General features: G+C 60.9%; 85 protein-coding genes, 1 tRNA gene and 5 pseudogenes (2 of these 91 running past the window's edge). 47 read left to right on the plus strand and 44 right to left on the minus strand.

Annotated features, from left to right (window positions below; all coding sequences use genetic code 11):
* The 3 genes from glgC to V1293_RS32420 form a co-directional block, all read right to left on the minus strand.
* On the minus strand, positions 1–541 hold the 5' end (the start) of the coding sequence (glgC, locus tag V1293_RS32410) for a glucose-1-phosphate adenylyltransferase (RefSeq protein ID WP_334515386.1). Its footprint begins 722 nt before the window's first position; the window shows 541 of its 1263 coding nt (coding positions 1–541); its start codon is at positions 539–541; the stop codon falls past the left edge of the window.
* 253 nt (positions 542–794) lie between these two features.
* On the minus strand, positions 795–1277 hold the full coding sequence (gene greA, locus V1293_RS32415; protein ID WP_334515387.1) for a transcription elongation factor GreA: 483 nt from the start codon (positions 1275–1277) through the stop codon (positions 795–797).
* A 168-nt stretch (positions 1278–1445) separates the two neighbouring features.
* Positions 1446–2954, minus strand: a complete 1509-nt coding sequence (locus tag V1293_RS32420) for an ATP-binding protein (RefSeq protein ID WP_334515389.1) — start codon at positions 2952–2954, stop codon at positions 1446–1448.
* A gap of 323 nt (positions 2955–3277) precedes the next feature.
* Between V1293_RS32420 and V1293_RS32425 the strand changes: the two genes are divergently transcribed.
* Together V1293_RS32425 and V1293_RS32430 are read left to right on the plus strand one after the other, a co-directional pair.
* Positions 3278–4642 (plus strand): HlyD family secretion protein, encoded by a 1365-nt coding sequence (locus tag V1293_RS32425; protein ID WP_334515390.1) that lies wholly within the window; start codon positions 3278–3280, stop codon positions 4640–4642.
* The gene (locus tag V1293_RS32430; RefSeq protein WP_334515391.1) at positions 4639–6585 is read left to right on the plus strand and encodes a glycosyltransferase; all 1947 of its coding nucleotides are present in this window, start codon (positions 4639–4641) and stop codon (positions 6583–6585) included. Before V1293_RS32425 ends, V1293_RS32430 begins: the two co-directional genes overlap by 4 nt.
* A gap of 73 nt (positions 6586–6658) precedes the next feature.
* Here V1293_RS32430 and V1293_RS32435 read toward each other — a convergent pair whose 3' ends face one another.
* On the minus strand, positions 6659–8182 hold the full coding sequence (locus V1293_RS32435; RefSeq protein WP_334515394.1) for an ABC-F family ATP-binding cassette domain-containing protein: 1524 nt from the start codon (positions 8180–8182) through the stop codon (positions 6659–6661).
* Between the two features lie 415 nt (positions 8183–8597).
* Between V1293_RS32435 and V1293_RS32440 the strand changes: the two genes are divergently transcribed.
* Positions 8598–9425, plus strand: a complete 828-nt coding sequence (locus V1293_RS32440; RefSeq protein WP_334515396.1) for an ABC transporter ATP-binding protein — start codon at positions 8598–8600, stop codon at positions 9423–9425.
* Positions 9425–10213 (plus strand): ABC transporter permease, encoded by a 789-nt coding sequence (locus V1293_RS32445; RefSeq protein WP_334515398.1) that lies wholly within the window; start codon positions 9425–9427, stop codon positions 10211–10213. The genes V1293_RS32440 and V1293_RS32445 overlap by 1 nt, the downstream gene beginning before the upstream one ends.
* 24 nt (positions 10214–10237) lie before the next feature.
* Here V1293_RS32445 and V1293_RS32450 read toward each other — a convergent pair whose 3' ends face one another.
* Positions 10238–10699 carry an OsmC family protein gene (locus V1293_RS32450; protein ID WP_334515401.1) on the minus strand — a complete coding sequence of 154 codons (462 nt, stop codon included), beginning with the start codon at positions 10697–10699 and terminating at the stop codon, positions 10238–10240.
* A 147-nt stretch (positions 10700–10846) separates the two neighbouring features.
* Positions 10847–11296 (minus strand): cupin domain-containing protein, encoded by a 450-nt coding sequence (locus V1293_RS32455; protein WP_334515403.1) that lies wholly within the window; start codon positions 11294–11296, stop codon positions 10847–10849.
* 183 nt (positions 11297–11479) lie between these two features.
* On the opposite strand from V1293_RS32455, the gene V1293_RS32460 reads away from it, so the two are divergent.
* The 8 genes from V1293_RS32460 (at position 11480) to V1293_RS32495 (ending at position 19090) form a co-directional block, all read left to right on the plus strand.
* Complete coding sequence (locus V1293_RS32460) at positions 11480–12508, plus strand: ABC transporter substrate-binding protein (protein ID WP_334515405.1); 1029 nt, start codon at positions 11480–11482, stop codon at positions 12506–12508.
* 41 nt (positions 12509–12549) lie between these two features.
* Positions 12550–13266 carry an NUDIX hydrolase gene (locus V1293_RS32465; RefSeq protein ID WP_334515407.1) on the plus strand — a complete coding sequence of 239 codons (717 nt, stop codon included), beginning with the start codon at positions 12550–12552 and terminating at the stop codon, positions 13264–13266.
* A gap of 101 nt (positions 13267–13367) precedes the next feature.
* Positions 13368–14678 carry an ABC transporter substrate-binding protein gene (locus tag V1293_RS32470; protein WP_334515409.1) on the plus strand — a complete coding sequence of 437 codons (1311 nt, stop codon included), beginning with the start codon at positions 13368–13370 and terminating at the stop codon, positions 14676–14678.
* 31 nt (positions 14679–14709) lie between these two features.
* A complete protein-coding gene (locus V1293_RS32475) occupies positions 14710–15477 on the plus strand; it encodes an ABC transporter ATP-binding protein (protein WP_334515411.1) in 768 nt (255 codons plus the stop codon).
* A 3-nt stretch (positions 15478–15480) separates the two neighbouring features.
* The gene (locus V1293_RS32480; RefSeq protein WP_334515413.1) at positions 15481–16185 is read left to right on the plus strand and encodes an ABC transporter ATP-binding protein; all 705 of its coding nucleotides are present in this window, start codon (positions 15481–15483) and stop codon (positions 16183–16185) included.
* A 2-nt stretch (positions 16186–16187) separates the two neighbouring features.
* Complete coding sequence (locus tag V1293_RS32485; protein WP_334515416.1) at positions 16188–17069, plus strand: branched-chain amino acid ABC transporter permease; 882 nt, start codon at positions 16188–16190, stop codon at positions 17067–17069.
* Entirely contained in the window at positions 17066–18037 is a 972-nt protein-coding gene (locus tag V1293_RS32490; protein ID WP_334515417.1) for a branched-chain amino acid ABC transporter permease, read from the plus strand. The genes V1293_RS32485 and V1293_RS32490 overlap by 4 nt, the downstream gene beginning before the upstream one ends.
* A 132-nt stretch (positions 18038–18169) precedes the next feature.
* Complete coding sequence (locus V1293_RS32495; RefSeq protein WP_334515419.1) at positions 18170–19090, plus strand: polyphosphate kinase 2 family protein; 921 nt, start codon at positions 18170–18172, stop codon at positions 19088–19090.
* 24 nt (positions 19091–19114) lie between these two features.
* On the opposite strand, the gene V1293_RS32500 is transcribed toward V1293_RS32495, so the two are convergent.
* Positions 19115–19540 carry a nuclear transport factor 2 family protein gene (locus V1293_RS32500; RefSeq protein ID WP_334515421.1) on the minus strand — a complete coding sequence of 142 codons (426 nt, stop codon included), beginning with the start codon at positions 19538–19540 and terminating at the stop codon, positions 19115–19117.
* A gap of 131 nt (positions 19541–19671) precedes the next feature.
* On the opposite strand from V1293_RS32500, the gene V1293_RS32505 reads away from it, so the two are divergent.
* The gene (locus tag V1293_RS32505; RefSeq protein ID WP_334515423.1) at positions 19672–20244 is read left to right on the plus strand and encodes a bifunctional transcriptional activator/DNA repair enzyme AdaA; all 573 of its coding nucleotides are present in this window, start codon (positions 19672–19674) and stop codon (positions 20242–20244) included.
* A 376-nt stretch (positions 20245–20620) separates the two neighbouring features.
* Positions 20621–22180 carry a 2-isopropylmalate synthase gene (locus V1293_RS32510; protein ID WP_334515425.1) on the plus strand — a complete coding sequence of 520 codons (1560 nt, stop codon included), beginning with the start codon at positions 20621–20623 and terminating at the stop codon, positions 22178–22180.
* Positions 22181–22294: 114 nt separating this feature from the next.
* Here the strand turns inward: V1293_RS32510 and V1293_RS32515 are convergent, their stop codons facing one another.
* Entirely contained in the window at positions 22295–22579 is a 285-nt protein-coding gene (locus V1293_RS32515) for a hypothetical protein (protein ID WP_334515428.1), read from the minus strand.
* A gap of 1076 nt (positions 22580–23655) precedes the next feature.
* On the opposite strand from V1293_RS32515, the gene V1293_RS32520 reads away from it, so the two are divergent.
* From V1293_RS32520 to V1293_RS32540, 5 genes are all read left to right on the plus strand, one after another.
* Positions 23656–24657, plus strand: a complete 1002-nt coding sequence (locus V1293_RS32520) for a TRAP transporter substrate-binding protein (protein ID WP_334515431.1) — start codon at positions 23656–23658, stop codon at positions 24655–24657.
* Positions 24658–24854: 197 nt separating this feature from the next.
* Complete coding sequence (locus V1293_RS32525) at positions 24855–25430, plus strand: TRAP transporter small permease (protein ID WP_334515433.1); 576 nt, start codon at positions 24855–24857, stop codon at positions 25428–25430.
* Positions 25427–26752, plus strand: a complete 1326-nt coding sequence (locus tag V1293_RS32530; RefSeq protein WP_334515436.1) for a TRAP transporter large permease — start codon at positions 25427–25429, stop codon at positions 26750–26752. The genes V1293_RS32525 and V1293_RS32530 overlap by 4 nt, the downstream gene beginning before the upstream one ends.
* Positions 26753–26884: 132 nt before the next feature.
* Positions 26885–27469 (plus strand): Spy/CpxP family protein refolding chaperone, encoded by a 585-nt coding sequence (locus tag V1293_RS32535; RefSeq protein WP_334515437.1) that lies wholly within the window; start codon positions 26885–26887, stop codon positions 27467–27469.
* A 176-nt stretch (positions 27470–27645) separates the two neighbouring features.
* A tRNA-Lys gene (locus V1293_RS32540) sits at positions 27646–27721 on the plus strand.
* Positions 27722–27825: 104 nt separating this feature from the next.
* Here the strand turns inward: V1293_RS32540 and V1293_RS32545 are convergent.
* From V1293_RS32545 to V1293_RS32555, 3 genes are all read right to left on the minus strand, one after another.
* Complete coding sequence (locus tag V1293_RS32545) at positions 27826–29172, minus strand: IS5 family transposase (RefSeq protein WP_334515438.1); 1347 nt, start codon at positions 29170–29172, stop codon at positions 27826–27828.
* Between the two features lie 314 nt (positions 29173–29486).
* The gene (locus tag V1293_RS32550; RefSeq protein WP_334515440.1) at positions 29487–30530 is read right to left on the minus strand and encodes a tyrosine-type recombinase/integrase; all 1044 of its coding nucleotides are present in this window, start codon (positions 30528–30530) and stop codon (positions 29487–29489) included.
* Positions 30481–30759, minus strand: coding sequence for a hypothetical protein (locus tag V1293_RS32555; protein ID WP_334515441.1), 279 nt, complete (start codon positions 30757–30759; stop codon positions 30481–30483). The genes V1293_RS32550 and V1293_RS32555 overlap by 50 nt, the downstream gene beginning before the upstream one ends.
* 1185 nt (positions 30760–31944) lie before the next feature.
* Here V1293_RS32555 and V1293_RS32560 point away from each other — a divergent pair.
* Positions 31945–33018, plus strand: a complete 1074-nt coding sequence (locus V1293_RS32560) for a helix-turn-helix transcriptional regulator (protein ID WP_334515443.1) — start codon at positions 31945–31947, stop codon at positions 33016–33018.
* 292 nt (positions 33019–33310) lie between these two features.
* Positions 33311–45439, plus strand: a complete 12129-nt coding sequence (locus V1293_RS32565) for an Ig-like domain-containing protein (protein ID WP_334515446.1) — start codon at positions 33311–33313, stop codon at positions 45437–45439.
* An 844-nt stretch (positions 45440–46283) separates the two neighbouring features.
* Here the strand turns inward: V1293_RS32565 and V1293_RS32570 are convergent.
* From V1293_RS32570 to traA, 5 genes are all read right to left on the minus strand, one after another.
* Entirely contained in the window at positions 46284–46550 is a 267-nt protein-coding gene (locus V1293_RS32570) for a helix-turn-helix domain-containing protein (protein WP_334515448.1), read from the minus strand.
* A 500-nt stretch (positions 46551–47050) separates the two neighbouring features.
* Positions 47051–47359 (minus strand): HigA family addiction module antitoxin, encoded by a 309-nt coding sequence (locus V1293_RS32575; RefSeq protein WP_334515449.1) that lies wholly within the window; start codon positions 47357–47359, stop codon positions 47051–47053.
* Between the two features lie 13 nt (positions 47360–47372).
* Complete coding sequence (locus V1293_RS32580) at positions 47373–47669, minus strand: type II toxin-antitoxin system RelE/ParE family toxin (RefSeq protein ID WP_334515451.1); 297 nt, start codon at positions 47667–47669, stop codon at positions 47373–47375.
* Positions 47670–47965: 296 nt separating this feature from the next.
* The gene (locus V1293_RS32585; RefSeq protein ID WP_334515452.1) at positions 47966–48181 is read right to left on the minus strand and encodes a helix-turn-helix transcriptional regulator; all 216 of its coding nucleotides are present in this window, start codon (positions 48179–48181) and stop codon (positions 47966–47968) included.
* A 128-nt stretch (positions 48182–48309) separates the two neighbouring features.
* Positions 48310–51276 carry a Ti-type conjugative transfer relaxase TraA gene (gene traA / locus V1293_RS32590; RefSeq protein WP_334515453.1) on the minus strand — a complete coding sequence of 989 codons (2967 nt, stop codon included), beginning with the start codon at positions 51274–51276 and terminating at the stop codon, positions 48310–48312.
* 172 nt (positions 51277–51448) lie between these two features.
* On the opposite strand from traA, the gene V1293_RS32595 reads away from it, so the two are divergent.
* Together V1293_RS32595 and V1293_RS32600 are read left to right on the plus strand one after the other, a co-directional pair.
* Positions 51449–51775, plus strand: a complete 327-nt coding sequence (locus V1293_RS32595; RefSeq protein ID WP_334515454.1) for a conjugal transfer protein TraD — start codon at positions 51449–51451, stop codon at positions 51773–51775.
* Between the two features lies 1 nt (position 51776).
* Positions 51777–52043 carry a conjugal transfer protein TraD gene (locus tag V1293_RS32600; RefSeq protein WP_334515456.1) on the plus strand — a complete coding sequence of 89 codons (267 nt, stop codon included), beginning with the start codon at positions 51777–51779 and terminating at the stop codon, positions 52041–52043.
* Positions 52044–52892: 849 nt separating this feature from the next.
* Here the strand turns inward: V1293_RS32600 and V1293_RS32605 are convergent.
* The 3 genes from V1293_RS32605 to V1293_RS32615 form a co-directional block, all read right to left on the minus strand.
* The gene (locus V1293_RS32605; protein ID WP_334515458.1) at positions 52893–54809 is read right to left on the minus strand and encodes a hypothetical protein; all 1917 of its coding nucleotides are present in this window, start codon (positions 54807–54809) and stop codon (positions 52893–52895) included.
* A 448-nt stretch (positions 54810–55257) separates the two neighbouring features.
* The gene (locus tag V1293_RS32610) at positions 55258–55536 is read right to left on the minus strand and encodes an FmdB family zinc ribbon protein (protein ID WP_334515460.1); all 279 of its coding nucleotides are present in this window, start codon (positions 55534–55536) and stop codon (positions 55258–55260) included.
* 132 nt (positions 55537–55668) lie between these two features.
* Complete coding sequence (locus V1293_RS32615) at positions 55669–56955, minus strand: amidohydrolase family protein (RefSeq protein ID WP_334515463.1); 1287 nt, start codon at positions 56953–56955, stop codon at positions 55669–55671.
* An 812-nt stretch (positions 56956–57767) separates the two neighbouring features.
* On the opposite strand from V1293_RS32615, the gene V1293_RS32620 reads away from it, so the two are divergent.
* From V1293_RS32620 to V1293_RS36275, 5 genes and pseudogenes are all read left to right on the plus strand, one after another.
* Positions 57768–57899, plus strand: coding sequence for a hypothetical protein (locus tag V1293_RS32620; RefSeq protein ID WP_334515465.1), 132 nt, complete (start codon positions 57768–57770; stop codon positions 57897–57899).
* Positions 57865–58128 carry a hypothetical protein gene (locus tag V1293_RS32625; RefSeq protein ID WP_334515467.1) on the plus strand — a complete coding sequence of 88 codons (264 nt, stop codon included), beginning with the start codon at positions 57865–57867 and terminating at the stop codon, positions 58126–58128. Before V1293_RS32620 ends, V1293_RS32625 begins: the two co-directional genes overlap by 35 nt.
* Before the next feature lie 78 nt (positions 58129–58206).
* A complete protein-coding gene (locus tag V1293_RS36270; protein WP_442894387.1) occupies positions 58207–58344 on the plus strand; it encodes a bluetail domain-containing putative surface protein in 138 nt (45 codons plus the stop codon).
* Positions 58328–61354 (plus strand): glycoside hydrolase family 113, encoded by a 3027-nt coding sequence (locus V1293_RS32630; protein ID WP_442894313.1) that lies wholly within the window; start codon positions 58328–58330, stop codon positions 61352–61354. Before V1293_RS36270 ends, V1293_RS32630 begins: the two co-directional genes overlap by 17 nt.
* A 262-nt stretch (positions 61355–61616) precedes the next feature.
* Positions 61617–61724 (plus strand): annotated as a pseudogene (locus tag V1293_RS36275) (zinc-ribbon domain-containing protein); the annotation flags it as partial.
* A 157-nt stretch (positions 61725–61881) separates the two neighbouring features.
* Here V1293_RS36275 and V1293_RS32635 read toward each other — a convergent pair.
* The 4 genes from V1293_RS32635 to V1293_RS32650 form a co-directional block, all read right to left on the minus strand.
* Positions 61882–63117 carry an ABC transporter permease gene (locus tag V1293_RS32635; RefSeq protein ID WP_334515470.1) on the minus strand — a complete coding sequence of 412 codons (1236 nt, stop codon included), beginning with the start codon at positions 63115–63117 and terminating at the stop codon, positions 61882–61884.
* On the minus strand, positions 63114–63815 hold the full coding sequence (locus V1293_RS32640; protein WP_334515471.1) for an ABC transporter ATP-binding protein: 702 nt from the start codon (positions 63813–63815) through the stop codon (positions 63114–63116). Before V1293_RS32640 ends, V1293_RS32635 begins: the two co-directional genes overlap by 4 nt.
* On the minus strand, positions 63816–65195 hold the full coding sequence (locus V1293_RS32645; protein ID WP_334515474.1) for an efflux RND transporter periplasmic adaptor subunit: 1380 nt from the start codon (positions 65193–65195) through the stop codon (positions 63816–63818).
* Positions 65196–65821: 626 nt separating this feature from the next.
* Positions 65822–67267, minus strand: a complete 1446-nt coding sequence (locus tag V1293_RS32650) for a sigma-54 interaction domain-containing protein (RefSeq protein ID WP_334515476.1) — start codon at positions 67265–67267, stop codon at positions 65822–65824.
* 493 nt (positions 67268–67760) lie between these two features.
* Between V1293_RS32650 and V1293_RS32655 the strand changes: the two genes are divergently transcribed.
* A complete protein-coding gene (locus V1293_RS32655; protein ID WP_334515477.1) occupies positions 67761–68006 on the plus strand; it encodes a hypothetical protein in 246 nt (81 codons plus the stop codon).
* Between the two features lie 376 nt (positions 68007–68382).
* Here V1293_RS32655 and V1293_RS32660 read toward each other — a convergent pair whose 3' ends face one another.
* A complete protein-coding gene (locus tag V1293_RS32660; RefSeq protein ID WP_334515479.1) occupies positions 68383–69603 on the minus strand; it encodes an IS91 family transposase in 1221 nt (406 codons plus the stop codon).
* Positions 69604–69615: 12 nt separating this feature from the next.
* Complete coding sequence (locus V1293_RS32665) at positions 69616–70536, minus strand: tyrosine-type recombinase/integrase (protein WP_334515480.1); 921 nt, start codon at positions 70534–70536, stop codon at positions 69616–69618.
* A gap of 363 nt (positions 70537–70899) precedes the next feature.
* Between V1293_RS32665 and V1293_RS32670 the strand changes: the two genes are divergently transcribed.
* Entirely contained in the window at positions 70900–71757 is an 858-nt protein-coding gene (locus V1293_RS32670) for an ABC transporter substrate-binding protein (protein WP_334515482.1), read from the plus strand.
* Positions 71658–71864, plus strand: a complete 207-nt coding sequence (locus V1293_RS32675; RefSeq protein WP_334515484.1) for an ABC transporter substrate binding protein — start codon at positions 71658–71660, stop codon at positions 71862–71864. The genes V1293_RS32670 and V1293_RS32675 overlap by 100 nt, the downstream gene beginning before the upstream one ends.
* Before the next feature lie 546 nt (positions 71865–72410).
* Here V1293_RS32675 and V1293_RS32680 read toward each other — a convergent pair.
* The 6 genes and pseudogenes from V1293_RS32680 to V1293_RS32705 form a co-directional block, all read right to left on the minus strand.
* Positions 72411–73112 (minus strand): annotated as a pseudogene (locus tag V1293_RS32680) (IS110 family transposase); the annotation flags it as partial.
* Positions 73113–73214: 102 nt separating this feature from the next.
* Entirely contained in the window at positions 73215–74195 is a 981-nt protein-coding gene (locus V1293_RS32685) for an ABC transporter substrate-binding protein (protein WP_334515486.1), read from the minus strand.
* Positions 74196–74667: 472 nt separating this feature from the next.
* Positions 74668–75786 (minus strand): adenylate/guanylate cyclase domain-containing protein, encoded by a 1119-nt coding sequence (locus V1293_RS32690; RefSeq protein WP_334515488.1) that lies wholly within the window; start codon positions 75784–75786, stop codon positions 74668–74670.
* 14 nt (positions 75787–75800) lie between these two features.
* Entirely contained in the window at positions 75801–76166 is a 366-nt protein-coding gene (locus tag V1293_RS32695) for a response regulator (RefSeq protein WP_334515491.1), read from the minus strand.
* Positions 76163–79150 (minus strand): GAF domain-containing protein, encoded by a 2988-nt coding sequence (locus V1293_RS32700; protein ID WP_334515493.1) that lies wholly within the window; start codon positions 79148–79150, stop codon positions 76163–76165. The genes V1293_RS32695 and V1293_RS32700 overlap by 4 nt, the downstream gene beginning before the upstream one ends.
* 528 nt (positions 79151–79678) lie before the next feature.
* A complete protein-coding gene (locus V1293_RS32705; RefSeq protein ID WP_334515495.1) occupies positions 79679–80545 on the minus strand; it encodes an SMP-30/gluconolactonase/LRE family protein in 867 nt (288 codons plus the stop codon).
* 309 nt (positions 80546–80854) lie between these two features.
* Between V1293_RS32705 and V1293_RS32710 the strand changes: the two genes are divergently transcribed.
* Entirely contained in the window at positions 80855–81343 is a 489-nt protein-coding gene (locus V1293_RS32710; protein WP_334515497.1) for a hypothetical protein, read from the plus strand.
* Positions 81344–82714: 1371 nt separating this feature from the next.
* On the opposite strand, the gene V1293_RS32715 is transcribed toward V1293_RS32710, so the two are convergent.
* The 5 genes and pseudogenes from V1293_RS32715 to V1293_RS32735 all read right to left on the minus strand — a co-directional run bounded on the left by V1293_RS32715 (position 82715) and on the right by V1293_RS32735 (position 85815).
* Positions 82715–82900: a hypothetical protein gene (locus V1293_RS32715; protein ID WP_334515499.1), complete on the minus strand. Its 186-nt coding sequence runs from the start codon at positions 82898–82900 to the stop codon at positions 82715–82717.
* 440 nt (positions 82901–83340) lie between these two features.
* Positions 83341–83580 carry a PilZ domain-containing protein gene (locus tag V1293_RS32720; RefSeq protein ID WP_334515502.1) on the minus strand — a complete coding sequence of 80 codons (240 nt, stop codon included), beginning with the start codon at positions 83578–83580 and terminating at the stop codon, positions 83341–83343.
* A 123-nt stretch (positions 83581–83703) separates the two neighbouring features.
* Positions 83704–84365: pseudogene (locus tag V1293_RS32725) on the minus strand (SOS response-associated peptidase family protein).
* A 14-nt stretch (positions 84366–84379) separates the two neighbouring features.
* Positions 84380–85153, minus strand: coding sequence for an outer membrane protein (locus V1293_RS32730; protein WP_334515505.1), 774 nt, complete (start codon positions 85151–85153; stop codon positions 84380–84382).
* Between the two features lie 257 nt (positions 85154–85410).
* A complete protein-coding gene (locus V1293_RS32735) occupies positions 85411–85815 on the minus strand; it encodes a hypothetical protein (RefSeq protein WP_334515507.1) in 405 nt (134 codons plus the stop codon).
* Positions 85816–85964: 149 nt separating this feature from the next.
* On the opposite strand from V1293_RS32735, the gene V1293_RS32740 reads away from it, so the two are divergent.
* A complete protein-coding gene (locus V1293_RS32740) occupies positions 85965–86717 on the plus strand; it encodes a hypothetical protein (RefSeq protein WP_334515509.1) in 753 nt (250 codons plus the stop codon).
* 354 nt (positions 86718–87071) lie between these two features.
* On the opposite strand, the gene V1293_RS32745 is transcribed toward V1293_RS32740, so the two are convergent.
* Entirely contained in the window at positions 87072–88472 is a 1401-nt protein-coding gene (locus V1293_RS32745) for a tyrosine-type recombinase/integrase (RefSeq protein WP_334515510.1), read from the minus strand.
* 421 nt (positions 88473–88893) lie between these two features.
* Here V1293_RS32745 and V1293_RS32750 point away from each other — a divergent pair, with 421 nt between their 5' ends.
* The 5 genes from V1293_RS32750 (at position 88894) to V1293_RS32770 (ending at position 94400) form a co-directional block, all read left to right on the plus strand.
* Positions 88894–89394 carry a tyrosine-type recombinase/integrase gene (locus tag V1293_RS32750; protein ID WP_334515512.1) on the plus strand — a complete coding sequence of 167 codons (501 nt, stop codon included), beginning with the start codon at positions 88894–88896 and terminating at the stop codon, positions 89392–89394.
* Positions 89395–89666: 272 nt separating this feature from the next.
* The gene (locus V1293_RS32755) at positions 89667–89849 is read left to right on the plus strand and encodes a hypothetical protein (RefSeq protein WP_334515513.1); all 183 of its coding nucleotides are present in this window, start codon (positions 89667–89669) and stop codon (positions 89847–89849) included.
* Positions 89830–91887 carry a recombinase family protein gene (locus V1293_RS32760; RefSeq protein ID WP_334515514.1) on the plus strand — a complete coding sequence of 686 codons (2058 nt, stop codon included), beginning with the start codon at positions 89830–89832 and terminating at the stop codon, positions 91885–91887. Before V1293_RS32755 ends, V1293_RS32760 begins: the two co-directional genes overlap by 20 nt.
* 304 nt (positions 91888–92191) lie before the next feature.
* A complete protein-coding gene (locus tag V1293_RS32765; protein WP_334515516.1) occupies positions 92192–92371 on the plus strand; it encodes a hypothetical protein in 180 nt (59 codons plus the stop codon).
* Complete coding sequence (locus V1293_RS32770) at positions 92352–94400, plus strand: recombinase family protein (protein ID WP_334515518.1); 2049 nt, start codon at positions 92352–92354, stop codon at positions 94398–94400. The genes V1293_RS32765 and V1293_RS32770 overlap by 20 nt, the downstream gene beginning before the upstream one ends.
* A gap of 774 nt (positions 94401–95174) precedes the next feature.
* Here V1293_RS32770 and V1293_RS32775 read toward each other — a convergent pair.
* Positions 95175–96345 (minus strand): IS3 family transposase gene (locus tag V1293_RS32775; protein WP_442894314.1). Its coding sequence is split into 2 segments (ribosomal slippage): positions 95175–96039 and positions 96038–96345, totalling 1173 coding nucleotides; the frame shifts between segments, so codons are not numbered across the junction.
* A gap of 563 nt (positions 96346–96908) precedes the next feature.
* Positions 96909–97751 carry a response regulator transcription factor gene (locus tag V1293_RS32780; RefSeq protein ID WP_334515521.1) on the minus strand — a complete coding sequence of 281 codons (843 nt, stop codon included), beginning with the start codon at positions 97749–97751 and terminating at the stop codon, positions 96909–96911.
* Between the two features lie 641 nt (positions 97752–98392).
* Here V1293_RS32780 and V1293_RS32785 point away from each other — a divergent pair.
* Positions 98393–99328: a glycosyltransferase family 2 protein gene (locus V1293_RS32785; protein WP_334515523.1), complete on the plus strand. Its 936-nt coding sequence runs from the start codon at positions 98393–98395 to the stop codon at positions 99326–99328.
* A gap of 67 nt (positions 99329–99395) precedes the next feature.
* On the opposite strand, the gene V1293_RS32790 is transcribed toward V1293_RS32785, so the two are convergent.
* The gene (locus V1293_RS32790; RefSeq protein WP_334515525.1) at positions 99396–100640 is read right to left on the minus strand and encodes a glycosyltransferase family 2 protein; all 1245 of its coding nucleotides are present in this window, start codon (positions 100638–100640) and stop codon (positions 99396–99398) included.
* On the minus strand, positions 100589–101872 hold the full coding sequence (locus tag V1293_RS32795; protein WP_334515527.1) for a WecB/TagA/CpsF family glycosyltransferase: 1284 nt from the start codon (positions 101870–101872) through the stop codon (positions 100589–100591). Before V1293_RS32795 ends, V1293_RS32790 begins: the two co-directional genes overlap by 52 nt.
* 483 nt (positions 101873–102355) lie before the next feature.
* On the opposite strand from V1293_RS32795, the gene V1293_RS32800 reads away from it, so the two are divergent.
* The 3 genes from V1293_RS32800 to V1293_RS32810 all read left to right on the plus strand — a co-directional run bounded on the left by V1293_RS32800 (position 102356) and on the right by V1293_RS32810 (position 106423).
* Complete coding sequence (locus tag V1293_RS32800) at positions 102356–103492, plus strand: hypothetical protein (RefSeq protein WP_334515529.1); 1137 nt, start codon at positions 102356–102358, stop codon at positions 103490–103492.
* Positions 103493–103580: 88 nt separating this feature from the next.
* The gene (locus V1293_RS32805) at positions 103581–105152 is read left to right on the plus strand and encodes an AAA family ATPase (RefSeq protein WP_334515532.1); all 1572 of its coding nucleotides are present in this window, start codon (positions 103581–103583) and stop codon (positions 105150–105152) included.
* Positions 105149–106423: a polysaccharide biosynthesis/export family protein gene (locus V1293_RS32810; RefSeq protein ID WP_334515534.1), complete on the plus strand. Its 1275-nt coding sequence runs from the start codon at positions 105149–105151 to the stop codon at positions 106421–106423. Before V1293_RS32805 ends, V1293_RS32810 begins: the two co-directional genes overlap by 4 nt.
* 39 nt (positions 106424–106462) lie before the next feature.
* Here V1293_RS32810 and V1293_RS32815 read toward each other — a convergent pair whose 3' ends face one another.
* Positions 106463–107632: an acyltransferase family protein gene (locus tag V1293_RS32815; RefSeq protein WP_334515537.1), complete on the minus strand. Its 1170-nt coding sequence runs from the start codon at positions 107630–107632 to the stop codon at positions 106463–106465.
* 22 nt (positions 107633–107654) lie between these two features.
* Complete coding sequence (locus V1293_RS32820) at positions 107655–109172, minus strand: oligosaccharide flippase family protein (RefSeq protein WP_334515538.1); 1518 nt, start codon at positions 109170–109172, stop codon at positions 107655–107657.
* Between the two features lie 411 nt (positions 109173–109583).
* On the opposite strand from V1293_RS32820, the gene V1293_RS32825 reads away from it, so the two are divergent.
* The 3 genes and pseudogenes from V1293_RS32825 (at position 109584) to V1293_RS32835 (ending at position 111601) form a co-directional block, all read left to right on the plus strand.
* Positions 109584–110243 carry a class I SAM-dependent methyltransferase gene (locus V1293_RS32825; protein ID WP_334515539.1) on the plus strand — a complete coding sequence of 220 codons (660 nt, stop codon included), beginning with the start codon at positions 109584–109586 and terminating at the stop codon, positions 110241–110243.
* A 376-nt stretch (positions 110244–110619) separates the two neighbouring features.
* Positions 110620–111207 (plus strand): annotated as a pseudogene (locus tag V1293_RS32830) (glycosyltransferase); the annotation flags it as partial.
* Between the two features lie 88 nt (positions 111208–111295).
* Positions 111296–111601: a glycosyltransferase gene (locus V1293_RS32835; protein ID WP_334515541.1), complete on the plus strand. Its 306-nt coding sequence runs from the start codon at positions 111296–111298 to the stop codon at positions 111599–111601.
* A 159-nt stretch (positions 111602–111760) separates the two neighbouring features.
* On the opposite strand, the gene V1293_RS32840 is transcribed toward V1293_RS32835, so the two are convergent.
* Positions 111761–113050, minus strand: coding sequence for an O-antigen ligase family protein (locus tag V1293_RS32840; protein WP_334515543.1), 1290 nt, complete (start codon positions 113048–113050; stop codon positions 111761–111763).
* 491 nt (positions 113051–113541) lie between these two features.
* On the opposite strand from V1293_RS32840, the gene V1293_RS32845 reads away from it, so the two are divergent.
* Positions 113542–114264 carry an exopolysaccharide biosynthesis polyprenyl glycosylphosphotransferase gene (locus tag V1293_RS32845; protein ID WP_334517012.1) on the plus strand — a complete coding sequence of 241 codons (723 nt, stop codon included), beginning with the start codon at positions 113542–113544 and terminating at the stop codon, positions 114262–114264.
* A gap of 1078 nt (positions 114265–115342) precedes the next feature.
* Position 115343 (plus strand): annotated as a pseudogene (locus V1293_RS32850) (recombinase family protein); its annotated part runs 953 nt beyond the window's last position; the annotation flags it as partial.

Below are 115343 nucleotides of genomic sequence, written 5' to 3' on the forward strand. Positions count from 1 at the left end.
TGCCATTGTCGTCCACGTGCATGATCCCGAAGCCGCTCGACTCCGCGCGCGGCATCTCCAGGCAGCCGATGGTGACGTCGGCGCGTTGCTCGACATGCTGCTTCAGCATGCGTTCGTAGTCCATCTTGTAGATATGATCTCCGGCGAGAAGCACGATGAATCTGGCATCGTGCGACTCGATGATGTCGATGTTCTGATAAACGGCGTCAGCCGTTCCGAGGTACCAGTTCGTCTCCGAGACGCGCTGGCTCGCCGGCAGGATATCGAAACTCTCGTTCCGCTCCGGACGAAAGAAGTTCCAGCCCATTTGCAGATGCCTGATCAGGCTGTGAGCCTTGTATTGGGTTGCAACCGCGATCCGGCGAATTCCGGAGTTCACCGCGTTGGAGAGGGCAAAATCGATGATGCGCGATTTTCCGCCGAAATACACCGCCGGCTTGGCGCGCTTGTCGGTAAGCTCCAGGAGCCGGCTTCCGCGACCGCCCGCAAGAACGAAGGCGAGGGCATGGCGTGAGAGTGGTTCGTTCATGATCGCGGCCATTTTGTCCCTCCCTGGAACCACAACGCATGCCCCCGAAACCTTCTCTTATCCGGAAGGCAGGATCGAGGACCACGGGCAGATAGTAGCGGGACAAAAGGTTGATCGGAAAGTGGTATATAAGACGGCTGAATTGCTGAAGCTTGGTCCCTCTACGGAAGTCGGTGTTTGCCTGGTTCGCTGTTCCACCGAGTCGGACGACTGCTTCTGGCAAAAGCGGCCATTCCGAACATCGGCTGCGTCCGGTGCGGGCGTGCTACGAGATCGAGATGATCTCGAGCTCTTGACCGGATGTGCCGACGATATCCCCGACGGCCTTGCCCATCAGAAGCCGCGCCACGGGTGATACGAACGAAATAGAGCCGGCCTTGGGGTCCGCTTCGTCCTCTCCCACGATATGATATTTCTGCACGCGGCCATCGTCGCGCCTGAAGGTCACTGTGCTGCCAAAGGCGACAGTGTCAGTCGACGTCGGATTGGGGATGACCTGAGCCGTCCGAACTCTCGCCGCAAAATAGCGCGCATCACGCAAGGGGGTTGCGGCTTGCCGCCGCCGCTCATTCACGTCCTCGATCTTCTGCGCCGTCTCGTACGCCTCGCGGGCCTGCTGGAACTGAAATTCCAGCGCCTTTAATCCGGCTTCCGTCACAAGGTTCGGATGAAGTGAAATTGGGCGGTCGGGAAGCAGAGTCTCCGACGCGGTTTCGGCACTGTCTTCCTTGCTGAAGGCAACGCTCAAGTCAGAACTCCTTTTAAGCGAGATATGCAAAAACCGGTCGGCGACAAGCGCGCGGACCCGCCAAAGGAACCATAGCCCAACGCTTAGCGATTTTTGCGGATCATATACCGCGGAGCGAGACCAGCGCCATGATCAAGTTACCTCGTGAGTGCGCGCTCGACCGTCGCATCAGGGAGCCGAACTGCCGCAGCCTTGCTCCGGCGGCAGTTCCTCGGCATTGGGGTCGCCCGGCGCCGTCGCCCAGGCCAGTTCAACGAGCGTCACGATCCGCCGACCGGCGCCGTCAAGCTGGCAAACGATGAGGCCCTGCTCCTCGATGTAGGTCAGCAGACGCCGTGCACGGCGCAACGAATGCGAGCCGTAGGCGCGGGCAATCGCTGCATCGCCCGGGCAGGGCCAACCTTCCTTCGCGGCGCGGGCAATCATCATGAAGACGCCCTGCATATCCTCCGGCAGAAGTGAGGCGCGGACCGAGACATCCTGCCAGCCGTCATCCGTTGCCATGTCGGAGCCGAGCCCGGCGCGGGCGCGCGTCAGCATGCGGCGGAAGTCAGCCAGGTCCGGCACGGCCGAACCGAGGCCCTCTATCCGGCAGCGGACCACGAACTCCTGATAAAGGACGCCGATGGCACGAAATCCCGCGTCGGGTTCCGCCATGACGGCACGTAGAATGCGGTCCACCCGCTCACGCCGCTCCGCCAGTTCCTCCGCGCTGAGTGGCTGCTCCACCGCTTCGGGACGGATCTCCAGTGCCGCTGATTTCGCGGCCATCAGCTGGCCGAGGAGATCTGGCGGCGACCGGCGCTGCGGCCGGTTATTCTCGGGCGGCGGCGCTGCCAGGATGATGGCGCGTGCGTCCGGTGTCGCTTCCGGCAGCGGCATCAGGCGCGGGGTCGCGTTGCGCGGCGTGGTCTCCGTTGGACCGATGCGCAGTCCCAGCGGACGGCGTGAGAGGGCCGGTCCCAGCGCCATGAATTGACCGCGCTCCAGATCCCGGAAGGCCTCCGCCTGTCGCCGCTCCATGCCAAGAAGGTCGGCGGCGCGCACCATGTCGATATCCAGAAAGGTTCGGCCCATGAGGAAATTGGACGCTTCGGCCGCGACGTTCTTGGCGAGCTTCGCCAGTCGCTGGGTGGCGATGACCCCCGCAAGCCCGCGTTTGCGGCCACGGCACATCAGGTTCGTCATGGCGCCGAGCGAGAGTTTGCGCGCCTCGTCCGAAACCTCGCCGGCGACCGCCGGCGCGAACAGCTGCGCCTCATCCACCACCACCAGCATCGGGTACCAGTGGTCGCGGGCGACGTCGAAAAGCCCGCCGAGGAAGGCGGCGGCGCGCCGCATCTGGTTCTCGGCGTCGAGCCCCTCGAGATTGAGCACCGTTGAGACGCGATGGATGCGCGCGCGCTCGCCGGCGACCTGCAGGCCCCGCTCGGTATGGTCCTCGGCATCGATCAGGAGGTGTCCGAAACGGTCGGCAAGGGTAACGAAGTCGCCTTCGGGGTCGATGATGGTCTGCTGCACCCAGGGGGCACTCTGCTCCAGCAGCCGGCGCAGCAGATGGGATTTGCCCGAGCCCGAATTGCCCTGCACCAGCAGGCGGGTCGCCAGCAGTTCCTCAAGGTCCAGAGTAGCCGGAGCGCCTGCCGTCGTGTGTCCCATCTCGATTGCAACGGTCATGTCTCGACTCAAAGTCCCCTTGGCGGACGGCGGGCTTAACAACCCGATTGCAGCCCGTCGAGCGCTCATGGCCGGCTACTTCCGTGTTCTCCACGGCTGGTCGAACGCCATCAGCCCGGATGGATGCCGGCCCGCGCCGACAAACGCCCCGGGGTGGACGCGGCGGCCGCGTACATCCCAAGATCGTGCAGTTTTATCGAAAGATGGCTCGCGCTTTTTAGCGGCTTTTAAAGTACGCGTGCATCCTACTTGCCTGGCAGTGCATCGCCTCAGGGACCTGCGAGTTGGTTTGATCACCGACGACATCAGGGGGTCCGGCTGTCATGGATCATGCGCAATTCATCCCGGGACACGCTCCCACGTTTGCTGCAGACGCAGATATCCAATCCATCGACCCAGGTCATGACGCCAAGGGTCTGCAGCGCGATCTGGAGGATCAGCTGAGGCCGGATGTCGACGAGCCAGCAAGTGGTGGTTCCTCTCACCAGGAGATCCCGGCGCGGTCATGGTCCCTAACCCTTCGAAGGGTGCTGAAGGTCGCCATCGGCCTCGCCATCGTTACCGTGTTCGGATGGCTGCCACTCCGGGCCATCTGGCAAACTTCCAGCGTCGAGGCGGTGGTCAACGCCAGGCTCGTAACGCTGAGGTCGCCGATCGACGGCCGAGTGAGCGCGCAGTCCGGCCATCCTACGGCATCGAGCGTGGTGAACGAAGGTGAGGTCATTCTTCGCGTTGTTAACGCGCGAGGAGATCGAGCCCGGTTGGACGATCTAAGGCGACAAATGTCGCGACTGGAGAACGAGCGGCCAAGCCTGGCAGTCAAACTGGCCTCGGCTGAAGCCGCGCAGCAGGATCTCGCCCGGCAGTCCTCCCAGTTCAGGGAAGGGCGCATGCTTCAGCTGGAGGCGCGGATCGCTGAAATACAGTCGGCGATCGAAGCCGCCATGTCGCGACGGGAAGAGGTGACGGCCGCTGTGGAGCGGGCATCGTCGTTGATCAAGTCGGGTAGCGTCTCGACCGTGGAACTCGCAAGGTTGACCCGTGAACAATCGATCGCTCAGCAAACCGAGATCGGCGCCCGCCGAAGGCTTGATGCAGCGAAGGTTGAGCTGACGGCCGCGAAGAACGGCACATATCTGGGCGATAGCTATAATGACCGGCCGAGTTCAGTCCAGCGCGAAGAAGAGATGCGGCAGCGCGCGGGAGATCTCAACGCCGATCTGGCGCATGCGGATGCCGAGATCGCGTGGCTCTCCCACGAGATCGATTCCGAACAGCTGCACTATGTCAGCCGATCGGAAGCAGACATCAAGGCGCCCGTGACTGGCCGGATCTGGGAGATAATGACGTCGCCGGGCGAGGATGTCCGGGCCGGACAGGCGCTGCTGAAGCTGCTTGATTGCAGCGGCGCTGTGGTGACCGCAAACGTCAAAGAAGGCGTCTACAACCGGCTCCAGCTCGGTGATCAGGCGAGTTTTGAGCCGAACGACGGCAGTCCGGCGATCCAGGGGGCGATCGTGAATCTCACTGGCGCGTCTGGTGCGCCGGCGAATCTGGCCATCAATCCCGACCTGCTCAGCAAGGAACCATATCGTGTGACGGTCTCGATGCCCGGCATTGATACCACAGGCAAGGATTGTGCAGTCGGGCGCACAGGAAGGGTCGTATTCAATTACGGTGCGCCATGATCTCAGCGCTCGCGCCAGGCCTGATCGCGCTCGGTGCCTGTCTCGCAATCCTGCCCTGGCTCAGACGCGACAGCACCCTCGCCCGATCGTTGATGACGGGGATGTCGTTTGTCCTGTTGATCCGGTACTTCGCGTGGCGCGTTACCGGGACGTTGCCGCCACCGGGCCTTACTGCCGATTTTCTGGTTGGATTCCCGTTCATGCTGGCGGAGGGGGCCTCGCTTGTTTCCATCAGCTTGTCGCTGCTATTCCTCAGTCGAACGATCGATCGCTCTGCCGACGTGAAGGCTGGATTAAGGCGAGCCGCAGCGGCGGCACCGGCGCCGCTCGTCGACGTCTTCATCTGTACCTACAATGAAGAGAAGTCGATCCTGGAGCGTACGATCATCGGCGCCACAGGGCTGGAATACGGCAACTATCGCGTTTGGGTCCTGGATGACGGACGACGCCTGTGGCTCAAGCGCCTGACTGAAGAACTCGGCTGTAGCTACCTGACCCGCCTGGACAATGCGCACGCCAAAGCCGGTAACATCAATCACGCGCTGCACCACGTGGCAGGTCTGCGCGATAAGCCGCAGTTCGTTTCCATCCTGGATGCCGACTTCGTTCCCATGCCGGATTTCCTCGCGCGCGCGACGAGCTTAATGGAAGACAAATCCGTCGGCGTGGTGCAGACCCCGCAGCATTTCATCAATCCGGATCCGATCCAATCGAATCTCGCTGCCACCGAAGTGTGGCCCGACGAGCAGCGGTTTTTCTTCGACATTCTGATGCCCGCCAAAGACGCCTGGGATGTCGCCTTCTGCTGCGGCACTTCGTCGGTGTTCCGCGTTTCAGGCCTCATGCAGATTGGTGGTTTCCCGACCGAATCGGTGACCGAGGATTATCTCGTCACGCTACGTCTGAAAGAACGTGGCTATCGCACCGTCTATCTGAACGAGAGGCTTACGATCGGGTTGGCGCCCGAAGGACTCAAGGAATACATCACGCAGCGCGGCCGATGGTGTCTCGGGATGATGCAGATCGTCCGCAGCCGAAGCGGACCGTTTTCTCTGCGATCCAACCTCACTTTCATTGATCGGCTTTCACTGGTAGACGCCTTCATGAGCTGGGCCGCAGTTTATGGGGCGAAGGTGTTTGGCCTTGCCGTGCCGTGGCTGTTCCTGCTGTGCGGGATCAAGGCGGTTCACGCCGATCTCTTCGAGCTGTTGAGATACTTCCTGCCTTTCTACGTCTGGTACGCATTCACGATGGCCTGGATTTCCCGTGGCCGTTCGATGGCGATCATGACCGATGTGTCGCAGTACATCGCAGCGCCGGCGGTCCTGAGGGCGGTCGTCACGGGCCTTGTCAAGCCGCGGGGGCACAAGTTCAATGTGACTGCCAAAGGCGGCAACCGCAATCAGAGGTTCGTCGAGTGGCCGCTGCTGGGGCTCTACGGGTCTGCACTGCTCGTAACCTTGCTGTCCATCGCCTATGCCTTCATCCTCAATTTGCGGGGAGAGTACATCGCCTACGGCGGACTGGCGCTCGCCTGGAGTTTGTACAATTGTCTGGTGCTGGCGATCGTGTGTTTCATCTGCATCGAGCAGCCCCGGCGTCGCAAGGCCGAACGCTTCGAGCGCGATGAACCCGTTCTCATTCACCAGGGAGGGACCCCACGGCTGGTTCGCATGGCGGACATCTCGATATTAGGTGCCAGGTTCATCGATCCTGCGCCGCCGCCGGCGGGGACCGTCATCAAATGCAATGTGTACGGCCAGGACGTATCCGCGGCGGTCGTGCGGCGAACCGTCGGCGGTTTTGGCGTTCGATTTGAAGAAACCGTCGCAACGCGAGTTCGGGTCGTACGCGCGTTTTACGCAGGAGAATATGTTCGTGCTTTTCGCGACGTCAGAGCGGTCCCCCTCGGCAGAGCTCTTCTGATGCGCCTGTTTAATTGAATGGAGCTTGTTCTGGTTCGGCGAGCGTAACGCCTGCCGGTGCCGCCCGGCAAACCGCGACCGGGCCACGCCGCTAACCCGGTGCGCCGACCGACGCAAAGAACCCCTCCGGTCCGTCCAGTTCCACCAGCTTCTTCCTGTCGATCAGCCAGAACCGGTTGCCCACCGTCCGCACGAAGCTGCGGTCATGTGAAACCAGCAGACAGCTTGCCTGATGGTCCATCAGTTCGTCTTCCAGCGCTTCCTGTCCCTCGATGTCCAGATGGTTGGTCGGTTCATCCAGCAGATAGAAGTTCGGCTGTGCCAGCCGCAGCAGCAGCATGCCGAGCCGCGCCTTCTGTCCGCCGGAAAGCCGGCCGATCGGGCGGCCCTGCATCTCGATCGAGAGGCCGGATCCCGCCAGCAACGCGCGCGCCCGCTGATCACCGACATCGAAGCGGCGGACGATCGTGTGCATCGGCGTGTCGGCGTCGGAGAGGCAAGCGAGGGCCTGATCACAATAGCCGAGCACCAGCGACTGCGTGACCCTGATGCCGGCATGCGCCGCCTGCGGATTTTCGATGGCTGCGCGCAGCATCGCCACCAGCCGGGTCTTGCCCGCGCCGTTTGCGCCCAGCAGCACGATCCGGTCGCCCTTGCCGATGAACTGCCTGCCGGTCCGAAACAGCAGCCGGCCGTCGGGCGTCTCGACCGCGGCATCCTCCAGCGTGACCAGAACCTTCGCATGCGTTCCGCGATTGGCGAGCCTGATTGTCCCTGCCGATCGCTCGAGATGCGCGGGCTTTGTTGCATCTTCCAGCTTCTCGGCGCGCTGCTTCAACTGCTTCGTCTTCGACAACAAGAGATCGCTGCCGGAGTTGATACCGATATTGTTGAGTTTTGCCGCGCGCTCGCGGAGTTGCTGAGCGGTCTTGAGATCGCGCTGATAGCGCCGCTCGTCCGACGCATCGGCCTCATTGAGCGCGGCGCGCGCCCGTGAATAAGGCAGCGAAAACATCTGCGACTGCTCCGGCCGCAGGAACAGTGTCCGGTTCGTGGTGGCGTCGAGAAAGGCGCGGTCGTGGCTGGAGATGACGACGGGCATGTCGCGCGGCAGCGCGTTCAGCCAATTTTGGAGCCGGCCGATCCGCACGAGGTCGAGATGGTTGGTCGGCTCGTCGAGCAACAGCACGTCGGGCTCGGTCACCAGCACCTGGGCCAGCATGGCAAATCGCTGCCAGCCGCCGCTCAGATGTCGCAGCGGCTGCTGCCGCAGGGCTTCGGGTACAAGGGATTCCAGCACCACGTCGACCCGCCATTGTTCGCTGCGCCGCCGGTCGGCGGAGAGCGTCTCCAGCACGGCCGCGTAGAACGGCCGGTCCAGCAGAACTTCCGGCACATGCTGCTCGACATAGCCGATCGTCAGCCCCCGGGATTTCGTGATTTCGCCTTCGCCCGCCTCCATGGCGCCGGCCATGCAACGCAGCAGGGTGGATTTGCCGCGGCCGTTGGCGGCGACCAGCCCGATCCGGTCGCCGGCATTGACGACGAGGTTCAGCCGGGCAAACAGCGGCGCGCTCAGCGTTACGCCGAGATTTCGGAGTGTGATAAGCGTCATGATCGTTCTCAGGTCTTGCCGGCCGATCGCGACATCCAGCCATCGTCGGATGTCGGTATCAGAGCGCGGCGGGGAAAAGAATGCAGGCGTGGACGCTCGAACGCGAAAACGCTGCATCGCCACGAAGGGCAGACCAGGAACGGTTTGTAAGGGAGCCTCTGGTCAGCCCTGCAAACGCATCTGCAGGGCTTGGACCGGACCACGCTGGCGATAATGCCGGAAAAATGTCGTCATCGCGCGGCCCTCCTTTCCGATTGAGTGGGGGAAAAATAGCCCGCCCTGCGAGGGAGAGCAAGCTGAACTCTCGGTCAGTTCAGTCCGAGAGCGGGAGGTGGTCAACGACCGCGTGCAGCGCCGCGTTGAACTTGTCCGTGGTAACCGCTAAGGCATCATTCCAAATCTTGGGGGAGGAAGCATGGCGGATACCGCACAGCCAACGGCAGTCGCGCTTGACGAGGCGACGGTGGCGTTTCGCGTGGCCGGGGATCGCGTTTACACAGCGGTGGAGCGGGCCAGTCTTTCCGTGGCCCATGGCGAGTTCGTCGCCATCGTCGGCCCGACGGGATGCGGAAAATCCACGTTGCTCAACGTCGCTGCGGGGCTTCTGAAGCCAGCCGCCGGATCGATCAAGATCTTCGACCAGCCGTTGACCGGGCTGAACCGCGATGCCGGCTATCTCTTCCAGGCCGATGCGCTGTTTCCGTGGAAGACCGCGATCGACAACGTCGCCATTGGGCTCGACATCAAGGGCGCGCCGCGCGAGCAGGCGCTGCAGCGGGCGCAGGGCTGGCTCACTTCCGTCGGCCTCGGAGCCTTCGCCAACCGTTATCCGCACATGCTGTCGGGCGGGCAGCGTAAGCGCGTCGGCCTCGCGCAAGTCTTGATCCGCGATCCCAAGATTTTCCTGATGGACGAGCCGTTCGGCCCGCTCGACGCCCAGACCCGGCAGATCATGGGCAATCTGCTGCTGGAATTGTGGAACGCTGACCGCAAGGCGGTGCTGTTCGTCACCCACGATCTCGAAGAGGCGATCGCGCTCGCCGACCGGGTCGTGATCATGTCGGCAGGTCCCTCGGCGCGCATCATCGGCGACTGGCGCGTGACGCTGCCGCGCCCGCGCGACATCTCGGAAGTGCGGATGGAAAAGCAATTCCACGAACTGCACCGCGAAATCTGGAGCGTGCTCAAGGACGAAGTGATGAGGGGTTATGCGCAGTCGACGCTAAGTGCGGAGGTCGGCTGATGTCGCGCCTGACACTGCTGTTCTGGCAATTGATGGTGGCCGTGGTCGCACTCTCGCTGTGGCAGTTCCTCGCCACCGTGCCGGTGTTCGGCCGCATCCTGCTGCCGCCATTCTTCTTCTCCAACCCGGTCGATGTCGGCAGCCAGATCGTCAAATGGTTTTCGTCCGGCGTGATCTGGAAGCATCTGATGATTACGCTGTGGGAGTCGGTGCTGGCTTTCGTGATCGGCTCGGTCGGCGGCGTGCTGGTCGGCTTCTGGTTCGCGCGCCAGCCGCGCGTCGCCGCGGTGTTCGATCCCTACGTCAAGATGGTCAACGCGCTGCCGCGCGTGGTGCTGGCGCCGATCTTCACGCTGTGGCTCGGCCTCGGCATCTGGTCCAAGGTCGCGCTCGGCGTGACGCTGGTGTTCTTCATCGTGTTCTTCAACGTCTATCAGGGCGTCAAGGAGGTCAGCCAAACCGTGCTGGACAACGGCCGCATGCTCGGCATGAGCGAGCGGCAATTGACGCGACATGTGTACTGGCCGTCGGCGCTGTCGTGGATGTTTTCCTCGCTGCACACCTCGGTCGGCTTCGCCGTGGTCGGTGCTGTGGTCGGCGAATATCTGGGATCGGCGGCCGGTCTCGGCTACCTGATCCAGCAGGCCGAAGGCGTGTTCGATGTCGCCGCCGTGTTCGCCGGCATGTTCGTACTATCGGCCTTCGTCATCCTGATCGACATGGGCGTGACGCTGGTGGAGCGGCAGCTTTTGGTCTGGCGGCCGACGGCGGCGGAGGGGCGGGGGTAGGGCTCTCCCACGCTACTCCTCCGCTTAGGTCACGATATCGGATGCCATTCGAAATTGCGGATCCAATTTCACGTCAGCGGTAATCGAGTTGGAAATGAAGCAGTTTGCCTTCACCTCGGCCATGATCGTTCGGGCGGCCGCGATATCGGCCTCGCTGCTCAAGACCACGATTGGCCGAACGTTGACTTCGACAATCCGATACTTGCCGTCGACGTTTGCCAGCAAGCCTTCGGCGGCACTTTCATAGGCCACAAACGCCAGCCTCTTGCTTTGGGCGAACGATACAAACGTCAGCATCATGCAGGCATTCAGCGCGGCGACCAACATTTCTTCGGGAGCCCAGACGCCGGCCTCTCCCTTGAATTCAGGAGGACTGCCGATCTCGATGTCGGGTTTGTCAGGTGCGGACGTCCGGCCGCGGCGAGCGGTGTCCCAGATCAGGTTGTTCCTGTACTGAAAGGACTTGTATGTTTTTCCCGTTGCCACGTGATCCTCCCGGATGACCTTATCGGAGCCCTACTGCTCCCGTCGTCATTGCGAGGCGCGTAGCGACGAAGCAATCCATTCTCCGCTTGCGGCGCTATGGATTGCTTCGCTTCGCTCGCAATGACGGCTGAGGCGCGCGCCCACCCGTCAATTCAGCATCTTGGTATCGTCGGGCGCCTGCGGCGGCGTCTTGATGGCGATGGCCTTGAGGGTGCGGCCGTCCGGCTTGGTGCCGCCATGCGCGGTGCCCTTCGGGATCACGACGAGATCGCCCGGCTTCACCCGCACTTCCTTGTCGCCCAGCCAGATCGTGCCGGTGCCGTCGAGGATGTACTGGATCTCGTTGGTGCTGGGATGCATGTGCTTGCCGACATTGCCGTCCTGGATCGAGATCGTCATGCCGTCGGCGGCCACGAACAGTTTTGAGCGCATTCCGGTGCCCGAAGCCATGCCGAGTGCGTCGCCCTCGAGTTCGCCGGTGTGGATGACCTGCGCGGTGATGTTCTCGGCGGCGATCGCCGGACGGAGCAGGTGGGTGACGCTGCAACCGGCGGCGAAAGCGGCGGCGAGCGACAGCGTGATGGCCAGGCGATTCATGGGCAGTCTCCCCCTGTGTTGATTATTGTAGGAGTGATGCTATGCCGCCGGTCCGCGCTTGGCCAGCTACCACCGATGTCATTCCGGGGCTCGTGCTTCGCACGGCCCGGAATGACGGCGATAGGATAGCTTCTCAACGTCCGCGCGCTGCTCTATCTTGCCGGCCAACAAACGGAGGAACCCATGAAGAAACTGTTCGGCCGGCTGGCCGCTTCGCTGCTGGCGCTGGTGCTGACGACGGGATTTGCCGCAGCGCAAAGCAAGGTCACCGTCGCGATCGGCGGCGGCTCCTGCCTGTGCTACCTGCCGACCGTGCTGGCCAAGCAACTCGGCGAATATGAAAAAGCCGGACTGGCCGTCGAACTGGTCGACCTCAAGGGCGGCTCGGATGCGCTGAAAGCCGTGCTCGGCGGCAGCGCCGACGTGGTGTCGGGCTATTTCGACCACTGCGTCAATCTGGCCGCCAAGAAGCAGGAATTGCAGTCCTTCGTGATCTACGACCGCTATCCCGGTCTGGTGCTTGTCGTGTCGCCCGCGCACACCAATGAGATCAAATCGATCAAGGATCTGGCCGGCAAGAAGGTCGGCGTCAGCGCGCCGGGCTCCTCGACCGATTTCTTCCTGAAGTATCTGCTGAAGAAGAACGGGCTCGATCCCACCAGCGCCGCTGTCATCGGCGTCGGCCTGGGGGCCACCGCCGTAGCGGCGATGCAGCAGGGACAGATCGACGCAGCGGTGATGCTCGATCCCTCCGTCACCGTTTTGCAGGGCAGCCATCCCGATCTGAAGATACTGGCCGACACCCGCACCGAGAAGGACACGCTCGCCGTGTTCGGCGGGGAATATCCCGGCGGCGCGCTCTATACGACCACGGCGTGGATCAAGTCGCACGAGAAGGAAGTGCAGGCGCTGACCACGGCGATCGTCAACACGCTCACCTGGATTCACGCGCATTCGCCGGAAGAGATCATGGCGAAGATGCCCGACGAAATCGTCGGCAAGAACAAGGAGCTTTATCTGGCGGCGCTGAAGAACACGATCCCGATGTATTCGCTGACCGGCAAGATGGATCCCAAGGGCGCGGACGCGGTGCTCGCGGTGTTCAGCGAGGGCTCGCCCGAAGTCGCCAAGGCCAATATCGACGTGACCAAGACCTGGACCAACAAATATGTCGAGCAGGTCAAGAAGACCACCGGCACGAGCGCGAAATAAGGGCTGGACAGGATCGGCGTGATATCAGGCGAAGTCAGGCGATGAGTGACACGAAACCTTTGGTCATTCATCGCGTCAGCGCGCTCGACCTCGTTGTCGAAGCGTGGACGTGGCCGTTTGCCGAAACGCGGCGCGCCGAGATAGCGGCGCATTTCACCGACAAGCAGCGCGAAAAGCCCGCCCTGTGGAACGGCCGCGTCCTGCTCGGGCGCAATCCGGTGTTCGCCGGCGACCGCCTCAGCGCCAGCTATTTCGAAACCGATTTCGCAAGCTTCCTGGCCTGGCGCGACTGGGGCTTTCCCGACGCTTCCGTGTTCAACGGCTTCGGCATGGGCGCGCTCTGTTGCGCCGACGGCGCCTTCGTGCTCGGCGAGATGGGCCAGCACACGTCGAACGCCGGGCGCATTTATTTCCCGTCGGGCACGCCCGACCTCGACGACATCAGGGACGGCACGGTCGACATATCCGGCAGCGTCACGCGCGAGCTCGAGGAAGAAACCGGCCTTGCACCCGGCGAATACGCGAGCGAGCCGCATTGGCACTGCGTCTACACCGGACCAGCATTGGCGATGATCCGCATGCTGCGGGTCGATATGCCTGGTGACGTCGTGCGCGACCGGATCGAGCGAAATCTCGCCGCGCAGCGTCAGCCGGAATTATCCGCTATCCACCTCGTGCGCGGCGCCCGCGATCTCAATTCGGCAATGCCGCGTTTTGTCACGGCGTTCATCGAGGCGCAGCTCGCTTCCCAACCCTGACGCCAGCAATACGCTTGACATCTGGTCGCGCTACCAATGTGATAGGCGCCAACTAATAACAAGAAAACGCAGTGCACAAAAAATAATCCAGGGAGGATTCCATGCCGGGGCGCAAAGCTGCACGCCTGCTCGTTGGGCTGTCCGCCGCAATCGCGGTGCTGGGGATGGCGGTTTCCGCCGAGGCTCAGGAAAAGAAAATCAAGATCGGCGTGATTTATGACCTGACCGGTCCGCTCGCGGGCGGCGGTTCCGAGCTGCAATATATCGGCGCCAAGATCATGCTCGACCAGTACGCCAAGACCGGCGTCGAGGGCTACAAGGTCGAAGCGGTCTACGCCGACGCCCAGAGCAAGCCCGATGTTGCGATTAACGAGGCGGTGCGGCTGATCGAGCAGGAAAAGGTCAACATGCTGCTTGGCTTCTTCTCGTCGGCGCAATGCGTGCCGGTGGCCGCGCGCGTCGAGCAACTCAAGAATTTCATGTGGATCACCACCTGCATTTCTTCCGCGGTGCTCGCCGACAAGAACTTCAAATACGTGTTCCGTCCGCAGGCCTCGGGCGACCAGTTCGGCCTGATGACGATGGATTTCATCGCGCAAAACTCCAAGGAGAAGCTCGGCAAGGAGCCAAAGGATCTGCGCGTCGCCATCATCCACGAGGACGGCGCCTATGGCGTCGACGTGTCGAAGGGCAACGAGGCCGGCGCCAAGAAGGCCGGCTTCAACATCGTGATGAAGGAAGGCTATTCCGCCACCGCGCCCGATCTTTCGGCGCTGGTGACAAAACTGAAGCGCGCGCGGCCCGATGTGATCTTCCACACCGGCTACAACCCCGACATCACTTTGTTCGGGCGCCAGGCGCGCGAGCAGGGCCTGAAATTCGCGGCGCTCGTCGGCCACGGCGCGGGCTATGGCGTGTACGAGAAGCTGAAGGAAGGGCTCGGGGCCGACGTCAACTACGTCTTCAACACCGATCCGATCTCGATCTGGCTCGCCAATCAGAAATCGATGGATCCGAAATTGCCGCCTGTCATCAAGATGGTCGGCGAGGAATTCGACAAGGCCAAGCCCGGCGTTGCGATCCGTTCCGCGCATGTCGGCATGGCGGCGTCGAACACCTACGTCTTCCTCACCGAAGTGCTGCCGCGCGCGATCAAGAAGTATGGCGGCGTCGATCCCGATGCGCTGCGCAAGGCGGCGCTGGAGGTCGACATTCCCGAGGGCGGCACGATGCTCGGTTTCGGCGTCAAGTTCCACGGCGAGGGCAGCCAGATGGCCGGCCAGAACGAGCGCTCGTTCCCGGTGGTCATCCAGTATGTCGACGACAAGTCGTACGTGGTGTGGCCGAAGAGCCAGGCGCAGCGCGAGGCGGTGCTGCCGCTGCCGAAGGGAACCACGTTCAGCAACCAGTAAAAGCCAGCAGACGAGTAAGCGGAGATCTGGCGTGCTGACTGTAGAAGGGTTGGTGAAGCGTTTCGGCGGCTTCACCGCTGTTAACAACGTGTCGTTCCGGGTGGAGCAGGGCGAGATTCTCGGCCTGATCGGCCCGAACGGCTCCGGCAAGAGCACGATCTTCAACATGCTGTCGGGCACGCTGATGCCGACGGCAGGATCGATCGTGTTTGATGGCGCGGAGATCGCGGGCGCCGCCCCGCACCGTATCATCAACAGCGGCATCGGCCGCACCTTCCAGATCCCGCGGCCGTTTCACCGGCTCAGCATGTTCGAGAACGTGGCGCTGGCAGGCTACTACGGCCAGGGCCGCCACAGCCGCGCCAAAGCCGATGAGGCCGCCGAACGCGCGCTTGCCATGGTCGGGCTCTCGACCGATCGCCACGCCAGCGTCGATGGCCTGGGCGCCGCCGGGTTGAAGAAGCTCGAACTGGCAAAGGCGCTCGCCACGGGACCAAAACTTCTGCTCGCCGACGAAAGCCTCGGCGGACTCGACGAGCACGAGATGGATCAGGCCGCCGACATGCTGCGCAAGATCCGCGACGAGCTCGGCATCACCATCATCTGGGTCGAGCACATCATGGGCGTGTTGATGCGGGTGGTCGACCGCGTGATGGTGCTCGATCACGGCGAGAAGATTTCGGAAGGTTTGCCGAGCGCGGTGGCCGGCGATCCCAGGGTGATCGAGGTCTATCTCGGGACCGACGCGGATTCGAGCCAGGCTGCGGCGGCGGAAGCGCGCCGCAAGGCGGGGGTCTGACGCATGCTCGAACTGAAATCGCTCGACGCGGGTTACGGCACCTTCCAGGCATTGTTCGGCGTCAATCTCGAGGTCAAGGCGGGCGAGGCGGTCGGCGTGATCGGTCCCAACGGCGCCGGCAAGACCACGCTGATGCGCGTGATCTCCGGCCTGATCCGTCCCACCAAAGGCGCGATCTCGATGGAAGGCCGCGACGTGCTGGCGACACCGGCGCATCGCATCGTCGATCTCGGCATTGCGCATGTGCCGGAAAACCGCCGGCTGTTTCCGCGGCTCACCGTCGACGATAATCTGAAGATGGGCGCCTATATGCCGGGCGCGCGCGCCAAATATGCGCAGCGTCTGGAATTCGTGTTCGATCTGTTTCCGCGCATGAGGGAACGGCGCAGCCAGATGGCCGGCACCATGTCGGGCGGCGAGCAGCAGATGTGTGCGATCGGCCGCGCGCTGATGTCGGACCCGAAATTGCTTTTGCTTGACGAGCCGTCGGCAGGGCTGGCGCCGGTCGTGGTGCAGCAGGTGTTCGAACTGGTCAAACGTATCCGCGCCAGCGGGCTTACGGTTCTGATCGTCGAGCAGAACGTGCAGCAGGTGCTGAAGGTGGTCGACCGCGCCTATCTGTTGGAGGCCGGCACCATCCGCGCGTCGGGCACGTCGGAAGAGATGATGTCGACCGACACGATCAAGCAAGCCTATCTCGGGGTCTAGCGATGCAGGCGTTTCTCGATATCTTCGACATCTATCTGCTGGAAGCCGTGGTCAACGGCATCCTGCTCGGCGGCGTGCTCGCGCTGTTGGCGCTCGGGCTCAATCTGATCTTCGGCGTCATCGACGTGACCTGGATCTGCTACGCCGAGCTGGTCATGATCGGCATGTACGGCATGTATTACATGGTCCAGGTATTCGGCCTGCCGTACTGGGTTGCCGCGCCGTTTGCGATCCTGCTGGTCGCGGCCCTTGGCGCTGCGCTGCACTATATCGTGATCGCGCCGCTGCTCACCGCGCCGCCGATCAACCAGTTGCTCGCGACCGGCGGCGTGCTGTTCATCCTGCAGAGTTTCGCCACCGTCGCCTTCGGCATCGATTTCCGCAATCTCGGCATCCGCCTGCCGGTGCTGGCGATCGGCGAGATGCATTTCAGCTATTCGCGGCTGCTCGCCTTCGCCGCCGCCTTGGTCGGCATGCTGGCGGTCTATTTCTTCATGAAGCGCACCTATACCGGCACCGCGATCCGCGCCATCTCGCAGGACCGCCAGATCATGTCGCTGATGGGCGTCGATACCAAGCGCATCTATCTCATCACCTCGGCGCTTGGCGGCGCGCTCGCCGGCCTCGCCGCCTGCCTCTTGGTGCTGCAATATGACGTGCATCCCTTTGTCGGGCTGTCGTTCGGGCCGATCACCTTCCTGATCTGCGTGCTCGGCGGCCTCGGCAATTTCGTCGGCGGCTTCATCGCGGCGTTCGTGTTCGCCGAGATCATTTCGCTGGGCGGGCTTTTCTCCGACCTCGAATGGGGTTACGTGCTGGCGTTCGCCTTCTTCATCGTCATGATGTTCATCCGGCCCGCGGGCCTTTTTGCGAGGCGCTCGTGAATCCCCGTCATGCCGCCTGGGCTGTTGGCCTCGCCGCGCTGATCGCGCTGCCCTTCGTCTATCGCGAGCCCTATCACCTGCACATCCTGGTGCTGATCCTGATCTGGTCGTTCGCTTACACCGCGTGGTCGATCATGGGCCGCTTCGGGCTGGTGTCGCTCGGCCATGGCGGCTTCATGGGCGTCGGCGCCTATGTCACCGCGCTATTGTGGAACCATCTCGACGTCTCGCCGTGGATCGGAATTCCCATCAGCATGGTGGCGGCGGGGATACTGGCGCTCATCGTCGCCTATCCCTGTTTTCGTTTCCGCATCACCGGGCATTATTTCGTGCTGGTGACGCTGGCATTATCAGGCATCGTGCTGCAGGTCATTACCGCGACGCGCGACTACACCGGCGGCTCGCTCGGCTACACGCCGAACCGCGCCCGCAGCGGAAGCGGCCTGATGGCGCTGCAGTTCGACGACAAGACCACGTGGTACCTGATCGCGCTCGGCGTCTGGGTGCTGGGGCTATTGGTCTGGCGCTGGGTCGATCGCAGCATGAGCCGCTACGCCATGGAGGCGATCTCGGAGGACGAGGACGCAGCCGCCGCGGCCGGCGTCAACGTCACCGCCGAAAAGCTCAAGATCACGCTGATCTCGGCGCTGATGACGGCGCTCGCCGGCGCGCTGTACTGCCAGTACCAGATGTTCATCTCACCCGACACGGTGAGCGGCATCGCGGTGTCGCTGCAGATGGTGTTTGCCGTCATCGTCGGCGGCCTCTACGTCTCGCTTGGGCCGACGGTGGGCGCCATCATCACCATCCTGCTCGCGGAAATCCTGCGCATCGGCTTCGGCACCAAGGCGGTCGGGTGGGACAATCTCGTCTACGGTGTGCTGCTGGTCATCTTCATCATATTCCTTCCCAAGGGCATTCTTGGTAGCGTTCTCGACCGACTGAAGACGCAACCCAAGAAGACGTGAAGGATTGAGCGAAATGAACGCGGTATTCGTCGTCATGGCCGGGCTTGTCCCGGCCATCCACGTTCTTCCCTCCGACGCAAAGCCAAGTGCGTGGATGGCCGGGTCAAGCTCGGCCATGACGAGGAGAGATGGATGAGCAAAAAATCCTCGCAGCCGTTGGCTGATGAACTGAAGCCCCATGTCGCCCCGTTCCGCTACGACGGCTCAGGCGAGTTTCACCTGAAGTCGCACAAGACCAACGAGAGGGGCGGCCTCGACAAGGACAAGGCGACCAAAATCATCGAGGCCAATCGCGAGCGCCTGAATGATTTCCAGGAAAAGCTCTACGCGCAGGACCGCTGGTCGCTGCTCTTGATCTTCCAGGGCATGGACGCCGCCGGCAAGGACAGTGCGATCAAGAGCGTGTTCGAAGGCGTCAATCCGCAGGGCTGCGAGGTCACCGCGTTCAAGCAGCCGTCGACGAAGGAGCTCGATCACGATTTCCTTTGGCGCAGCATGATCGCGCTGCCGGAGCGCGGCCGGATCGGCATCTTCAATCGCTCCCATTACGAGGAATGCCTGGTGGTGCGGGTCCACCCGGAGATTCTCGCCAAGCAAAGGATTCCGCAGCGGCTGGTGACCAAGGACATCTGGCGCGATCGATTCGAGGACATCTCCGCGATGGAGCGCTACCTCGCGCGCAACGGCACCGTGATCCTGAAATTCTTCCTCAATGTCTCGAAGGAGGAACAGCGCGAGCGCTTCCTGGAGCGGCTGGAGGAGCCGGCCAAGAACTGGAAGTTCTCGATGGCCGATATCGGCGAGCGCAAGCTGTGGGCAAAGTACCAGGCCGCCTATCAGGACCTGATCCGCCACACCTCGACGAAGCAGGCGCCGTGGCACATCGTGCCGGCCGACCACAAATGGTTCGCGCGCGTGGTGATCGGCTCGGCAATCGTCAGCGCGCTCGACAGGCTCGATCTGCATTTCCCGAAAGTCGACAAGGCCGATCGCAGCGAATTCAAGCAGGTGCGCGAGGCGTTGCTGGCGGAGGGGAAGGGGACGAAGAAGTAGGATGGGTAGAGGCTTGCTAACGCATTACTCGGCGGCTTCCCCGAAAATCATCTGCCAGCCTTTTCGCGTGTCCATGTATTCGCGAACCTGCTTGATGCGGCCGCCTGCGACGACAAAGATGAAGCAGTAGTCGTTGTCATACGCCCGTCCTTCCGGAAGCGTGGCGCGCATCCGCTCTTCAATGATCACCGTGTCACCGTCGGCATGGATAGCGCGGAACGAGATATCGATTCCGGAGAACAGGCGGTGCATCTCGGAGGCGATGAAGCGTGCGATCTGGTCGGCCCCGATCATGTGATCGGTATGCGCCAGCGCCACCGCCGTCGCGTTGCGGGCCGGCGCGATCCATTCGGCGTCCGGTGTGAAGAGGGATGCGATCTGGCCGGCGTCGCGCGTCGAAAATGTTTTCCAGGCGTTGAGGACGACGTCTTTGGCTGTCGGATTATCCATGGTTTGGCTTTCGGTCAGGAGTGAAACAATCGTTCCTCATCTAGGCCGGTCCTGCCGTTACCGCTGGCCGGAATCGGACCTCATCATTTGCCACGGCTTTTCGCCGCTGCACGACGCGCTATTATTCGGGCATGCTGAGTTTCGACGTCTGCAATGCCGCACGGCTGCGGCGTGACGCCCGCTACGACGGCCGTTTCTTCACGGCGGTGCGGACCACGCGGATCTATTGCCGCCCGGTCTGCCCGGTGAAGCACCCGCTGACGCGCAACGTCACCTATTACCCGACGGCCGCTGCCGCCGAGGCGGCAGGATACCGGCCGTGCCTGCGCTGCCGCCCGGAGACGGCTCCGTTCTGCCCGGCCTGGAACGGCACGCGCTCGACGGTCGCGCGGGCCCTGAAACTGATCGACGGCGGCGCCCTGGAGCGCGGCTCGGTCGAAGCATTGGCGGAGAAACTCGGGATCACCTCGCGCCATCTCGCCCGCCTGTTCGAACGCCATGTTGGAGCAAGCCCGCAGCAGGTCGCGACCACGCGCCGCGTCCAGCGTGCCAAGCGGCTGCTCGACACCACCGACGACACGATGACGGAGATCGCCTTCCGCGCGGGCTTTGGCAGCGTCCGCCGCTTCAACGCCGCGTTCGCCGATCTCTACGGCCGCTCGCCATCGAGCCTTCGCGCCAAGCCGCGGAGGCGGCAGCCCTGAGGAGCTGGACCATTAGGTCATCCCTCCTGACCATCTTTTGGCATTGCGGCCGGCCATATTTCTCGTCTAGAACAGGCCCGGAACGCCATCCCGGCAACGAACCGTCAATGGTTTTGGCTGAGGATTTGGCGTTCCAAAGGGTCTGGCAATGCTGATTCGCAGCAAAAAGTACGGAATTCGGGGTGGAGCGGCCAAGGCTGCCCCCGCGATTCCGGCTGCGACCGCGCCCACCCTCCTTCTTGGCGGGCTTCTGCTTCTTATCGGCCCCTGAGGGCCGTCTGGGCGGTTTGCGCCTGGGCACTCAGGGGTTCGCGCGAGATCACCAGACCCTTCAGCGCTTGCAAAGCGGCGCTACCACCCAAAAGGAACTTCAGAAATGACCACCGCCAACAAGTCCGAAAAGGACCGCGTCATCGTATTCGACACCACCCTGCGTGACGGCGAGCAGTGCCCGGGCGCGACCATGACGTTCGAGGAAAAGCTCGAGATCGCCGAAATGCTCGACGACATGGGCGTCGACGTCATCGAGGCCGGTTTTCCGATCACCTCGGAAGGCGACTTCCAGGCCGTCAGCGAGATCGCCCGCCGCTCCAAGAACGCCGTCATCGCCGGCCTGTCGCGCGCCCACCCGAAGGACATCGACCGCTGCGCCGAAGCGGTGAAGTTTGCCAAGCGTGGCCGCGTCCACACCGTGATCGCGACCTCGCCGCTGCACATGCGCGTCAAGCTGAACATGACGCCGGAGCAGGTAGTCGAGCTCTCGATCGCCAACGTCAGCCGCGCCCGCAACCAGATCGACGACGTCGAATGGTCGGCCGAGGACGGCACACGCAGCGAGATGGATTTTCTCTGCCGCATCGTGGAAGCCGTCATCAAGGCCGGCGCCACCACGGTCAATATCCCTGACACGGTCGGCTACACCGTGCCGGAGGAATATACCAACTTCATGCGCACGCTGATCGAGCGGGTGCCGAATTCCGACAAGGCGGTATTCTCGGTGCATTGCCATAACGACCTCGGCATGGCGGTGGCGAATTCGCTGGCCGGCATCGCCGGCGGCGCGCGGCAGATCGAATGCACCGTCAACGGCATCGGCGAGCGGGCCGGCAATGCCGCGCTGGAAGAAGTCGTGATGGCGATCAACGTCCGCAACGACGTGTTTCCGTGGTGGAACAAGATCGACACCACCATGCTGACGCGGGCGTCGAAACTGGTGTCGGCGGCGACCTCGTTCCCGGTGCAGTACAACAAGGCGATCGTCGGCCGTAACGCGTTCGCGCATGAAAGCGGTATCCATCAGGACGGCGTGCTGAAGGACGCATCGACCTACGAGATCATGCGTCCCGAGATGATCGGCCTGAAGAAGTCGTCGCTGGTGCTCGGCAAGCATTCGGGCCGCCATGCCTTCGTGCACAAGCTGGAGGAGATGGGCTACAAGCTCGGCGACAACCAGCTGGAGGACGCCTTTGTGCGAATGAAGGCGCTGGCCGATCGCAAGAAGGATATCTATGACGAGGATATCGAGGCGCTGGTCGATCAGGAGATCGCGGCTTCTCATGACCGCATCAAGCTGGTCTCGCTGACGGTGATCGCCGGCACCCATGGGCCGCAGCGCGCCACCATGAAGCTCGATGTCGAAGGCCAGATGAAAATCGAGGAAGCCGAAGGCAATGGCCCGGTCGATGCTGTCTTCAACTGCATCAAGGCGCTGGTGCCGCACGAGGCGAAACTCGAACTGTATCAGGTCCACGCTGTGACCGAAGGCACCGACGCGCAAGCCGAAGTGTCGGTGCGGCTCGCCCATGAAGGCCGCTCGATGACGTCGAAGGGCGCCGATCCGGATACCCTGGTGGCTTCGGCCAAAGCCTATCTCGGCGCGCTCAACAAGATCGTCATGAAGCACAAGCGCGACATGCCGGCGCAAGCGGCGAGCTGATTACCGCTGCAACGGCAATTCGAAGGGTGGGCAAAGCGAAAGCGCGCCCACCATTTGCGAGCGGAATGCGAGACGGTGGGCACGGCGCAAACGCGCCTTTGCCCACCCGCGAAGCTAGTGCGGGCGGTACGCGGAACGAAGCTGGTTGTTCGAGCCGGCTAGCTCCCGACCTCGCTCCGCGCGCCGTGTTGCTGATCCCTGTGTGATTTGCTGCAATGCACGACGGCCAACGGCTTCCAGCCCGCCGAGCGTCGTGTTGCCTTTCTTCGCGGCTTGAACCAGTTTCTGCGCAACGTATTTCCTCGTTGCGTGATCGCCGCCGCTATTCGGCAGCCCTCGACAGACATCCTCGAGTACGATCTCCATATTGGCGATGACGCGCTCATCCAGTTTTGTCATGGGATTACTCGCAAAATACTGATTACTTAGTAAGATCCGGCAGTCCGTTCCGTTCACGTGAAAGAGGGATCGCCGGGCAATACGCGTGCTATGATTTGGGCAAGTGGCACAATTGACTGTCCACTGCCCGACATTATTTTCATTTTTTTTGCAGGTTCGCGAACTGAGCCCGGGCCAGATCGTAGAGTGTCAAACCGATGGCGTGACCACCATCGCGAGCAGGGTGCGAGACCCCTGATCCAGTTTCGTAGTCGGAAAAGTTGAGGGGTCTGCTATCTTGCGTTGTTCCGGGGCGCTTGCATCGCCCCGGAATGACGGTCCATCGTCGTCCCTGCGAACGCAGGGATCCATAGCCACCGGCGGCTATTGGGCGAAAGGCATCTGCAGTCGTGCCATGATCGATAGATCACGCAGTATGGGTCCCTGCGTTCGCAGGGACGACGAGAGAATTCTCCTACCCTACTACGGACTGCGAGCTGATTTGCTTCGCGTGCAAGCGCAAACTCGGCGCGCAACTGCGACAAAACAACACGACGGGCAAATCAGTCAAAACCTGTCCAGCCATTCGCGCAAAAATATTCCGCTTGCTCCCGCTGCCCTGTATGCTCGTGTGCATTTTCCTTAGCGCAAATCGCACGCGAGACCGCGGGTGCAGCAAGCATCCGGTCTTCCCTGCGCCCTCTAATTTTCGAGAGGGCGAGAAGTTGATAGCAAACCTCGGGCGATCAGCGCCGCGAGAAGGCGAAAGTGTATCGGCCGTTTGAACGCAGGGACGACCCTGCGTGCGCAGGGACGACAACGATTATTTGTCCTCTAATCCTGGTGAGGTCGGCGAAGCGGCGGTCCCGACGAACGAGGCCACCAGCGGCGCAAGCTCGTTTGGGGCATCAGGGCGAGAAGATTTGCTGACCGAAAACGGCCGTCAGATTGTCGCACTTTTGCAGTGCAGCAAAGCCGGCGAAGGGGCCCCTTCTAACGGGCAATGGCAATTCGGCTAGGTTGTCTATATTGGTGCAATTGGCATGCAAGCTTCGGAACGCGCATTCACGCGCTCCGGGGAAATAACGGGAGGAATCATGCGCAAATTGATTTTGGCCGCGGCATCGATCGCGGCGCTGACCCTGGTCGGACCTGCTGCGGCGCAATCGCCGATCGTGATCAAGTTCAGCCACGTGGTGGCGACCAACACGCCAAAGGGGCTGGCGGCCGAGAAGTTCAAGGAACTGGCCGAGAAATATACCGCCGGCAAGGTCAAGGTCGAAGTCTATCCGAACTCGCAGCTCTACAAGGACAAGGAAGAGCTGGAGGCGCTGCAGCTCGGCGCGGTGCAGATGCTGGCGCCGTCGAACTCGAAATTCGGCCCGATCGGGGTCAAGGAATTCGAAGTGTTCGATCTGCCCTACATCCTTCCCGACCTGAAAACGTTGCGCAAAGTCACCGACGGCCCGCTCGGCGCGAGGCTGCTGAAGCTCCTGGATTCGAAGGGCATGACCGGCCTTGCCTACTGGGACAACGGCTTCAAGCAGATGAGCGCCAACAGGAAGCTGGTGACGCCTGCCGACTACAAGGGGCTGAAATTCCGCATCCAGTCTTCCAAGGTGCTGGAAGCTCAGTTCCGTGCGCTCGGCTCGATTCCGCAGGTGATGGCGTTCTCCGAAGTCTATCAGGCGCTGCAGACCGGCGTGGTCGACGGCCAGGAGAACACCTGGTCGAACATCTACACCCAGAAAATGCATGAAGTGCAGAAGTACATCACCAACACCAATCACGGCTACATCGGCTACGTCGTCGTCACTAACAAGAAGTTCTGGGATGGCCTGCCGGCGGATGTTCGCGAGGCCTGCGAAAAGGCCATGAAGGAAGCGACCGAGTACGGCAACGGGCAGTCGGCGAAGGAAAACGACGACGCGCTCGCCGAGATCAAGAAGACCGGCAAGAGCGAGATCGTGTCGCTGACCCCGGAGCAGGACTCAGCGATGCGCAAGGCGCTCGAACCGGTTTACCAGGATGTCGCCAAGCGCGTCGGTCAGCCCCTGATCGACGAATTCCTCAAGGAGACGAGGGGCGCGACCAACTAGAAAGTAGAATTCGAGATGCGGCGCTCTTTGTGGCGCCGTCGGAATGGGGAACTCTTCGTCATGGCCGGGCAAAAGCGCGAAGCGCGTCTTCGCGCAAGATGACCCGGCCATCCACGCCTTTCTATCGAGAGAAGGTAAGACGTGGATGCCCGGGTCAAGCCCGGGCATGACGAACAGCACTGGGTGGGGGACGTTTGATGCTGCTTCGCATCCTCGATCGGCTTGAGGAGATATTGATCGCGACGCTGATGGCGTTGGCGACGACGATTATCTTTGCCGCGGTGATGCACCGCTATCTCATCGGCATTCCACTGCTCTATCCCATTCTGTTTCCGATCAACCTGTCCTGGGCGCAGGAACTCTGCATCTACATGTTCGTGTGGGTCGCCAAGTTCGGCGCCGCCTATGGCGTGCGCACCGGCATCCATGTCGGCGTCGACGTCGTGGTGAACCAGCTCAAATCGCCATGGCGCAATGCGGTGGTGCTGTTCGGACTGTTCTGCGGTGCGTTCTTCACCGCCGTGATCGGCACCATGGGCGCGAAATTCGTCATCGGGCTGATGTATACAGATCAGGTCTCGCCCGACCTCGAGATCCCGAGCTGGTTCGTCTATCTCTGCATACCGCTGGGTTCCTATTTGATGTGCTTCCGCTTCCTGCAGGTCGCGTACGCCTATTGGCGCACCGGTGAATTGCCGCATCACGACCACGCCCATGTCGAGGGCGTCGAGATCGAAGAGCCGGGTGTCGGCGCCGCCGGAGTCACCCGATGAGCAGCCTGATCATTTTCTCGCTGCTGATCGCGTTGATGCTGACGGGCATGCCGATCTCGATCGCGCTCGGCATGACGGTTCTGACCTTCATCTTCACCATGACCAACGTGCCGACCGAATCGGTGGCGCTGAAGCTGTTCACCGGTATCGACAATTTCGAGATCATGGCGATTCCGTTTTTTATCCTGGCCGGCAATTTCCTGACCCATGGCGGCGTCGCGCGCCGCATGATCAATTTCGCGACCTCGATGGTCGGTCATTGGTATGGCGGATTGGGGCTGGCCGGCGTGATGGCCTGCGCGCTGTTCGCCGCAGTGTCCGGCTCTTCGCCGGCGACCGTGATCGCGATCGGCTCGATCATGATGCCGGCGATGGTCAAACAGGGTTTCCCGAAGCGCTTCGGCGCCGGCGTCATCACGACGTCGGGCGCGCTCGGCATCCTGATCCCGCCATCGATCGTGATGGTGATCTATTGTGTCGCGACCGGCGGCAGCGTTGCGCTCGATCCGGCCGGTCACCGCGTGTCGTCGGCTTCCGTCGGCCAGATGTTCATGGCCGGCGTCATCCCCGGCATCATGCTGGCGTCGCTGCTGGGCCTGACCACCTTCTACCGCGCCTGGAAAAACGACTATCCAAGGCTGCCGCGGGCAAGTTGGACCGAACGCTTCACTGCGTTCCGCAAATGCATGTGGGGCTTGCTGCTGATCCTGATCGTGCTGGGCGGCATCTATGCGGGACTGTTCACGCCGACCGAAGCCGCCGCCATCAGCGCGGTCTACGCCTTCGTCATCGCGGTGTTCGTCTATCGCGACATGTCGCTGAAGGACGTGCCGCGGGTGCTGCTCGGCTCCGCCAACATGAGCGCGATGATCCTCTACATCATCACCAACGCGGTGCTGTTCTCGTTCCTGATGGCGAACGAGAATATTCCCCAGCAGATCGCGGCCTGGATCACCTCGGTCGGTGTCGACTGGATCATCTTTCTCCTGATCGTCAACGTGCTGCTCCTGATCGCGGGCAACGTGATGGAGGCGTCGTCGATCGTGCTGATCATGGCGCCGATCCTGTTTCCAGTGGCGGTCAAGCTCGGCATCCATCCGGTGCATCTCGGCATCCTGATGGTCGTCAACATGGAGGTCGGCATGTGCCATCCGCCTGTTGGCCTCAACCTCTACGTGGCGTCCGGCATCGCCAAGATGGGTATTACGGAGCTCACGATCGCGGTGTGGCCGTGGCTTTTGACCATGCTGATCTTCCTCGGCATCGTGACCTATGTGCCGGAAATCTCGCTGTGGCTGCCGCGCGCGCTCGGCATGCTGTAGCCGTTGGCGCATTGCGATGGATCAACCGGCGTCACATTACATCTTGGTAAGGGAGGCCTGCCTTGCCAACCTTTAAGTTGAAGGCCGGCTGAGGCGAGCCCATCTTCATGCAACCTTTCACAGGAGGTTCGCATGAGGAAGTTCGCCATCGCAGCGGTCGCGGTTCTTGCCATCGCCGGTTCGACCGCCGTCTATGCCCAGCACCGCCATTGGGGCCACGGCTTTTCGCGGATGAGCCCGGAGGACCGGTCGGCCTATGCCGACGCCCGGATCGCGGCCGTCCATGCCGGCCTCAAGCTGACGGCTGACCAGGAAAAGCTGTGGCCGCCGGTCGAGGCCGCGGTGCGGGAGTTCGCCAAGCTGAGAATCGATCGCGCCAACGCGCGGATGAACGCGCCGCGGGACGATTCCAGCCAGCAGAAGCCGGATGATCCGGTGGCGCGGCTGCGTGACCGGGCGGAGAATATGGCAGCCACGGCGGCGGCCATGAAGAAGATCGCGGAAGCCGCCGACCCGCTCTACAAGACGCTCGATGACGGCCAGAAGCGCCGGCTCGCCGTTCTGACCCGTATGGACCGGTTCGCGGGCAGGGAAGGCTGGCGCCATCACCGGTTCGAGCGCGAAATGGGCGGGGACCGCGACTTTGACCGCGGCTACCGCCGAAATCGCGATGACCGGGACGATGGACCGGCCCGGGGCGGTCCCGAACGGCTCTGATCTGCCCCGCAACCGGGGCCTGTTCCGAACATCGGCAGAAGCCGCTGAAATCCAGTGGCTTTTTGCCGTTTCGCTCGCCCGCCAAAGCCCGGGAAAACTCGTCTCGGCTTGCTGGACATCCCGGGGTCGCTTTGCTAAACGACGCCCTCTCGCGAGAGCTTGCCGGACCGAGTGCCGGGCGCATAGCTCAGTTGGTAGAGCAGCTGACTCTTAATCAGCGGGTCCCAGGTTCGAGCCCTGGTGCGCCCACCAAGCCTCGCAGGGACTTAGCAGCAATGCGTATCAGAACGGACCTTTCGGTTTGACGTCCGGTTTGAGAAATTTGTTCGTCATCCGTACGCCTGCTTAGTCGTCCGTTAAGAAGCTGATTTGAGGGCTGACTGAAGAGTGATGGCCGCGATGATTGCGGACAGGATAAGGCGCCAAAAATCTCTCAGCCAGGCGAGGACACGGCGGAAGTTGTGGCCCACCGCTGAGAGGACGACGTTGGCGGCATCGCCGGCGCGGCCTTTGAGGTAGCAGCGGCCGAGGTGACCTTCGGCCTTCAGGTGTCCGATGATGGGCTCGATGGCGGAGCGGCGGCGCAGCTCGCGCTTGATGACACCGAAGACGCCGCGCTTCTGGCCGGAGATGAAGACGCGACGGGGATTTTGCGCGTCGTGGCCGCGGTATCCCTTGTCGACATAGGCCCGCTCGATCGGACAGCCGGTGAGTGTCTCGGTGCGGTCAATGACGTCCCGCAAGGTGTGACCGTCGTACGGGTTATCGGGCAGCGCCCTGGCGTGCAGCACGAACAGGCCACCGGGAGCCCGGCAGTTGTTGGTGACGATGGAGGCCTTCACCCCGAACTCGTAAGGCGCGGCGGCCTTACCTTTGCCGATGCACTCCACCTCCGGGGCATGGAAGGAATAAAGCTTCCAGCCGCGCTGGCGCTGCTGTTGCGAGCGGATCTGCGTGGCTCGGCCAAGCGGGAGGGCGAACGCCTCCTCCAATGCTGGCTGGCCTTCGATCTTGCGGCGGATGTCGCGGATGATCCGGCCCAGCCGGCTGCGCAGGATGCGCAACTGCCGTTGATGCCGCCTGAACTGTTTGGCATGGGCGTAGCGGCCCGCCATCATCGCGGCGGCCTTGGCCACGCGAGAATAGGATTGCCGTAGCCTGACGCCGTGCCTTCTCGCCAGGCGGTTGAGCCCCTTGATGGCCGCATGCAGCAGCTTGGCATCGGTCGGAAAGGTGATGGCCTTCGGCTGCACCGTGGTATCGACCGTGATCCGCTTGAGGTCTTGGCTGCGTAACGCACCGGCCTCGTGCGCCACCCGCAGGCTCTCAGCCAGCAGCAACTCCAGTCTGTCGCCGAGCCGCTTGCGCCAATGGCTCAGGTCCGAGCGCTCGTGCGGGAAGGTGTGCTGGAAAAACTCTTCGCCGGTGAAGAACTGGAAATACGGGTCGTGGACCCAGCGCTCGCATACCCCTTCATCAGACAGCCCGTAAATGTGCTTGAGCAACAACAGCCCGATCATGAAACGGGTCTCGATCCCCGGCCGGCCGTTCTCGCTGTAGAGCGGCGCGATCTCGCCGTCGATCCAGTTCCAATCGATCTTACCGGCAAGCAGAACCAGCTCGTGCTTCATGTTGATGATCTGGTCCAGCCGTGCCCGGAACAGATCGTTCGATCCCGTCGTTTTGTGCTTCTTTGGCCGCATCGTCCCCTCCGATGCACCACAGAATCATGGTCCACAGCCAAAGGGAATCCACAAATGAAATTGCAAGGTTTGGGCTTCTCAAGCTCCGAATCCCTGCAATCTCAAATGCCCTCGCATCCGAAAAACAGACTCCCGCTCAATCGCTTAGAGCCTTGTTCACGGACGACTGCTTAAGGAGTGGCGGGATGGCTGCGCGTTACCGCAGCGGCTAGTTCGTTCCCCCGGCGGTGTGGAGCATTCTCACACGCAGAAGCCTTGGCGACAGAGGACGCCTTCACCTGGAATCGATCCACATCGCCATCTCATTTCTGTTCCTACCCGTAAACTTCGCTCAGCTTCTTGATCGCTGACTCCGCGAGCTCGAGGCGGCCACCCAGGTAGTGCGCGTCCAGAATCTCCTGCACCGTCTTCATCGAGTGGCCGGTGATTGAGGCGATCTCCGGAACGGAGCAGTTCGACAGGGCGAGGCGCGTAACAGCAGTGCCCCGCAGATCATGGAAGTGCAGGTCCTTCAGCGATGTTTTCCTGAACGCCTTGTCCCAACTCGTCCTGAAACCGTCCTCCGTCCACGGCCGGCCGAACGAGTTGACCAAAATGGTTACGGCGGAGCGCCTCTCCATCAGCGCAGCATCAAGCGCCGCCTTCAGGGGCGGTCCTACTGGTATGGTTACACGGCGCCGGCCCTTAGGGCCGCGCCCCTTCGACTGACGCATTCGGATGTATGTGCCATCGTAGTCCTTCCAGGTCAGCCGCAGCAGGTCTCCCTGGCGCTGGCCTGTCCATACCGCGAGCAGGAGAGCGGCCTGCAGCTCGACGGACGCGACACCGCAGAAGGCGCCGATGTCGTCTGCAGTCCACACTATCTCCGAGCGATCAGATTCATAAAGTCGGCCACCGCGCTCGCAGACGTTCACCGCGATCTTACCACGGTCCTTCGCAACCGACAGCACGCGCGCAATTGTGGTCCAGATGTAGTCCGCCTTGCGCGGCGTGTCGGAAAATGAATCACGAAACTCTTTGAAGTCCCCCCGCACACGTTTGTCTTCGAGAGCGCCGATTGGCATCGAACCGAACTTTGCCTCGATGAGTTTGAGGTAGCCGTCATAGGCGCGCTTACTCTTCTCACCGAGGTCCTTGTACTCGCTGCAGTCCTTGAAGTAGTCGATGAGCGAGCTGAACGTCTCGGCGCTCTTCTTCTTGTACGACGCAACAGCTTCATTGTAGAGGCGCATGAACTCGGGCGTGCCGGGCTCCGCGTCGATGCGTGGGCCGCCCTTCCAAGCGTACCAATAGGTCTTCGACGTTCCGTCAGCGAGTTTTTTGATTGACCAGTTGATTCCCTTCAGCCGCACTCGCATTTTGGGATGCCTTCCACGCGTCGTATGGTGATAGCCGTGGTTGCATTGTAGGCTGGAGACCGGATAACCGGTCAAGGGCTGCATCGATAGCTTTTCTATCCCACTTGTACGTTCCGGGGATCGGGCCCGGCATGATTCCGCGTCGAATCCAGTCGTTGAACGCCGACAACGTTTCGCAGCCGGCATAGGCCGCAGCCTGTTCTTTCGACATGCCACGGGGCTCGATCATTCAGCACTCCCACCGCCGCCACTTTGAATGGTGTCCAGTTTCGGCGGGATAGTTATTGATCAAGGCCGAGAGAAGAGTAGTGGGCTCGCCGTCGCACATTTGGTTAGTTTGGAGTGGATATCGGACAGGTCCATGCGCGCGAACCGTTTCAGAATTGCTTATGACATCTCGCGGAACTGAGTTGTATCTGGTGCGGTGATCCAAAGCCGCGTTCGGTGTTTCGCCCGTTTCACTTGTGTCCCAGCGGGACTCGAACCTGCGACCAGACCGTTATGAGCGGCGGAAGATCCATCAGCTTCGTTGATCTTGCTGCGATTTCGTTCGCGTTCGATTGCGTTCGTCGCGTTTCGGCAAGGTCGTTTCTGGTGCGAAACTGGTGCGGTTCAGGATGTCCGTCGGTAGCCGCCTCGAGCAAGGCCACCATGCTCTCGTTACGCTCGTATTCATGATCTTGATGAAGGCAATCTGGAAAGGCATCGTCGATGCAAACGTGAACGAACTTCCCAAACTGCATCGCGGGTGCAATTCTCTTCCGAACGAACGACCCCAGTGATGCGATCGCCGATGCGGCCCGAATTCGGCGAGCTTTTGATATCGATGTGTATCAGCTCACGCGGATGCTCACGCTCATATCGGCGACCGGTTCGGCCGGCCTCAATGCGGGTTGGAATCGAGCCGCCGCAGGATCTTGCTGACGGTTGCCGCTGGTGCCGACCTCGGCGGCGATCCGCTTGCCAGTGTGGTGCTGCCGGCGCAATACCTCGACTGGCCGATGAGCTTGGCTCGGCAATTAATGAGGCTTGAGGAACGATCTCTCAAACTTTCTATTCCCTCTACGCGGAAACGCATCACCCATTGGTCACGGTCTTCGGCCTGTTGAACTGGCGCGCGATCTCCGTCGAGCTCAGCGCTCTCTCAACGACATTGCTCAACTGGCCGGCTCTCGGCGCAGACGAGCGCGTTGCTGAGTTTCATCTCTATTTGCCAGTTGGTGATGACTTCGTCCGCTCCGCATCCGTAAACCCTCAGTGAGACTGTCGTTACCGTAATATTACGGACATTGATGGCCACCTCCGCTGGTGTAGCCGGGGAAAGGTGTTCTTGCGTGGCTTAACTTCATTTGGCGGTTTCTATTGCGCTCCACACGCGCTGTTCGCTAGATCGCCGATGAGGTGGGTGTACGAAATGCATTTTGAGCGGTTGGTCGACGAAATTTACGAAGCTGCGATTGTTCCGGAACGATGGAAAGGCGTGCTCGATCGATTGGCAAATCTTGCCGATGCCGAAGGCGCTTTGTTGTTTGCGGCTGCCCCGGGGCAACCCCGATGGTTGTCATCTGACAACATCCGGTCGCGCGTTGAGGCTTGGGTCAACAGTCCCTTCTATCAAAACGATCCGCGCGGCCAGCGCCTGGTTCCAATTAAGGAACCGCGCTTCCTCACGGACCTTGATGCGTTCACCTTGGAAGAGCTTGAACGCGAGCCCTACTACACGAAATTTCTGCGCCCCAATGGCCTCGGTTGGTGCGTGGGCACTTCGGTGCATTCTCCGGCAGGCGACACCCTCGTGCTTTCAGTAGAGAAAGCTTACGAAAAAGGGCCGGTACCGCGGCAGGTCGCTGAGCAGCTCGATCCACTTCGGCCACATCTCGCTCGCGCAGCCGTGCTGTCGGCACGCGTCGGCCTGGAGCGGGTTCGCGCGACGGTCGAAAGTCTGAATTTGCTTGGGCTGCCGGCCGCTGTCCTTGGCCATGGGAGGAGGGTGCTGGCTGCCAACGAAGCATTGCTGGGCTATGCGCCCGACATTCGGATTGGTGCCGGTGCTCAGCTTGAATTCGCAAATCAAGCTGCTCAATCCCTTTTTGTTGCCGGTTCGGAAGGACGATCCTTCTTCTCGAGGGGAGGATCTATCCCCGTTCGAAGGACGCGCACGCGTGACGCTTTCGTAATTCACCTGGTGCCCATGCGTGGATCGGGGCGTGATGTCTTTTCAGGTGCCGAACTCCTGCTTTACGTGACGGCAGTCATCCAGCAGCCCGGCCCGCCTCCAGAAATTCTTCAGGCGCTGTTTGATCTGTCGCCCGCGGAAGCCAGAGTTGCGGCCCTGATCGCCGAGGGTTGTTCGGTCAATGCGACTGCGCAGGCGTTGTCGGTCAAACCGAACACTATCCGTGTGCAGCTCAAGTCGATTTTCTCCAAGACGGGGACGAACCGACAAGCCGAGCTCGTGAGTCTGCTGCGGCTGCCTTCGTCGCGTTGAGTGCGATGCGAAGTCCTCCTCGAAACGAAGCTGTGCGTCACCGTTTAGGTTAAGCGCCGGTATTTGTGGAGATTTTGTGTTCTGTTACCCAAATGGGTAAAGCCACACTCCGTGGGCCCGGTAAGATCGTTAGAAATTAATTAACGCTGTCGCCAAGACAGCAAACGTATTTTTTTGAGGCAGGGGCGTTCGCCAAATCCGATTCGTAGTCGCCACCAGTGTCGCCGCACGAAATGCACCGTGCGCGCCGTGTGCTGGCACGTGCTTAGATTCACCGGAAGGATGACTATCCATGAACATCACTGGCACCAATAACAACGACATTATCAATGGCACCAGCGCTGCCGATGTCATCAACTCGGGAAACGGGAACGACACGATCAATGCGGGTGCGGGAAATGACGTCGTCGATGCCGGCAATGGTGACGATATCGTCAATGCAGGAACCGGCAACGATACCGTCTCCGGCGGCGGTGGCAATGACACGCTCGACGGCGGGGCCGGCAACGACACCCTGAGTGGCGGCACCGGCGACGATATTCTCATCTATCGCGCATCCGAGAATGTCGGCGCTACTGATGTCTACGACGGCGGCACCGGGCAGGACACCCTTCGACTGATCGTCAGCCAGGAAATGGCGAATTCCGCAGCGTTTCAGGCAGACCTCGCAGCATTGCAGGCAAAGCTCAACAAGGGCGCACCCTTTTCCTTCACCAGCTTCAACTTGAGAGTCACTTCCATTGAGCGAGTTGAGGTTGTCATCGATACGAGCGGCAATCACGCTCCCGTGGCCGTTGCCGATTCGGTCAGCACCAGCGAGGACACGACTCTCACGATTCTCGCGTCCGCCTTGCTCGCCAACGATACGGACGCCGATGCCGGCGATACGAAGACTCTCTTCTCTGTCCAGGGCGCGCAGCATGGGACGGTTTCGGTCAACGCGAGCGGCAATGTGGTTTTCGCCGCCGATGCCAACTATTCGGGTGTCGCGAGCTTCACCTACACTATCCGCGATAATGCCGGCGCTACTTCGACTGCAACCGTTACGGTGAATGTTGCTGCAGTCGCGGATGCGCCGACGTTGACCGTGGCCCCGGCTGCCGGAAACGAGGACACTGCGATTGCGCTATCGATCGGCGCGGCGTTGACTGATACCGACGGCTCCGAGCATCTGTCGAGCCTGACGGTGGGTGCCATTCCGGCCGGTGCCATCCTTTCGGACGGAAGTCACACGTTTACCGCGGATGCCAGCCACACCTCGGTCGATATCCTCGGGTGGAATCTGTCCAGCCTGACGGTTACGCCGGCCGCAAATTCCGATGCCGACTTCGTTCTGACCGTGACAGCGACCTCGCAGGAGGGATCGAGCGGTCCGATGGCGACGACCACGGCGAACCTGAACGTGGCCGTCAATGCTGTCGCCGATGCGCCGACTTTGACCGTAGCACCGGCCGCCGGCAACGAGGATGCGGCGATTGCGCTGTCAATCAACGCGGCGCTGACCGACACCGACGGATCCGAGCATCTGTCGAGCCTGACGGTGGGTGCCATTCCGGTCGGTGCCATCCTTTCGGACGGAGGTCACACGTTTACCGCGGATGCCAGCCACACCTCGGTCGATATCCTCGGGTGGAATCTGTCCAGCCTGACCGTTACGCCGGCCGCAGATTCCGATGCCGACTTCGTTCTGACCGTGACAGCGACCTCGCAGGAGGGATCGAGCGGTCCGACGGCGTCGACCACGGTCAACCTGAACGTCACCGTCAATCCCGTCGCCGACGCGCCGACCATTACGGGTGAGGCGATTTCGGTCGTTGCCCCGACGGAAGATATCCCGCTCGCACTCCACGTTGCTCTGACGGACACCGACGGTTCGGAAACAATCGCGTCTGTCACGATTTCAAACGTTCCCTCGCAGTTTTTCGTGTTGACTGATGGCAACCAGATTCTGGCTCCCAATGAGCAGGGCGACTACGTCGTTTCGGCAGCGCAGGTTGAAAATCTCGCCCTCCATCTCGTGACGCAGGATCTGACGGGAATTACGCCGTTTACCTTGTCTGTGACCGCAACCTCCGCGGATGGCGCGAGCCATGCGACGTCCGACGTGTTTGCGCTTAATGTCGACATTAGCGCTGGCGCGAACGAAATGGATGGCCGCGCTTCCGACGGCTACATCTCCGGCGCCACGGTTTTTGCCGATGCAAACAACAATGGCGTTTGGGATCCCCGTGAAGCGACGACGGTAACGGCCGCCGACGGTACGTTCACGCTGGTCAATGGCAGCGGCCCGATCGTTATGTCCGGCGGTGTCGACGTGTCCACTGGCCTTGATTTTATCGGCACGCTCCGGGCGCCTGAAGGCTCCACTGTCGTTACTCCGCTCACGACCCTCGTCGCTGCCATTGCGGACGCCAGCATCACCAATCCCGACGATCCGGTTGAGGTCGCGGCAGCCGTCGCGGCAGCTCTGGCTGCGGTGGCCGCCGCATTTGGCATCCCCGCAGGCGTCGATTTGACCTCGTTCGACCCGGTGCCAGCTGCCGCGAGCGGCGATGCGGACGCGATCAACATTCTTGCCGCGGCAATACAGGTTCAGGCGACCATCGCGCAGATTTCCGCAGCAACGGGATCCACGGATGTCGTCGATGCCCTCGCCAACGCGATCGTTCAGGCAAACGGCGGAACGGTCGATCTAACGCAAACCGAGACGCTTGCGGCAATTATCACTGACGCCGCTCCGGATGCGGATCCGGCCGCGATCGAGGCCGTCTCTGAGGTCGTGGCGGCAGCGAATACCGCAATCGATTCTGCAGCCAATGGTACCGGCGATCCGCTCGCAGTGCTGACGAGTGTCGCCCAGGCGGCAACGGTCGCATTGGGGCAAACCACCGATCAGCTTGCCGACGCGGGACTCGACACTACAGAACTGCAATCTGTGGTTGATAATAATACTGGTGAAGCGCTGACTGACGCGATTTCGCAGGTTGTCCCAGGCGACCCCGACGGTTCGCAGGTGGGAACGATCGGCGCTGATGTTCTGACGGGTGCCGGCGGCAACGACATCATCGACGGCCTTGATGGCAACGACACCCTGAGTGGTCTCAGCGGAAATGACACGATCTACGGTCGCGGGGGGAACGACATTGTCCTTGGCGGCGACGGCAACGACACGCTCGAAGGCGGCGACGGAAGGGACTACCTGACCGGCGGTGCCGGTGATGATCATCTGGACGGCGGTCAGAGCTTCGACCGTGCCGTCTACACGGATGCGACCGGACCCGTCACGATCAACCTCGCTGCCGGCACGGCCAGCGGGGCAGGCGTCGGCACCGACACGCTCATCAACATTGAGGGTGCGATAGGCAGCAACTTCGCCGATACGTTCGATGCTACCGGCTTTTCGGGCTCCTCCGGACTGCCCGGCGTAGCTGCCGGCCAGAGCTCTTTCGAGGGCCGTGGCGGCGATGATGTGATCACCGGTCGGATCAACGATCTGGGTCAGTCAGTGACGCGGGTGGAGTACCTCGGCGCCTCCGCCGCGGTGACGGTCGACCTTGCGGCCGGTACGGGTCAGGGGACGGCAGCCGGCGATGTGGCCAATGTCGGCCACGACACGTTCACCAATGCACTGCAGGGCGTGTTTGCGTCGGCCTACAACGACACACTCTACGGCAGCGACAACGCCAACTTCACCTATGAGGTCTTTGAAGGTCGCGGGGGCAACGACTATATCGACGGCCGTGGCGGTTACGACATCGTCACCTACAACAACGACGTGACGACCACGTCGGGCATTACGGTCAACCTTGCCGCAGGCACGGTGATCGGCGATGCCACCGTCGGCACCGACACGCTCCGCAACGTGGAAGCCGTTCGGGGCACCAACTTCGATGACGTGTTTGATACGACCGGCTACGGCCTTGCCGGAGCTCTGAACGTCTCTACCACCAACGGCAACTTCAACGACATCGCCGGCGCCGGCGGCAACGACACCATCATCGGCAACGGCAACACGCGCCTCAACTATTCGATCGCGCTGGCGGCCGTTACGGTTGACCTCCAGACCACCGCCGGCACGGCGGTCACGGTTGCCGGGAGCGCCACAGGCGCGACCGAAGGCACCGATACCTTCACTGGCGTGAATGCCGTTCAAGCCTCCTCGTTCAGCGACACCCTGCTGGGCAGCAGCTTCAACAACACGTTCACGGGCCTTGGCGGTGACGACTACATCGACGGCCGCGGCGGCTTCGACACGGCCAGTTATAATCACCTGAACACCGTCACGAGCGGTGTCACCGTCAACATGGCGGCGGGCACTGCCACGGGCGACGCCTCGATCGGCACCGACACGCTGCGCAACATTGAAGGCATCCAGGGCACGATGCTGGCCGACAGCTATAGTGCGGTCGGATACGGCGCTGCGGGCGCGCTGAACATCTCTACCAGCAATGGCAACTTCAACCAGTTCGAGGGCCTTGGCGGCGATGACACCATCGCCGGCAACGGCAACACGCGCGTGCTCTACAACAACTCGACGGCCGGGGTGACGATCACGATCGGGGCGGGTGGTGTCGGCTCGGCATCGGGCGATGCCTCGACCGGCAACGACAGCTTCACCGGCGGCGTCAACGCGGCGATCGGCAGCAACTTTGCCGATACCTATAATGCGTCCGCCTTCAACAGCGGCTTCTTCAACTCGTTCCAGGGCAATGGTGGCAACGACACCATCACCGGCAACGGCTCAACCCAGGTGCAGTACAGCAATGCCACCTCCGGCGTGACGATCACGATCGGGGCTGGTGGTGCGGGTTCTGCGTCCGGCGACGGCTCGGTCGGCACCGACAGCTTCACCGGCGTCAACAGCGCCGTCGGCGGCAACTCGGCCGACAGCTACAATGCCTCGGGTTTTACCGGGTTCAACTCGTTCCAGGGCAATGGTGGCAACGACACCATCACCGGCAACGGCTTTACCCAGATCCAGTACAACAACGCCACCGGTGCCGTGAACGTCAACCTGTCGACCGGCACTGCCACCGGCGACGGCTCGGTCGGCACCGACAGCTTCACCGGCGTCAACAGCGTGGCGGGCTCCAACTTCGGTGACACGCTGACCGGCAGCTCGGGCAATGACGTCTTCTTCGGCAATGGCGGCAACGACACGCTGGCCGGCGGCGGTGGCGCTGACAGCCTGAACGGCGGCGGCGGTGCGGACACGTTTGTGTACGCCTCCGGCGGCGGTGCGGACTTCATCAGCGACTTCAACCACGGTCAGGTCGACCGGATCGACGTCACGGGCGTGGCGGGAATCTTCAGCCTGGCCGACATCCAGGCCCGCGCGACGCAGCAGGGATCGAACACGCTGATCGACTTCGGCGGCGGCAACACGATCACGCTGGCGAACATTACGGTCGGCAGCCTGGTTGCCAGCGACTTCGTGTTCAACAACACCGTCACCGGCACGTCTGCTAATGACGTGCTGGTCGGCACCAGCCAGGTTGACGGCCTCTTCGGGCTCGACGGCAATGACCGCCTGCAGGGGCTTGCCGGCAACGACACGCTGGACGGCGGGCTCGGCTTCGACCGGGCGATCTATACCGACGCCACCGGCGCCATCACGGTCAATATGGCCGCTGGCACGGTCACTGGTGCGGGCGTTGGCAGCGACACGCTGAGCGGCGTCGAAGGCGTCGTCGGCAGCGATTTTGCCGATACCTCCAATGCGACCGGATTCACAGGTTGGAGCGGGCTGCCTGGAGTTCAGATTGGCCAGAACGAATTCGAGGGTCGTGGCGGCGACGATGTGATCATCGGTATCGCCAACGTACAGGGCCAGGCACTGACACGCGTCAATTACCTCACCGCCAGCGCCGCAGTGACCGCAGACATTGCTGCGGGAACAGCAGACGGCGATGCATCCGTTGGCCACGACACCTTCTCGCATGTCTATTCGATCTGGGGATCGGCCTTCAACGACACGCTCTACGGCAGTGACACCGCGTACGGAACCTTTGAACTGTTCGAAGGGCGAGCGGGTAACGATTTCATCGATGGTCGAGGCGGATACGATCGCGCGGACTACGCCAACGATTCCACGACCACGTCAGGCATCACAGTTTATCTTGCGGCGGGAACCGTTGTTGGCGACGCCAGCGTCGGTACCGACACCATTCGTAACGTTGAAGCGGCCCGTGGTACCAACTTCGACGACGTGTTCGATGCGACGGGCTACGGCCTTGCCGGCGCGCTCAATGTCTCTACCACCAATGGCAACTTCAACGACTTCGCCGGTGCAGGCGGCAACGATACGATTATCGGCAACGGCAACACCCGCCTGAACTACGCGCTTGCCGCGGGCAGCATCAGCGTTGACCTCGAGACGAGTGCGATCGGTACGACCAACGCGATCACCGTGGCCGGCAGCGCCACGGGCGTGGGCGAAGGGACCGATACCTTTACCGGCGTCAACGCGGCACAAGGTTCGACGTTTGCCGACACGCTGCTGGGCTCTAGCTTCAACAACACCTTCACCGGCCTTGGCGGTGACGACTATATCGACGGCCGCGGCGGCTTCGACACCGTAAGCTACAACAGCGTCAGTACCGCAACCGGTGGAGTGACAGTCGACTTCGCAGCCGGCACCGCGACGGGCGATGCTTCGATCGGCACGGACACGCTGCGCAACATCGAGGCCGTCCAGGGTACCAACTTCGCCGACTCGTTCAACGCGGTCGGCTTCGGTCAGGCGGGTGCGCTCAACGTCAGCACCAGCAACGGCAACTTCAACCAGTTCGAGGGCCTTGCCGGAAACGACACCATTACCGGCAACGGCAATACCAGGCTGATCTATATCAACGCCGCCGCAGCCGTGACGGTCGACATTGCCGCCGGTACCGCCACCGGCGATGCCTCTGTGGGCACCGACACCTTCACCGGCGTCAACAGTGCAACCGGCTCGGCGTTTGCCGATACGCTTTCCGGCAGCGCGAACAATGAGAACTTTACCGGCCTCGCCGGCAACGACGTCATCGACGGCCGCGGCGGCTTCGACACCGCGATCTATAACGCGTTCAATACCACCGGCGGGGTGAGCATCGACATGGCGTCGGGCATCGTCACCGGTGACGCGTCGGTCGGCACCGACACACTGTTGTCGATTGAATCGGTGCAGGGCACCAACTTCGCCGATACTTATGTGGCCACCGGCTTTGGCACCACGGGCGCCAATGTCGGCAGCAGCGGCACCTTCAACTGGTTCCAGGGCAATGGTGGCAACGACGTCATTACCGGCAACGGCAACACGCAGATCCAGTACGCCAGCGCTACGGGCGGGGTCAGCGTCAATCTGGCGACCGGCATTGCTACCGGTGACGCCTCGGTCGGCACCGATACCATCACCGGCGGCGTCAATAACGTCTTCGGGTCGAACTTCAACGACACGATCATCGGCAGCAGCGGCAACGAGTCGCTGAACGGCGGCAGCGGCAACGACACGCTGGCCGGCGGCGGTGGCGGTGACAGCCTGAACGGCGGCGCGGGTGCGGACACGTTTGTGTACGCGACGGGCGGCGGCTCGGATTTTGTCAGCGACTTCACCCGCGGTCAGGGCGATCGCATCGACGTTACCGGTGTGAGCGGCATCTTCAGCCTGGCCGACATTCAGGCCCATGCCTCGCAGCAGGGATCGAATACCCTGATCGACTTCGGCAATGGCGACGCGATCATGCTGGCGAACATTACGGTCGGCAGCCTGGTTGCCAGCGACTTCGTGTTCAACAACAACAGCATCACCGGCACGCCCGCCAATGACGTGCTAGTCGGCACCAGCCAGATCGACGGCATCTTCGGGCTCGATGGCAATGACCGCCTGCAGGGTCTTGCCGGCAACGACACCCTGGACGGCGGCAACGGCTTTGACCGTGCCGTCTACACCGATGCCACCGGATCGATCACGGTCAACCTTACGGCCGGGACCGCGACTGGCGCAGGCGTCGGCACCGACACGCTCGTCCACATTGAGGGCGCCGTCGGTAGCGACTTTGCCGATACGTTCGATGCCACCGGCTTTGCGGGAATATCTGGTCTTCCCGGCGTAACGATTGGCCTGAACGAGTTCGAAGGCCGAGGTGGCGACGATCACATCATCGGAAACATCAATGCGCTGGGTCAGATCACGACCCGGATATCGTATCTCAACGCGACGTCAGCGGTGACGGTTGATATCGCCGCGGGTACCGCGGATGGCGACGCATCCGTCGGCCACGACACGTTCACCAATGTCAACGCGATCTTCGGCTCGACGTTCAACGATACGCTCTATGGCAGCGACAATGGATTCGCCACGTTTGAGATATACGAAGGCCGGGGCGGTGACGACTATATCGACGGCCGTGGCGGCTACGACATGGTCGCCTACAACAACGACCCGACGACCACGTCAGGCATCGTGGTTCACCTTGCGGCGGGCACGGTGAACGGCGATGCAACCGTCGGCACCGACACGATCCGCAACGTGGAAGCGGCGCGGGGCACCGTCTTCGACGACGTGTTCGACGCGACGGGCTTCGGCGGCGTCGGAGCGGTCAATGTCGGCTATGCCGGGACCTTCAACGACTTCGCCGGAGCCGGCGGCAACGACACCATCATCGGCAACGGCAACACGCGCCTCAACTATTCGATCGCGCTAGCGGCCGTTACGGTTGACCTTGAGACCACCGCCGGTACGACGATCACGGTTGCAGGCAGTGCCACGGGCGCGACCGAGGGCACGGATAGCTTCACCGGCGTCAATGCCGTGCAGGGTTCGACCTTCAGCGACACCCTGCTGGGCTCCAGCTTCAACAACACGCTCACCGGCCTTGGTGGTGACGACTACATCGACGGGCGCGGCGGGTTCGATACCGCGAGCTACAACAGTTTGGGTCTCGGCACCGGCGGCGTCACCGTCAATCTTGCGGCCGGCACCGCCACGGGCGATGCCTCGATTGGCACCGACACGCTGCGCAACATCGAAGGCGTGCAGGGCACCGGCTATGCCGATACCTTCGACGCCACCGGCTATGGTGTGGCAGGGGCGCTGAACGTCTCTACCAGCAACGGCAATTTCAACCAGTTCGAGGGCCTTGGTGGCGACGACAGCATTACCGGCAACGGCAACACACGCGTGCTCTACAACAACGCGACGGCCGGGGTGACGATCACGATCGGGGCAGGTGGCGTCGGCTCGGCATCGGGCGATGCCTCGACCGGCAACGACAGCTTCACCGGCGGCGTCAACGCGGCCATCGGTAGCAACTTTGCCGATACCTATAATGCATCCGCCTTCAACAGCGGCTACAACTCGTTCCAGGGCAATGGCGGTGACGACACCATCATCGGTAATGGCGTCACGGCGCTCCAATACGGCAATGCCACCTCCGGCGTGACGATCACGATCAGCGCCGGCGGCACGGGCACGGCAACGGGAGATGCCTCCGTCGGCACCGACAGCTTCAGCGGTGTCAACAATGTCGTCGGCGGCAACTTCGCCGATACTTACGATGCCTCTGGCTTTGTCGGCTTTAACGTTTTCCTGGGGCAGGGTGGCAACGACACCATCACCGGCAATGGCAGCACCCAGATCCAGTACGGCACCGCGACTGGCGCGGTGAACGTCAACCTGTCGACCGGCACCGCCACCGGCGACGGTTCGGTCGGCACCGACAGCTTTACCGGCGTCAACAGCGTGGCGGGCTCCAACTTCGGCGACACCATACTAGGCGGCATCGGTAACGACATTCTCTTCGGCAACGGCGGAAATGATTACCTCACCGGCAACGGCGGCAACGACAACCTGACTGGCGGTGGCGGGGCAGACACATTCGCCTACTTCCTCATCGGCGGCGGGGCGGATTACATAACCGACTTCAACCATGGACAGGGCGATCGAATCGACGTCACGGGCGTGGCGGGAATCTTCAGCCTGGCGGACATCCAGGCCCGCGCGACGCAGCAGGGTTCCAATACGCTGATCGACTTCGGCGGCGGCAACACGATCACGCTGGCGAACATTACGGTCGGCAGCCTGGTTGCCAGCGACTTCGTGTTCAACAACAGCATCACCGGCACGTCCGCCAATGACGTGCTGGTCGGCACCAGCCAGATCGACGGCATCTTCGGGCTTGACGGCAATGACCGCCTGCAGGGTCTTGCCGGCAACGACACGCTGGACGGCGGCAACGGGCTCGACCGGGCGATCTACACGGATGCGGCCGGCTCGGTCACGGTGAACCTTGTGGCTGGCACGGCCAGCGGGGCCGGGGTCGGCACCGACACGCTGGTGAACATCGAAGGCGCCGTCGGCAGCGACTTCGCCGATACGTTTGATGCCACCGGCTTCTTGGGGTCCACGGCGCTGCCCGGTGTTGCCATTGGGCAGAATACGTTCGAAGGCCGGGGCGGCGACGATCTCATCATCGGGGATCTCAACCCGCTGGGGCAGGCAGTAACGCGAGTGGAATACCTGAGCGCGTCGGACGCGGTGACAGTCGATATCGCGGCCGGCACGGGTCAGGGGACGGCGGCCGGCGATATCGCCAATGTTGGCCACGACACGTTCTCGAACGTCAGCACGATTTTTGGCTCTGCCTTTAACGACACAATCTACGGCAGCGACAATGCAAGCTTCACCTATGAGACCTACGAAGGCCGCGCGGGTGACGACTATATCGACGGCCGTGGCGGTTACGACTCGGTGAATTATAATAATGATCTGACGACCACGTCGGGTATCACCGTCCATCTTGCCGCGGGAACCGTTGTTGGCGATGCCACGGTCGGCACCGACACGATCCGCAACGTGGAGGCAGCGCGGGGTACCGCCTTCGACGACGTGTTCGATGCGACCGGCTACGGCCTTGCCGGTGCCCTGAACGTCTCTACCACCAACGGCAGCTTCAACGATTTCGGCGGGGCCGGCGGCAACGACACGATTATCGGCAACGGCAACACCCGCCTGAACTACCAGATTGCGTTGGCCAGCGTCACGGTTGACCTCGAGACCACCGCCGGCACGGCCATCACGGTTGCCGGCAGTGCCACGGGTGCAACCGAGGGCACCGATACCTTCACCGGCGTCAACGCCGTGCAGGGTTCGATGTTCGGTGACACGCTGCTGGGCTCTAGCTTCAACAACACGATCACCGGCCTTGGCGGTGACGATTACATCGACGGTCGCGGCGGCTTCGACACCGCGAGCTATAACAGCCTGAGCACGGTGACGAGCGGGGTCAGCGTCAACATGGCGGCCGGTACCGCCACGGGCGACGCCTCGATCGGCACGGACACGCTGCGCAACATCGAGGGCATCCAGGGTACGATGCTGTCCGATACCTATGATGCGACCGGCTACGGCGTGGTGGGTGCGCTGAACGTCAGCACGACCAACGGCAACTTCAATCAGTTCGAGGGCCTTGGCGGCGACGACACCATCACGGGCAATGGCGCCACGCGTGTGCTCTACAACAACGCGACGGCCGGGGTGACGATCACGATCGGCGCCGGCGGCGCCGGCTCGGCGGCGGGTGATGCCTCGGTCGGGACCGATACCTTCACCGGCGGCGTCAACGCCGCGATCGGCAGCAACTCTGCCGATAGCTATGACGCACACCTCTTCAACAACGGCTTCAACTCGTTCCAGGGCAATGGTGGCAACGACACCATCACCGGCAACGGCTCAACCCAGGTGCAGTACAGCAATGCCACCTCCGGCGTGACGATCACGATCGGGGCTGGTGGTGCGGGTTCTGCGTCCGGCGACGGCTCGGTCGGCACCGACAGCTTCACCGGCGTCAACAGCGCCGTCGGCGGCAACTCGGCCGACAGCTACGATGCCTCGGGTTTTACCGGGTTCAACTCGTTCCAGGGCAATGGCGGCAACGACACCATCACCGGCAACGGCTCCACCCAGATCCAGTACAACAACGCCACCGGCGCCGTGAACGTCAACCTGTCGACCGGCACTGCCACCGGCGACGGCTCGGTCGGCACCGACACCATCACCGGCGGCGTCAACAATGTGCTGGGCTCGAACTTCAGCGACACGCTGACGGGCAATGCAGGCAATGACTTCCTGAACGGCAATGGCGGCAACGACACCATCAACGGTGGCGGCGGAAACGACATCCTGACCGGCGGAGGGGGCAACGACAATTTCGTGTTCGCAGCGGGTTCGACGGTGGGCGCGACCATCACCGACTTCACTGGCAATGGCGCCTCCGCGGGCGATACGCTCGAATTCCACGGCTTCGGCCTGACAACCGACGGCGCGACCCTTACGTTCCTTTCAGGCAATCAATGGCAGGTTCACTCCGGCCTGGATCTGCACGACGAAATCATCACCATCAATGGAAGTGTCCATGTGAGCGACTACCAGTTCTTGGCTTAGTCACGAGCGAGGGATCGAGCGTCGCTTGCCCCGATAAACGATGTCCCTTGGGAGTTCTGCTGTTAGCGTAGTGCGCATGTTGGCCGGTCGAGAGAAGAACTCATCGCTGGCCTCGCGCGTAGGGCTCTTTTCGAGCGGCCGCTAGCGTCGGCCGTTCGATAAAGATGCGCTGGGCGGCGCGATTTAGCCAGTTCGCGCGATAGCGCCGCCGAATCTGCGATTCATATGGGAGAGACCATGTTCAAATCGAATGTGGAGCGGTAGTTTGGTTGCCAGGAAGGAACGGAACGAGTGACCAAGCCAGGGTTTCTGGTGCGGTCTCTCAACGAATGGGCGAAATGAACACCCGATAAGTGATTGATTTCTTGGTGGGCCCGGCAGCGACCACATGAAGCCGCTTTTCTTGAGAGATTTCGTAGTCTTATTGAGATGTTGATTCATCGAGTACCAACAAAAATACCAACAAATTTGCCAGGAGAAAAACATCGGTCCGCCGCCGCTACGCGCGGCCTCTGAGGTCGTCCACCGCGTCACATCGAACTTCGAAGGTAGCTCGATCGCCATTAGTCGTGAAAATATTGGGGATGAGAGGTCCGGATCGCCTCTACGTTATGTTAATCTTGAAGTTCGCGTCAGCCAGTTAGCCATCCACCGCTGACCATCCGCAAGCATGTAAATGAAATTCTGGCGATGCTGCATTCGCCGACTGGACGGTGGGACGGATCAGCCGATTGCTCGACGGCGGCTTGATCGAGATCGGCTTCGTAATTCGCAACGGCGCCGCAACCGTTCTCAAAATCAGCGGAATGCTACTTCAAGAGCCTGGAAGATCAATCTTGCACTTCTAGCGAGGTTCGTGATCGATCCGGCCGTCATCCAATTCGCTCAGGCGCCTGAGCCGTGCCAGAAACTCGGCAAGGTCGGCGGCGTAAAACAACGTCTTCTTGCCGAACTTGACGCGTTTGAGGTCACCTCGTTTGACCGCTGCGTACAGCGCCGTGCGGCCGATACTAAGCAAGTCGAGTGTCTCGTCGACCGCGTACGCTACTTTCGTAAGACCGAAGGCCCAAGGGTCGATCGGATCGACTCCGGTGTTCTTGTCATTGTCCATACTCGACACCGCATTGTTCGTCGAAGCGCGGTCATGTGATTTGCGATGATGGGCCATAGTGCGCAATATGTCATGCGTCCAGGAGCAACTGAACGGCCCAAGTCTGCGCTGTGCTACGCTGCGGTGCAGCGGACGTGTCCGTAGCGGAGTTTGACAGGAGGCATCGGACGGCGTCGATTGCGATCGGTAACACTTGATGATGGCCTCATCGACGCCGCGCTTGCTGCGAGCGCCGACGCCAGTGACGACAGTCGAACTTATCATTCAGGCGCGCTGCCATTTTCCGAGCATCTGCCCGAGGCGAGACTGTAAGTGACAAGCCCGAGAACCAGGGGACTGGCTGTAATCCGTCCCGGGCAACGACACGATCGTCTGACAAAGCGCATGAAGCGGCGGCAAAGCCAGAATGAAAAGGCCTGATTTCTCTTTGTCTTACAATCGGCGGCAAATACTTGCGAACGGCGGCATTTGCGTAGGTCGCTCCCTGCGCATCACGTCACTCATGCTGCGCGCTTCAACGGACGTGCGCGCTCGACTCGCCTACGCTCCTTGGGCGTGTTCATCACTTCCCAAAGATCGTGGCGTCGCTGCACGTTGAGCCAAAAGTCAGGGCTGTTGCCGAAGACGCGGGCCAGGATCAAGGCCGTCGCGGCGGTCACGTTCCTGCGGTCGCCGCACAACTCGTTGACGTGCTTGCGCTGAACGCCCATCGCCTCGGCGAGCGCGCCCTGCGTCAGGCCCATCGGCCCCATAAACTCTTCGGTCAAAATCTCTCCGACCGTCGCCGGCTTGCGCTTGGTGGTCAGCATGTTTGCCTCGCTCTCATCGGTAACTGTGATCGTCCAGATAAATCCCGTCCGCCTCGCCGCGCTCGCCATCCCAGCGGAAAATCAGCCGCCATTGCTGATTGACACGGATCGAATGAAACCCCGCCAGATTGCCGCGCAACTTCTCGAAGTGATTGCTGGGCGGCACGCGCAAGTCCTGATCGGTCATGGCGTCGTCTATCATCTGGAGTTTTCTGAACAACCGGGCTTCAAGATCCGGCGGGATGTTGCGGGAATGGGCATCGTCCACGAAGAAAGCCCGCAACCAGCCATCCCGAAAGCCAACGATCATTCCGTCACTCCAACTAAGAGTAATTGTACCACCCTATAACCCATCTTTCAAGGATGATCTCCGTCCCTCTACAGCGCCGCGGCCTCTTCTCTCCGGAATGCAAGCGCCACCGATCACAATCCGCCTTGGTCTGCTTGATAAGCCACAGCCGGGCCGACGGCAGGCGGTCAAGGCCGAAGCCGCGTAGCGGGGCGCGATAGCGCCAGCCTTGAGGGCCTGCCGGCGGTCCGGTTTCATGGCGGCCAGCAGCACCGGCGATGCCGCTGCCGGCAGCAAGCGGATGAACTGCACCGGCCTCAGCAAAGCTCATCGAGCTCGCTCCGTGGCCGCCACGCGACAGGGTTGGCGATCCATCGGTTGATGTCGGATTCCTTCCATCCCGCGCCGTTGACGCTGATCTTGATCTGAGGCGGGAACGTGCCCTCGGCGATCTTGCGGTAGATGGTGGAGCGGGACAGCCCGGTTCGGGCGAGGACGGTCTTCAAACGGATGATACGGTCTAGTTCTCGCACGGCTCGCCTGCTTCCTGCTGACAGTTGCTGACGGCTACTGGGACCAGACAGGACAGGCATTCAGGGGCAAGCAAGAGGGATCGGCGCGGCATAGGGCTGTGGCGTAGGAGCGGCGGCAAATCGGCGGTTCAGAGTCCGATGCCCCGGCCTCTGCCGAGGTCGATGCCGTGAGTGAAGGCCAATTCCTGGCCGAGCCGGCGGCCTGAATCGAACGCGATGCCTAGGTCTTTCTTGCAGATGGCGAGGATGGATTCCAGTTGTGGATCGCGTTCGAGGCTTTTAGCCATGTCGCCCATCGCCGAGCGCGTGGCCTTGTACCCCGACATGTCGCCCGCCTGATACTGACGCTGGCTGACCTGGTCGAGTTTCTGCCAGCGCTCCACGAAACGGTCGGCGTGGCGAGCCGGATCGGTGCGGATTTCGGTTTCGAGTTGGAGCGCGCGGATGGTCCGGGCGATGCGACCGGAGGCGGCTTCACTGACAAGTCCCGGCTCTTTGACATAGGCGGCCTCGGCATCGCGCCAGCCGTGGGGACGCACCCCCTCGAAGGCCTTGCGGGCCTCAGTCAGTTCACGCATCTGCTCGGGGCTGCCCTTGCCATCCACATCCCCGGTGCTGAGTATCGCGTCCACGGCGCGGGCATGGCGCATGAGCGCCCGCGTGCGCGCCCGACGCAACGCCGTTTCCGGATCTTCCGCCGCCTTCCTTTCCGGCGCTTCCATTTCGCGCCGCGCCGCCATCCCTGCGCTTTCCCTTTCCGGCCGCTGCGCGCCATCGACGGGCAGGCGTAGACCGTCAAACATGTCGCGCACCTTCTCCGGCACGATCCTGCGCACGATCTGGACGACACGGGCGCGGAAGCTGATCCCGCGCCGCTCGGCATAGCTCTGCGCCGGATCGCGTTGCTCGTAGTCCGCCGCCATGTCCTTGGCGCGGTCGCGCGACAGCGTGCGGGTGAGCCGGTCCTGGCTGGCGAAGTCGTCGCGGCCATAATGCAAGTCCATGCCGTCGCGATGCCGCGACAGGGCCACATAACTGCCATGGGCATCCATGCCCGGCGTCGCCAGCACATGGGCGCAGTCCACCGTCATGCCCTGCGCCTTGTGGATGGTCGCGGCATAGCCGTGGTCGATGCGGTTGTAATCTTTGAGGTCGAATGAAACGCTGCGCCCGTCATCGGTGCGCACGGACATGGACTGCGTGCTGATCTCTTCGACGGTCCCGAGCGTGCCATTCTTCACGCCGAGCCCGCGTTCGTTTTGCAGGAACATGACGCGATCACCGCCGGCGAAGCTGCGCTCGCCGCGTTCGACTGTGACACGCACATCATCGCGCAGAAGGCCCGCCGCTCGCATCCGTTCGCGCGCGCCCTCATTGAGCGCGCGCACTTCGGCATTCGTGTGAGTAAGGATGACGCGGCTCTGGTCGGGCGATGCTTGCCGGTCGCGGTCCCAGCGGTCGATCAGATCGCCGCGCGCCTGCTCGCGTGTTGCGGCGTCATGCACCATGCCACGGGCGTCATAGGCATGGATCGCAGAGCCGATCCTGCCACTCGCCAGATCGCGCGTGGCGTCGCGCTGCCAGTCCTCCCGCTGGCGGCGCACTTCGCCGATTTCCGCGCCGCCGTGACGCTCGTGAATCGAGCGGAATGCCGCGCCGGCTTCGATGGATTGCAACTGTTGCGGATCGCCGACCAGCACCGCCTTCGCACCGGCCTCTGCAGCATGGGACAGCACGCGCTCCAACTGGCGCGTGCCGATCATGCCCGCCTCGTCGATCACCAGAACAGCGCGGGCGCTGAGCTGGTCGCGACCTTGTTGCCATCCATGTTCCATGCTGGCGATGGTGCGGGAAGCAATGCCCGTTCCGCTTTCCAAGTTCTCGGCGGCGATCCCGGACAGCGCTACGCCCCGGACCTCGTAACCCGCCGCTTCCCATGCCTCCCGCGCCACGCCCAGCATGGCGCTCTTGCCGGTCCCGGCATGGCCGACCACGATCGAAAGATCGCGCGCGTCCGTGACACGCGCCAGCGCGTCCGCCTGCTCGCCGGACAGGGCAAGGCCGCGCTGTTCGGCATGTGCCAAGGCCGCCTGGCGGTGCCCGTCATTCACCTCATGGCGTTCCCGCTCCGCCATCGATTCCGCCGCGCGGTGCAGGCGTTGTTCCGCCTCGATCATCTGCCGGGTGGTGAAGCGGTCCTCGCCGCGTCCGTCCTGCCCGAGTTCGACAAGATCGGGCGCATCGCGCATCGCACCCATGACTTCGCTGAACTGGTCGATCCCCTCGCTATGCCGGTGTGCAAACTTCGCCATGTCGCGCCGCGTGAAGGTCGATTGCTGCTGCGTGATCGCATCCAGTGCAAGGGAAGGATTTGCGATGATCCGCGCGCCATTGCCGCGCGCGATCTCGCGGTGCACCTCCACACGGTCGGTGGCTTCGATCCCTTCACGCTCGATACGCTGCGCGGGCGCACCGATCTGGCTTTGCGGCTCCAGCGCGATGCCCTGCGCCTCAAGGCTGCGATGATCGATGCGCGCGTCGATATCGAGTTCGGCCAGCCGCTCATTGGCAAGCTCGGCCCAACGTTCGCGCCAGCGCTCCACCATCTCCGTGCGGTTCCAGTCCCGCACTTTCGGGCCAAAACCGTTTTCGTCCACCGCGCGCATGGTCAGCATGACATGGGCATGGGGTTTGGGCATGCTGTCCTCACCGATATCCCGGTGCACGTTGAGATCGGCGATCATGCCCCGATCCACAAACTCCGACTGCACGAAGTCGCGGGCGAGTTCGATGCCCTGTGCCTGTGTCAGTTCGCGCGGAAGGGCGAATTCGACCTCGCGGGCAAGCTGCGCGTCCTTGCGGACCTCGAACGCCTCGACATCGTTCCACAGCCGCTCGCGGTCGCTCCATGCCTCGGGCGTGTTCTCCGGCAGCATCACTTCGGAATGGACGACGCCGCGCTTGGCAGAAAAATCATGGCTACGATCAAGCCGCTCGTCGCGCAACCGCGAGGCAGAGCGGTAGGCGGCGGACGCTACCGCGCTGCTTCCGGCCTTGCGGCCAATGACCTTGACGTGAAGATGATAGATCGCCATCGCGACCGGATCATTGACACGGCCAGGCGCACGTCGGAACGACGTATAAGCGCGCCCTCCCTCGAAAAATTCTCGGGCGGGACTACCCCGTCCCAGGCCGTCCCGGCAGCCTTACAGCATTCCGCAGGCTGCTCGACTATAACAGCTCCATCGACAGCTTACGGAGAATATGATGCGCAAGCCACGGGACTTTGACGCGGAACTGAAAGCGCTCGAAAGCAAAGCGCGCGAGCTGAAAACCCGCAAGGTGCAGCAGCTCGGCGAACTGGTCATCGCCACCGGGGCTGACACACTCACCACCCATGAACTGGCGGGTGCGCTGATCGTGCTGGCGGAGACAAAAGAGGCCGGAAAGAGGGGCGCATGGGCCAAGCGCGGAGCGGCGTTCTTTCAAAGCCGGTCGCGGCGAAATGCACCGGCAATTGACCGCGACACGGACGGCGCTCCGGGCCAACCGGGCGGCGCGCAACCACCATCAGGCGGCTCGCGCCCGGCATGACATGCGCACGTGGCAGGTCGAGCGCCGCAAGCGTACGCGGCACCTCATCGAACTCGGCGGCCTCGTCGTGAAAGCCGGCGTCGTGGACCTGACCGGCGACGACCGCGCCATCATTCTCGGCGCGCTGCTCTGGATCGCCGACAAGCTCCAAAGCGATCAGGGCGAACAGGCGCGAGCGCGGTGGGCAGCAAAGGGGAAGCAAGCGTTCGAGGCGGCCGCAGCGACACACAAGGGAACAGATCGAACTGTCCCAGCAGTTCGTCCTTGAGACACGACATTGGCATGTTAGCCGTGCGCCGCATTCACCTGGCTGTGAGCGACACGGTGCTGAGGGAGCGACGAACAGCAAGCTCCCGGGACGATGTCCCCCGCGCGCACGGCCGCGAAAGGTGTCTGCTGCGCTTCGAGCGGATGCCGCGATGGCGAGCAGCGCGGCATCCGGTGTTGTAAGACTGCCTGACCAAGAATCGTCCGACGACAATTGCAGCCAAAGATATCGTCTGGATGGGAGAGCTCTCATTCGCGCTTGAGTTCACGTAAAAAATGCAGAAACAAACCGAGTCAGGATGAGACATCAAAACGTCTCGATTCGTCACGGTCTGACACAGAATGTAACGCTCACACCTGCGCATCTGGTGGAGCGCGCAGAGAAAATTGTCAGGCTCATAACCTGAAGGTCATAGGTTCAAATCCTATCCCCGCAACCAAACAACAAGCCCTTGAAAACAAGATGTTTTCAAGGGTTTTTTGTTGCGCAGATTTTAGTCCGAAATTTCGTTCGTGGAAGCGTCGTGGAAGCGGCAGGAGGAAAGTTGCAGCGCGAAATCGGCGAGGGCGCAAGGGGCGCGATGACTCAATTGTGATCGCTGTCGATGGCGAGCGCCGCAACGTCAGATCACGGTTGGCATGGCCGTTCACGATCTTTGCTGCTCCGGCTACCGCTGCCTCACCGATAAACTACTTAGCAGAACGGGTCGCTCGAAGCCTCTCGTGGAGTACGGCATCGTAGTCAGAAGGACATTGAAGCCGTCTTTATGCATCCACGCAAGGCCAACTGTAGTGACTTCCTGCAAGTTGGGCTGCAGCTTTCTGCCCCCGAACCCCCACGTGAGCCGGTTTAAGCGGGACCGGATTTCCCAGACACTGTGAATGTTTCGATGAGGTGCGGAGCGAGTGGCTTCGAAGGCACCCACCGCGGCTCGTCCGGATTGCCAATCTCATATTTTTGATTGTCGTTCCAGTCGTCGCGCTGCGGCACATTCTCCAGGCCGATTGCGTGAATCTGGACCTCGTCGCCTTCAATCCGCAAGCGTAGGAAATTGTTGTATCGGCCGATGCGCAGCGCGCTGAAGGCATCGTTGCGGTTCATGCGCAGCCAGCGGCACGTAAGAAGCATGTTGAGGCCGAAATAGGTACTTCCGAACAGGAATCCGACAGCCCCCATTTCGAGGAGGAGGAGGCTCACCCACGTCCAGACGCTGTACCATTCACCCGCAAGCGTGAAATGCTCGGCGTTGCAGGCCGTAAACCAGCGTGCCGCGAGGATCGCCGTGACGACGTGGGCGGTGACGTGGACAAGGCTTGTCCCGATGACGATCATGGCTTTCTGGAATTGAAGCCAGAGTTTCTCGATCGCCAAGGCGTCGAACTCGTCGGGTCTGATTCGGCGGATTCGCCACGTTCGAAAGATCTCCCCGAGCGAAACCTTCTCCTGATCGGTCGTATAACCGATGATTCCGCTGCCGATGATCAGGGCGACTGCGATGTACGCGTCTATCTCGTCCCGCAGGCCGATCAGAACGCCGACGGCGAAGTAGACCAGCCCCATTAGTATCGAGAAATCCCAGTTCTTGAAAGCAAACCAGATGTTCTGCCGAAGAAGGTCTTGGCTAACTCGGATAGAGGGATACACGGCGGGCTCGGTGGCGGTCGGCGCCTGTTTGGCCGTCGAGCCCTGCTCCGGCGGCACCTCGGGTTGCTTGATTGCTGTGGCTTGCTCGGTGTCCTGAACCTCCGTCGCTTTGTCGGCGAGGGTCAGCTTCACTTTTCGACTGTTCCAGCGAACGCTGACATCCTTTTCGAGTTGATGGGTCGGATGGAGGAATGCGCCACCGCCGCCTGAGGTCACAAATTGCGTGCCATCCACTGCTTGGTAGCGGCTGTAGTGGTGTGTATCGCCGGACAAAAGAAGCGGGATGGTCAACTGCTTGTCGGCTCTCTTGATGATGCTGAGGGCGTAATCGACGATTTCCCAGGAGTTGGTGTTGGTGTCGGTATAGAGCCAGCCGGGCTCCGCTGTGCAGAGAATGATACGCGAGCCGCGCCGCAGCTCGTTCGCCCGCGCAATCATCTCGAAGTAGTCGGCCTGCGGCTGGTCCAGGTCTTCGGCGAGTTGAATGTCCATCGCCCAAAGCCACCAGGTCTTTGTAAGCTGGATCGCAAAATAACTTCGCTTCTGATGGGTGCGCCAACCGCCGAAGTGGGTGGGGCGGGTCGGCGTGAAGTACGCGAGGAACTGCACCAGGCCATCATACCAGTCGTGGTTGCCCGGAATGGCAAACAACGGTACCCCGTTGGGGTCTTTCCGGTCGGGGTCTGGGAAGGCCCACCGATAAGGTTGAAACAGCTGGTTGCGGTAGGTCTGCGCGCTGGCCAGCGGATAGACTTCGTCGCCGCCCATGATGAGCATCTGACCGCGTGGTAGTTTCTTCCCCTCGACCTCACATTCCTTGCGAGCAAGCAGACATGCGACCGCGAACGTGCTGTCAAAACCATCGCCGAGGTCGGCCACGAAGTCGAACCATACCGGCCCGGTCCCTTCAGGACTAAATTCATCGACGAAGGCCGTCGCACGTTCCAAATGCTTTTCAGGCGGGACTGTATCGAGCGCGGCGATCATGAGGCGACGGTCGGCGTACTGGCCAAACATTGCTGACGTGACCACGTTGTTCAACAGTTTGACGAGTAAGATGGGATTGAACCAGCGGACCATCCGCGGATAGGTCCTGTAATCCTTCAAGTAGTCAGCGCCCATGGAAGCCCCCGAGATTCTGCAGCAGAATAGGGTGTTCGTGGCAAGATGCAACCGGCAGGGGAATTTGATCTACTCGGGACGGGGATGAATGGCGCGATAGGCGCCTTGCCTGATGAGGCATTTGGCGCGGTCATGTAGCACGGGTCAGTCGGCGGACTTGGTCCGAGTCAGTTCGCTGACTGATGAGGTTTCGAGCAAAAGCGAGACATGCCCGCCTATCCTGAGAATGTCCGTTCACCGGGGTGGACCGGAAGTCGCCGTAGTCCGGCCAAACCGACGCGAATGACCCGAGGCGGTCGTTGATCATGCCGACGAACGGCGGCGTCCCCAGTTTCGGCGGAGTTGGGTGCGCTGGTCGAAATAGCGCATTGATCAGTCCGGCGAATGTCATTTTGGCATTCATCGGGCATCCTGCCGTATCGTGTCTCGCGCAATCTGCACTCTGAGCTCAATCCCAGGGCTCGTGCTTGACCGGCGGCGGCAGCCAGATCCGCTCGTAGACCCTTTGGAGGTCCTGTTCCTTGGCGACTTCCTGCTGAGGAGAAACCTTTGCGTACTTCGCCTCGGTGGGACCGGAAAAGTTGTGCCGATTGATCCTCGGTGCGGAGATCAGACGGGTTACCGAGCCCCCACATCTCGGGCAGCTCCTGAGGGGCGGGTCATTCATCCCGTGCAGCACCTCGTAGACGACCAGGCAGGGCGTGCATTCGTACTGGTAAACCGGCATAGCCTCCTCCTCGACGCTCGGGGGAAACGCGTGGCCGGCAACGGCGGCCGGCCCAAACTCAGCAAAGGCGCTGCGCCCGTTCCGATCATGTTGCGTCGGAACGGGCGCTCGGGGCGATCCGGTCGGACCGCACTACGGCGTCTTGAGATTCCAGATGCGCGCCGCGTTCAGGCCAAAAACCTTCGCCTTGATTTCGGGGGTCAGCTTCGGATAGCCGTACCCTTCGACAAGCTGGTCAGGGATCTGGAACTTCCGGAAGGCCTCGATCTGCCACTGCGGGTTCCCCCACAAGGCCGAGTCGGTCCCCCACATCACGTAATCCTCGCCGAGATCGCGAAGCAGCGTGCCGAGCACGTGGGCGCACTCGAGCGGCCGGTTCGTCACCGTCGCCGCGAACGTCGAGCCGATCTCGCAGTACAGGTTGTCGCGATGGGGCTTGAATCCTTTCTTGCCCAACGCCGCCAGCTCCTGATGGTAGGGCCACGCCGAGTGGTAGGCGATGAAGTTCAAGTCCCTGAAATCGTCCGCGGCCGCGTCGAGGTCCTCTGGATGGGCGTACCGGGCCATGAACTGGCCGAACGGGATGCCCTTGTGGCAGCCGATGTTCTTAACGCCAAGCTTCCGGCACTTCTCCCAGATCGGGTACGCCTTCTTCTGGTCGTCGAACCACCAGCCGCGGGCCGGGGTCGAGTCGAACGTGTACAGCTTCAGCCCCGAGATCTTGTAACTCTCCACGAACATCTGGAGCCGATCCAGCGTCTCTTCGAGGCCCTGGTTGGGGGTCAGGCCACCGCCCAGCATAACGGTGCGGTCTGGCCAGCGCTGTTTGACCTCCGCCTGCTCCTCGATAGGGATCATGTCCTTGCCGCCGTAGTCCTCGCGGAAACCGAATGGATTGAAGATCGCGACGCTCGTGTCGCTCTCCTCGAGAATCAACTTCCCGAAGTTCTCGACCGTCATGTCCTTGGTGCCGTTCGGCAGCCCCATGCTCTTGCCGAGGTCGTCGAGGAGATTGACAAACCACATCCCCCTCTCGGTGGTGTTCACGCCGGGGATGTAGCCATCTTTCCGCCAGCAGATGTGGGTGTGGGCGTCGACGATGAAGTCCGCCCCCGGCTTCCGGGTGATCATGATCTCCTTGGCCGCGGTCGGTTCAGCCGCTGCAGCTTCCGTAACGTCGAAGAACCGCGAGCCGGTAATCTTGTTCACGGCCAGCATGCAAGCAGCCAACCCGGATGCCGTTTGGAAGAAATGCCGCCGCGATAGTCGATTCTTCGTGGCATACACGTCCGCAAACTCGCGGATCCGCTCCCCCATGTTGCCAGCGAGGAAGAGCGATGTCCCCTGCTCCTCAGGGGTCATCGGGCCGTTGGTGGTTCGCTTATAGTCTTTGAAGTACTCGAAGACACTGAACTCCATCACCCTTCCTCCCTCTGTTAGGGTTATGGGGGCGGCAGTGCGACGCGCGCACCCCCTTTCCTTGAGAATGATGTCAGTCAGCGCCGCTATTTGTTGGATTCCCTGTTCTGCGCGCAGTCACAGGATACGATTCCACCCGTCAAGGGTGGCGGGATTCATTGGGGCACTGGCCATCCAACAAACAACAAAAGCGAAAGTCTCGCTATCTCAGTTTTGATCTGAAACTTAGATGGTGCTGCCAAATTCTGTTGAAGTACCATCATGGCGGACGCGGCGCTACAAGGTGCAGCTACCTCGCAGTCCCAGGCGCCTTTGGCGCCGTCGATGGGACTGAAAAATCAATAAAATAGTGTCCAGATCTATCTAGTCCACTCTCCAAAGTGTCGCAGCCGGGCCATCGGCTTCGACGCCGGAGATCTCGCCTGTAGTCGCAAAGCCATTACTTGTCGATCTACAGGTGAGCGGTGTCGCCCACCGAGGAGACCGCAAGGTGGCAGTTGGCGAAGAGGGCGGTTCGAATGTCTGCTCTTGACCGATTTTGTTGCAAAAGTCGAAACTCGAACGACACCAAAAATCTCGCGAATGTTGATTTTCAGACTGCTCTAGTGCTGCAAATCGCCGCGGCGCCAATACGCAGGTCCGTGGTGGTTTTTCTGAGAAACGATGTGGTCCCTCACGTCGCCACGTGCAACAAGCGCCAGCGCCCCTGAAAATTCTCGTTCGTCACCCCAAAAAGACTTTTGCAACAAAATCGACCCTTAGCCGACATCTGCGGAGCGTTTACGATTAGAGCCCAGACCAAGGAAACTGCCATGACTAAGTACACGGTCGGGCTGAAACTCGAGACGCGCAAGAAGGCGCTCACAATCGAAGCTGAGGACGCGTTGCTTGCAGTTCTCAAGATCAAGCTTGAGGACTCCGGAGGCACTCATCACCTACGTTGATGTCGACGAACAGGACCGTGGCGAGGACACGATCCACCTCGCAGGCCGGGCGCGGGCCCGTCAGGAACTCCCGAATCTCGGCGAGAAGAGTATCGACCTCACCGATCCAGGCGATGTGATCCGCGCCCGGAAGCTCGACGAATTTGGCAGCCGGGATCTGCTCAGCCAGGTCGCACTCGTTCCGAAGTTGCCACTGGTTTCGCACTGCTGTTCATCGAATGGGACCTGAGCCTCGAGGCACCCTACCCCGAAAGGGTGAGTCCTAAGTGACGTGCCCGTATGCTATCAATTGCATGTGCCGATCGGCATGCCGCTCAGTAGCGGGGCGGACGCGGGAACGTACGCCGCCGTCAACGATCAGACAGCCGGGCACAACGCGAACAACCACTGGATCGTGATGCTGGCGGGCGCCCGTTGCGGGGGGACGCATGACGAATATTTTTGATGTCCAGGGCTTCGGTGCATTGTCCGAGTGGAACGGACAATTCTCCAGCCTATCAGCAAACCAGGCCTTCGAGACGATCGCCTCGCTTGGTTCGAACTCGATCGAGCTGACCGTGCGGATCTGGACCCAGAGCAAGACCAGCACGTCCGTCTTTGCCGAGCCCGCCAAGACCGAGAGTGATGCGAGCCTGCTCGCGGGCTTTCAGGCAGCCCATGCCGCGGGATTGTCGGTCGTGTTCAAGGCGGCGCTTTCGCCGCTCGATGGAACGCCGACCCATGCCTTGGCGCCATCGGATGCTGCGAGCTTCTTCGCCTCCTACAAGGCCGAAATCGTCCATCTTGCGACAATCGCCCAGCAGGCGGGTGTCGAGACCTTTGTCATCGGCAACGAGATGGGAAGTCTGACCGGCTCCCAGTATCGCGCCTACTGGACCGACATCATCAGCGCCGTGCGCCAGGTCTATCAGGGTGAGCTGACCTATGCGGCGGCAACGGACGAGGCTTGGAAGGTAAGCTTCTGGGATCAGCTCGACACGATCGGCGTCAACACCTATCCGCCGCTGACGTCGAGCACCACGCCCACAGTCCAGGATCTCATTCACGCCTGGAGCGAGGTGCCGTTCAACCCGTATTACGCGGCTGCATTCGAGTACAAGTCGCCGGTCGATTTCCTGCATTCGCTGTCCCTGAAGTACAACAAGCCGGTCCTGATGACAGAAGTCGGCTACCGCAGCATCGACGGCACGGCGATTTCGCCGGGCTCGTGGACCACGAGCGCCACCGCCAATGAGAGCGCGCAGGCGGACGCCTACAATGCATTTTTCCAGGTTTGGACGGCAAACGGCGGCAGCTGGTTCAAGGGTGTCGAACTCTGGCAGTGGGATCTCAATAACCAGTACAACAGCACCGGCTATTCGGTGATGGGAAAGTCCGCCGAGGCCTTGGTCTCGGAATATTTCCACGGCCAGCGGACCGTGCCCGGCCTCACCATCAATGGATCCCCTGTCGCTGATGTGATCGATGTCGGTTCGGGCCACAACGACATCAATGGCGGGCTCGGCGATGACGTCATTCGCAGCGGGGCAGGTGACGATGTGATTATCGGTGGCCCGGCCACCACCGCAAAGCTTTCCACCACAACGCTCACCCTAACCGGCTGGGGCTCGGTCGTGAACGGGGTTGGCGCGCAGGCGCAGATCCTGGTCAACGGCAAGGCCGTGTCCGGCATTATCGAGTTCCAGCCGGCGACGGACCCCTCGGGCTATCAGACCCACACGGTCAGCTTCGACAACACGGCTGTCGGTCCGGTCAATAGCGTCGACATCAATCTCGTCAATGCGACCCCAGGACGCGCATTGCATGTCAAGGACTTTTTGATCAATGGGGTCGCGCTCACGCCGAGTGACGGCACCAATGCCAGCGCCCCCGGCACCTTCGATCTCTATGTCCGCACCATCCATTTCGATACGACCAATCATCAGGATTGGTTCGTCGGGTCGTCAGCCGATAATGACCTGATCGATGCCAGTGCGGGCAACGATGCTATCACCGGCGGCACCGGCAATGATACTGTCGATGGCGACGATGGGCTCGACACGGCCGTGTTTCAGGGCAATTTGGCCGACTACGCCATCAGCGTTGTCGACGATCAGATCGTCATCAGCGACAAGGTCGCCGGCCGTGACGGCACCGATCATCTGACACATGTCGAATTCCTACAATTCGCCGACAGCTCGGTTAATCTCACCGCGCCCCCGACGTCGCCGAAAAATCTTGATCTGGCGGCGGCAGACGACACCTTCGGTGTCGGGACCAGTGGCACCAATGCTGATAACCTGACGAGGCTCACCTCTGGTTTGACGATCAGCGGATCGGGCGACAGCGGCGCGACTGTCACGCTGTTTGACGATGTCAATAACAACGGCATCATCGACACGGGCGAGACCCTGACCACGGCGTTGGTCAGTGGCGGCAGATTTGCGGCCGATATCTCGCTGAGCGGTGATGATGTTCACCACGTGAAGGCGATCGAGACCAACCTGGTCGGCAATGTCAGCACGGTTTCGGCTGCGCTCGACATCACCATCGACACGCTGGCTCCGATGCTCGCTGCGACGTCCAGTCGTGCCATTAGCGCCAATCTCATCAGCATCAACGGCACGGGCGAAGCTGGTGCCGCCGTTACGGTATCGGAGAATTCAACCGTGTTGGCTACCACAGCGGTTGGAAGCACTGGCACCTGGTCGTTCAAGCTGGCCAATGTGACGAACGTCGACCACACCTATTCCATTGTAGAGACCGACACCGCCGGAAACATGTCGACCAGTTTCGCCATCCACGGCAAGTCGGCAGGCTCTACGTTAACGGGCGGCGCGGGGAACGATGCCATTTATAGCAATGGAGGTAACGACACCATTAATGGCTTTGTCGGAAAGGACACCGTCGATGGCGGTGCGGGCATCGACACGATTGTGCTCAACGGAACGTCGACAAACCTCAACAACGCCACTGACCTGCAGATCACCAATGTTGAGGCCGTATCTGCCGCGGGTTCGACGGCGGCCGTGACGATCGACCTGCATAACCAGAGTGAAGGTTTCACGATCAGCGGCGGCAATTTCGCCGACGTTATTGTCGGGGGTGACGGCAGGGACCGCATCATCGGCGGCGGTCAGGGCGACACGCTGACCGGCGGGCCGGGCAACGACACGTTTGTCTTCAAATCGGTCTTCGATTCCAAGCCGGGCACAGGCAACTTCGATACGATCCTCGGATTTACCCATGGATCGGACAAAATCGACTTTTCGGCAATCACCGGGTTGGCGACAGTTGCGCCGGCAGGTTCGGCACCGCCCCAGATTGCGGCGCACACGATTGAGATCGTCACAAGCGGCGGCAATACGATCATCTACGCCAACGCGTCCAACTCGTCGGAGAGCCTCGCCGATGTGGACATGGAGATACATCTGACGGGTGTATCCAACCTGACGTCCTTCGATATCGTTCTCTGAAGAACCGTGGAGCAGATCCGGTCTACTCCACGAGAGCGTCTGTTGTTGGCACAATGTCTGTTTATAGGGGGTAGAGCGGAAGTCGTCGATACGCGGCCAAACCGACGCGAATGACCCACAACGGACTTCCGCGGCGAAGAGCGCTCACCCGGAAAGCCGTGGTATATCTGTCCGCGGTATATCTTGTCGCGGCTGGCAGGCAACGCTACCCTCCGGGGTCCTAGTGTTACTAACGGCCCCATAAGGCCTTCTCACGAAGTGCGCGAAGTGCGGGCACGACAATCGCACCGGGGCAAAGTTCTGCGAAGAGTGCGGCGCGGACCTCTCCGCGGTGTGCATGAACTGCGGCGCTCAGCTTTCCCCGACCGCTAGGTTTTGCCGGGGGCTGATGTCGCGCGCGGTCGTCGCCGCCTATTGCTTCAAAGGCCCGCCTGGCATCGTTGCGTCTGGCGCGCTCCATGAGGCGGTCGCGGAGATCCTGCAATTCTTCGGTGACGATCTGCTCGCGGGATGCAATTTGATCAAGATCAGTCCGAGCGCAGGGCTTCGACGGGTTGCAGCAGTGACGCCTTCCAGGCCGGGTAGAAGCCGAAGAAAATGCCCACTCCCGCCGCGAAGGCCATGGCGACAAGGCTCAGCGGTCCATTGAGCACCACGCCCAGGTCGGCGTAGTGTTCAACGGCCACGGCGCCGCCTACGCCCAGGGCGACCCCAACGCTGCCACCGATCAGGGACAGCGTCATCGCCTCGATCAGGAATTGGCCCAGGATGTCGCTTCGCCGGGCTCCAACCGCGAGCCGCAGCCCGATTTCGCGGATCCGCTCGGTGACCGAGACGAGCATGATGTTCATGATGCCGATCCCACCAACCAGGAGCGACACGGAGGCGATAGCAGCAAGCAGAATCCCGAGCGCCCGCGCGGAGTCCTCCTTGGCCCGCATCACCTCCGTCAGGTTGATCAGGTGAAAATCGTCCTCCTGAGCCGGCAAAAGACCGTGGCGCTCGCGCACGACCTGACGAATCTCGGTGAAGGCCGAAGCCATGTTGGCGCCATCGCGCACCTTGATGATCACGCCCGAGATCGCCCGAGGATTGGCCGGATTGCGCCCGAGGACCCGATTGAACGCGGTCGAGATCGGGATGACAGCGGTGTCGTCCGTGTCGAGCCCAGCCAGGCTTTGCCCCTTGGCGGCCAGTTCGCCGATCACGGTCATCGGAATGCGGTTGACGCGGATTTCCTGCCCCACCGGGCTCTGGTTGCCAAACAGTTTTTCGGCCACGGTCCGCCCGAGCAAGACCACCTTGCTGCCTTGGACCACGTCCTCCCGGTCAAAGGCGCGGCCCCGGCTCACGGCCCAGTTGCGAATGGTGAGATACTCGGGCGTCGTGCCGGTGACCAGGGTGGACCAGTTCGCATTGCCATAGACGAGTTGCATCCCCGCGAAGTTGTGCTGTGGCGAGGCCGCGACCACAGCCGGGATTTCGTTCTCGATGGCCTGCGCGTCGGCAAGCGTAACGCTTGGTCGTGACCCCTGTCCCTTGGACACGCCGCTGCTCTTCAGCGCCCCCGAATTCAACACGATGGTGTTCGCCCCGAGATTGCGCATTTCGGTCTGGATGCGCTGGCTCGCCCCGCCTCCGACCGCCATCATGACCGTCACCGATGACACTCCCAGAACGATGCCAAGCATGGTCAGCCCGCTGCGCAGCTTGTTGACGCAAACGGCGCGCAACGCCGCAAGGGTGCTGTTAACGAGTTTCACGCGGCGGCCCGCATATCTTGGTTCTGATCATCGGACACTACTCTGCCATCCTTGAAGTGGATGACCCGGCGTGCATAGCGGGCGACCTCGGCGTCGTGAGTCACGACGATCACCGTGAGCCCGCCCTCGTTGAGCCGGACCAGGGCGGCCATGATCTCCTCGGAAGTCACCGAGTCGAGCGCACCAGTGGGCTCGTCGGCGAGCAGAAGCAGCGGCTCGTTCACCAGGGCGCGGGCTATCGCGACCCGTTGCTGCTGTCCGCCGGACAACTGCGAGGGGCGATGGTGCTCGCGTTCCAAAAGGCCCACCTGCGCCAGGGCCTTGCGCGCCCGGCGCCTGCGTTCGCGCCGCCCGAGACCGGCATACACCATCGGAAGCTCGACGTTTTCGAGCGCCGTCGCCCGCGCCAGCAGATTGAACTGCTGGAACACGAAGCCGATGCTCGTGTTGCGGAGTTCCGCGAGCTTGTTGCTCGACAGGCGCAGCACGTCCTCTCCAGCGAGGTGATAAGTGCCGCTGCTGGGGGCGTCGAGGCAGCCGAGAAGGTTCATCAATGTGGACTTGCCGGAGCCCGACGAGCCCATGACGGCAACGAATTCACCCCTGTGGATGGCGAGCGACACGCCCCGGAGCGCAGGCACCGCCGTCTGGCCGACCACGTAGGTTTTTGTCAGATCTGAGACGGCCACCAGCGGCATCTACATGCTCCCGATGATCCGCCGCGTGATGGTGGGCGGCGGCTCTCTCTGATCGACCCCGACGATGACCTGCTCGACCGGCTCGGCGAAGGAGACCTCGACCATGCTGCCGTCCGACAGCCCCACTCGAACGGGAACCGGTCTCGGCCGTTGATCCTCCCCCAAGGTCCAGAGGTGGGAAGCTTCCGGTCCGCGCTCTCCGCCCGGGGTAAAGCGCAATGCGGCGACGGGCACCTTATGCACGTTCGTGTGGGCGTCGATGACAATGCGGGCGTTCGCCGTCATTCCGGGCATCAGCATCTTGTCCGGGTTCGGCGCGTCGGCCACCACCACGTAGGTGATCACGTTCTGCTTCTCGTGGGAGTCCTTACGGATCTGCTTCACCTCGGCCCGGAACTCGCGTCCGGGGAAGCTGTCCACCGTGTAGATGACCGGCTGGCCCTCTCGGACCTTGCCGATGTCGGCCTCATCAACGGAGATCTTAATCTGCATCTCGCGGAGATCCTGAGCCACGGTGAACAGCGTCTGGGTCTGCAAGGTGACCGTGACCTGCTGGCCCTCCTCGATAGTGCGGCCGATCACTACTCCGTCGATGGGCGAGCGGATCTTGGTCCGCTCCAGCTCGGTCTGCGCAGCCTTCACGCCCGCCCGCCTTTGCTGCACGACCGCGTTGGCATGAATCACCTGCGCCTCGGCCGAGCGCCGCGCTGACTCGGCCGCCTGAGCAAGCGCGATCTTGGTGCGCTCGTCGGCTTCAGCCGATTTGTGGTTTTGGACCGCCATGTCGAACGCGGCCTGCGCCCTGAATAACTCAACCTGCGAGACGTTGTCCGCCCTGGCCAAGGTACGCTTGCGCTCCAGGTCGCGCTGGGCCTCGGCGACGACGATGCGCTCGCGCTCGGTCGCGAAGCGAGCCCCCTCCATCACGGGGGCGGCGCTGGCGAGATCGGCGGCCGCCTTTTCCTGACCACGCTTCTGAATCAGCACGGCCGCTTCGGCGACGCTCAATTCGCTTTGCGCTTGCTCCAAAGCGATCTGGAAGCTGAGCGGATCGATCTGGGCGATCACGTCGCCCGGACGAACCTCGGTGTTGTAGTCCGCCAGGATGCGGAGCATCTGCCCGGATACCTGCGAGCTGACGAGGACGGTCGTGATTGCCGACAACGCGCCACTCGCCGTCACGGTTGTGGCGATGTCCCCCCGACGAACCGGCGCAAGAAGGTATTTAGGACCTTCAGGAGGGGCGTTCAGCAACAATTCGGGGAGGTACTGCGCCGCTTGAGTCCAGGCGAAATCCCACGCGTTCTCGGGGAGAATCCCCCGATTGTATGCCGCCGCCCCCAAACCGACGGCGACCAGAGATCCCAGCAGCAGCTTCATGAGAGGAACTCCGCGAGAGGTCGGCGGCCCTCAGGGAAGAGTCGCCGACCGACTAAATTGCTAAGCCTTATTGCTTGGGCTTAGGCGTGTTCCCGCCGGGGTTGGTGGTCGTTGAGGAAACCGGCGTGGAGCCGGTATCCGAGCTACTGTTGCATGCAGACGTTTGGGTATTCGTGGTCGTTGTCTTCCAGCCTTTCGAAGGATCATCGGTAGACGTCGTCGTGCACGTCTTGGTACTGCCTGCGTGGGCGGCCGGCGAGAATGACAATAAGCCGACAGCGGTCAACGCGGCCAGGGTTGTTGCAACCGTCAGATTTCTCAGTGACATCATAGTGCATCTCCTTTCGGTTGGCGCAACGGCCCCCCAACCAACGGCACCCCCAACCATTGCACTGAGCTCCTTCAGCAAGACGCGCGCCAACCCGCAAGTCATTGGTCTGATGAGGGAAAACGAATCTACGGCATAGCTCGGAGGGACGCTACGGTCCCACCCATGACAGTGCTGGACCGGCAGGCCAAGCGTCGAACCGCTGGACGGATTGAATAATTTCGCGTTGGCGCGGGGGTGGGACGAAAATGTCCCGAGGAGGGCCGCAACTGACCCGCTGTCGACGCAACGATTTCCGTTAAGGGTTGGGTCGAATGTTGTAACGTTTCATCAGACGGCCAAACGCGCGCCGGTCCTTTTTTGCGAGGCGGGACGCACGCGTAATATTACCGCCGGTTTCACGAAGCTTTTCCTCAATATAGGCTCGTTCGAACGCTTCGAGGGCCCGCGCTCGCGCGTCGCGAAAGTTATCGCTCGACGGGTTCGATGACGCATTGAGGACCGGCAAATCGCAGATATCCCCAAGCTGAATCTGTCTACCTTGCGAAAAGATGAAGGCCCTTTGAATCACGTTGTAAAGTTCGCGTACATTTCCCGGCCAATCATATTCTCTCAATTTCCGGACAACTGCGGGAGCAAGGGTCTTAGCTGGCGTGCCGCTCTCTGCGGAGAGCTCGCTCACAAAATAGCGGGCAAGAATCGAGATGTCGCTGCGCCGTTCGCGCAGCGGAACAAGATGGAGTTGAAGTACGTTCAATCTGAAAAATAGATCGAGTCGAAATCGCCGTTCGCGCAGCAAATCATTCAGATCCTGGTTGCACGCGCTAATGATCTTCACTTCGGTCTTCATAAACCGTTCGGAACCTATCGGCCTGTAAGTATGCTCCTGGAGCAATCGCAACAGTTTGGACTGAAATGCAATTGGAAGTGCGTCGACTTCATCCAGGAAGAGCGTGCCGCTACCCGCAAGCGCAACCAGCCCCATTTGGTCGCGGTGTGCGTCGGTAAAGGCGCCGCGTGCATGGCCAAACATTTCGGTCTCGAACAGATGCTCGGGAAACGCCGAGCAGTCCACCGGAATGAACGGAGAATCCCTGCGAACGCTCAGACGATGGATTGCGCGTGCGCATAGTTCCTTGCCGGTACCCGTCTCGCCTGTAATGAGAACTGGACTGTTGTTTCGCGCCACCAGCGGAATTTGTTCGACGGTACGCAAGAAGGCTGGATGATTGCCCACTAGTTCCGCAAGCCCAAGTTCTCGCGTTCGGCGTTCTTGGGTGGCCGCCACGTTATTGTCACGTGGATCGTTCGCAAGAAGCCGCGCAACCCGATGGCGCCATTCGCCTGGATGGATGGGCTCGACAATAAAATCGTCGACCGCTTGTGCGGCTAGGTGAATAAGACCGTTATCGGCGGGAAGAACGGCAAGCGTCGGAGTGCTGATTGGATTATTGACAAGCCAACGAAAGAAATTTGCGGCGTACGAGCATCTCGGGGCCGCCACGGCCACAACAAGATCCGCTCGGTGCTCTCGCAATCGTTCAAGAACCAGCGAACTCCATTGAATATGTTCGGAAACGAAATTCAACGCGCCTGCGCATTCTTCCCGAAGCGGGGACGACACACTCTCAATAAACAGCACCAGTCGTGGCATGACGCTGCGTTTGATCCCACCTCGCATCCCGCATAGGGCAAAGTTGGGTGCGCAGAGCTCATCCAGCGCGAAAAACGTTCTTTGACTCACCCACCGTCAGTCCACGCCACCCCTCGTCGAGTAAACGCTTGCCACCACGCACCCAAAGCCGGAGTCAGTGCCCTGTCGTCAACGCTCGCACCTGCCAGCCCGTCCAGCCTTAGAGCCGGCAGCTTGCAGGCGCGGCAAGAACAAGGCAAGTGATTCACCTCACTGACGCGATGGCGCATCCGGGTTACCTCGAACGGGACCCATGTAGGGCCACGGGCGTGGCTCGGCAACGCAGAATCTTTCTGAAGGGGACGTTCTCAATGCCCAGTGATTGTGTACGGCTGCGCCACGCTATCTACAGCGTTTGCTGGAGACATCCGGAACATCATTCACAGCCGGCGAAGCGCGCCCGGAGCTCAGCGTCGCGGCAGTCGCTGGCGGCAGCGCAGCTAACAGTCGATTACTAACGCTGATATGGCGCTGCATCATAGTAGACTCTTTCCCCCAGTGGCTTTGATTCCTTCGGATTTGCGAAAATTCGAAGGAGAGCACGATGGCCTGTACTGAAATCACTCGGCGACAGGATCGCCGTGAGGGGCTGCGTTATGCAAGCGGGCTGAGCGACACGGAACGGGGGATTGCTGAAGCCATCGATGCCTTCCCCGTCCCGCATGAGGCCGCTGAGACGGACTTGCGAGCCGTAGCGAATGCGATCATTCTCAACCTCAAGACTGCCAAGAACCACGGCCTGACCATTCTGCCGGGTGTGCTTGCGATCGCCGAAGAGGTGATCGAATGAGTGCATGAGTCCGTTCCTGTGCAGGTTTTCGGATGCCGGGATGACGAAGCTATCCCCGGGCACCGACGGCCGGCGTCCGAAAAGCGCCAAGGCACGAAATCGCGGGAGGTGGGGCGCTGACGGTGCAGCGGGCGCTATGGGGATTTTGCCGCGAGCTCGGGCTTGAGAAGGCTGGAGCGGAGCGGTTGCGGCGAACGGTTTTCCGCCAAGCATGGGCGCGTGCGTCGGTATGAACAAGCGATCTGCGCGTGGCGCGACAAGATTGGTCGCGCGATTGGTGGTGAATCCCGCACGCTGATACGAGCGTGGGCGCTGTCGGCTGTGAGCCGGCCAGAATGGCGCTCGTCACTGCGGTCGTTGATCGGCGGCGATGGTCTCATGATGTGTCGATCCTGATCGGCGCCGGTGCCGGTGTGGGGCGGTGCTTGGGCTCGCAGCCGCGCTCGAAGGTCTCGATGACGATCATGCGACCGCCGCAGCACGGGCATGGACGCGGCAGCACGCGGGGTTCGTTGATCGCGGCTTCGGGCGTCTCGGGTTCTTTAGGGCGCGCCGGCTGAGCGAGCAGCTGGCGCGCGTGCGCAATGTTTGCGGCTCGGGTGCCGTTGGCGAGCAGCCCATAGTGTCGGATGCGATGGAAGCCCTTCGGCAGCACGTGGATCAGGAAGCGCCGGATGAACTCGTCGGTCGCCAGCGTCATCGCCTTGGTGCGGGCGGGCCCCTCGATCCGATAGTCCTTGTACTTGAAGGTGACACCGTTCTCGTCGGCGGACAGCAGCCGGCGATTGGAGATCGCGATGCGGTGGGTGTAGCGCGACAGATAGCGCAACACCTGCCTGGGCCCGGCGAACGGCTCTTTGGCGTAGACCACCCAATTGATCTCGCGCAGTGGCGCCAGATAGGCAGCGAATGCAGCCTTATCGGCGAGCCGCGCATGCTCGCCGAAGAACTGCAGGCGGCCGGCGTGGTGAGCCGCGACCAGCATCTCCAGAAACAGCCTGCGGAACAACGCCGAGAGAACCTGCACGGTCAAAAAATAGCGTGGTCGGCACGCGATCCACTTCGATCCGTCCGGCGACAGGCCACCACCCGGCACGACCATGTGGACATGCGGGTGATGCGTCAGCGCGGAACCCCATGTGTGCAGCACCGACATGAAGCCGATGCGAGCGCCGAGATGCTTGGGATCGGCCGCGATCGTGAGCGTGGTCTCCGCCGAGGCTTTGAACAGCAGGTCGTAGATCACCGCCTTGTTCTGATAGGCGATGTCGGCGATCTGCGCCGGCAGCGTGTACACCACATGAAAGTACGGCACCGGCAGGAGATCGGCCTCGCGCTCGGCCAGCCACTCGCGGGCCGCAGCGCCCTGGCACTTGGGGCAGTGCCGGTTGCGGCAGCTGTTGTAGGCGATGACGGTGTGGGCGCAGGTCTCGTTCTCGCAGCGCGCCACATGGCCGCCGAGCGCCGCCGTGCGGCAGCGCTCGATCGCACTCATGACCTTCAGCTGGCCGAGACTGACGTGGCCCGCATTGGCGCGCCGCCACGCCGCCCCGTGGTCGCGCAAGATATCCGCGACCTCCAGCGCTGGACGCGACACAGCTCCCGGCCGTTACGCCGGCGGCGGGTTCTTCCTGCTCTTCCTGGGTCTCTTGCGAGGCTGCGACAGCCGGTCGAGCGGGCTTTCGATCGCCGCGATCATGCCGGTGGCGACACGGGTATAGCGCGCCGTCGTGTCCAGTTTGTCGTGACCCAGCAACGCCTGGATGAATCTGATATCGGTGCCGTCCTCGAGCAGGTGGGTCGCGAAGCTGTGGCGCAGCGCGTGCAGCGTCACGCCCTTCCGGATTCCGGCCGCATCCGCGGCCTCATGGAACAGGCGGTTGAGCTGGCGGGTGGTCATCGGCTTGCCGCCCCTGCGGCCGGGAAACAGCCAACGTTCTTCCAGGGGCGTTCCCGCATCGTGCCAAGACGGGCGCGCCTTCCACCATTGCCGCAACAGATCGAGCGTCTTTGACGACAGCATGACATTACGGTCCTTGCGCCCCTTGGACTGCTCGATGCGAATGATCTTCTGCGCGCTGTCGATATGCTTGACCTTGAGCCGCACCACCTCGCCGGCGCGCAACCCGCAGCCATAGCCGAGGCTGAGCAGGAGGCGGGCCTTGAGGCTGCCGGCGACGGCCAGGAGGCGCCGCGTCTCATCCTGGCTCATCACCAGCGGGATCTTCTGAGGCTCGCGGAGATGATAGATCTCGGCCGCAAGGTCCAATCGGCGCAGCGTCACGCGGAACAAGAACCGCAACCCGGTCATGATGCGGTTGCGGTTGCAGATGCTCGCGCCCGTCTCGGCCAAGTGCAGCTGGAAGCGGCGGATGTCCTCAAGTGTGGCCGTGTCGGGGGACTGCTTCACAAACGCCGCGAACCGCTTGCAACTGCTGATATGGCCTCTCTGCGTGCCCGCACAGAGCTTGCGCGCATTCATGTCCTCGATCATGCGCTGGCGCAGCGGGCTGACAGCATCCGTACTCATAGGAAACTCCTGTCTTGAATGAGGTTGACGACACCTCGATCTTCAAGACAGGGCGACCCGCGCGCTATCGACGATCTTGACCCCGGCTACCGTGCTCGCGGTCGGGCTCCCCGCGCAGCGGGCTATCGCGCAGCGATTTAGTGCACTGGCCCTTCGGGGACCTAGTGAAGGCCAATCCCAACGTCTGCTGGTCAGGGTAGACCGGAAATGGAGCGGCGTCGGTCAAATGGCGCTTTTGACCATAGCCGTCCTGCGTCACGCGCCGCATCTGCGACGCAGCATTTGATCCCGCAGTGAGTGCGACGACCATCGAAACGTGATACTCTGCGTTCCGTCGTCCTCAGGCCTGGCTAAGCGGATCGAATGAAGCGGCGGGAGTTCATAGCGGGCACTGCGGCGCTGCTCGTTTCGCCACGGCGTTCGCGGGCCCAAGCCACGCCTCGCCGAATCGGTTTCCTGGGTAATTTCTTAGATCCGCCGGGTCGCGAGGCGTGGCGTAATGGCTTGCGCGAAAGGGGCTGGATCGAGGGCAAGAACCTGCTCGTCGAATATCGTTTGGCCGAAACCCCGGATCGCATGCCAAATTTAGCTGCCGAGTTGGTGGGTCTAACTCCCGATCTGATAGTTGCTGCCGGGCCGCAAGCAGCCGTACCCCTGAAATCGGCAACGGCCACCATTCCGATTGTGTTCGTGGCTGTGTTTGATCCCGTGGGACTCGGCCTCGTCCAAAGCTTGGCGCATCCAGGCGGCAACATAACGGGTCTTGCGACCTATGTGCCAGGAGGTTGGGTCGCAAAACGAATCGAAATCCTCCGGGAACTGGTTCCTGGCGCCTCGAAGATTGCGATCCTGGTCAATCCGGGCAACCCAATTCACAGGCTGCTCTTGGCCGAGGAGATACCCAGTACCGCCCGAAACCTTGGCGTGGATCTCCCGATAGTGGAGGCGAGCACGGCCGAGAAACTCGACATTGCGTTTGCCTCGGCCGCTTCCCAGCGCGCCGATGCAATAATTGTTTTTGGCGATCCTCTGACCATGATCGAGGCCCCCGAGTTGTCGCGCTCGCAGCGGAGCATCATCTGCCCGCGATTTATCTCTTCCGACAATTCGCCAATGGCGGATTGGTCGTCTACGGCCCCGATATATTCGACCTGTTCCGCCGTGCAGGCGGCTACGTCGACAAGATTCTCAAAGGCATCAAGCCTTCCGATCTGCCAATAGAGCAGCCGACCAAATTCGAGCTGGTGATCAACCTGAAGACTGCCAAAGCCCTCGGCCTGACCGTCCCGCCATCGATACTCGTCCGCGCCGACGAGGTGATCGAATGACGTCGGCGAATGTCTTTGTTGGCAGAAGCTGCCAATCCGAGATCTCCGCTAAACGGTCGCTTTCGAGGGGAAAGCGGACGTTGCCCGAACAAGCCATTTCGGTAGCGTTTGACCCAACTGTATGGTCCGGCCGTGCGGTGCAAGAGGTTCGTCGACCTGGTTGATGCGGTCTTGCATTACTGTATCCGGCCTCTGGTTGGAGCGTGTGCTCCGGGCCACCATGGATATCAGCGCGCATGCGACTTGATTCTCGGATAAGCCTCGAACGGGCTAGTTGGGTCACCAGTGTTCGCGCGCGCCGGAAGACCGATCACTCCATCGTCGTCTGATCCTCTCGTAGACGTTGGGCAGACTAAACTACATCATCGATAGTTCCTCATTTTTGCGCTGTTCCTTTGTTCGTGCCGGGCGGCCGTTCCTTCGTTCCGGCCTGCGCGTGCAGACGCGCCGCGCGCAGGCGCCGTCAAGGTTGGCCGTCGCGCTTGTCTTGTCTCCCGCGTGCTGCTGCCAGGCCCACGCCTTGACGCGCCTGAGCACGGCGCGAGGTCATGCTGGACGGCACGCCATCGCATCGGTCTTGACGCACGCGAAGCCGCGCTCCTTGTTGAGAACCGCCCACGCGATGCGGGCGAGCTTGTTGGCTAGCGCAATGGCGAGCACGTTGTGGTGCAGTCGCCTCTTCGCCGCCTCGATCCAGGACTTGAGCCCATAGCGTTCCCAATGCTCTGGCCCGAGCTTAACCAGCACGACCCAGGCCGCCTGAACGAAGAGGACGAGCAGATAGCGCTTGCCGCGCTTTGATATGCTACCGAGGATTGTCCGGTCTCTCGTCGAGATCTGTTTCGGGATCAGCCCGAGCCAGGCGCCGAAGTCGCGGCCTTTGGAGAACGCATCGCCGGTGCCGATCGCGGCCACCATCGCACTCGAGATGATGGGACCGATGCGGGGGACCGTCATCAGCCGCTCGCAGTGCTGATCTCGACGGGCGAGCGTTTCAATCTCGCTGGAGAGGCCCTCGATGCGAGCATCCAGGTAGCGCCAGTCTCCCGCTAAATCCTCGATCACGCGCAACATGCGAGGCGAGAGGACGTCGGTGCGCGTCGCCAGAATGCCCGGCAGTTCGACTCGCAGGAAACGCTGTCCTTGCCGTATCGCAACGCCCCGTTCCAGCAGAAAGGCGCGGATTTGATTAGTGATGTCGGTGCGCTGACTGACCAATCGCTCGCGCACCCGATGCAGGGCTTGCAGATGCGACGGCGCTGCTGCCTGTGCAATCCCTAGATCGATAGGCACTCCAAGGCCCGATGCCGGTGAATGACCAATACATCGCGCTATCGACAGCCAATGCCTTCATTCGATTACCTCGTCTGCGCGGCCAAGCAGAGAAAGCGGGAAGGTGAGGTCGAGCGCCTTGGCGGTCTTCAGGTTGATGACTAGCTCGACCTTCACCGACTGCTGGACTGCGAGATCGGCCGGCGTTTCGCCTTTGAGAATCCGGCCCGCGTAGATGCCCACCTCGCGATAGGCATCCAACAGACTGGTGCCGTAGCTCATAAGACCGCCTGCAGCGGCGTAATCGCGGAATGCATAAACCGTGGGGATCGAATGATGCGCCGCTAGCGCAACGAGTTGCTCGCGTCGGCTATTGAAGAATGTATCGCCCTGTACGCAAAGCCCACCAGCCCGAATTTGATCGAGGGTTGCGAAGGCCGGCTCGAAGTCGTGTTCGCTGCTGGCATTCAGGATATGGACTCGCTGGCCAATCGTGCGCTCCGCCTCCCGAACTTGTCGCGAAAGGCGCTCCGAAGTTGCATTTTTCGGATTTACGAGGTAGCCGATGATGGCGGCTTTCGGAACCAGCTCGTGGAGCAACTCCAGTAGCTTCGGTGCTAGGTCGTCGTTTAATGGGGTTACGCCCGTGATGCTGCCGCCCGGCCGACTCAGACTGACGACAAGGCCGAGGGCGATTGGGTCGCCGCCGACGAGGAAGACGATGGGGATGGTCGTAGTCGTCGCCTTGGCAACGAGTGCCGCAGCGGTGCCGAACGCAGCGATGACATTCACCTGTCGGTCGACCAAGTCGGCTGCCAGTACTGGTAATTTATCGTATCTGCCTCCAGCCCAGCGGTATTCGATCGCTACGTCTTGGCCCTCAACGTAGCTGGTCTCGCTCAGGCCGCGACGAAATGCGGTAACTTCAGTGCGCCGCGTTTCGAGCGATGCGCCATGGAGGAATCCGATCACCGGCATCGCCTGCTGCTGTGCGCGCGCGGTGAGCGGCCAGATAATCGCCGCACCGCCAAGAAGTCCGACGAAATCGCGCCGTCTCATGCAGCCCTCCAGGAAGGCCTCAGGACCACGCTAAATCCAGGTCGAAGGGACACATATCGCGGCATGGCTCAGCGGCAAATTCAATTCACAAATTATAAACGCGCGAAGGTTTAACGCCGCCGCCGCGGCTAACCAAACGGGAATGCGGGCTTCGTTATTGGCACCGCTAATCCATCGGATTTGATTGACGCGTTTGACCCTGGCTGTGTGAAAACTCCACAAGCCCGAAAAAGCCTAGAATGGTTTCTCTTAGATCGATCAAAATCGACCGCGCCTAAGGGTTTTCACGAATCGCGATTCACTAGAATATCCCGCGAGCGAGTTCGGGGTTCGCGAGCGTGCGGCGTGGCGCGGCCGCGGGGCATTGGTGTCGAAGCTTGGGATGACGTTGATGGCGTCGTGGATTCAGATCGGCGTAGCGACACAATTGCGACCGGTCTGGAGATTCAGTCGACCAAGTCTTGAATTTCGTTTACGGGTGAAGTGCGCGCACATTCACATTGAAGGCTTGGATCGGACGGTGAAAGCCCTTGAGCACGAGCTCGCCGACAGGTTCGGTCTCTGCAAGCTCCTCGATCGCCGCGAACACCTTGCTGTCGATCAGGATCTGTCCGTTTTTCGCCTCGGCGCACAGTCGCGCGGCGAGATTGACAACCGAGCCGGTGGCCGAATAGTCGAACCGGCCCTCGCAACCGATGCGGCCGAGCGTGGCGTAGCCGTGGGCGATGCCGACCCCGAACCCGAGCTCGTGACCCAACTTGCGCCAGTTGGTCGCAAGCGCGGCAGCGTGGTCGCGCATCGCGACGGCGAGCCGAACGGCGCGCTGCGCAGGATCGACACATGGCAGCGGATCGTTGAACAAGACCATGATGCCATCGCCTGTAAAGCGGTGCAGCGTGCCTTCGAACTCGTGGATGAGTCCACCGAGGTCCGCGTGGTACTCGCGCAGAACCGCTATTACCTCCTCCGGCTCGGCCGTCTCCGCAAAGGCCGTGAATCCCCGCAGATCACAGAACAACACGGTCACATCTCGGCGGTGGCTGTCCAAGAGCTCTTCGCCCGAGGACAGAACGATCTCGGCAATCTGCGGCGCCAGGAAGCTCTTGAGCCGGCCCATGCGTTCGATCTCGGCGACTTGCTCCGTGACGCGCTGCTCGAGCGTGCGGTTCCAGTCGGCGAGTTCGTGCGCCTGTCCCTGCACCTTGTCATGAAGCTCCTTGAGGCGCAGGACCGATCTCACACGCGCTACCAGCGCGGACTGATCGATCGGCTTGGTCAGATATTCGTCGGCCCCGGCCTCGAGCCCCGTGACGACATCCCTGGTATCGGTCCTGGCCGTCACCAGAATGATGGGCATGAACGGCAGCTCGGCATCCTGCTTGAGCCGGCGGCAGACCTCGATGCCGTCGATCTTGGGCATCATGACGTCGAGCAGGATCAGATCCGGGGCCCTTTCTCTCGCGGCAGCGAGCGCTTCCTCTCCGTCGGCCGCGTGCATGAGCTCATAGCCGTGTGGCGCAAGCCGTGCGCTGAGAATGTCGCGGTTCGCCTCGCTGTCGTCGACGATTAGAATGCGGGGAGGATGGTGCATCGGAGCTCGGCTCGTTAGGGCAGATATTCCCGGATCTTGGCGAGCAGCTCACGCGGACTAAAGGGCTTGGTGACATAGCCCTCGCAGCCCGCAGCCCGCGCCTTTTCCTCGTCTCCGCTCAGGGCGTAGGAGGTCACCGCGATAATGGGGATTGCGGAGAGCGCCGATTGAGCCTTGATCCGGCGTGTCGCCTCGTAGCCGTCCAGAAGCGGCAGCTGTATATCCATCAGGATGAGATCGGGCCGATCCGCGGCGGCGGCCGCAACGCCGTCCTCGCCATTTTCGGCTTCGATCAGCTCGTAGCCGACGCTCGAAAGCAAATCCCGCAGGATTCGCCGGTTGTCCTCCTGATCTTCGATCACCAGGATGCGCTTGGTCATGGTTGCCTCGCCTGTCGCTCGACTCGCACCGGAACCGTAAAGGAAAATGTCGCGCCCTCGCCAAGGACCGATTCCACCCAAATCCGCCCGTGGTGCAGTTCGATGATCCGCTTGGCGATCGACAAGCCAAGCCCCGTTCCGCCCTGCTTGCGGGTCGAGGATGTGTCGGCCTGCGCGAACTCCTCGAAGATCTTCACTTGATGGTCTGCCGAAATTCCGGGCCCGGTATCACGAACGGCGACCGTAAACGTGCCATCCGCTACCGAAGCCTTGATCGACACCGAGCCCCGGTCCGTAAACTTGATGGCATTTCCGACAAGGTTGAGCAGCACCTGCGCGAGGCGACGCTCATCGCCGCGGCCAATGGGCAGATCCGGGGCGACTTCAACATTGAGCGCCAGATCCTTTTCGGTCGCGAGCGATTCGACCGCGACGACCACGGCGTGTACGGAGTCTCTAAGTGAGTAGTCGGTCAGCGACAGGGTGAGCTGACCCGCCTCGATCTTGGACAGATCAAGGACGTCGTTGATCAGACCAAGAAGGTGCTTGCCGTTGCTCTGAACGCGCTCGAGCACCGCTCGCATCTTGTCGGGCATGTCACCATAGATGTTGTCCAGGATCAGCTCGGTGTAGCCGAGGATGGCGTTGAGTGGCGTGCGCAGCTCGTGACTCATGTTGGCGAGGAACTGCGATTTGTGCTTGCTCGCAATCTCGAGCTGCCGGCTCTTGTCCCCGATCTCATGGAACAGCCTGGCGTTCTGGATCGCCAGCACCGATTGGGCCGCGAAGGTCTGCAGGAGGTCGATCTTGCCAGCCGCGAACGTACCGGTGTCGCGCCGCCGTACCACCAGGGCGCCGACGATGGTGTCGCGGCTGAGCAACGGCACAGCCAGCAGCGATCGATAGCCGGCGCGCAGGATGAGCTCCAGCGTCGGCGAGGAGGGCTCCTGACGCAGGTCGGGGACCTGCAGGGGTCCGCGAACCGAAACGGCCTGCTGCATCAGCCTCTCACCGGCGCCGATCCGTTGGTCGCGGATCGCTGCGATAAGCGCCTCGTCCATTCCGTAGGTGGCGCTCAGCCGGAATTGCTGTTGCGCCTCATCGAACACGTAGATTGCGCCGGCATCGGTACCCGAGAGCTGCACCGCGTTGGCGACGATGGTCGTAAGCACGGTTTCGAGATCAAGCGTCGAGTTCACCGCCTGCGTGACGTCGCCGAGCGCTTTCAGCTCCTGGACCGAGCGCCCGAGCTCCTCCGTTCGCGCCTGAAGCTCATCGAGCAGCCGAACATTCTCGATCGCGATCACGGCCTGGTCGGCGAAAGTCCGAACCAACTCGACCTGCCTGTCAGTAAACGGTTGAACCCGCTGGCGTCCGAGATTGATCGTACCGACCACGACCCCCTCGCGCAGTAGAGGCACGCCGAGCATGGTGTGAGTTTTTTCCAGCGTCACCGTCTCGGTTATGGAGTATTCCTCGTCGGAAGCGATGTCGGCGATGTGGACGACCTGTCCCTCAGATGCAACCCGTCCGGTCATGCTCCCACGCCCAACGGGCAAAACGCGACCTCGAATGAGCGCGTTGGATTCGGGCGCAAAGGAAAAAGTTGCTACCACCCGATAAGCTTCTCCCTCGAGGTTGGAGATAAGCGCGGAATCGGCTTCGCATAGCCGTACGGCAGATTCGACTAGCGTATCGAGCACCGTCTGCAGGTCAAAGGCCGACCGGCTGATTACCTTGAGCACTTCCGCGGTCGCCGTCTGCTGCTGCAGGGACTCCCGCAATTCTGCGGTCCGCTGCTCGACCTTGTTTTCCAGGTCGGCATAAGATTCCTGCAAGCGCGCGCCCATTTCGTTGAACTGGTCAGCGAGGCTTTCCAGTTCGTCGCCGGTCTTGATTGAGATGCGCTGGCCGAGATCGCCGGCGCCGATGCGTGCGGCGCCCGCGCGCAGCGCCTGGATCGGGCCGACCATGCGTCGCGCCAGCAGGATTCCTGCAAGCACAGCAAACACTGATGCCGCAAGCAGTACGAACGCTAGCCGCTGCAAGGCGGTGTAGAGCGGGGCATAGGCTTCCTCGACCGGCAGTTCGACAAACATGGTCCAACCGAGCGGTAAGATCGGCGCGGATGCGGTCAACACCTCTTTCCCCTGGATGTTGCGCGCGCCCTGCAGCTCGTCGGCTGTGCCGCCCGCCTGCCCACCTTGCGCCGCCTGCACCTGCGCGAGCTTGGACATGTCGGTGTTGCGCAGCACAAGGCTGATGTCGGGATGCGCAATCAGCCGGCCCTGAGCGTCGACGACATAAGCGCGGCCGTGCTCGCCAACCTTGATTTGGGACACCACGTCCCAGATCAGCTTCAAGTTGACCTCGGCGATGCTGACGCCGGCGTCCTTACGGGTGCCGGCCGCCGCCAATGTCATATACGGCTCGGATTCCCTGCGGAAGTAGACCGGCCCGTAGTAGACTTTGTGGGCGACGGCCTCGGTGAATTTCGGCTCCTTTGAAAGGTCAAGGCCGCTGTCGATCACGTTCATGGCCAAGCGCGAGACGAGCAGCCGCTCCTTGCCGGTAGAATCCACCTGCGCGAGTTCGGTGATCGCCGGCACCTGACGCAGCAATCGCAGCGCGTCAAAGCGGCGCTGTTCGATTGAACCCGCCGACCACGGTAATTGGGTGGTCCATCCGAGCTGGCTCTCGATTTCCTTGATGAACCGGCTGATCTTGGCCGCCGCAGCCACCGCCTGTTCGTGCTGAATCCGGATCAGCGAGGCCTTGTGCTCACGGAAATAGAAGAAAACCTCGAAACTTCCGTTGGCTAGCAGCGCGACGCCAACCACGGCGACAAACAGCGCAACGTACTTGATGAAGAGCCCGCTGCGGTTTCTCCCGCCGGATGAAACCGCTCCCACCTCCGCGCTCGCTACCGGCGATCCCGCTAGCGTCCGACCCCGTGGCGTATCCGGGTGGAGGGAGATGCTCATTGCTCAAATCTAGCAGCAATGCTGCAGTTTGTCTCAGCCTGCGGACCGGAAGCCGGCAGGCGGTGACGGGAACCCGAGGGTTGCTCGCCCAGCAGCGAGTTACCGAAAGCTACAATCCCTGGCGGCCACCCAAGCTGCTAAGCTCTCTATGCTACAGGCGTGGTCCTCTGAGGGGGAGGGCGCATGCGACGAAAGGAATTCATCTCATTCCTTGGCAGCGCGGCGACGTGCTTGCCCGCGGCGAGTGAGGCAGCAATCCAATCTCGAAGCCAACTCGACCCGGACGCGTCATAGTTTTGGAGACACTGTCAGCGCTCCACCCAGAGCCTCCCGTTCCATGCGTTAGCCGCGCCGACGAGGTAATCGAATGAGGGCGGCGTAGTTTGCTGCGGCGCATGAGTCCGGAGTTGTGCACTTTTCGGACTCGATCGGTCACGCTAGTGATTCGTTCACGGCGCTAAAGCGGACGTGCTGGGGACATCGTCGGAACGACGCGATTGACCATTCGACCCACCGTGACGAGTTCACTCAGGGTGTATCGACCCTGTAAGCCACAACAGTGCCTTCCATCATCATCGGGATCATGACGGTACCATCCGGCCCCACGCCGAGGTCGGCGCTTCCCTTCGCGAGCGGAAGGAGACGCGTCGCCTTGCCGTTGCTCGCGACGTGGAACAGGCCGCCGCTCATCCAGTCGGTGACAAGATAGCCGCCCTTGCCGTCGGGCTCGACACCATCGAAATTGCCGGCGGGTGTCGAGTCACCCAGAGCAGACACTTTCTTGGTCGCGAGATCGACGGCCTTCATGTGGCCGGGTACCTTGGTCGAAAAGTCCGGGGCCATCTTGCCCCACGACGCGACCACAAGCCTGCCGTCCTCGACGAGGAGCCCGTTCGGGTTATCGAGCGCATCATCCTGCAGCAGGAGCGACAGCTTGCCGCCGTCGAGCACCCAAATGCTGTTTGTCACCATGTCGGATGCGTAGACCCGCCCCGTCTTGTCAGCCGCGAGGTCGTTCAAGAACTTGGATCCGGGTGCCTCGTATCGGTTGATGACTTCGCCCTTGGCGAGGTCGATTTCCGCAATCCGATCGACGTCTGCGGCGTACAGCTTGCCGTTGGCAAGCGCTAGGCCGGTCGGACTGTCGAGTCCCTTGACCCATTCGATTGTGACGACCTTTCCATCCGGCCCAAGCTTTGAAATGAAACCGTTGCCATCCTTTTTCATCGGATCGCCGTTGACGTTCGACACATAAATGACCCCCGCGGCACGGTCAAAGACCACCGACTCGGGCTGCTTGAAGCCACTCGCCTCCCACAGCTTCTGAGGTTCCGCGGCGACGGCACTGAAGGTAAGCACGGCAAACACTAATGCGGAGAGCTGAGGTGTCCTCATGGTAGCCTCCTCGCGATTGCCCCCGAGAAAGGAACAAGCCTGTCACGGCAGATGTTCCGTCCGTTCTTAATTTATGCCCCGCCGACTACCACGCGGATCGAGCACGTGACCAATGCCTGAGTTTGGCACCTTTGAGACATGTCCGCCTATCCTAAGAATGTCTGTTCACCGGGGTAGACCGGAAGTCCGCCAAACCGACGCGAATAACCCATAGCGGATTTCGCTGCCGGCAGTCCGGTGCGCTGGCACACTCTGGTCTGTCCTTCCAATCGGGTGTAGAGTGCACGTCCAGTAGAGAAGGAGGGCATCATGAAATTTGCCTTTCTTTCAACCCTTATCCTTGCACTTTCGACGAGTGCCGGCTTTGCCCAACAGCCCGCGCCGTGTCGAAACTTTGAGGCGACAATTGCGCTTCAAATGACTAAGGATGGTTGCGCAAGCCAGATCGACCTTTGCACCGCAGGAGCAGTCAAGAGCAACGAGCCCGCTCTAAGCGGCGCTACGTGGTTTTTCACGGCGCACGGAATGGCCGAAACGGCAGGACTGGCTTCGTTGCCCAAAGCACTGCAATCTTTCGCGGGAACGGTGGTAGTCACCACAAAAGGAGGAACATTCACGACCACCACTGTTGGCATTTACGACACCGAATCCCAAGCGTTCAGCCAACTCGATAAGATCGTCGAGGGAACTGATCGATTCAGCAACTCCATCGGCCGGCTCATTTTTCTCAACGGCATCGGCCGGCAAGGCGGCGGCTTTGATTCCCACGTTCGCGGCCAATTGTGCGTGAACGAATAACGAGAACCATCCGGTAAACTGAGGCGTAGCTAGACCACGCGGCAACAGAACCGCGCGGGGCTAACGTGGAAACCTCTGTTGGCGGTCTCTTTCATTTTAAACCAAGCCTGCAATATCTGCCTCTGTGAAGGGTTTCGGATGCCGGCCCCATGACGCGGGGGCCGCGCGCACGGGGGCCGGCGTCCGAAAGCCTCCAAGGGAGGAAACCGCGCTTGAGGGAATGAAGGCCGTGCCGCAGGTGCTATGGCGATTTGAGAGCCGCGGGAGAGATTTGTGATCGGGATCGAGCCGCCCCGGCAAGTTGGCCGACGGTGAAGCGGCTGGTGAATCGGCGGCGGATTGCGTCGGACATGATGAACTGTCGGACGATTTGAGACGAGGGCTGGATATCTGAGCGTGCTCTGCCGTGGCCGGTCGAAGGCCGGCGAGCGCGACGACGAGATTTGCGGGATTGTGACGGGCTCATGAGGTGTCGATCCTGATGACGTTCGTTGGAGCTGTCGGCCGATGCCGTGGCGTTGCACCGCGCTCGAAGACCTCGATGATGATCATGCGACCGCCGCAGCATGAGGTTCAAGTTCGCGCTGGCCAAGACGATGACCAGAGCATGAAGCGCAGCCGTTTTTCGGCAGATCATCGCGCGGATTGAGTTTGTTGACCGCCCTGAACCAGAACTTGGCGACTTCGCTCTGCTCGATCCAAAGCCCGGCACGCTCTTCTCGTCCTGAGCGCACCGGTGAGGCTCCGGAGCGAGATGGCGGCCGAAACAAGACTGGCCGCGGATATGCTGGCAATCGGCCACTCCGCCAAAAGGCCGCCGGGAACTGGCTCGCGGCTCATCCTAAAGCGACACGCATCCGCCGCTCGGTCGAGGAGATTGCTACCAGTAGCCTGACGCTCGCCAGCTAACGGTCGCGGCGCATCTGCTGGGGGATCTGGTGAAGGGCTGGAAGGTACCCTTCCGATAGGACGATAAGGGGGATGATTTGAGCGAAGGCGCTCGGCGTCTCTCTCCTCGTGTCACTGCTTGGCCGCACAGAAGTTGATTGGATGAGAAGGTCGACTTTCCAAAATTGGCACGAAGCGGCCCACCTCGGATTTCCGCCTTTCGATGGCTGACAGCGCTAAACCAGACATCACGCGGACAGCCCAATCCGGTCAAGACTTTTCGGACTAAGCGCGATGTCCGCGTTGTGTCTGCAACGCGAAGCTATGGTTGATCGGAACAGCCAACAGGCGATCCGCCTGCTGCAAGCGCGATATCGCCAGGGCTCTTTAGCACCCTTGGTTACGCGCCTGATCTCACTGGCTATGCGCATGTCGAACCATTGCCCGCACGCCGGGCATTTCATGCGGTGGTCGGCCTCGGTCCTAGCGATGCCGTTGACGTCCTGACCCGGTTTCGTCAACGCCTATGACCTCGTATTCAAACACGACGCCTTCGGGATCGTTCACCACGAACCACTCATCGGCAAGGTCCGAGTTTGCAAACACCTTGAGATGGTCACGGTCGCCGACCTGTTTCTTTGTATCGACGTAAATCCAGACCGTTTTCATCGATCTCCCGCCAGCTTGCGGCGTCCCCAGTGGGGTTCCTTGCGAGATGGGTTAAACTCCCGAACGTGGCTCCGGTTCAATGCTCTCATGACGCCGATGCGGGCAAACATCGTCGGGCCGCCACTCTCAGCAACAAGCAAGAGTGCCTCAATGGCGGTCTGCCATTCTGGTTTTTCGGCCTCTTTTCTCGGGAGCCGGCGCGGCGCCGTGCAAGGTGATGAGATGGCGGCCACCCGAGATCGGTATCGGATCGTCAAAGGCGCGCTGCCAATCCCTGTCGGACATCTGCTAGCCGCCACCCGATCTTCCTTGTCTGCACCACGCGCGACGATCCTCAGCAGGTCATCAGATAAAGCCCGTTGCAGCGCCTTAGCTTCCTCCCACGGCGCGTGCATCCACACGTCGTCGCCAAGCCGTTCCCTACCTCAACCTAAGCTCAATTATTCAAACCGCACGCCGACGCGATACCCTCTGCGCCAGACAACGCGGCACGAAAGCTTCAATCGGTCATCCGGCATGATCAGTGTGAATTCATTGGGAATGCGGATCAAATCGGAAAACTCTAGCGCCGCGCCGGTGCTAGATATATCGCGGACAACGCAGGGATACTTGTCGCCGCCATAATCGATCTTGGCAGCTTTCATGACCCGAATGCGCGGCGCAACCCGAGTTTCGACCACTGTAGTATTCCTAATTCAAATACCGCCTCTGTTAGCAGGAACGTGTTAAAGGTTACTAAGCGCGGTACCTTGGCGTGCATTTACGGCGACGGCGGGCTCAAGTTAATGCCTCGTTAGAAAAACCTAGCAGACCTCAGCCGTTAGCAAACGACGGTCCGACAATAGCTTAGACGCTGACAATATCTTCCTTATCCGCGCCCGCCGAACAATCATCAATCCATCGTCCGGTAACTGTCCTTGCAGTGCCCTCGGTTCATCCCATGGCACTCACATCCAACGTTCTTCGTCGGTAGTCAGGATTGGCATCGCCTTCGGATGGATCGGTTCGACGACCACGTTTGGCGAGGTCGTCAGAAAGCCGTAGACGAGATGCGGTCCGGGGATCGGCTTGGACTTGGTGCCCCGGTCGCCTTTGAACTCGGTCCAGATGCCAGCGAAGGCGAACAGCGGTCGGTCCTCATTGAGCGCGAACCAAACGACATCCTTCTTTTTGGTCTCGGGGTTTGGCTCCGGCGCGTATTCGGCAAAGCAATTGGCCGGGCACCAAGCATCGGTTCTCCGGCTTGAGCCAGCCGCGCCAGTGCGGCGACGATGTGTTGCGAATGTTGGTGACCGGCGGTCCACCCGTTCGGGGTGGTGGCGGCATGCCCCAGCGCATCGTCACCATCTCTGTCGGCTCCGGCATTTCGTACCACCGGAGCCGCATAGTCGGGGAACACGCCCGGCATCGGCGGCAAGTTGCTGACATAGCGGTTGATCACGCGGAACAGCGCGCGGATCGGCATTTTCAGTTCGACGATCAGTACTTCGCGACGACCGGGCCACCCCAACGGTAGTTCACGCGAACGAGGCCGATGTCAACGTGCTGAGCAATCCGGGCGGTGCCTGCAAAAGCGCCGGGCGCAAGACCAGCGTTCCCGACCCCGTAGAGATTCACATCACGATCGCCCATGAACAGGTGGTCGTATTCAACGCCGATAGACCAGTTCGGAGCGAAGCCAAATTCGAGACCCGCTCCCACCGCGCCACCCCAGCGGGTTTGGCTTCCGTTCACGATAGTCAGCCCGGTCGGAATATCGAAAGCTCTGTAATTGTCGCGGACGACCGCAGCGCCGCCTTTCACGTAGAGCAGCACGTTATTCCAGGCGTAGCCAACTTGGCCCGTGAACAGACCGAACGCATCGATCTTGGTTTCATCTTGGACGTCCGCGATGGCGAGGTTGGCGTTGGATCCCCTGAAATCGGCCCAGTTGCCCTGCGCCTCCACGCCGAACACCCAGTTCGTCGTCTGCCAGCGGTAGCCGATCTGACCGCCGACCGTGCCCCCGGTCGCATCGTGGCACCCCAAGGAAACGGGCGGAGCGATGGGCCCGGTGTCGGTGCTGGTCAGGTCCCAACACTTGTGGGCTGAGCCGCCGCCGCCATTGAGGCCAATGTAGAAGCCGCTCCAGTCGTAGATCGGAGCGACTATCGGAGACGGCGCCTTGGTGTAAGGCCGCGCCGCCAGATCAGCGGCCGAGGCAGGAGCGGCGAGCGCGATGAGGGCAACCGTGCCCAGCAGGATTTTCTTCATTTTTCACCCAGTCCAATACCTGCCCCAGCATGCAACCTACCATTGTTCGCCGAAGTTTCTGTCACCCGGGCGCCACAATGACGGAGAAAGTAGAGAGTTCCACAACCGGACGTTGGACGCCGGTCTGGAAGCTCGAAGCCTCCCTAAAATGTCAGTCTTGCAAGAAAGAGCGCCATGCGCCGCCGGTGCACATGATGCGTCTGACCGAGACGCGCGAGATCGCGCCATATCCTTGGGTCCATTCTGGAAGAACCCAATCAGCGGGTTCGCTTTGGCAGTTTCGGGAGCCGATTAGGGTTGAACGTCGGCATCGGCGCGCTCGGCTCTGGCGCAGGCGGCTGTTGTTCGCTCAGAATGAGCGTGCCCTCAAGCAGCACGCCCGGGACCTGTTCTGCCGTTCCTACGTATCTCGCGATCTTGCCGTCGAACGTTCCTTCAAGCTTCATCGTGAGATCATCAGCGCCAAAGACCGTTACGTGCCCTTCGGTATGCCGTTTGGTCGTTACGATTGCGGTAAACCGATCTCCATCGACTTTGCAGGAGCCGCTGTAGGTCATGATGCTATCACCGCCCCAGATTTTGCCGTCTTGGACATGGGCGATGCCGGTGCCCTGGCCCAGTGGGGTCTTGAACCACGCCGCATATGTGCCGTCTTTGAGCATGGGAGACTGCTCTCCTCGGTTTTCGCAAGAGCCCCACCAGATGATCGGCACAACTACCGCTAAGACTTGGTTAAGCTTGGCATCCGTGTGAACCCGGTGTGGCAAGCCTTGGTCATTTTCCGCCTCCGCATTTTCCCGGATAGACCCGATTGAAATCTCACGCTTTTAGTGAAGCGCAATTCAAACCAAATCGGACTTGCGATTGCCCAACAGTGGAACCGACTGTTGGGCTTTTGCATGAACGCCGCTTGGGAACCGGAATAGAACTCGCAGTGAAAAAACTAATGATCACCGCCGCCATCGCGTTGTCGGCGAGCACCGCAGGCGCCGAGGTATTTATCCCGAGCGGCGCATGGGCGACGTTTCAAACCGTCACCAACGAGGAGAAGAAACCAGTTTGCGGCATGCAAACAACTTTCCCGAAAGATAATGCCAGCATCATGATCAAATACATTTTGGGCGAGAAAGGGCTGCTCGTTCAGATGTTCAAGGATAGCTGGCGTTTTCCCGCCGAGCCGATCGATATCTCGCTGATCGTTTCGCTCGATACCTATTCGCAATCGATTGCGGCGCGTGGCGGAGTTACCGAGGGCGGGTCGCCGGTGGTCCAATTCAGGCTCGGCACCGGCATCGACGACTTTCTGCGCGGCTTTTCCGACGCTGATTTAATGCGGCTTGAGTTCCCTCAAGGCGACGAGCCGCGATGGAACGCGCGAATGATCGGCAGTCGCAAGGCCGCCCAGATGTTCAAGCGATGCGTGGTCGCGATTATCGAGGCCAATCCCAAGACGCAGCCCTACGGCGGCGGCTCGACGCAGCCTTTCGGCTCGGGGAAGAAAGCGACCCAACCAACTCAGCCGATCGCGCCCAAGCGCACCCGCGAAGATGATGGATCAATCTAAAATGGGCGAGAGCATGAAGTGCCAAGCCGCCGAGATCAGAAATCGGCTCGCATTCCTCAAAATGATCGAGGCGGTGCTCGCTACCACTGGCTACCGTAAAAAAAAGTTGCCGTCGAACTGGAATGAAGCTGGTTCCCGAAGTCGCCTAAGAAAATCTTGCATGCAGCGACATGCCGGGTCTGCCGCGTTCCCGCGCCGGGCCGCCGCTCCAGCGCGGCCGCCCCTACGTTTGCGACGACGGGCCCGATAATCAGGCGGGACTTTGCACAAACGCGCCAGCGGCCAAATGGCGCGTTTGAGCGTGTTTCAAGAGGAAAAGCCCGACCCGGAGATGGGATCGGGCTCCGAAAAACATCAGGCGACGAGACGCAGTTCGGTTTCCGCCTGTTTCACTGGTGCAGGCTTGCCGATGATCCGCCGAAGCTCCGCTGCGACACCGTCGAGCACCGCGCGCTTTTCCTTCATCCGCTTCGAGTGATTGTAGACCTTGCCGGTGACACTGGGCACGATCTGCTCCTGCTTCTTGCTCGCGGCGTGATCGAGACATTTCGCGATCCACGCATCATCAAAGCCGAGATCGCCGGCCAAGGTCGCCGCCGTCCGGCGCAGATCGTGCGGCGTGAATGGCTTTAGGCCGAGCAGCGCGCAGATGCCGGGCGTTTTAACCTTGCCCTTGACCTTCGTGCCGCGCAGCGCGGTTGCCATCACCTTGCGGTTCATCGGCATATCGCCCAGCGGGCTCGCGAACACGAACTGCTTGTTGCTGCCGCGCAGGGCCTCCTTGATGATCTCCACCGCCAGATCGGAAACCGGCTGTTGGATTACCCGCCGCTTCTTGACGCGCTTGAGCGGGACGTCGAAGCGCGGATTTTCACCGTCGAGATCGAACAGTTCGTCGCAATGTGCGCCGAGCAGTTCAGCCGACCGCAACATAGTGACCAACTCGAATTTGAGCGCGAGCCTCGTCCGGCGATCCCACGGCAGGTCGTCGCGGTCGACGCCGTGCCAGAAAATCCTGATCTCGTCCTCGGAAAGGACGCGCGTGCGCGGATGCTCCGGGTCAAGCTTCGGCAGGTTTACGCAAGGACTGGCGGTTACATAGTCGCGGCCGGCTTCCGCTGCCCAGTTGAACAGGCCCGAGGCCGCCTTGCGCATATGCCGCGCATTGCTGACCGAGGGAACCCCGAACTTGCCCTCGACGATATCATTCGAGAGCGTCGCAACGTCGTGCTTGGTAACTTCGCCCGGTAGCTTTTTGCCGAGCCTTGGGCTAACGAAGCGCCGCAAGTGGCTGGCGGTATTTTCCCAGCTTTCCAGCCGGGGTCGCATTTCCCCGTCCGGCTTGCGGACTGGCGTCTTCATCCATTCGATCCGCTCCTCGATGATCTCGTCGACGGTCTTGCCCTGTTTCGCTTTCTGCGCCTTCTGCTGCCGCAAATTCTCCGCAACGTTCTCGCCGTTGCCGATACGGGTTTTCAGCGCATAGACCTCGGTGCGGGCCTGGTCGACCGCAAAGGTTTCGGGCTTATAGACGCCCAGCCATTTGGAGCGCTGCTTGCCGGTGGCCCGGTCGGTGAACTTGAAGAAGAAGGTCGCTACCCCGGCAGGGATGATGCTGACGTAGAGGCCGGGGCATTTGCGGTCGTAGATTTTGACCCGCTTGGCGACGCGCTTCTCGCAGAGGCGGTCGGTCATGATGACGCTGCCCTTGCGCGCGCGCTTTGCAGCGGGTTCGGTGGTGATGATACTATCCATTGCGGTTTCGGCTCCTATGGGTTGAGACCAAAGGGGCTCGGCTTTGGGGCTTTCAGTTTGTCGTGCGGACACTGAAAGGCTTAGGGCCGGGCCCTAGATTTGGCGAAACCCGCAGAAACAGCCCGCAACAGGCTAGTCGAAAGTGCTTGTTTTAAAGGGTTTTCTTAGTTTCGGCGTGTTTCACCGAATGCCAAAATATAGACGAGTTGGTCATTCGCTCCAGGTCGTTTGCCGCTGGGCCGGACGGTAAGTCTGCTTTGGCCCGAAAACCGACCTGATTCCGATGTCCAATCCGGTGGCACATTCTTCTCGCCCTCTGTAACCGAGCCGAGGAGTATGGCCATGCAGGATCAGTGAATGCGACCCCACGACTAAGCGAGAGGCGCGGAACAAGGGAAAGCTGACCGGGGCAAAGCCACCGTTGCGGCCCAAGCACGTCTGGTCGACCCGGACGAAACTCCAGATCGAAGGTCGCGCTCGCGACCTTGCCATGTTCAATCTGGCGATTGATAGCAAGCTTCGTGGCTGTGACGTTGATGCAATCCGGGTCGAGGATGTCGCTGCGGGCGGGTACACAGCGGATCGCGCAACGGTACGACAGAAGAAAACCGGTCGGCCCGTCAGATTCGAATTGAGCGAGCAGACCCGCCAGGCGGTCGATGACTATCTAAAAGCCACAGGCAAACGGCCCGGCGAGTTCTTGTTCACCGGCCGTCGTGGTCCCAACCGCAATATGACAACGCGCCAATATGCCCGGCTCGTATCGGAGTGGATCGGAAGCGTCGGGCTGGACCCGAGGCTTTTTGGCACGCATTCGCTGCGACGCACAAAAGCTATCCTGATCTATCGGCGCACAGGCAATCTCAGAGCCGTCCAGCTCTTGCTCGGAACGGCGACATACTGCCCGCGAACAACAGGCTGAAGCACGCATCACTTACCGATTTCACCCCCGCTTTGGCGAGATCGTGCGCGTTAGGCGGCGGCTTCAGCGAGGCGGCGCCGCGTTTCTCGTTGTGCACCAACTTGACGGCACCTTTGCCTGCCTTCCAGCGTGGATGACTGACGAGGCTGCGTCCGGATTCGAGATCAGCGTTGAGCCGCATTTTCCCCTGGATGTTCTTTGCTCCCTCCGCAACGAGGTCGATGCGCTTCTAGGCTTTCTGGCGTCCGAATCAAAAACGGAGCGACCAGAGAATGACGCACCGATCCGAGAATCTCCAGCCAAGTCTGTTCGAGGCCGAGCGACCGTGCGTCGAACTGCGTGCAGCTCAAAAGAGCGAGCTCGCGATGGTCATCGAGGTGCTGCTGCGCGAGATCGCGGCGGCGCTGGCAAAGGCGGCAATCGGGGGGAACGGTGATGACCAAGATCACGACTGAGCATCTCGCCCGCAACGCCTGCGTCTACGTCCGGCAATCGACAGCAGACCAGCTCGCGCATAATCATGAGAGCCGACGGCGCCAATACGGTCTCGTCGATCGCGCCAAGCAGCTTGGCTGGAGCAACGTCGAAGTCATCGACGACGACCTCGGCCGGTCTGGCGGCGGCATCGCGCGTCCCGGCTTCGAGCGGCTGCTTGCAACGATCTGCGACGGCCGTGTCGGCGCTGTGCTCGCGATCGAGGCGTCGCGTCTTGCCCGCAATGGCCGCGACTGGCATACGCTGATCGAGTTCTGTGGATTGGTCGGCACGCTCATCGTCGACGAGGACGGAATCTACGATCCTCGCCATCCCAACGATCGGCTGCTGCTTGGCATGAAGGGCACGATGAGCGAGCTTGAACTCTCGATGTTCCGCCAGCGCTCGCAGGAAGCGCTGAAGCAGAAGGCGCGCCGCGGCGCGCTGGTCCTCGGTGTCGCCGCCGGCTATGTGAAGATCGGTCGCGATCGCATAGAGAAGAATCCGGACAAACGCGTGCAGGACGCCCTGCAGCTGGTCTTCACAAAGTTCGCCGAGCTGCAAAGTGCAAGACAGGTGCACATCTGGCTGAGAGAGGAGGGTATTGAGCTGCCGGTCAAGTCGCGTCAAGGCGAGGCGCACGGCGTCCTGTGGCGACTGCCGGCCTACAACATCGTGCACAACATCCTGACCAATCCGATCTATGCAGGTGCCTACACGTTCGGGCGCACGACGAGCCATGTGAGCGTCAAAGGTGGACGCAAGCATGTCCGGCGTGGTGTGCAAAAGCCCATGGCCGAATGGGATGTCTTGATCAAGGAGCACCACACGGCCTATATCACCTGGGACGAGTTCGAGCACAACCTCGAGGTAATCGCCAACAATGCGACCGGCATGAGCAGCGCACTCGCTCGCGGAGCAGCTCGTAAAGGCGACCTGCTGCTGCCCGGACTGCTGCGATGCGGCCACTGTGGCCGCAAGCTCCATGTGCACTACAGCGGCAAGATCGGCCGCTACAATTGCTACGGTGCGCGTACGAACCACGGTGCCGCGCGCTGCATTTCGATCAGCGGCTTGAGCATCGATACGGCGATCAGTAACGAGGTCCTGTGCCTCCTGAAGCCGCTCGGCATCGAGGCGGCACTCAAAGCGATCGAGGCGCAATCGAGCACGACGACCGCGATCGAGCGCCAGCTGGAGCTGTCGCTGCAGCAGGCGCGCTACGAAGCCGCGCACGCGCGCCGACAGTACGACGCCGTCGACCCGGCAAACCGGCTGGTCGCCGGCGAGCTGGAGCGCCGCTGGAACGAGGCATTGCAGGCTGTCGCAAAGCTTGAAGGAGAGATCGCCGCCCTGATTGCGCGTCGTCCGCCGCCGCTCGGTGAGCCGGAGCGCCAGAAATTGGTGGCGCTCGGTGCTGATCTGGAGCGCGCCTGGTTGCATCCCGCTGCAACCGCCGCAACGCGCAAGCGCATCCTTCGCGCGGCACTCACGGAGATCGTCGTGCGCAGGGACGGCGCAATCATCCATGCGGTCCTGCACTGGCAAGGCGGCGACCATACCCAGCTGCAAATCAAACAGCGACTGAATGCGGCCGGCCGGCACAATCCACGCATCCCCGACGACACGATCGCGCTCGTGCGTGAGCTGGCGCGGCTGATGCCTGATCGGCAGATCGCGCGCCTGCTCAATCGCACTGGCGTCGCGACCGGGCACGATAATGCCTGGACGCAAGAGCGCGTGCGCGGCTTCCGCAATCACCACGACATTGCCGTCTTCCGCGACGGCGAGTGGGCGGAGCGCGGCGAGATTACGCTCGAAGCGGCAGCAAAACTCATCGGCGTCTGCAACATGACGGCTTTGCGTATGCTCCGCCGCGGCGACATCAAAGGCCGACAAGCTTGCGCGGGCGCGCCTTGGGTCATCAGAGCTGAGGACTTGGCAGGCTTCGCCCGCGGAAAGAGTCAGAAGTCTCCGCTAACACCGGATGCCAAGCAGCAGGTCTTTGACTTTCAATGAGTTAGCCAAACTGCCCACCAACAGCCGGTCGAGGCGCGGATCATGTATCCGTTCCATCCACGCTATGGCGAGACCGTGCTTGTTCAGCGGCGATTCGCCTATCGCGGCGTTGATCTGGTCGTCATCCCGCAGCCTGACGGGTCGGTTGCCTGCATCCCGGAATGGATGACGCACGAGCGCGCAGCGCGCTTCAAGCTGTCGGCCGAACCGCAGTTTTCTCTTGAAAACTTGCGCTCGCTGCGCGTCGAGATCGATGGGCTCTTAGCCTTTCTCCCGTCCGACTCAAAAAGGGAGCCAGACGGGCATGAAGCGAAAAACAAATCCCGAGAAGCCGCAGCTGCGACTGTTCGATCAAGACCAGCCATGTGCGGCCCTGCTACCGGCTCAGAAAGCCCAGCTATCGGCGCTGGTCGAAGCCCTGTTCATCGAGATCGCCGAGGCGCTTGCAACCGGGGAGGCCGGCGATGAACAAGATCACTGCTGAACATCTCGCGCGCAGTGCCGTCGTCTATATCCGCCAGTCGACAGCCGACCAGCTTGTGCACAATCAGGAGAGCCAGCGCCGGCAATATGGGCTTGCGGATCGCGCGCGCCAGCTCGGTTGGGTCAGCGTCGAGGTGATCGATGATGATCTCGGTCGCTCCGGCGGTGGCATCAGCCGCCCAGGCTTCGAGCGCCTGCTGGCTGCGATCTGCGAGGGCCGCGTCGGCGCCGTGCTCGCGATCGAGGCGTCGCGCCTCGCTCGCAATGGCCGCGATTGGCATACGCTGATCGAGTTCTGTGGATTGGTCGGGACTATCCTCGTCGACGAAGACGGAATCTATGATCCTCGCCATCCCAATGATCGTTTGCTGCTCGGCATGAAGGGCACGATGAGCGAGCTTGAGCTGTCGCTGTTCCGCCAGCGCTCGCAGGAGGCGCTGAAGCAGAAGGCGCGTCGCGGCGCGCTGTTCCTCGGCGTTGCGGCAGGCTATGTGAAGACCGGGCGCGACCGCATCGAGAAGGATCCCGATCGGCGTGTGCAGGATGCCTTGCGCCTCATCTTCGCAAAATTCTCGGAGTTCCAGAGCGTACGCCAGGTGCATCTGTGGCTCAGAGACGAAGGCATCGAGCTGCCCGCCAAGTCGCATGACGAGGAAGGACGCTGCATCGTCTGGAAGCTGCCGATCTACAACACCGTGCACAACATCCTCACCAATCCAGTCTATGCTGGCGCCTATGCCTTCGGGCGCACGACGAGCAAGGCCGTCGTCGAGGACGGGCGAAAGCGTGTGCGGCGCGGACTTCGGCGCTCCCGCACGGAATGGGACGTGCTGCTCAAAGATCAGCACGAAGGCTACCTCACATGGGAGGAGTTCGAGAGGAACCAGCGCGTGATTGCGGACAATGCGACCGGAAAGGGCAGCGCCATCGCGCGCGGGGCGGCACGGCGAGGCGAGCTCATTCTCGCGGGCCTGCTCAGATGTGGCCATTGCGGCCGGAAGATGTATGTGGGCTACGGCAAGTCTGGCCGCTACTACTGCCAGGGCGCCGTCGTGAATCATGGCGCCGAGCGGTGCATCTCCTTCGGCGGCCTCAGAGCGGATCAGGCTGTGGCCACGGAGGTTCTGCGCGTCCTAAAGCCACTCGGCACCGACGCTGCGGTCAAGGCGCTCGAAGCTCAGACCATTGAAATGTCTGCGGCTCGGCGGCAGCTCGATTTGGCACTCGCCCAAGCACGCTACGAGGCTGCCCATGCGCGCCGACAATACGACAACGTCGATCCTGCCAATCGGCTGGTGGCGGGCGAGTTGGAGCGGCGCTGGAACGAGGCGCTGCAGGCGGTGCACCGGATCGAGAGTGAGATCGCGATGCTGGACGCAAAAAGGCCGCCGTCGCTAAGTCAGAAGGAACGGGAGCACCTGATGCAGCTCGGTGCAGACCTGGAGCGCGCCTGGTCGCATCCGGCCGCGAGCGCTGCGACACGCAAGCGGATCCTGCGCGCGGTACTGCATGAGATCATCGCTCGCACCGAGAACGGCTTCATCGAAATGGTGCTGCATTGGCAGGGCGGCGACCACACCGCGCTGAAGCTCAAGATGAATACTGCTGGCAAGCATCGCTGGACAGTTCCCGAGGACACGCTGACCCTGGTCCGGCAGCTGGCGCGCCAGATGCCCGACAAGCAGATCGCACGATTGCTCAATCGCGCCGGCAAGCCAACGGGGCGCGGCAACGGCTGGAGCGAGGCGCGCGTGCGCTCATTCCGGCATCACCACGAAATTGCAGTCTACTGCGAAGGCGAGAGGACAGCGCGGGGGGAAATCACTCTGGAAGCCGCCGCGGAAATCATCGGCGTTACACCGATGACGGCGCTGCGTATGATCCAACGCGGCAACCTCAACGGACGGCAGCTCTGCAAGGGAGCACCCTGGGTCATCAAGGCCGAGGACGTGGCTGCCTTCGGCGCTGAAAAGCGATCGCAAGGACCGCTAACACCAAATTCTGCGCAGCAATCCTTTGACTTTCAATGATGTAGACAGGTGCTCAGTATGACTCGTGTCCGCTCGGCCATGCCAAGCTCGACACCACGGCGCTCTATACCCGCGTCGCCACCAAGACGATCAGCGAGGTCATGAGCCCGCTGGAGCACATCGCGCTCAAACTCAAGGAGATCCGGCCGCCCGGCTGACGCGCTTATGTCGCGCCCGGCTTTGGAGGTCGCGGATATCTTCCGCGACCGTGGACCGGCATGGCGCAGAGCCAATGCCTTATTGGCTGGTGCACTGGCGGTTGCTGGATTCGCGATCGCCACGTCGATCTCCGTTGCACCCGCGTCAGCTCAAGTTGCCGTTGATACACCGATCGGCGGCGTGAGAGTGGGCCCGCAGCCGCGCTACTATCGCGACTACGATCGACCCGCTTATCGCGCCTACGGTTATGATCGCGGATATCGCGGATGCCGCACTGTCACGATCGAGCGCGACGACGGCTCTGTCCGTAGGGTCCGCCGTTGCGACTAGGAGTACCTGACTAGAAAATTAGCCCCGGCGCTCACAAGAGCGTCGGGTTTTGCTTGTGAGTCGTCTTGTGTGTACCCCAAGCCTCGTTCGGGTTAATTAGCCGACGGAATCACTTAATGGCGAGCGCCTGCCCGTACGCGGCTGCCGCGTCTGTCGAATGCAGGGAGCTAGAGGTGGCGCACCGACCGGCAAGCGTAACGGAAACTATCGGCACGGCACGGCACGCGCACAAAGGAGGCGATCCAGGCAGTGAGCTTTGATCTTCCCCCAAAAAAGTGGACAGGGTTAAGCTGCTTTTAGCTCCATCTCGATCGGGGCGATATATCCGATGGCGGAATGGAGTCGGATTCGATTGTAGAAGCCCTCGATGAAGGCGAAGATATCGCGCTGGGCCTCGGCGCGGGTCTTGTATTGGCGATGATGAGCGAGCTCGGTCTTCAGGGTATGGAAGAAGCTCTCCATCGGGGCATTGTCGTAGCAGTCGGCTTTGCGGCTCATTGATCCGATGATACCGGCGGCCGACAGGACCGCACGATAGTCGTGTGAGGCATATTGCACGCCGCGATCGGAGTGATGGATCAATCCGGCCTCCGGCCGCTGCTGCTGGATTGCCATCGTCAACGCGGACGAGACGAGTTCGACCCGCATGTGATCCCGCATCGCCCAGCCGACGATCTTGCGGCTGAAGAGGTCCATGATGGCAGCCAGGTACAGCCAGCCCTCCGCAGTCGGAATGTAGGTGATATCGGCGAGCCAGATCCGATTCGGGGCTGCGGTTGTAAAGTTACGATCGATGAGGTTCGGCGCGATCGGCAGGCTATGACGGCTGTCGGTTGTACGAACCCGGCGCGGTGATGCCATGATGGCGCGGATGCCGTGCCGATGCATCAAGCGTTCGATCCGGCCACGGCTGGTGCCACGTCCCTGCACCCGCAGCGCGGCATGGACCCGTGGGCTGCCATAGCGTCCGCCGCTGTCCTGATGGACCTGCCGGATCGCTTTCAGGAGAGCGGCATTGGCAGCCGCGCGCTGGCTCACCGGACGCTCGCGCCAGGCGTAATAGCCGGCCGCCGAGACATCGAGCACGGCGCACATCAGCCGCACCGGATAGGCATCGCGATGGTCCTCGATGAAGCGGAAGCTCATGTCTGGTTCCGGCAAAGATCGCAATCGATTTTTTTAAAATGTCCCGCTCCATGCGCAGCCGCTCGTTCTCCTGGCGCAGCCGGGCGATCTCAGCAGCCTGGTCCGCCGGCATCGGCGTCGCTTGCGTGGTGGGGCGCCGCGCCGCCGATGCCGGCTCCTGCCGGAGCTTCTCCACCCAGCGCCGCAGCACGGAATCGCGCAGACCGAGTTCCTTGGCAACTGACGTGATCGACCGACCACTCGATACCACGAGCTCAGCGGCCTGCCGCTTGTACTCCTCGGTAAACGACCGACGTTGACGTCCTTCCATTCGACACCTCCTGACTCTCTGAGCCTACTACAGGTGTCCACTCATTCGGGGGAGGTTCACTTAGTCAACCTGTTGTCACGCTTGGCGCGGAAATCCTAAGTGGTCGGCACCGTCGTCGGAGTTTAGTCAATGTCCGCTTTTTAATCGCAAAGCAGGCGTTCCAAAACATCCGATCGACGAATTGCCAGATGTGGGGAATAGGGCGATCTAGATGCCACGCATCTTATGATCGGCTCAGTTCTTGAGATCGCCTACCGTCAGTACCTCGAGGAATGGGTTAGCCCTAGCAAATTTTTGACGGGTGGTTCGACCAGTCGCGTCAGCGGCGGCCATAACGGATGCGGCGTCGGCATGTTCTGCGCCGGATAGCAGAGCCACCGCGCCAGCTGGTCCAGCAAAATAGTCGCGATGCTATTGGAACGGCTGATCGCACCAGTTGACGTGGGACCACGGGCGATCATGCGGCAGTCGATCTAGCCTCACGTCGACAACATGCCGCAGTCACCGTTCCGACATTTGACGTTGCAGGGTGACGTGCCAACTCGCCACGCGGCTAGGATTGCCTATGAAACCGGGCCAGCTGGAGACCGCCGGCACATCGGATGGCCATCCATCTCCAAAGCCGATGAAGTATCGTTCGGGCCTTCGCCTGCCTCGGGCTGCAGGAACACGGAAATATGGCTCGCAATCGCGCTCGGATCATCGAAAAGCCTGTGGCTTAGCGCCCAGATTGCCGCCTGCGTGCGATTAATCGCGCCTATCTTTCGAAATATTGCTTTTACATGCGCCTTTACCGTTGGCTCGGCGATCATGAAGAATCGTGCAACGTGTTTGTTAGAATCCCCTTGGACGATCCGTTCAAGAATAGCGATCTCGCGGGCAGACAGATGCCTCAGGTCCGCCGGTTCGTTCCGAGTTTCCCAAGATGTGGCATGTTGGATCGACGAAGGCGGTTCCTCTTCGATTGTCCCGACTTCTTCCTTCGTCCTTCCGAAGCTCTCCCGGCCCTCCAACGACCGAAGATGAGCGTCGATCACGATGAGCTCCCCGCTCATCACGATATGAAGCGAATCAAGGAGGGCTTGCGGCGTGACTGAATTGAAGAGCACTGCGTTCGCGCCATCATCCAGCGCGCTCGCCAAGTGCTTATGTTCGCTCTCGTCGCCAACCGCCACGATAAAAGAAAGCGGATACAGTGCTCGGATTCTCTTGCAGATCGAATCCTGCTTTTGGCGAATATCGACGATGAAGAGGGTCGGCCTGTCGCAAGGAATTCGGGTGAGATCGTCTAATTCGGCCACGCAATCTTGCGGGCGAAAGCGTGTTCTCTCCAGCATAAGGCGCAGTCCCTCACGAAGAAGCCCGTCGCTTTGAAGAATAACCGTAGGTACGATTGACGAATCCATCGATATCCTTCGGTTGCACGAGACAAGCGCTTCTCACGCCCCGTTTATTTGTTTGTGTTTCGTCTCGTACGATCCCGTTCTGTTCGTCCTCTTTAGGGTTACACGAAGAAGAGGCGAAAAACTCCGTAGTTCAATTGTAGACGACAATAAGCGCCATAAAAATTGTTGCAATCTTGATTTATCGGGGAACTTGGTTTTATCGGGGAATCTGAGCGGGAAAAACTGGCGGCCGAACGCAGGGTTCCTCAGCGTTCCCCAAATACCTGACGCAAACGAACTAGTTCTTGAGTGCACAGACTACGGCGGGGCGGAAAAGCTGGCCGCCGGTCTGATTTCGTTTGTGATGATCTGATCGGGTGCGCAAGTGTGAAATCCCTGAATTATTTATCGCTTTTGACGAGTCTGGCGGGTTTTCTTCATGCCGCACTCCGTGTTCATCTATATCTTTCGTTATACCTGCGAGGTTGTCTGCCCCATTGTCGGAGCCCCCTGCGTTTCCTTCCCATCTTCCGAGTGGACTACTCAACATAGAACGACGCCTCCTCGACGTAGATATTTGCGTCGGGGCCAGCCCGACATAAATTGACTGGTGCCGGAGCTGTGGCTGATGAATTGCGGCTGACCACCCAGTGAGGCCGACAATGCAGACAAAACCATTTGTCTCCGTCGTAATACCATTACACAACAAAGCAGACCTCATTCTGAGGACGCTTCGCTCGGCAGCGTGCCAGATCGACGTGGACTTCGAGATCATCATAGTGGACGACGGTTCGACCGATGGGGGTGCTCACACCGTCGAAATCGCGGGCGTGCCGCGGCTGCGTCTGATCAAGCAGGAAAACGCAGGAGTTTCGGCTGCGCGGAACCGTGGGATTGCGGCAGCGGAAGGGAAATGGGTCGCGCTTCTTGATTCGGATGATCTATGGTCGCCGGACCATCTTGCAGGCCTGCTGAATGTTTTGGAAAGCAGCACGTCGATCGCTGCTTTTAGCAACCTCCGACTGGAGAGTCGTGCTGGTCGATCAATGGTTGATGAAGGAATTGCCGCGCAGCAGGTCGACGATTACTTTTCGTTTGCGCTCGCAAATGGCGGTTATCCAGCTAGCGCGAGCTCGATCGTCGTTCTTAGAGAAGAGTTTTTGGCGACAGGTCTCTTTGAGGAAGGAGTGTCTACCGGCGAAGATATCGACATGTGGTGCAGACTCGCCTGCCAAGGCTCGTTTTTTTACAACGCCAGGAAATCCGCGACATATAATGACGCATCCTCGCCGACGCTGCACAGCGGAGGGCGAGCAGTACGGTGTCCAGTCTTCGCGCAACGGCTCCCTGAATTAATACGAGATCGAAGAGTGCCTCCCGCCCTGATGGAAAGTAGCAGGCGCTACGCAAATTTCCTTATGCTGGAATACGCCCGTCAGTTACTCGACAGCGACCGGTATGTCGAGGCGCGAACCGTGTTGCTGAACGACTGTAGCCCTCAGTATGACCTAAAACGATTTGTGAAACGTCTGGTCCGTACATGGCCTCTCGGTCGAACTCTGTTTCGATTGAGCCGAGGCCATGCCATGCTCCTTTAGCGATCGTCCAGCGAGCTTTCTGTTGAGCGCCCACCATGGAACGGCCGGCAGCCCCGCGCGTCGTCGTTTAGAGCCGCTCGGCTCTCGTCCAAAGAGCCCGGCGTCCGCGAACCAAGTTCGAGGCAGAGCACAGGACCATGATGATGTGCCGTGGTAGCTGCCTGAGTTCCTTGAGGCCAATCACATCGCGCCCGCAGAGGTGCCAGGCAATTCCGAGGAAGAATGCAAAGAGCGCACACTCGATGGCTGCAATCGTAAGCGGGACAATCGCTTGGCTTTCCGCCATCAAGGTCAGAGACATTGCCAGGAGAGCGAAATTGGCAACCGCAAGCACCCCGAGGGGCGGCACGGCAAGGTCAGCGGCCAGTGCCAGTAGACTTAGCTCACGGCGTTTCAGCGCTTGATAGAAGAGGCGGGGCACGTGACTGTTGATCAGCGCAAAATGACCATGCATCCAGCGCTGCTTTTGCTGAGCTTGACCACGCTCGCTAGCTGGAAAGTAGCTCTTGACACTGACGTCCCTGAAGAAGCGAGGGGAGGAACCCATTATCGCGAGGTCAAGTCCGAGCAGCATATCTTCGGACAAGTGTCCCGTCGCAAATATCGCGGGATCAATCAAGCGCCAGGGCAGCGCCATCCCCGTTCCGAGCAGGTGGCAGGGGAGGCCAAGCCGTGCATACCCGCTGGGCCGAAGATCGTTTTTGATGCGCCACGCAAATTCGGCCCAATGTGGTGGTGCCTCGCTATCCGGGTTCGCGATCATAAGGTCCAGGCATTGCACCGGCGCATTCGCGGCCGCGCAAGCCCTTGCCAGCAACTCCACACAGCGACTGCTGACTTGACAGTCCGCATCGATGAATATGACGACTTCGGGCGGTGTCGCCGCAAGGTGGCGAAGACCGGCTGCGAGGGCAAAGCCCTTGCCGCGTCGGGTGGGATCATCTCGGGCCACGATATCGGCGCCGGCTCGCGCTGCGAGCGGCGCTGTGTGGTCGATGCAATTGTCGGCTACGACAAGAAGCCGATCGGTCGGCAACAGATCCTCCTTGATCCGGAGTAGAGCTTTTTCGATGTATTGTTCTTCATTATGCGCCGGCATCAACACAGCGATCGAAGGTCGATGTGATGACAAGATGGGCGGGCGATCGGATAAACAGATCGCCGCTGTTGCCTGCACCGCCAAGGCCAATGTTGCCAAAATCAGGACGACGGCGGCGAGTACCAGGACGATCTCGGGGATTGAGACAAGCATCACAAATGTCAGTGCCAATGAGAATTGATCAAGAAGACGCGACGGATCGCGATCGGCCACTGCCGAATGCCGCCGGCAGGCCGGCCATTTGTTGGCGCGGGTCGATCCGGAGTGGGGGCGACCTCTGGCTGCAACCGACCGGGCGCGAGCAAGAATTCACACCCGTGGAGGCGCAGCAGATGCCGGATTCGCCCGGTGGACGCACGTAGTGTGAAGTCTCGGTGCATACGTCGCTGGTACCCGTATGCCAGAAGTATCTGACCCAAGAACGCGGCGTCGACAAAGGTCACACTTTCGAGGTCCACGATGAGGTTGGTAGTTCTCAGTGTCGCCGCCGCCAAACTCGCGCGTACTGGCGCGAGATCGTCTCTTGTCCAGGCGCCAAAAAACTTCAGGACATCGGCTCTCCTGACGTGATAGCGCTGTAGGTGGGGTGACGACGAGGATGTCGCCCGCACCTTGTGTAATGCGTGTTGAACGAGGCCAGGTAAAATCTCGACGACCAGCACCGACATCAGGGTGGCGAGATCGAGTGCATATCGCGTCCAAAGCGCCGGCTCCTCCTTGATACGCCACAACCACTCCAGTCCATGGTGTTGAAAGAAAGCGGGTGCGCGCCTGACGCTCCCCGCAACGAAATTGATCGTTGCACCGAGATTGCAGATTACTGGGACCGACAGCAGATGCTCGTTTCGCATGAGCCACAGCAAACCCTTGCGAGCACCGATGGATACGACCAATAGATCAGGACCTGCTTCGTTGATCGTGTCGAGAATGCCGTGATCGCTCATGGATTCGACAGAGCCGAATCCCGGTGAATAAGCGCCGGTGCACCGAACGCCCGATGAGGGTCGATCAAGGCGTTCTCGTACGCGTTGACCGATGTCATCGGTTGAACCAAGGAAGAAGGCGCCGATTCGAACGTCGGTATTACGCATCAAGGTATCAAACATGTCAGATCCGCATACACGAGAAGGAGCGGCGATACCAAGGACACGCGCCAACCAGACGAGCGGCATTCCGTCGATCAGCGAGAGGTCACTGGCAAGAACGGCATCTCTGAAAGCCGGGTCGGACCGGAACATCCTGAGGAAGCTGGCATTTGGGGTGACGATGTTGCACCGGTGGCCCTGCTTGATGGACGTCATCACCCGTTGAACAGCCTGCTCAAGTGTCAGCACATCGCATACCAGCCCCTGGACGCAAAAAGCCGGCCGCGAGAAGTCCGGGGCAATGCGCCTTCTCGCGCGACGTCGACCAGCAGTCGTCCTTGCTTCCACCGCATCGCTCATAACCGCCTCCGGCAGGCTGTTGCCGATCATCTCCCGCGGAGGCCGGCTTATGTGCGCGATCGACCGCAACGGCTTCGGAAACGTTAACGATCGGGAGAGGCTGCGTGCTTGCTCGCACGGATAGGAAGGCGACTCTTCTTGACTAGTTCAACAACAGTTGGGGAGCGCGAGCGTCCCACTCGGAATCTCTATCCGCAGCTGCGAGAACTACGAGGAGCAATGTCAGCGGGCGTCCCATCCTGCACTCGGTGTCGAATATGCGCGGTCCTGCATAAGGCTCGGGACCATCCGAAAGGATGCATATACGTTCGAGTGATTGCGGCCTTGCAACGCCTGTCGTCATTGATGATTGCGGGATGAGCGCAATTCGGGCAGCACGCCGATCTCGTTGTCGCCGATCTCATCGTCGTCGCTGTTGATTGGGTTGTCGTCGCTGCTGTTGGGATTCGCGATCGCATCGAACGTTCGTGGGATAGCTTAATCATGCGTGCAACAAAAGGCGCAGTGGCCGGCCTCTATTGCGCTGGCGCCGCGATGTTGATCGGCGCTGGCGCCCTGTCAATTTCGACGAGAGCCGATAGTGGCCGTCCGGCGGTGGAGCATTCAGAAGGGCGCCAAGTCCGCTTGTCGCTGGCTGTGGCACCGGATCGGGAATTTGCCGCGTCGAGCTATGTTCACCGGCAACTACGACCGGATCTCCCACGTGATTCCCGTTCCGATCTTTGGGCAGCCAATCTGCTGCGGCAGATCAGCGCGCACTACAACATCGTGTCAGTCAATATCGATCAGTATTCGCCGCCTCTTTACGTGACCGGTAGGGAACAGCCGACCGTCCGTGTCAGGGCAGAGCGAGCTTCGGATCCAGCGTGGGCATTTGAGCCACTTCAACAGCAATGGGAAGCGGTGCCGCTGCCTGACGGCTTCCAGCCATCCGCGGGCACCGACAAAGAGGCAATCATATACCAGCCCTCGACAGGTCATTATTGGGAATTCTGGGGCATGGAAAGAAGCGGCCGAAAAATTGTCGATTCCGCAGGTCGTTCTGTGGAGGAGTGGCGCGCCGCATGGGGTGGAAAGATCGATGATCTTGCCGCCAATCCCGGATTTTTCCCGACGACGCCAGACGGTTACAAATTCGGCACAGCGGCGACTGGCCTCGTTTTGCTTGCAGGCCTCATGACGATCGAGGATCAGCGCCAAGGTGCGATCAATCACTCGATTCACATAGCTCTGCCGCAAACGCGGCAATCGGTATGGGCGCACCCTGCGCAGCGAACCGATGGTAGTGAGGACGATCCGGATGCGATACCCCAGGGAGCGACGTTTCGCATCCCGGAGAATGTCGATCTCGATCAGATCAACATGGATCCTTACGCCCGAATGGTGGCTCGAGCTGTCCAGAAGTACGGCATGATCGTTCGCGACACCGCAGGTGCAGTGGTCCTGTACGCTGAAAACCCCCTGTCGAACGGGCCGGGTCATCCATACTACGGCATCGGCGGCATCTTGCGATGCGCGAAGGGACGCCCTGAAGCGGCCTGTTATGCCGACAGCAACAACCGCCTTAACGGCTTCCCCTGGGACAAATTGGAGGCCGTCGAGGCGACGCTGCAAGAGTGATTGGAGAGACTCCGAAGAGAGTCCAAGCCCTATGCGAGAGCCAAGCATCGATACGCTTTCGAGGGAATCTGCGAGGGAGCTTTCATTTATGCTCGATACGACGAACACTAAGCGTCCGGTTCTTGTCGGCGTGGAGAACCGATCGATCGCCCCGGAGCCGTGGCGTGACGGTATTGGTTTTAGGGTCTTTCTTGGCAAGGTTCGTCAGCGGAGGCCGAAGATCGTCGGCTCGATGCTCGTTGGCGCCGTCGTCGCATGGCTCGCCGGGCTCGGTTACAATCTCGTCAAGGTGCCGGAGTTTAGCGCTTCTTCCGAACTGCTGATTTCGAACACGACGCTTCAATTGTCAGGACCTGACGCGGTCGTGACGCAGATTTTGGTCGAAAACTCTCTGATCCAGAGTGCGATAGAAATGCTGAAATCCAGCAAGGTACTCGAACGAACGATTGACAGAATCGGATTGGAGAACATCGAACGGATCTTGCCGAGATCGCCATGGCAGATACTCGCCTACGATCAGGAACCCTCCGAAGCAACAAGGAGGCAAACAGCGTTGGCGAGGTTGAGATCCAACATGAAGGTCAGTCGGATTGGCGCCAGTCAGATCATTTCGGTTCGCGAGAAAGCACTAACCGCGGAGGACGCCGCCAGGCTAACCAACGATATATCAGGATCATTCGTCCAAGAGCAAAACGACACAAACGCCGTTATCACAACAAGCGCGGCATTGCGCGAGCGCATCAAGGTGCTTGGCCCGACAGCCCGGATCATCAGCGAGGCCGCTCCACCAGACAGGAGGGATGGACCAGGCCCGATCATCACGCTGGTGTTGGCACCCTTCATAGGCGTGGCGTTGGGCTTTGCTGTTGGGCTCGGGTTTACGCTTGTTGACCGTCGTGTACGTAGCGCCGAACAGCTTGCTTCGGTGACATCGGTCGAGTGCTTCGGATATTTGCAACGAATCCCAAGCAAGGGCGCTTTAGGGGGCTTCCCGTCTGGTGCTTTTCGCAACGGCTGTGGTTCGAGTTATTCGCACGTTAGCGTGCCCTCCATCCTCCCGGTTTTGCGGCGCGCGCGCGCGGCTGTTCTCGAACGGTCCAGAAATGTTCCGCACTTCGTCGGCATAACTTCGTATGCCGGCGGCGGCGGAAAGACGACAATCGCTGCGAATTGGGCCCGACTGATTGCGAGTGACGGTTCACGTGTTCTTTTTGTCAGTGCATCACCCGGCGGTCGGCTTGCGTCGGGCAGTCAGGCTTCGGCCGAGCCGCAAGGCCTCTATGAGATGTTGCGGGGCGAGGTCGCCGCAAGCGAAGTCATCCGAGTGGAGATTCAGCCCAACCTCGACTTCCTGCCAAGCGGAAAGCTTGTCGGCAACATCGACATGCAGTGGTACAATCTAGTTCAAGCGGTCGGAGCACGCGGCGATGGATTTTACGAATGGATCATTCTCGATCTGCCGCCACTGCAGACTGTTGCCGACGTCCGATCTGCCGGTCAAGTCGTAGACGACCTGCTGATCGTTGTGGAATGGGGCCGCACGTCTGAGAGCGAGCTAGAGTGGGCGCTGCGTTCGCTTGGACCTGTGCGGGACAAGATTCTCGGCACGTTCATTAGTAGGAGCTCGGCCAATTCGGGGACATCTAAGAGGCAGACATGACCAGAAAATTTCTTGCGATCACGATGGTCCTGAGCATCGGTCTGACGGCTGCCGCTGGATTGGCGTTTGGAAACGACTACAAGCTCGGTGTATCGGATCGATTCAGAGTCAAGGTACAGGAATGGCCGGACCTGAGTGGTGAATATACAGTGACCGCGGATGGTTCGGTTTCCCTGCCTCTGGTCGGGAATATTGGCGCGGCTGGACTGCATGTCCAGGATCTGGCTCAAGAGATATCAGACCGGCTACAGCGGCGCGCGGATGGCTCCCAACGACCTTGGACAGCTGTTGAAATCATACAGTTTCGTCCATTTTCGATCGTGGGTGACGTTCAGCGACCGGGCGAGTATGCCTATCGACCGGGCATCACGGTTCTTCAGGCGATCAGCATCGCTGGTGGATACTACCGACCCGAATTCGGCCTCCTGCGGCTGGATCGCGATATTGCGCTCGCCAAGGGCGACGTCCGCACCTTGTTGCTGAAACAGAACCGGCTAGTGGCGCGCGCGGCGCGCCTGACGGCGGCGCTTGCCGGGCGCGAGACTGTTTCCCTGCCGCAGGGGGTCGGAAACCAAGAGGACGATTCCTCCAACTCCGCAATCATCGAAAGCGAACGCGCGGCGCTCGCGGTGGAAAACGAAACGGCGCGTTCGGAAACGGCGGCGCTTGAGGAGATCAAGTCGCTCTATCAAGATGAGATTGAATCGCTTCGCGCGCAGATCGAGGCTCAGAAGCAGGAGCAAGGCAGCATCCAGCAGCAGCTGAAGGACCTTCGCTCGCTCGCAGCCAGGGGTCTCGCCCTCAATCCTACACTTTTTACCTTGGAGCGATCGATTGCACAGGTCGTAAATCAGCAAATGAACTCGGAAGCGGCGATCGTAAGGGCTAAGGAGAACATTGCGCTGGCGGAGCAGCGCGTTCGAGAACGCGCCTACGAGAGGAGCCGGACGAATACGCGGGATTTGCAGCAGGCTAAGGATGATCTCGCAGAGGTTCGTGCGCGGATTGGGACGGCAGGCGACCTTCTGAACGAGGCGCAAGTCAGCGCGCCGGCGGAGGCTCGAGAGCGCCTGGCGGACGACGGTCAACGACCAAGCTTTACATTGCTACGGAAGGATGGCGAGATCAGGCGAGAAATTGCAGCGGACGAAACGAGCTTGGTGGAGCCGGACGATATTATCAAAATCCCGATGATCCGTCCCAAGCCGTATGCTCCCGGCAGCTATATCAATTTGTCACGCGCCGGAAGTTCGGACAAGACGAACCGCTAAGGACCAAATTCGCCGATGCATGTCGGCAGCGCGACCAAATCATCCTCCCACGACATTTTGTGGCCGAGCCAGCGAGTGTGGAGTCTTTGCACGCCTCGAACGAAGCCAGCGCCGTGCCGCCTCTATCCAAAATCTCTCCCAATAAAAGGTCGAACTGTGAGCCGCAATCAGGGTGAAAGCCAAGCCGAGTGGCCGCTTGATCAGGTACCGCTGCCAGACGCTTCCGTCGTTCCACCATCCATGCGCGGTGAGCGGATGGATGACATAGAGCGCGTATGAGATGGCGGCAATGTAACGAAGAATCCGGCTGCCCAGTACACCGATCAGGCGATTGGACGGTTGGGTTAGCGTCGCCAAGAGCAGAAGGGCGGCCGCATAGGGCCGCAGATATTGCAGCCAGCCGCCATCGGGATGCGAGGTTGCCGCCCAGGCGCCGGCCGCGAGCCCCCAGGCGACGAGGGACGTGGCACTGGAACGGAATCGGTATATCGGCAGCGTGGCAATGCAGGCCCCGGCAAGAATTTCATCGATGCGAAGGTGCGTCGCTACCTGAATATGAGCGCCCTCCGCGACACGCATCATGGTAATTGCGAGGCAACAGGGCCAAACAAGCATGAGTGCCCTGGCTCCGCCCAGTGCCGCGATGATCGTTACGAAGACATAGAAATGAACCTCGACGCATAGAGACCAGAGATGCTCCGTGACCGGTATCATCTGATCAAGTCTGTAGTTAAGAATGAAGCTCAGGTGGAAAAGCTGAGCTTGTTTGCTCAAGCCGTAAACAATGAGAACGAGCAAAATATAGAGATATGCAAGCGGCAGAATCCGGGTGACCCGCTTTACGATGAATTCCAGGATCGAAACGGAGCGAAGCGTGCTGACGATCAAATATCCTGAAAGCGTAAAGAAGAGACTCATCCCCATCGGACCAGCGGTCAAATTCAGTTGGAGAGCCTTCGGTCCCAGCGGAAGCAGATGACACGCTAGGACGAGGATGATGCTGATCGCGCGTAGACCGTCGAGGGCGGGGACAGTGTGATCTTCCTGTTCGCTGTGCCGGCTCCTATGCACGCCAATCTCGCCGGCGACCCCCTTAAGTCCGTTGATGGCCCAAATGCGACGAAACTCGGCAATAAATCGTGCGGCATAACTGCCCAGCCACCCGGGCACCTTGGCGTGACGGCGAAGGTAATGCTCCTGTCTCTCCATGGCTGTTACCCTTGCAGGTCGTTTATCTACTCCGATCGGTCACTGGAAGCTCCACGCCTATCGGTCTCTCTTGGCTGCCGCTACGACGCGGGCGTCGCCGCGCGACGGATGCGAACCCACTCTCGAGCAGTGGGCCAATGTGAAGGGACAGCTCATGCCGGGTGAACATGACACCAGCGATCCAGATCAGTGCTGCGACTGCACTCGATCCAGCAAATCCGAGTAAGACTTCGGCGGCGCCATGACCAGCTAGATGCCGAAAAATGAGCGGAACCGGAATGGCGACGAGAGTCAACGTCAGGCTTCGGCTCCAGACCTTCACCAGCGCGCCGGACGCAAAGTCGATAATGGCCTTGAGCACGATGAAATAATAGGTTGCGAAGAAGGCGCTGCTGAACACCAAGCTCCAGACCGCGCTCTCAATCCCGATCATCAGGCCAATTCCAAGCGCCAGGATCGTGAAGAGAAACATGGACAGCTCGGAGGCGAAGAGCAATCGCGGACGTCGCTTGATGATCAGGATATCGTAGTGGAGCGGAACGGTAAGCGCCAACCCGTGAGCGATCGCGATAGGCGTCATCATCGTGCCTGCGGCGCTCCACGCCTCACCGTAGATCGTTCTCACGAGAGGCTCGGCCCAGATCGCCAGGACGCCATAGGCTGGCCATGAAAGCCCCGTAACCAGTTCGACAATACGCAAGTAGATCGGCGCCAGACTTTCCCGTTCCCGTTCACGCCTTCCAAAGTCGGAAAGCAGAGGTTTGGTCAAACCGAAAAGGAGACCGTTTCTGACGAATGACACCAGGTTTTGGGCGCGCGAAAACAGGGCTGCATTAGCAATTCCCAGAACGCGCCCGATTGCCAACTCCGGAGTTGACGTCGTAGTGCTGCCGACGAAAAGCGTCGCAGACATCCAGCCCGCAAAGGCGAGCAGTTGGCCCGCGCCTTGCAGGGTCGGTCGCAACTGGATCGCATCGGGTTGATAGATCATCGTCATGACCGCCATTACGACCGATGATGCAAAGTAGCCCCAAGCCAAAGCGGCACCTCCGTGACCGAGCATGGCAAGAGTGAGCGAAACCACGCTTTGAGACACTGCCGCCGCGAGGCCGATGGCGAGAAGCGACCCGAATTGCATGGCGCGCACCAAGCGAATAGTGGCCGGAAAAGCCAGGGCAGGGCCGAGTTGTGCAAGAGCGACAATCCTCAAGGCCACGCCGACGGTTGGGTCTTGATAGAAAGTCGCGAGAGGAAAGCTCAGTCCGACAAATCCAACGGTGAGGCAAGCGGCAATAGTCAGGCTCAAACCGAACGCGGCTCCCAAGAGTCGGTCGTCAAGCTCGGGCGCGCTCACCACATAAGATGCAACAGCTGAATCCTTCAGGGCAGCGAACATGCCGGCAGCTGCGATAGCCACCGAGTATGAACCGACCTCCCGCGGCGAGAGCAGGTGCGCAATGACAACGCCAGTCCCAAAGAACAACAGCAATGTTGCATTTTGTTGCAGCGCCGAGCTCAGCATTGCTTGGCGAAGGCGCATTATCGGCTCTCCCGCTTCGCGTCGGCACCGGCCGGAAAGCAGATCAGCGCTCCGTACTCATCGCCAATGCGGGTACTGCGTGTATCCACAATGTCCGGATTGGCGGAGGCGCGGTTAGTGATCTGGGCGCGCAGCTCTTGCACTATCAAAGCGGCGTCTGGAATGTCGCTTGCATCGCATCTCACAACCGCTCCCGAAGTGACCGTCAGATTCTTTCGGGAACAGTCCACGACGGGGATGTAAAGGCGTCAATCTCCCATCCGTACTAGTCCCATTTCCGCCAGGAAGGGCGTGTGCCCCCGCAAATTGAACGTGTTAAAGTTCGTTGATCCTTGGACGAGTCGAAGGAAGAAGACCCACGTACATGAAGCACGCGTGCGCCGACGACACGAGAGCTTGGGCGACGGGACCATGCAGGCACATCACGCCATACAACGAATACTTCCTTTGCGCTTACGCCACGGCGTGCGCGAGCTGGCTTACTCGGTGTTCGTAGATCAGCTCGGCTGGCGCCCCACGAGCCGCGCATCGATGGAGATCGTTGACGATGACTATAGGCGCGGTCGTTGGGATTATCTCAACAACCTGGAGGAAATGTCGCGTTACGCAGTGATCGCCGGATATTGCAAGCATCGCACCAACGTTTTGAGCGTGCTCGATCTCGGATGCGGGTCCGGTATTCTCCGTCGGTGGCTCCGTCCGCCAGAGTCTATTGATTATATCGGTGTTGATCTGTCCAATGTCGCTATCGACAGGGCAGGCCGGGAGTGGACAGACGGCTCTACGCGATTCATTGCGGCGGACGCCGCGACTTACGTGCCTGATCGCAAATTCGACGTGGTCATCTTCAATGAGGTTCTCTACTACTTCGAACAGCCGAGCAAAATCTTGGAGCACTTTGCGGGCTTCCTGGAAAACAACGGGCACTTTGTCGTTTCCCTATGGGATGCGCCCGAGTCTCGGCGGGCCTGGCGGCAGTCGCGCGGCAGCGTGAGGGTCGTTGATGCAGTTCAGACGCGACACAGCTCCGGTGTTTCCTGGCAAATCTGCCTTTGTCGGCCGCGCCTCTGAACGAGGAACGAGCGACTTGTGTTCGATTGTGGAGGTTAGCATGCGTCTTATGGTCACCCAGCAAAGCAAGCTATCGCTCGATCCGGCCAGTGTCCAATCGAACAGACCTGCAATCATCTATCTGGTAAATCAATATCCCGCCGTCACTCACACCTTCATCAAGCGAGAAGTGCTTGCGCTCGAGCGTTTAGGAGTCGAAGTAATCCGCTTGGCCTTCCGGGCCGGAAAAGCGCTGGTCGATCCAGGCGACGTCGACGAGGAAAAGCGCACGAATTATCTGCTCCGACGTCCGCTAAGCTTGTTGCTGAACACAATCTCGCTCCTCCTCCTGCGGCCCCGCCCCTTTGTCAAGGCTCTGGCGACGACCCTGCGCATGATGCGCAGAAGTGATCGCTCGCCTCTCAAGCATATCGCGTACCTGATCGAAGCATGCGGCGTTGCCGCGGTCGTTTGCAGGACGGGAGCGGGCCATATCCACGCGCATTTTGGAACAAACCCGGCCGAAGTAGCGCTGCTCGCGTCACAACTATCCGGAGCCTCGTACAGCTTCACGGTGCACGGCTGCGAAGAATTTGACAAGCCCGAGTTCATCGGGCTCCGGACCAAGATTCATGGCGCGGCTTTCGTTGTCGCCGTGAGCTACTACGGGCGCGCTCAGCTCTATCGCTGGTGCGACACGGGAGATCAAGGGAAGATCAAGCTGGTACGATGCGGGCTGGAGCAGCACTTCCACGAGGCGGCGGATGATGCGCCGTGCGAGGCCGCACGATTTCTCTGCGTTGGACAGTTGTATCGCTTGAAAGGGCAGGATGTTCTCGTCAAAGCGGCCGCCGTCATGGCGGCGGCCGGGCACAAATTCGAGGTTATATTGGTCGGTGACGGGGAAAGCCGGGCGGAACTGGAGCTTTTAATCTCCAGTCTGAACCTGTCGAAAACTGTGCGGCTTGTCGGCTGGCTGAGCAGCGCAGACGTCCGACGTCAAATGATCGGTGCGCGGGCGTTGGTCGTGCCAAGCTTCGCTGAAAATTCTGCCTGTCGTTATTATGGAAGCGATGGCGCTGCGGCGCCCGGTCGTGGCGACCCAAATTGCAGGAATTCCGGAACTGGTGGTCCCACGGGAGAACGGCTGGCTCCTGCCTGCAAGCTCGGTCGAGTCGCTCGTGGCTGCTATGACGGAGTGCCTTGCGGCGTCGCGCGAGGAACTTTGGGCGATGGGTCTTCGGGGGCGGGAACGTGTGCTTGCCCTGCATGATGTCGACCGTGAAGCGGCGATCCTTGCCGATCTGTTTGCAAAGTGCGCCACGCAACGCCACGATCCGATTAATGCGGAGCGACACCTCTCTTGCGTGGTGCAGTAGAGGGTGCGGAACCTGATGTGTGTCTCGTTCGTCTAGCTCACGATGCGACCCAAGCGCGTTCACGCGTTACAACGAGTGCCGATGCTTCACAAGTCCAAATACGCTCGCGCCCATGGTCCAGGCGAGCCGGGGGATAACATAACAGACTTCGCTGCGATATCATTCCGCGCGGATCAGGCGATGGCGAAGCGGGGCGCGCGCTTCCATAGCGGCGAGGCGAGCTGATGCGCACACGCTTCCAAGCGTAAACCAAAAGAGCCACTGGAACTGCAGATAGTCGAGAAGATTGTCGGAGTAGAAAACGACCATATACCCGACGCACAATAATAACATCACGAATGAACCTGAAAAGTCTTCCCTGAATCTGCAAATCAGTGTGAAGGCGACAGCTGCCATTAGGAGGAGAAAGCTAATCAATCCGGCAAGACCCATCTCAAAATAGATCTGGAGGAAGGCGTTGTGCAGGCCAATTTTAGCCAGCCGTTCGCCGCGCGGGAAGAACGTCGGCATATAAGATTGATACGCGTTGAGTCCATAACCTAGAATTCCGGACGGATTGGTCGCCATCCACTCAAGCGTATCCCTCCAGATCACTTGACGCCATGCCCAGGAGTTGAGCTGCTCGAAACCGGCATCGATTGTACCTGAGTATAGATCCGAGACTCGTTCGGTGACACCAGGAATAAGGAGCACCGTTGGCAAGCCCAGCATCGCGACAAGGTACCGCCTGTCCACAACGAGCGAGTATCCAATCACGATGATCAGCATCGATATCCAGGCGCTGCGGGTCTTGGTGAGCAGCAGTAGGAACGCAAGGTAAGCCGCATAAGCGAACATCGCTCGGCGCGTGAATTTGGAAAGGGTGATTGTCGCCGAGCAGGTCATGTAAAGGATCACCGTCACGACAACGACGATATAGAAGGCATAGATATTGGGATGTGTGAATGTACTTTGCAGCCTTTGCTCTCCAATCAGGATGTCTGGGGTCCTCGCAAATTCCAATAGAGCGACGAACGAGGGCAGTAGGGACGAGCCCACCGCGACAGTGAGACACTGCACGATGGTTTCGCGGCGCTGGATGACCGTATATGGAAGGCCGAAGGCAGCTGCATAGGTCACGAGAGTCAGAAAAACTCGTAATCCGCCATGTATGTCCGGAGTGTGGATCAGCGAGATTGCGGCGGTGAGAAGGAAGGCAGCCCAGGAGAGCATAGGGGCTGCGAGAAGAACCTGTGGGACGTGGACGACAGCAATAATCGCCATTGCGAGGACCAGGGCGTTTATTGCGGCACCGGGCCCGGATTGTTCATTAAACGACATCTTTAGCCAGTCGAATGCCTGGTCGCACGACGGTCGAACAAGCATGACCGCCAGCATCATCTGCCGCACGCCGGTGACAAACGTCAGGATGAGCAGAAAGCCCATGATGGCAGATATTGCAGTTGTCATGACAATCCTCGAGCTTGGCACAACTGCGGCATGGAGACTTCGGTAGGCATTTGGCACCGGTCCTGTGCCTCTTTCAACAGGGCATCTGATGTCCACACGGTGTCTAACGTGGTCGCCGTATAATGCATCTATCCGAAAGGATGGGTGCCGGGGCATCGGACATAGCACTCATGAATTCTCGTCCGATCACCGTCGCCCATGTACGGTGGCGCCGTATCGATCCATAGCGATGATCGGTCCGCTGGGCGTTTGCGTGGGCACGAGAGCCTCCGTTTAGCTTCGGTGAGGGGTGCTGTGCACCGAGAGCTGGCGTCACGATCGAGTCAAAAGTGGCGGCCGGGGCGGATAGGTCGCCAATCTCTGAAGGTTTTGGGTTTATGATGCTTTGGCGCGATCTCTACAATCCGTCCGCCCGCTTCATTGCGATGCGGTTTGCCGGTAATCGCCGTCGTCGGCGGGATATCACCGGGCACACGGGCCCGATCGGAAGGATGCCGTCCGCAATCTCAAGACGGCATTCAGGCGTTGCCGAGTCAACACACACATGGTCTGCGGCCGCTTCTCGAATCGCGTACAGACGCAGACGGGCAACTTCACTTGGATTGCAAGCGAAGCTTGCGGGCCCAAATCGCGCAATTAAGAGAGTCTTCGACGTTATGGTCAGTCTGATCACGGTCGTGGCTCTGTCTCCGTTGCTCTTCATAGCTGCAGTTGCCGTGAAGGTTGATACGCCCGGCCCCATTATCTTTCTGCAATGGCGGGGCGGGCGGAGTGGGCGGCCATTTCGCATCGTCAAGTTCCGAACGATGATTTGCATGGAAGATGGATTCGCAATCCGCCAGGCGCGGCCAGGCGATACCCGCGTTACGCGAGTCGGACGCGTGCTCCGAAGGTACAGTGTTGATGAGCTGCCACAACTGTTCAACGTGTTGCGCGGCGACATGTCGCTCGTCGGGCCACGTCCGCATGCGCTCTCACACGATGCGACTTACCTGAGATTAGTCGCCGCATACTCGGATCGGCAGTTGGTTAGACCCGGGATGACCGGTTGGGCTCAAGTGAATGGGTGCAGGGGCGAGACTCGCGACGCGACATCTATGCAAAGGCGCGTCGAACACGATCTCGACTATATCCGGCATTGGTCGCTTTGGTTTGATCTCAAGATCATGGCAAAGACGGTGACAGTAGTGTTTCGGCCGAACGAGGCATACTGAGCATCCGAAGCGACCCTGGGGCTCGCCCATTGGCTTAACGCAGCCAAATCTCGGGGGGCAGCCGGGTAGTTGCAGGTTAGCGGTTTTGCGGGGCGCTCGTGACGGATCGCGCTGACTGATCTTAGATCGTCTCGCACGATGTTAGAGAGAGCGAGCTCAGCTGGACGGAGCAGGAGTGCAATACACGTCTCGCTTGACCACACGCGATATTGCTGACTCGCAGGTAAACCGACCGCCATTCGTCGATCGGCAAAGGCGCGTTGACGAAGCTTAGTTGGTGACGAGCACCCAGTTCTATCTGCACGATCCTGCTCATTACGCCGTAGGCCGGCGCGATGTCCAAATATATCGTCGGGGCGTCGTTGCTGCTGTCGAACGGAGGAATTGCGGCCCTTGTCGGGACGGTCAATGTCGGCAGGGTCGGCCACGCGGATGTCTCATGCTGTGGCAACCTGATCTTTCCTTGTCCGCGCAGCGCGCGGCCCTACCAGACGATGCGGCGCGCGTAGGTCACGTCGACTTCTTTGCCAGCGCGCACCGGGGGCATTCGTCCGCAAGAGAGCTCCGTGGTTTCGTCCGGAGGACCACGCTCATCTCGTCGAGGATTTGCGCAAGGCCGGCTGGAATGGTTGAAGCCGCTGTTAAGTCCGTCGCCAAACCTGATCCGTACGTGATTTACGGGCCAATGTCCGATATGGATCCAGGCTATATGAAACGTGCGTGAGCCAATGCGTGCATAATTGTTTTCTCAATTGTCGTCTCCCGATAGAGGTTGCCAGTGCAATTGGTCTCCGCATCAACGAGATTGAGACAGATGTTCTACACGCAAATTGAAATGACGGACTTTCACACAGCTTGGGACTTTGATGGGAGGTCCGGTTCTGGCGCGGAAGCGACCCCCGCTCGTGCTGCTGGTGGTCGACGATCAGAGCTCGATTTCGATCATGGGCTGTGTCTGCATTATCTCGGTTGAATATGGCGCGTTGACCCTTTAGAATCGAGTCAGCGTGCAATCAGGCATAGGCTCTGCCAGGCAGAGAGCGTCCTTCGCTGCCGCGTGCTCCCGGAGCGTTGATCCA

The organism is Bradyrhizobium sp. AZCC 1693 (assembly GCF_036924745.1).
Taxonomy (GTDB): Bacteria; Pseudomonadota; Alphaproteobacteria; order Rhizobiales; family Xanthobacteraceae; genus Bradyrhizobium.

Coding starts and splice junctions, on each gene's coding strand:
- V1293_RS32420 (WP_334515389.1), bottom strand. CDS start 2,954: ATGACCGTTGCAATCGAGATGGGACACACGACGGCAGGCGCTCCGGCT.
- V1293_RS32425 (WP_334515390.1), top strand. CDS start 3,278: ATGGATCATGCGCAATTCATCCCGGGACACGCTCCCACGTTTGCTGCA.
- V1293_RS32430 (WP_334515391.1), top strand. CDS start 4,639: ATGATCTCAGCGCTCGCGCCAGGCCTGATCGCGCTCGGTGCCTGTCTC.
- V1293_RS32435 (WP_334515394.1), bottom strand. CDS start 8,182: ATGACGCTTATCACACTCCGAAATCTCGGCGTAACGCTGAGCGCGCCG.
- V1293_RS32440 (WP_334515396.1), top strand. CDS start 8,598: ATGGCGGATACCGCACAGCCAACGGCAGTCGCGCTTGACGAGGCGACG.
- V1293_RS32445 (WP_334515398.1), top strand. CDS start 9,425: ATGTCGCGCCTGACACTGCTGTTCTGGCAATTGATGGTGGCCGTGGTC.
- V1293_RS32455 (WP_334515403.1), bottom strand. CDS start 11,296: ATGAATCGCCTGGCCATCACGCTGTCGCTCGCCGCCGCTTTCGCCGCC.
- V1293_RS32460 (WP_334515405.1), top strand. CDS start 11,480: ATGAAGAAACTGTTCGGCCGGCTGGCCGCTTCGCTGCTGGCGCTGGTG.
- V1293_RS32465 (WP_334515407.1), top strand. CDS start 12,550: ATGAGTGACACGAAACCTTTGGTCATTCATCGCGTCAGCGCGCTCGAC.
- V1293_RS32470 (WP_334515409.1), top strand. CDS start 13,368: ATGCCGGGGCGCAAAGCTGCACGCCTGCTCGTTGGGCTGTCCGCCGCA.
- V1293_RS32480 (WP_334515413.1), top strand. CDS start 15,481: ATGCTCGAACTGAAATCGCTCGACGCGGGTTACGGCACCTTCCAGGCA.
- V1293_RS32485 (WP_334515416.1), top strand. CDS start 16,188: ATGCAGGCGTTTCTCGATATCTTCGACATCTATCTGCTGGAAGCCGTG.
- V1293_RS32495 (WP_334515419.1), top strand. CDS start 18,170: ATGAGCAAAAAATCCTCGCAGCCGTTGGCTGATGAACTGAAGCCCCAT.
- V1293_RS32500 (WP_334515421.1), bottom strand. CDS start 19,540: ATGGATAATCCGACAGCCAAAGACGTCGTCCTCAACGCCTGGAAAACA.
- V1293_RS32505 (WP_334515423.1), top strand. CDS start 19,672: ATGCTGAGTTTCGACGTCTGCAATGCCGCACGGCTGCGGCGTGACGCC.
- V1293_RS32510 (WP_334515425.1), top strand. CDS start 20,621: ATGACCACCGCCAACAAGTCCGAAAAGGACCGCGTCATCGTATTCGAC.
- V1293_RS32515 (WP_334515428.1), bottom strand. CDS start 22,579: ATGACAAAACTGGATGAGCGCGTCATCGCCAATATGGAGATCGTACTC.
- V1293_RS32520 (WP_334515431.1), top strand. CDS start 23,656: ATGCGCAAATTGATTTTGGCCGCGGCATCGATCGCGGCGCTGACCCTG.
- V1293_RS32525 (WP_334515433.1), top strand. CDS start 24,855: ATGCTGCTTCGCATCCTCGATCGGCTTGAGGAGATATTGATCGCGACG.
- V1293_RS32530 (WP_334515436.1), top strand. CDS start 25,427: ATGAGCAGCCTGATCATTTTCTCGCTGCTGATCGCGTTGATGCTGACG.
- V1293_RS32535 (WP_334515437.1), top strand. CDS start 26,885: ATGAGGAAGTTCGCCATCGCAGCGGTCGCGGTTCTTGCCATCGCCGGT.
- V1293_RS32545 (WP_334515438.1), bottom strand. CDS start 29,172: ATGCGGCCAAAGAAGCACAAAACGACGGGATCGAACGATCTGTTCCGG.
- V1293_RS32550 (WP_334515440.1), bottom strand. CDS start 30,530: ATGCGAGTGCGGCTGAAGGGAATCAACTGGTCAATCAAAAAACTCGCT.
- V1293_RS32555 (WP_334515441.1), bottom strand. CDS start 30,759: ATGATCGAGCCCCGTGGCATGTCGAAAGAACAGGCTGCGGCCTATGCC.
- V1293_RS32560 (WP_334515443.1), top strand. CDS start 31,945: ATGCATTTTGAGCGGTTGGTCGACGAAATTTACGAAGCTGCGATTGTT.
- V1293_RS32565 (WP_334515446.1), top strand. CDS start 33,311: ATGAACATCACTGGCACCAATAACAACGACATTATCAATGGCACCAGC.
- V1293_RS32570 (WP_334515448.1), bottom strand. CDS start 46,550: ATGGACAATGACAAGAACACCGGAGTCGATCCGATCGACCCTTGGGCC.
- V1293_RS32575 (WP_334515449.1), bottom strand. CDS start 47,359: ATGCTGACCACCAAGCGCAAGCCGGCGACGGTCGGAGAGATTTTGACC.
- V1293_RS32580 (WP_334515451.1), bottom strand. CDS start 47,669: ATGATCGTTGGCTTTCGGGATGGCTGGTTGCGGGCTTTCTTCGTGGAC.
- traA (WP_334515453.1), bottom strand. CDS start 51,276: ATGGCGATCTATCATCTTCACGTCAAGGTCATTGGCCGCAAGGCCGGA.
- V1293_RS32595 (WP_334515454.1), top strand. CDS start 51,449: ATGCGCAAGCCACGGGACTTTGACGCGGAACTGAAAGCGCTCGAAAGC.
- V1293_RS32600 (WP_334515456.1), top strand. CDS start 51,777: ATGCGCACGTGGCAGGTCGAGCGCCGCAAGCGTACGCGGCACCTCATC.
- V1293_RS32605 (WP_334515458.1), bottom strand. CDS start 54,809: ATGGGCGCTGACTACTTGAAGGATTACAGGACCTATCCGCGGATGGTC.
- V1293_RS32610 (WP_334515460.1), bottom strand. CDS start 55,536: ATGCCGGTTTACCAGTACGAATGCACGCCCTGCCTGGTCGTCTACGAG.
- V1293_RS32615 (WP_334515463.1), bottom strand. CDS start 56,955: ATGGAGTTCAGTGTCTTCGAGTACTTCAAAGACTATAAGCGAACCACC.
- V1293_RS32620 (WP_334515465.1), top strand. CDS start 57,768: ATGACTAAGTACACGGTCGGGCTGAAACTCGAGACGCGCAAGAAGGCG.
- V1293_RS36270 (WP_442894387.1), top strand. CDS start 58,207: ATGCCGCTCAGTAGCGGGGCGGACGCGGGAACGTACGCCGCCGTCAAC.
- V1293_RS32630 (WP_442894313.1), top strand. CDS start 58,328: ATGACGAATATTTTTGATGTCCAGGGCTTCGGTGCATTGTCCGAGTGG.
- V1293_RS32640 (WP_334515471.1), bottom strand. CDS start 63,815: ATGCCGCTGGTGGCCGTCTCAGATCTGACAAAAACCTACGTGGTCGGC.
- V1293_RS32645 (WP_334515474.1), bottom strand. CDS start 65,195: ATGAAGCTGCTGCTGGGATCTCTGGTCGCCGTCGGTTTGGGGGCGGCG.
- V1293_RS32655 (WP_334515477.1), top strand. CDS start 67,761: ATGGCCTGTACTGAAATCACTCGGCGACAGGATCGCCGTGAGGGGCTG.
- V1293_RS32665 (WP_334515480.1), bottom strand. CDS start 70,536: ATGAGTACGGATGCTGTCAGCCCGCTGCGCCAGCGCATGATCGAGGAC.
- V1293_RS32670 (WP_334515482.1), top strand. CDS start 70,900: ATGAAGCGGCGGGAGTTCATAGCGGGCACTGCGGCGCTGCTCGTTTCG.
- V1293_RS32685 (WP_334515486.1), bottom strand. CDS start 74,195: ATGAGACGGCGCGATTTCGTCGGACTTCTTGGCGGTGCGGCGATTATC.
- V1293_RS32690 (WP_334515488.1), bottom strand. CDS start 75,786: ATGCACCATCCTCCCCGCATTCTAATCGTCGACGACAGCGAGGCGAAC.
- V1293_RS32695 (WP_334515491.1), bottom strand. CDS start 76,166: ATGACCAAGCGCATCCTGGTGATCGAAGATCAGGAGGACAACCGGCGA.
- V1293_RS32700 (WP_334515493.1), bottom strand. CDS start 79,150: ATGAGCATCTCCCTCCACCCGGATACGCCACGGGGTCGGACGCTAGCG.
- V1293_RS32705 (WP_334515495.1), bottom strand. CDS start 80,545: ATGAGGACACCTCAGCTCTCCGCATTAGTGTTTGCCGTGCTTACCTTC.
- V1293_RS32710 (WP_334515497.1), top strand. CDS start 80,855: ATGAAATTTGCCTTTCTTTCAACCCTTATCCTTGCACTTTCGACGAGT.
- V1293_RS32715 (WP_334515499.1), bottom strand. CDS start 82,900: ATGAAAACGGTCTGGATTTACGTCGATACAAAGAAACAGGTCGGCGAC.
- V1293_RS32730 (WP_334515505.1), bottom strand. CDS start 85,153: ATGAAGAAAATCCTGCTGGGCACGGTTGCCCTCATCGCGCTCGCCGCT.
- V1293_RS32735 (WP_334515507.1), bottom strand. CDS start 85,815: ATGCTCAAAGACGGCACATATGCGGCGTGGTTCAAGACCCCACTGGGC.
- V1293_RS32745 (WP_334515510.1), bottom strand. CDS start 88,472: ATGGATAGTATCATCACCACCGAACCCGCTGCAAAGCGCGCGCGCAAG.
- V1293_RS32755 (WP_334515513.1), top strand. CDS start 89,667: ATGACGCACCGATCCGAGAATCTCCAGCCAAGTCTGTTCGAGGCCGAG.
- V1293_RS32760 (WP_334515514.1), top strand. CDS start 89,830: ATGACCAAGATCACGACTGAGCATCTCGCCCGCAACGCCTGCGTCTAC.
- V1293_RS32765 (WP_334515516.1), top strand. CDS start 92,192: ATGAAGCGAAAAACAAATCCCGAGAAGCCGCAGCTGCGACTGTTCGAT.
- V1293_RS32770 (WP_334515518.1), top strand. CDS start 92,352: ATGAACAAGATCACTGCTGAACATCTCGCGCGCAGTGCCGTCGTCTAT.
- V1293_RS32780 (WP_334515521.1), bottom strand. CDS start 97,751: ATGGATTCGTCAATCGTACCTACGGTTATTCTTCAAAGCGACGGGCTT.
- V1293_RS32785 (WP_334515523.1), top strand. CDS start 98,393: ATGCAGACAAAACCATTTGTCTCCGTCGTAATACCATTACACAACAAA.
- V1293_RS32795 (WP_334515527.1), bottom strand. CDS start 101,872: ATGAGCGATGCGGTGGAAGCAAGGACGACTGCTGGTCGACGTCGCGCG.
- V1293_RS32800 (WP_334515529.1), top strand. CDS start 102,356: ATGCGTGCAACAAAAGGCGCAGTGGCCGGCCTCTATTGCGCTGGCGCC.
- V1293_RS32805 (WP_334515532.1), top strand. CDS start 103,581: ATGCTCGATACGACGAACACTAAGCGTCCGGTTCTTGTCGGCGTGGAG.
- V1293_RS32810 (WP_334515534.1), top strand. CDS start 105,149: ATGACCAGAAAATTTCTTGCGATCACGATGGTCCTGAGCATCGGTCTG.
- V1293_RS32815 (WP_334515537.1), bottom strand. CDS start 107,632: ATGGAGAGACAGGAGCATTACCTTCGCCGTCACGCCAAGGTGCCCGGG.
- V1293_RS32820 (WP_334515538.1), bottom strand. CDS start 109,172: ATGCGCCTTCGCCAAGCAATGCTGAGCTCGGCGCTGCAACAAAATGCA.
- V1293_RS32825 (WP_334515539.1), top strand. CDS start 109,584: ATGCAGGCACATCACGCCATACAACGAATACTTCCTTTGCGCTTACGC.
- V1293_RS32835 (WP_334515541.1), top strand. CDS start 111,296: ATGGCGCTGCGGCGCCCGGTCGTGGCGACCCAAATTGCAGGAATTCCG.
- V1293_RS32840 (WP_334515543.1), bottom strand. CDS start 113,050: ATGACAACTGCAATATCTGCCATCATGGGCTTTCTGCTCATCCTGACG.
- V1293_RS32845 (WP_334517012.1), top strand. CDS start 113,542: ATGCCGTCCGCAATCTCAAGACGGCATTCAGGCGTTGCCGAGTCAACA.